Origin of the sequence: Azospira oryzae (assembly GCF_004217225.1) — a bacterium.
GTDB lineage: Bacteria > Pseudomonadota > Gammaproteobacteria > Burkholderiales > Rhodocyclaceae > Azospira > Azospira oryzae.
Map to the genome: position 1 here is coordinate 283459 of NZ_SHKM01000003.1, position 112302 is coordinate 395760.

A 112302-nucleotide genomic window follows, 5' to 3' on the forward strand; every position below is an offset into this window, starting at 1 on the left:
TGGTCGTAGATGGCGCCGTCGGCGAAGTGGGCCTTGGTGGCATTGGTCCAGCCACCGAACAGCTGGTCGATGGTGAAGAGATTCACCTTGCCGAACTGCTTGGCGTACTTGGCCGCCACCTTGGGATCGATGGGCCGGTAGTAGTTCTGGGCAGCGATTTCCTGGCCGGCCGGGGTGTAGAGGTATTCCAGGTAGGCCTGGGCCTGCTTGCGGGTGCCGTGCTTGTCCACATTCTTGTCCACCACGGCCACCGGGGGCTCGGCCAGGATGGAGAGGGAAGGCGTGACGATGTCGAACTTGTCCGGCCCCAGTTCCTTCACCGCCAGATAGGCCTCGTTTTCCCAGGCGATCAGCACATCGCCCTGACCCCGCTCGACGAAGGTGGTGGTGGAGCCCCGGGCGCCCGTATCCAGCACCAGCACATTCTTGTACAGCCGGGCGACGAAGTCCTTGGCGCTGGCGTCATTGCCGCCCGGCTGCTTGAGGGCGAAGCCCCAGGCCGCCAGGTAGTTCCAGCGGGCGCCGCCGGAGGTCTTGGGATTGGGAGTGATGACGCCGATGCCCGGCTTCACCAGGTCGTTCCAGTCCTTGATGCCCTTGGGATTGCCCTTGCGCACCAGGAAGACGATGGTGGAGGTATAGGGGGAGGCATTGTGGGGCAGCTTCTTCTGGTAGTCGGCGGCGAGCAGGCCGCGCTCGGCCAGGGGATCGATATCGCCGGCCAGGGCCAGGGTCACCACATCGGCCTCCAGGCCGTCGATGACGGAGCGGGCCTGCTTGCCGGAACCGCCGTGGGACTGCTTGATGGTCAGGGTCTCGCCGGTCTTTTCCTTCCAGTGCTTGATGAAGGCGGCGTTGAAGTCCTGGTACAGCTCCCGGGTGGGGTCGTAGGAAACGTTGAGCAGGGTGGCGTCGGCCAGGGCCTGGCCGGCGAAAGCCAGGGACAGGGATGCTGCCAGGGTGGCGATGAGCTTGCGGGGGTGAGCCATGATTTCTCCCAGGAGGTGATATGCGATGGGAGAAGTCTAGGGCGCCCTTTTTATAAGAAGAAATACTGTTTTGTAAATTGGTTATATCTATAAAGGAATATCAGACCCACTCTCCGGATCGACAGCTCCTTTGGCCAGCAGGCCTTCGGCCCGCTCCCGGACCGTTTCCAGGATGTCGATCATGGCCTCCAGCTGGGCCGGTTCCAGCCCCGCCAGCAGTTCGGCCCGCAACTCCTCCACCGTGGCTTCCATGCTCTCCGCCAGCTCCAGACTGGCGGCAGTGAGCACCACCCGCTTGCTGCGCCGGTCCCGGGGATCGGACTGGCGCTGCAGCCAGCCCTGCTTTTCCATGCGGTCCAGGAGGCGCACCAGGGTGGGCGCCTCGATCCCCAGGCGCTCCGCCAGGACGGCCTGATTGCAGCCTTCCGGCTGGCGCCGCAGGGCAATCAGGGCGCGCCAGCTGGCCTGGGAAAAGCCCAGGGGCCGCAGGCGCCGGTCCAGGGCTGTGCGCCACAGAGCCGCCGTCTGGTGCAGCAGGACGGAAAATCGCTGTTGGGGCGGGAACGTCGCTTCAGGCTGGTGGTCTGACATATAGTTAGCATGCTAATTATTTACTGATACAATCATTTTACTCAGCCCCCGCTCCGGAGTCACCGTGTCATTTTCAAGCTCTCCCCGCGGCCTGGAAGCCCTGCAGGCCCGCCATGGCGGACGTTACCCCTGGCTGGTCCTGGCGGCCATGGCCTGCGGCATGGTCACGGCCGTGCTTTCCGCCACCATTTTCAACGTGGCCATTCCCGCCCTCATGGCGGACTTTCACCTGGGCCAGGACCGGGTGCAGTGGGCCGTCACCGGTTACATGGCCGCCATGACCGTGGCCATGCTGCCCACCGCCTGGCTCATCGAGCGCTACAGCTTCCGCCGGGTCTTCCTCGGTGCCGTGCTGCTGATCGGCATCGGCAGCCTGGGCGGCACCATGGCCTGGAACTTCCCCTCGGTGGTGGCCATGCGCATCGTCCAGGGCCTGGCGGCCGGCCTGCTGCAGCCCATGAGCACCCTGCTGGTGCTGCGCCTCTTTCCCCTGGAACGCCAGGGCCGGGCCATGGGCATCCTGGGTTTCGGCATCATCCTGGCGCCGGCGGTGGCACCCATTGCCGGCGGCTTCCTGGTGGACCATTTCGGCTGGCGCGCCATTTTCCTCATCACCGTGCCCGGCAGCCTCGCCGCCCTGGCGGCGGGCCACCTGCTGCTGCCCCACAAGCCGCCAGCCCGGGCCGAGCACCCCTTCGACTGGACCGGTCTGTCCCTGCTCACCCTGGCCATCCTCAGCCTGCTGCAGACCGTCGGCAGCCTCCACGCCCACGGCCTGCTGTCGCCCCAGAGCGGCATCGGCGCCCTAGTGGCGACCGCCGGCATCGCCCTCTTCCTGCGCCACGCCCGCCGGGTGCCCGGGCCGATCCTGGCCCTGGGCCTGTTCAGCGAACGGGCCTTCGCCATGGGCACCCTGGTGTCCTTCATCTTCGGCGTCGGCCTCTATGGTTCCACCTATCTGGTGCCGGTGTTCCTGCAGAGCATCCTCGGCTACAACGCCGCCACGGCGGGCCTGGCCCTGCTCCCCGGCGGCATCGCCCTGGCCCTCATGACCCCGGGAGCCGGCTACCTGGCGGACCGCATCCGGCCCCATCGGCAAACGGCCCTGGGGCTGCTGCTGTTCGCCATCTCCTTCGTGCTGCTGGCGCTGCTGGCCGGCATTTCCCTCTGCCTGCCCCTGCTGCCCACCCTGATGGGCACGGTGGTGATCGGCCGCATCGGCCTGGCCCTGATCCTGCCGGCCCTCAACCTGGGCGCCCTGCGCCCCCTGGCCCAGCGCCTGGTGGGCCAGGGCTCGGCCCTGCTCAATTGCACCCGGCAGCTGGGAGGCACCCTGGGCATCAGCCTGGGTGCCGTCTATGTGGAATGGCGCAGCAACCACCTGGGCCAGCCGGCCGGCAGCGCCCAGGCCTTCGCCGAGGTCTTCGCCCTGGTGGCCCTGGCCTTCTTCCTGGCCCTGGGCGGGGCCCTGTCCATGGGCAAACCGGCCACGGCGGCCACGGCCGCAGGACGCTAAGCCGGCCCGGCGCTGGGGATGGTCAGGGGGCGGACAGGTTCTGTTAAACTTGCCCGTCAGAGTTCGGACCCCGGGGTGGAGGGAGCTGTTGCCGTCCCGGATTGACCGACCCCAATTTCCGTAAGAAGCGCATGACCATTCAACAACTGGGCCGCTACCGTATCGACGGAGTACTCGGCGAGGGAGCCATGGGCGTGGTGTACCGCGCCTTCGATCCCCTGCTGGAACGGGTCGTGGCCATCAAGACCATCAAGTTCGACGCCAGCCTGTCCGAGAAGGAGAGCTTCGAGCGCCGCTTCTTCCGCGAGGCCAAGTCGGTCGCCCGCCTCAGCCACCCGGCCATCGTCACCCTGTACGACGCAGGCAAGGCGGAGGACGTGGCCTACATGGCCATGGAATTCCTCGAAGGCCGGGAACTGCGCCGCTTCATCAGCGAAGCCGGCCCCCTGCCCTATACCCGCATCGCCGACATGATGGCCGCCGTTGCCGACGGCCTGGACTACGCCCACCGCCAGGGCGTGGTGCACCGGGACATCAAGCCGGCCAACCTCATGGTGCTGGCCGACGGCGCCGTGAAAATCACCGATTTCGGCATCGCCCAGCTGCAGACCGGCAGCAAGACCATGACCGGCCACATGCTGGGCACGCCCAAGTACATGGCGCCGGAGCAGATCATGGGCCATCCGGTGGACGGCCGGGCCGACATCTTCTCCCTCGGCGTGGTGCTCTACCAGTGGCTCACCGGCGTCGCCCCCTTCGACGGCGAAACGGTCACCACCATCATGTACCGGGTCATCAACGAAGGTCCGGTGCTGCCCACCCGGCTCATGCCGGAACTGCCGCCGGGCTTCGAGGCCATCCTGGCCAAGGCCCTGGCCAAGTCGCCGGAGGAGCGCTACCAGACCGCCGGCGAACTGGCCGCCGACCTGCGCCGCTACGCCGAGCTCGGCTCCCCCGGCCCGGTCCTCGGCCTGGCCGCCCAGGCCCAGCCCCAGCCGCGCATTCCGCCCAGCCCGTCGGAAGATCCGACCATGCTGCTGGCCCACCCGTTCACGGACACCAACCCCCTCAGCCTCTCCCCTGCGCCCCAGGAAGCACCAGCCTCGCCGCCGGCCCGCCGCGGCAAGGCGCTGTGGCTGGGCATCGCCGCGGTGGCCATCGCCGGCGGCGCATTCGCCCTGCTACCCACGGAACGCAGTGCCGGCAACGGCGCCACGCCTGCCCCTGCGGCCAGTACCGCAGCGCCCGAACCCCAGCCCGCCGCCCGGGTGGACCTGGCCATCGCCCCCTGGGGCGAAGTGGTGGTGGACGGCGAACCCAAGGGCATCTCGCCGCCCCTGGAAAGCATCGAGCTGCTGCCGGGCCACCACGAGGTGGAAATCCGCAACGGCCAGTCCGAACCCCATCGCCTGACCCTGGAACTGGGCGCCGGCGACACCTACAAGATCAAGCACAAATTCAAATGAGCACACCTACCGCCATGCGATCCCTCTCCTCCCTGCTGCTTGCCTCCTTGCTGGCCCTGGCCGGTTGCGCCAGCCAGAACACCCCGCCCCCGGCCGCCGAACCGGCGCCCCCGCCCGAAGCCGCCAAGCCGGCCGAACCGGTGAAGACGCCGACCGCGCGCAAGGCCGAGAGCGAACTGGCCCGGGGCATCAGCGCCTACGAAAACGGCGACTACAAGAGCGCCGGCCAGACCCTGCAACAGGCCCTGGACCTGGGCCTGCCCAACCGCATCGACCAGGCCCGGGCCTACAAGCACCTGGCCTTCATCGCCTGCGCCTCCCGCCAGGTGGACAGCTGTAAGGCCAACTTCCGCAAGGGCCTGGCCGCCTACCCCAAGCTCAGCCTGACCAAGGCCGAATCCGGCCACCCCATCTGGGGGCCGGCCTTCCTCGAGGTGAAGGCGGAAAGCACCAGGAAAAAGGCCAAGTAGGCCTTTCCTGCAGACGCAAAAAAGCCGGCAATCGCCGGCTTTTTTGTTAGCTTTGTCGGGATCAGCCCAACTTCACTTCAGGCTGAGAATCCATTTGGCCAGGGTGGTGGCGTCGGCCTCGGAAATGGCCGGGTTGGGCGGCATTTCGGCACCGCCCCAGACGCCCTTGCTGCCGCCGCGAATCTTCTTCGCCAGATCGGCTTCGGCGGTTTTCACGCCGGCATACTTCTGGGCCACGTCCTTGTAGGCAGGGCCCAGGACCTTGGCGGAGACCTGGTGGCAGCCGACGCACAGCTTGGCCTTGGCCAGTTCTTCGGAAGCCTGGGCCAGATTGGCGGACAGGCCGGCGGCCAGGATCAGGCCGGTAACGATGACAGCGGATTTGCTCACTTCTTACCTCCAAGCGGTTTTTTTTATGGGGAAACCGTAGCTTGCCCGGACACCGCAGCCCGGGCAAGTCCTGTATGCGGTGAGGCTCAGTTCACCTGGGTCTGGGCCTCTTCGCCCTGACGGGCGCGGATGTCGCCGATCTGCCACACCTTCTCGCCGGCGGCCTGCAGCAGCTGGATGGCCTGGCGGGCGTGTTCCTGGGCCACCACCACCACCATGCCGATGCCGCAGTTGAAAACCCGGTGCATTTCGTCGTCGCTGACATTGCCTTCGGCCTGCAGCCAGTCGAACAGCTTGGGACGCTGCCAGGAGGACTTGTCCAGGATGGCCACGGTATTTTCCGGCAGCACCCGGGGCACGTTCTCGGTCAGGCCGCCGCCGGTGATGTGGGCCATGCCCTTGACCGGCAGGGTCTGCAGCAGGGCCAGCAGGGGCTTGACGTAGATGCGGGTGGGGGCCATCACGGCATCGGCCAGGGTGGCCTCGCCGTCGAACTTGGCGTTGAAGTCGGCGCCGGAACGCTCGATGATCTTGCGCACCAGGGAGTAGCCGTTGGAGTGGGCGCCGTGGGAGCCCAGGCCCAGCACCACGTCGCCGGGGACGATGGACTTGCCGTCGATGAGCTTGCTCTTTTCGGCGGCGCCGACGGCGAAACCGGCCAGGTCGTATTCACCATCCGGGTACATGCCGGGCATCTCGGCCGTCTCGCCGCCGATGAGGGCGCAGCCGGCCTGTTCGCAGCCGGTGGCGATGCCCTTGATGACGTCGGCCGCCGCATCCACGGAGAGCTTGCCGCAGGCGAAGTAGTCGAGGAAGAAGAGGGGCTCGGCACCCTGCACCAGGATGTCATTGACGCTCATGGCCACCAGGTCGATGCCCACGGTGTCGTGGCGGTTGAGCTGGAAAGCCAGCTTCAGCTTGGTGCCGACGCCGTCGGTACCGGACACCAGCACCGGCTCCTTGTACTTCTTCGGCACTTCGAAAAGGGCGCCGAAGCCGCCGATGCCGGCCAGCACGCCTTCCCGCATGGTCTTCTTGGCGAAAGGCTTGATGCGCTCGACGAGGGCATCGCCGGCGTCGATATCCACGCCGGCGTCACGATAGGAAAGGGAGGTCTTGCTGGTATCTTGGGTCATGGTCGGGAAGGGCCTGGCATCCGGAGTGATAGAATGGGCGCCGGAAAGCTATTGAAAACCCGCATTTTAGCCCAAATGACCGAAGATCGGCCCGACAACCGCACCCAAAGACTGCAGGCCCTGCTCTGGCTCGGCTTTGCCGCGGCCTGCGTCTGGCTGCTGCTCGCCCTTTCCCCCATCCTCACCCCCTTCCTGCTGGCCGCCATCCTGGCCTACATCGGCAACCCGGCCACCGGCTGGCTGGCCCGCCACCGGGTACCCCGCCCCCTGGCCGCCCTGCTGGTAATCCTGGGCCTGATCGGCGCCCTCACCCTGCTGGCCCTGACCCTGGTGCCCCTGCTGCAGAAGGAAGTGAGCCTCATCGCCGAGCGCCTGCCGGCCACCCTGACCCTGCTGCAGACCAAGCTGGACCCCTGGCTGCAGAAGCGCCTGGGCATCGACCTGCCCCTGGACCCGGCCAGCTTCAACGCCCTGGTGCGCAAGAACCAGGATGCGGCCCAGCAGATCCTCGGCCACGTGCTGACCACCCTCGGCAGCAGCGGCCTGGCCCTGGTGGCCTTCGTCGCCAACCTGCTGCTCCTGCCGGTGGTCATGTTCTACCTGCTGAAGGACTGGGACAGCCTCCTGCACCGTATCGAGGACCTCATTCCGCGCCGTTTCCACAACCTGGCCCTGCGTCTGGCCCGGGAAGTGGATGCGGTGCTGGCCGAGTTCCTGCGCGGCCAGCTGGCGGTGATGCTGCTGCTGGCCCTCTACTACAGCCTGGGCCTGTGGCTGGCGGGGCTGGAGTTCGCCCTGCCGGTGGGCCTGCTCACCGGCCTGCTCATTTTCATTCCCTACGTCGGTTTCGCCACCGGCCTGCTCCTGGCCCTGGTGGCGGCCCTGCTGCAGTTCCAGGGCCTCGGCCTGGTGCTGGCGGTGGCCATCGTCTATGGCGGCGGCCAGATTCTCGAAAGCGTGGTGCTGACCCCCTGGCTGGTGGGCGAGCGCATCGGCCTGCATCCGGTGGCGGTGATCTTCGCCCTGATGGCCTTCGGCCAGCTGTTCGGCTTCTTCGGCATCCTCATCGCCCTGCCCGCCTCCGCCGCCCTGCTGGTGGGCCTGCGGGAACTGCAGCGGCATTACAAGGCCAGCCCCTTCTACCTCAACTCCTGACCCCATGCTGCCCCCCATGCGTCAATTGCTGCTGGACCTGATGCCCGAGTCTCCGCCCTCCCTGGCCAACTTCGTCGGCGACGGCAACGAGGAGGCCCTGGCGGCCCTGGCCGACTGGTTCTCCGGCCCCCAGCCCCTGTTCCTGCTGTGGGGCGAGGCGGGCAGCGGCAAGAGCCACCTGCTGCAGGCCTCCGGGCTGCATTATGTGGACGGCGCCCAAGACCCGCTCCTGGCCGGCGCCCCGGCCGAGGCCGAGGGCCTGGCGGTGGATAACGTGCAGGCCCTGGCCGAGGCCGGCCAGATCGCCCTCTTCAACCATTTCAACCGCCTGCGCCTGGCCGTGGAAAACGGCCGGCCGGGCAAGCTGCTGGTGGCCAGCGACCAGCCGCCGGCGGCCCTGCAACTACGGGAAGACCTGCGCACCCGCCTCGGCTCGGCCCTCATCTTCCGCCTGCGCCCCCTCTCCGACGAGGAGAAGCTGGCTGCCCTGGCGGCCCAGGCCGCCGACCGGGGCCTCAAGCTCTCCCGGGAAGCCCTCACCTACCTGATGAACCGCAGTTCCCGGGACATGCGCACCCTGGCCGCCCTGCTGGCGGCCCTGGACCGCTACTCCCTGGAACACAAGCGGCCCATCACCCTGCCCCTGCTGCGCGAAGTGCTGCAGCATGCCGGCGACTCCACCGTCTAACCCTTCCGAAACAGGCACGATGAATCTCGCACTCTTTGATCTCGACAACACCCTCCTGGCCGGCGACAGCGACTTCGAGTGGGCCCAGTTCCTCATCGGCCAGGGCGCCCTCGACGGCGAAATCCACGCTGCCCAGAACGAGAAGTTCTACGAGCAGTACAAGGCCGGCACCCTGGACATCTACGAGTTCCTTGATTTCCAGCTGAAGCCCCTGGCCCGCCACTCCCGCGCCCAGCTGGACGCCTGGCACCAGGAATTCATGGCCCGCAACATCCGCCCGATCATGACCGACCAGGCCCGGGCCAAGGTGCAGGAGCACCTGCAGCGGGGCGACCTGGTGCTGCTGGTGACCGCCACCAACGCCTTCGTCACCGGCCCCATCGCCCGGGAATTCGGCATCCACCATCTCATCGCCACCATCCCGGAACAGCGGGACGGCCAGTTCACCGGCGGCGTGCGCGGCACCCCGTCCTTCCAGGACGGCAAGATCACCCGGGTGGAAGACTGGCTCGAAGCCCAGGGCCTCAACTGGGGCAGCTTTGCCGACAGCTGGTTCTACAGCGACTCGCGCAACGACCTGCCCCTGCTGGAAAAGGTCAGCCGCCCGGTGGCGGTGGACCCGGACCCCATCCTCAAGGCGGAGGCGGAACGGCGCGGCTGGCCGGTAATCAGCCTGCGCTAACCGCCCCGTACGGATATAATGCCTTGTTTTTTCAGGCGGACGAACCGCCAGATTGCATAAAAAAACCTACATGATCCGCAAACTAATTTCCCGGGTGTTTGGCGGCAAGAACAACGCCGGCAAGAGCGAAACCCGGAACGCCCGTAGCGGCGGCCACGGCGACAGCGCCGCCGTCATCCCCGTCAAGAACCACGGCATCCGCCGCGAGCAGCTCAGCTCCGGCGCCCGCCGCACCGTCGAAGGGCTGCAGAAGGCCGGCTACAAGGCCTACGTGGTGGGCGGCGCCGTGCGCGACCTGCTGGCCGGCATCCCGCCAAAGGATTTCGACGTGGCCACCAACGCCACGCCGGAACAGGTGCGGGCCTGTTTCCGCCGCTCCCGCATCATCGGCCGCCGCTTCCAGATCGTGCACGTGATGATGGGGGCGGAAACCCTGGAGGTCACCACCTTCCGCGCCATCCACGCCAGCAACGCGCCCACCGACGAACACGGCCGGGTGCTGCGCGACAACGTCTTCGGCACCATGGCGGAAGATGCGGCCCGCCGCGACTTCACCGTCAATGCCCTGTACTACGACCCGGCCGACGAGACCATCCACGACTACCACCACGGCGTCGCCGACCTCAAGCAGAAGACCCTGCGCATGATCGGCGACCCCAAGGTGCGCTACCGGGAAGACCCGGTGCGCATGCTGCGGGCGGTGCGCCTGGGGGCCAAGCTGAACCTGGCCATCGACCCGGCCGCCCGGCGTCCCATCCGGGAGATGTCCGAGCTGATCGAAAACGTGCCGCCGGCCCGCCTCTTCGACGAAATGCTCAAGCTGCTCACCTCCGGCTACGCCGTGCGCTGCGTCAAGCAGCTGCGGGAAGAGGGCCTGCACCACGGCCTGCTGCCCCTGCTCGACGTCATCCTGGAGCAGCCCCTGGGCGAACGCTTCGTCATGCTGGCCCTGGCCAACACCGACGAGCGGGTCCAGGCCGGCAAACCCACCTCCCCCGGCTTCCTCTTCGCCACCCTGCTGTGGCACGAAGTGCTGGGCCAGTGGGAAAAGAACAAGGCCAACGGCGAGCGCCCCATTCCCGCCCTCTTCGCCGCCATGGACGAGGTGCTGGACGTGCAGGCGGAAAAGCTGGCCATCACCCGCCGCATCGCCGGCGACATCAAGGACATCTGGGCCCTGCAGCCCCGCTTCGAGGCCCGCTCCGGCAAGAAGCCCTACGCCGTGCTGGAACAGCCCCGCTTCAAGGCCGGCTACGATTTCCTGCTGCTGCGCGCCGAGTCGGGCGAGGTGGACAGGGAGCTGGGCGAATGGTGGCGCCGCTTCCTCAACGCCGAAGGCGAAGAGCGCCAGGCCATGCTGCTGCCCGAGGCCAAGGGCGACAAGAAGCGCCGGCGTCGGCGCAAGAAGCCGGCCGGCGGTGGTGCCGGCGCGGGCGAAGGCGGCAGCGGCGACTAGGCCGCGGCGAGTTCCATGCATCGCGCCTTCATCGCCCTGGGCGCCAATCTGGAAGATCCGGCAGCCCAGGTCCGCGCCGCCCTGGCGGACCTCACCGGCGACGGCGACATCGCCCTGGTCGCCGCCTCCTCCCTCTACCGCACGGCCCCCATCGGCGCCGACGGCCCCGACTACATCAACGCCGTGGCGGCGGTGGACACCCCCCTGCCGCCGGCCGGGCTGCTGTCCCGGCTGTTCGCCGTGGAAGCCCATTTCGGCCGCACCCGCAGCTACCGCAACGCCCCCCGCACTCTGGACTTGGACCTGCTGCTCTACGACGACCAGGTGCTGGACGGCCCCGAACTGACCCTGCCCCACCCGCGCCTGCATCTGCGCGCCTTCGTCCTGGTGCCCCTGGCGGAGATCGCTCCGGACCTGGCCCTGCCCGGCCGCGGCAGCGTCGCTGCCTGGCTGCCGGCGGTGGCCAACCAACGGATCGAGAAACTATGAGCCTGTGGACCGAACTGCCGGTGCTGTGGAAGACGGTATTGCTGCTCTCCGCTTCCAACGTCTTCATGACCTTCGCCTGGTATGCCCACCTGAAGAACCTGGCGGACAAGCCCTGGTGGATCGCCGCCCTGATCTCCTGGGGTATCGCCCTCTTCGAATACCTGCTGCAGGTGCCGGCCAACCGCATCGGCCATACCGATCTCACCCTGGCCCAGCTGAAGATCCTGCAGGAAGCCATCACCCTCACCGTCTTCGTGCCCTTCGTCGTCTTCTACATGGGCCAGCCCCTCAAGCTCGATTATCTGTGGGCCGGCCTGTGCCTGCTGGGGGCCGTTTACTTCATATTCCGCAGCTGATCCGGTCAGGAAATGCCAGCTTGCGGCTTATTTCATAACCACACTCTTATAAAGGCTATTAATATCTCCCTTTGCTAATAGTCAAAATAACTTAGGGAGATGTCTGTGGCATTGTTCGGCAACAACCAGCGGCAACGAGAACTAGAAGCGGCCCTTGCCGCCCTGCAGAACGAGAACGCCAGCCTGCGCTCCCAGGTGGCCAATCTGGAAAACGAGCAGCAGACCCTGGAGCAGAAGTGCCACGCCGCCGAAACCGTGGCCCGGGGCTGGGAAAAGCTGCTGCACAACCTGGACCGCTTCGGTTCCAGCCTGGCCAAGTCCCAGGGCACCATGGCCGCCATGGCCCACAGCCTGAAGACGGAAAAGGAAGAGGCCGTCACCGCCGGCCGCATCACCACCGACAGCCAGGCCCAGATGCATGGCATCAGCGCCAACCTGAGCCAGCTGGCCCTGCAGTCCCAGACCACCATGGGCCAGGTCGAAGGCCTCAATGCCAGCACCGAGAAGATCGGCAGCATCCTCAACCTGATCAAGGAAATCGCCGACCAGACCAACCTGCTGGCCTTGAATGCCGCCATCGAGGCGGCCCGGGCCGGCGAGGCGGGCCGCGGCTTTGCCGTGGTGGCCGATGAGGTGCGCAAGCTGGCCGAACGCACCGCCACCGCCACCAACGAGATTTCCGGCCTGGTCAGCGCCATCCGCCACGACACCGTCTCGGCCCACGCCAGCATCTCCTCCCTGGCCAAGGAGGCGGACCACTCCAGCCACGAGGGCAAGCAGGCGACGGAGAACCTGGACAACATCATCGGCCTCTCCCGCCACATCGAGACCGCCGTGGCCGTGGCCGCCCTGCGCAGCTTCACCGAACTGGCCAAGATGGACCACCTGGTGTTCAAGTTCGAGGTGTACAAGGTCTTCATGGGCGCCTCCCAGAAACGTCCGGAGGATTTCGCCGTGCATACCTCCTGCCGCCTGGGCAAGTGGTACTACGAGGGCGAGGGCCGGGAGTGCTTCTCCCTGCTGGACGGCTACCGGGCCCTGGAAGCGCCCCACATCAACGTGCACAAGAGCGGCAAGGAAGCCCTGGAACGCCTGCGCCTGGGCGATTTCGACGGCGGCGTGGCCCTCCTGGAGCACATGGAGGCGGCCTCCGAGGAGGTCCTGGACTGCCTGGAGCGCATGGCCCAGGCCGGGGAGCAATCCCCCGACGTGCTCTGCCTGGAACACTGAGGCCGGACGGTCCGGGCCGCCCCTCTGGCCTCCCGGACCTGCCTGCCGTACCATAGAGCCGCCGGGCTGGACCCGGCGCTTTTTTTCCCGTCCCGACCCACACCCCATCCCGCCGCCCATGCCCGGTACCCCAGCCCGCAACCTGCTCGAGCACGCCCGCAACATCGTGGTGGAAGGCCCCATCGGCGTCGGCAAGACCAGCCTGGCCCGGCGCCTGGCCGAGCATCTGGGCCAGAGCAAGGAATGCCAGCTGCTGCTGGAGCAGCCGGAACTCAACCCCTTCCTCACCCGCTTCTACCAGGAGCGCAGCCGCTACGCCCTGCAGACCCAGCTGTTCTTCCTCTTCCAGCGCCAGGACCAGCTGCGGGACCTGGCCCAGCCGGACATCTTCCGCCAGACCGTGGTCTCCGACTTCCTCTTCGAGAAGGACCCGATCTTCGCCCGCCTCACCCTGGCCGAGGACGAGTACAAGCTCTACCGCCAGATCTACGACACCCTGGCGCCCCAGGTGGTGTCGCCGGACCTGGTGATCTACCTGCAGGCCAGCCCGGAAAACCTCATCGCCCGGGTGAAAAAGCGGGGACTGGACATGGAGCGGCGCATCGGCGACGTGTACCTGACCCAGCTGGCGGAAAGCTACAGCCGCTTTTTTTACGGCTACAATGCCGCGCCGGTGATGATCGTCAATTCCGACCGACTCAACTTCGTCGATCAGGACCGCGACTTCCACCTCCTCCTGGAACGGCTCGCCGCCATGCGCGGCCACCGGGAATACTTCAACCGGGGAGAATGAACCCATGTCCAGCCAATCCACGACCCGCCGCCTGACCATCACCGACATGGCCAAGCTCAAGGCCGCCGGCGAAAAAATCGCCATGCTGACCTGCTACGACGCCAGCTTTGCCCGCCTCTGCGACAACGCCGGGGTCGATACCGTGCTGGTGGGCGATTCCCTCGGCATGGTGGTGCAGGGCCACGATTCCACCCTGCCGGTGACCCTGGCCGACATGGTCTACCACACCGCCATGGTGGCCCGGGGCTGCGACCGCCCCCTGATCATCACCGACATGCCCTTCGGCACCTACCAGGAAACCCCGGAACTGGCCTTCCGCAACGCCGTGCAGCTGATGGCCGCCGGCGCCCAGATGGTCAAGATCGAGGGCGGCGAGGACATGGCCGAGACGGTGCGCTTCCTCACCCACCGCGGCATCCCGGTATGCGGCCACATCGGCCTGACGCCCCAGTCGGTACACCAGCTGGGCGGCTACCGGGTCCAGGGCAAGGACGAGGCCGGCGCAGCCCAGCTCAAGGCCGACGCCCTGGCCATCCAGGCCGCCGGCGCCAGCATGGTGGTCCTGGAGGCCATTCCCCAGGCCCTGGCGGCCGAGGTCACCGCCCTCCTGCAGATCCCCACCATCGGCATCGGCGCCAGCGTGGAGTGCTCCGGCCAGGTGCTGGTGCTGCAGGACATGCTGGACATCGCCCCCGGCCGCAAGGCCCGCTTCGTGCGCAACTTCATGACCGGCCAGCCCTCCGTGGCTGCCGCCATCGCCGCCTACGTGGCGGCGGTGAAGGACTGTACCTTCCCCGCCGCCGAACACTGTTACTGAGTCACCCCACCGGCAACGGGCCGCCAAGTACGGCCCGGCCATCAGGAGAAACAGCCATGCAGATCTTTTCCCGGGTCGACGACCTGCGCGCCGCCCTTGCCGGCAAACCCGAGGTGGTGTTCGTGCCCACCATGGGCAACCTGCACGAGGGCCACATTTCCCTCATGACCCAGGCCCGCCAGCACGGCCGGACCGTGGTCGCCAGCATTTTCGTCAATCGCCTGCAGTTCGGCCCCGGCGAGGACTTCGACAAGTACCCGCGCACCTTCGAGGCCGACTGCGCCAAGCTGGCAGCGGCGGGCGTGGACGTGCTGTTCGCCCCCACCGAAGCCGACCTCTACCCGGAACCCCAGACCTATCAGGTGGAGCCGCCGGAAATCCAGAACTGGCTCGAGGGCGAATTCCGCCCCGGCCACTTCCGCGGCGTTGCCACCGTGGTGCTGAAGCTGTTCAACATCGTCCAGCCCCAGACCGCCCTCTTCGGCAAGAAGGACTACCAGCAGCTGATGGTCCTGCGCAACATGGGGCGCCAGCTGGCCCTGCCCATCCGCATCCTGGGCGGCGAGACGGTTCGGGCCGAGGACGGCCTGGCCCTGTCCTCCCGCAACGGCTACCTGACCCCCGCCGAACGGGCCGAGGCACCGCGCCTGGCGCGGGAGCTGAACAGGCTGCGGGACGCCATCCGCGCCGGCAACCGGGACTACCCGGCCCTGGAGCGGGCCGCCATGGCCGCCCTTGACGCTGCCGGCTGGAAGGCGGACTATGTTGCGGTGCGGCAGCAAGCCGACCTCCAACTTCCCGGCAGTCCCGATGCACCCCTGGTGGTGCTGGCCGCCGCGCGCCTCGGCGTTACGCGACTCATTGATAATCTTGAGATTTAATTCAAAAACTGGGCGTTGACAGACGGCGGTGAGCCGTTAAAATGCCGTTCCCCTTACCTTTTGCCTACGGGTGAAGCCATGCAGAGAACCATGCTCAAGTCCAAGCTCCACCGGGTGACCACCACCCACTCGGAGCTGCATTACGAAGGCTCCTGTGCCATCGACCAGGACCTGCTGGACGCGGCCAATATCAAGGAATACGAACAGATCGACATCTGGAACGTGAACAATGGCGAGCGCTTCACCACCTACGCCATCCTGGCTGAACGCGGCTCCGGCGTCATTTCCGTCAACGGCTCCGCCGCCCGCAAGGCTGCGCCCGGCGACATCCTGATCATCGCCACCTTCGCCACCTACACCGAAGTGGAACTGGCCAAGCACGAACCCCAGCTGATCTACGTCGATTCCCAGAATCGCATTGCCCGCATCGGCAACAAGATTCCGGCCCAGGCCGCCTGAGACACCGGATTTTTACCCGGCCTTTCGGGTAAAAGAAGGTAAAAAAAAGCCGCGAGCAATCGCGGCTTTTTCTTTTGGGGCTGGTCCTGACCTGCATCGGCCAAGACATGGCGGAAGCGGGCGGCGCAAACCCAGAAGGGACGGGCCTCTTCAGGCAGGCCTGCCCGACAGGCCCATGGCGCCTGCCTGTGCGGCCATCCCCTTGATAGTGCCCTACTCGGCGGCGGCCTTCTTCGCCGGCCGCTTGGCCGGGGCGCGCCGGGTCTTGGGCTTGGCGGCGGCTTCGGCGGCAGCAGCAGGCGCTGCCTCCGCCTGGGGCGCAGCCTTGGCGGCGGCCTTGGGTTCGGACTTGGCCTTGGCCGGCGTCTTCTTGGCGGCTTCGATCTCCTGGGCGGCGGCCGTCTTGCGGGCCCGGGTACGGGCGCCGCTGCGGGCCCCGGAAGACTCGCCGCGGCCGGAAGGCTTCCTGGCCGCGGCCGGGCTGGCGGCGACCGCTTCGACTGCCGCCGGGGCGGTCACAGCGGGCGCTGCCACGGCTTCCACCACTACCGGAGCGGGGGCCGCTGCCGGGGCGGGGGCCTCGGCTGCCGCTTCCTGGACCCGGGGACCATCCTTCACGCCGTTTTCCTTGGCGCCGTCGCGGCCGCGGCCGCGCCGACGGTTGCCGCCGCGTCCTTCCCGGGCCGGCGCTTCCGCCATCTCGGCGGCCGGCGCCTGCGCTTCGGCAGGGCTTTCTTCCGGTTGCGTCACTTCCCGCACCGACACATTGCCCGGACGGGCTACGTAGGCGCCGGACTTCTCGTCCCGGCCAAAGGCCAGCAGGCCCCGGTTCTGGGCCTCTTCCAGCAGGTTGCCGAAGGCGCGGAAGCCGTAGTAGGACTCGTTGAAGCCCGGATTGCGGCGCTTGATCGCCTCCTTCAGCACCGAGGCCCACAGCTTCTCGGTGTCGCTGCGCTCGGCCATGAGGTCCTCGAAGGTGGCCATGGCCAGTTCGATGCCCTTGGCGCGGCGGGCATCCTGGTCGTCCTTGCGCTTCTTCTCGTCTTCCGGCGAACGGCGGGGCGCCGCCTCCTTGGCCGGGTCCTTGCGGTTGGCGGCGGCCCGCTTGGCCTCCCGGTCCCGCACCAGATCGTCGTAGAAAATGAATTCGTCGCAGTTGGCGATGAGCAGGTCCGAGGTGGACTGCTTCACACCGACGCCGATGACGTGCTTGGCGTTTTCCCGCAGCTTGGAGACCAGGGGCGAGAAGTCGGAATCGCCGGAGATGATGACGAAGGTGTCCACATGGGACTTGGTGTAGCAGAGGTCCAGGGCGTCCACCACCAGGCGGATGTCGGCGGAGTTTTTGCCGGACTGGCGCACGTGGGGGATTTCGATCAGCTCGAAGTTGGCCTCGTGCATGGTGGCCTTGAAGGTCTTGTAGCGCTCCCAGTCGCAGTAGGCCTTCTTGACCACGATGGAGCCTTTGACCAGCAGGCGCTCCAGCACCGGCTTGATGTCGAATTTTTCGTATTGGGCGTCGCGCACGCCCAGGGCGATGTTCTCGAAGTCGCAGAACAGGGCCATGCTGACGGTATCGGCAGGAGCTGCCATGGGTGTTTCTCCGTAAGGAATTGGATCAAGTATAAGGCCGGGGACCGCTCAGGCGGCGCGCAGGGCCTCGACGATGTTCATGCGGGCGGCCCGGAAGGCCGGCAGAAAACCGCCCAGCAGGCCCATGAGCAGGGCAAAGAGCAGGCTCTTGACGACGATGCCCGCATCGAGGGAAAAGGTGAAGGCCAGTTCGGCGAAGGACTGCCAGTTCATGGTGGAAATGGTGAACAGCTGCATGGTGGAGGCCAACAGCAGCCCCACCAGCCCGCCCAGCAGTGCCAGACCCAGGGATTCGGCGAGGAAGGCCAGCAGGATGGCCCGGCGGTTGAAGCCCAGGGCCCGCAGGGTGCCGATCTCGCCGGTGCGGTTGGCTACCGCAGCATACATGGTGATCATGGCACCGATGATGGCGCCGATGGAAAAAATCACCGACAGGGTGATGCCCAGGATGCTGATGAACTTGGACAGGGCCTCCGACTGGTCGGCGTAGAACTGGGCTTCCCGCTTGGCTTCCAGGGTCAGGCGCGGGTCGTCCTCGATGGCCGCCTTGACCGCGGCGAAGGCGCCCGGGTCGTTGAGGCGGAAGATCAGGGAAGAGAACACCGGCCGGCGGAAGGCCTGCATCAGCTGCTCCGCATCGCCCCACACCTCCGAATCGAAGCCGCTGCCGCCCGCATCGAAGACCCCCACCACCACCCAGTCCCGGGCGCCGAAGCGCATGGTTTCGCCCAGGCCGGCGCCGTTGAAGCGGCTGGCGATGGCCTGGCCAGTGACGATCTCGTTGGAGCCGGGGCGGAACGGCCGCCCCGCCACCAGGCGCACCTGGGGCCGCAGTTGCAGCCCCACCGGCGACAGGCCGCGGATGATGACGTTGGAAGGCTTGGCCGCCGCCCCCTCGGCCACCCGCTTATTGAGGGAGATCAGCACCACCGTCTCCTTCGACAGCATGCGCAGGCCGCCGGCCCCCAGAGCCACCTGGGGCAGGCTCTCGACGATGGCCGCCGGCCCCCGCTCGATGCCGCTCTGCACCTCGGTGCCGGAGGCCCGGCGGGTCACCACCACGTTGTCCGGGCTGCCCGTATCCACCAGGGTCTTCTTCAGCCCCGCATCCAGCATCAGCACCGTGGCGAAGACGAACACCACCAGGGCCATGCCGCCGGCGGTGAGGGCCGTGGTCAGCTTGCGTGCCGCCAGGTTGCGCAGGGAATAGGAAAGGGGAATGGCCATGGTCAAGCGACGCTGCGCAGCCCTTCGACGATCGGGATGCGGGCCGCCCGCCGGCTGGGGAACCAGGCGGCGATGAGGCCCACCCCCAAGGCGCAGGCGGCCTGCAGCAGCACCGTGGTGCCGGAGACGAAGAAAATGGGGAACAGGGTGCCCATGGCCTGGGCGAAGGCCGCCGCCGCGGGAAAGGTCAGGGCGATGCCGAGGCCGCCGCCGATGGCGGCGATGGCCACCGACTCGCCGAAGATCAGCCCCCGCACGAAGCCGGGGCCGAAGCCCAGGGCTTTCAGGGTGGCATATTCACTGGTGCGCTCCCGCACCGTCATGGCCATGGTGTTGGCCATCACCGCCAGGATGATGGCGATGACCACGTAGGAAACGATGCGGATGGCGACGACGATGGCCTCGGTCATGGAGACGAAGGAAAGCTGGAAGGCCTTCTCCGTCTCCGTCAGGGTTTCCGCCGCGCTGTTGCGGAATTCGGCATCGATGAGGCGCGACAGCTCCGCCGCCCGCCCCGGGTCGTCGATGGTCACCACATAGACCCCCACCTGGTTCTGCCGCCGCGGATAGCGCACCTTGGCCACCTCGTTCAGGTAGTCCCAGTGGAACAGCATCTGGGCCACATCCGTCTTGGCGTCCCGCCCGGTGTAGATGCCGCGGATGACGAACTCCCAGGTGCCGGGAAAGATGGTGCCCTTCAACTGCACCACATCCCCCACCTTGAAGCCGTACTGGGCTGCCAGCTTGCGCCCGACGATAGCTCCCTTGCGGTCCCGGGCGAAGGCGGTGCGCTCGTCGTCGCTGAGCAGGTACTCCGGGTACAGCTCCAGATAGTTGGGGTCCACCGCGAACTGGGGAAAGAAATTCTTCGGCTCCTTGTAGATGCCGCCGAACCAGTTGGCCGTGGTGATGGCCTTGACCCCGTCGATCTGCCGGATCTTCTGCTTGTAGGTCAAAGGCAAGGGAAAGACCAGGGAAATGGAATTGCGCGTCACCAGCCGGGCATTGGACGCCCCCTCCGCCCCGGCGTACCAGGCATCCACCACCGTGGACAACAGCCCGAAAGACAACACCGCCACCATCAACCCCACCAGGGTCAGCAAGGTGCGCAGCTTGTGCCGAAAGGCGTTGCGGAGGACGAGGTTGAGGAGGATGAAAAGCACGGGGGACTCCGGGAGATATTGCATTATAGGCGGAGCGGAGTTCCAGGCAGGTTATGGGAAGGGCTCGATGCATGGAGGCATGCAACTGGATCGTCATTCACCAACAACCACCGCTTACATGCTCTTAGAATATGGGCAACTATTTGAGCAACCTGGTCATCCCACACAACATATGCGAAAGCTACAAATTCGATTCTGGCTGATTGTCCTAGCGTGGTTCTTATATGGGCAGATGATTGCCGGTGGGCTCTCTGCAGGCTATCTCAACAATATTGGGGTCTATGCTTGGGAGGCTTTTGGGCAATACATTCCCTCGATAGCACGACTACATGAGTCTTATGAAGTATTGCCAAGACTTCATTCTTCGCTAATGTTGATGTCCATGCCTTTCTTATTCATCGCGCTTCTTCTCACCGATTTTGAAGGCTCTGTTGAAGGCGTTCGAAAGAAGGGCACAGAGGTGCCCGCAACCATCTTCATAATTCTCATGGGCAGTATGGTCTTCGTTGCAGGTTTCGGTGCTCGACGCTTCAACGGCAGCTTTTTCACCTTCTCAATTGGTGCATCTTTCCTGACTGCAGTCTCAGCATATTGCTTCCGTGCTGCTTACTGCATCGTGTTTCAGTCACCGCACAGACCAAGCCATCAAGAATCACCAGGGCGACCAGGGCAATAGGGATCTCCTATGAGAAAAGCTCTTCTCGAATACCTCGGGGCACTAAGCGCCATCGGTGGCATAACGCTATTGCTGTTTTCCTTTGTCCGACGCAAGGATATTCGGGACTTTCTGTGGTCATTTCTACTGCATGGAAAAATCTCACAGGATTGGGATGCTGCTGTGTTCCTGGCGCTCGGGGGATGCTTAACCGCCTTTGCTGTCTATTCGGGAGTATTGGGACCCCACCGTGATGGCAGAAAAAGTTGAATCGCCATCACCAGAAGCCATCAACCCAAAACCAGAGATCACGTCCCGCAAAACGTCTGAAACGTCCGCATGAATTCCCGGGGTGCCGGTTCGGCCAGGTCGGCGTGGCGGGGCTGTTCCCGGCAGGGCTCGGCCAGGGCGCCGAGCAAATGGTGGAAGGGGGCGAGATCGCCCTGCTCGGCGGCATCGAGGGCCGCTTCCACCTGGTGATTGCGGGGAATGAGCCAGGGGTTGTGCCGGGCCATGGCGGCGGCCCGGGCGGCCCCGGCCACGCCGGCGTTGCTCCCCTCCCCGTCGGCGGCGGTGCACTGCCGGCGCCAGCGTTGCAGCCAGGCTGCGAGGGCGGCGCCATCGGCGAACAGCGTTCTTAGCCGCTCCTCCCGGCCTTCGGCTGCTTCCCCCAGATAACGCCAGGCCAGGGTGAAATCCACGGACTGGGCCTGCAGCAGGACCAGCCAGTCGGCGCCCAGAGCCTCGGCCTCCGCCCCGCTGTCAGGCAGGCCCAGCTTGGCTTTCAGGGCGGCCTGCCAATGCTCCTGGTAGCGGGCGGGGAAGGCTTCGATGATGGCCGTGGCCCGCGCCACGGCCCTTTCGGTGTCGGCATCGATGAGGGGCAGCAGGGTTTCGGCGAAGCGGGCCAGGTTCCAGGCGGCAATGTCCGCTTGCTGGTCGTAGGCGTAGCGGCCCTGGCGGTCGATGGAGCTGAACACTGCCCCCGGATCGTAGGCTTCCATGAAGGCGCAGGGGCCGTAGTCGATGGTTTCGCCGGCGAGGCTCATGTTGTCCGTGTTCATGACGCCGTGGATGAAGCCCACCGCCATCCACCGGGCCACCAGGGCGGCCTGGCGCTCGGCCACGGCCCGCAGCAACTCCAGATACCCATTCTCCGCCCCGGCCAGTTCCGGGTAGTGGCGGGCTATGGTGTAGTCGGCCAGTTGCCGCACCTGGGCCGGGCCGGCGTGGGCGGCAAAGAACTGGAAGGTACCGACCCGCAGATGGCTGTCCGCCACCCGGGTGAGGACGGCGCCGGGCAGGGGACGCTGCCGCCGCACCGGCTCGCCGGTGGCCACCACGGCCAAGGCCCGGGTGCTGGGAATGCCCAGGGCGTGCATGGCTTCGCCGGTCAGCACCTCCCGCAGCATGGGGCCCACGGCGGCCTTGCCGTCGCCGCTGCGGGAGAAGGGGGTTCGACCCGAGCCCTTGAAGGCGATGTCGCGGCGGCGGCCCTGGCCGTCGATCACCTCCCCCAGCAAAAGGGCCCGGCCATCGCCCAGCTGGGGCGAGAACTGGCCGAACTGGTGGCCGGCGTAGGCCTGGGCGATGGGGCTGGCGCCCTCCGGCAGGGCGTTGCCGGAGAACAGGGCGGCCAGCTGATCCGGCGTGGCCTCCGCCAGGGGCAGGCCCAGTTCCCGGGCCAGACCGGGGTTGAAGTGCAGCAGCCGGGGGGCCGGAACGGTGGCAGGCTGCCAGGGCACGGCGAAGCCGGGCAGGTCCCGGGCGTAGCTGTTGTCGAAGGGAAAACTAAAGTCGGGCATGGCGGAAACTCGGGCGCCCGGCGAAAGTAGGGAGAGGTACGCCCCGGGGCAGGCCGGGGCGTCGGCATCAGGCGAAGAATCCGGGGCGCCGCAGGTAGAGTGCGGCCCCCGGGAAAAGTTTCCACCCGCCATCCACGGCAAGGCTGCGCTGCTGTCGGCTCAGGGAATCAACCCCTTGAGGGCATCGGCCACGCTACGGGTATGCTGGGCGGCCGTATCGGACTCGGCACTAATGGCCGAAAGGCTGGTGAGAATGGGGGCGAGGCGGGCAACATCGCCGGAATTGAGTTCAATGGATTGCGCCACATCGCCGATATCCTTGGCCAGCCGGTCCACTTCCACCCCAATCTCGTCGGCGCTGAGGCGGGACTTCTCGGCCAGCTTGCGCACTTCGTCCGCCACCACGGCAAAACCGCGGCCCTGTTCGCCAGCCCGGGCAGCTTCGATGGCGGCATTGAGGGCCAGCAGGTTGGTCTGGTCGGCAATCTGCTGGATCAGTTCCACCACGCTGCGAATATGGCTGCCGGCCTCGGCCAGATCCCGGGCGCTGGATGCCACGCGCAGGGATTCGGCAGAGAGCCGCTCCACCATGTCTTCCGCTTCGCCCACCACACGCCGCTGCTCGCCAACACTACGGGACAACTGCTCTACCGAGCCGTAGAGATCATCGGCACTGGAGCTGAGATGGGCAGAAGTCTCTTCCTGCTGGGTTCGGGCCTGGCACAACTGGACTCCCAGGGCATTGAGGCCGGACACCACTTCGGCAAAACCGCCGGTGAATTGGCTGGGATCGTACTGGCTGTCGAAGAGGCCGCTCTCGTAGTCGGCCACCTGCCGCACCACGGCCCGGGACAAGCCGGAGTATTCGGCAATGCGCCGACGCAGGAAGAATGCCTTGAACTCCCCGTAACGCACGGGGAAATCATCCACATAGGGATCGCGAAAGCGTTCGCCAGCCGCCACCCGGAAGAAGAATACGGCCGTCAGGGTCTGGTTGAGGTTGAGGCCGAGGATTTCGCCGAAAGTGGAAAAACCGGCTACCGGCACGCCATCCATGACCCGGGCCATGGCGCCCAGCTCCCGGCTGTTGTTGAGGCGGCGCAGGATGCAGTCGTTGAGGATGCCGGCGACGGGCCGCCCTGGCTTGCCCTGGAGAAAAGTCTGGAAGTCCCGGCTGGTCTGCTCCACCAGACTGGTGCGGCGTACCAGTTGCAGTTCTTCACCAGGCGCCACGTCGCAGAAAAAGCGCACTTCGTTGGCAGCCGGATCGATGGCGGAAACAGAACGCACGAACAGGTCGTTGCCCACCCGGATAGCAAAGGAATAGTCCGCCAGCTTGGCTTCCAGATCCCCGGGAGAGCACCCCAGGGCACCGCACAGGGCCTCGATGAAGGGCACGATGCGCCCGTTCTGGTCCAGCACCGAGGCAATGGCCCGACGCTCCACCGATGCCTTGAACACATGGAAACTGCGCCCTGCCGTCTCGAAATTCTGGCTCTTGAAGACCCCGAAGCGCACCTCCGGCGCCAGCTTCATGAAGGCGATGAGGGCATGGTTCTCCAGGCGTTGCTTGCCGTCGTGGATCCAGGTGTGATCGAAAGTCAGCTTGCCGCCGGCGGAGCCGCCCACGAACAGACAGGGAAAGCGCCCCGACTCGTACAGGGCTTCCATGAAGAAGGATTCGGAATTGGACAGGCCGTCCAGCAGCACATAGGCCAGGGTGTCCCGGTAATCGATATCCAGATCCACCGATACCCGCCCGAGGGCTGCCGCCATGCGCGCCACCCGCTCACTCGCCGACAGGGCGATGCTACCGGAGCGCAGATCCTCCGACCCCAGAGGCACCGCCACCACCTGGGCCCGCGCCACCAGGGACTCGTCGAACAGCTGGACCACCACCCGATCCCAGCTGTTGCCGGTGTCGCAATAGAGGCCGCCGCTGCCGCTGCACAGTTCGCCGCTGGTGGAGCACAGGGATAGAGGCGTAGACGGGTAGCGGCAGCGCAGCACCTGGGCCACGGCATCGATATCCGCATGGGGAGAGACAAAGCCAAGCACCAGGGTCGGTGCGACATTTTCCCGCTCCAGCAGGCCGGCCAGTTCGCTGCTGCGACCGACCAACGTCACCACACCGGGAAGCTTGCGACGTAGCTTAAACATGAGAACCCCCAATCAACTTTTTATGTTCAGCGGGCAGTCGGCCTCTTTTGTCCCATGTCGGGCACGCTCACGCCCATCAGGGTTTCATTGTATGCCGTTCGCTTCGGCGTGGAACCTGCCCCCCCCCAGGCGGATGGCCTCCCCCATAAAAAAAGGGCGCAGCCCGCACCGGCCGCGCCCCTGCCAAGGGAGGAGACGTTTTAGAAGAAGCCCAACGCCTTGGGGCTGTAGCTCACCAGCAGGTTCTTGGTCTGCTGATAGTGGTCCAGCATCATCTTGTGGGTCTCGCGGCCGATGCCCGATTCCTTGTAACCGCCGAAGGTGGCGTGGGCCGGGTAGGCGTGGTAGCAGTTGGTCCACACCCGGCCGGCCTTGATGCCGCGGCCCATGCGGTAGGCGGTGTTGCCGTCCCGGCTCCACACCCCGGCGCCAAGGCCGTAGGGGGTGTCGTTGGCGATTTCCAGGGCTTCGGCTTCAGTCTTGAAGGTGGTCACGGCCAGCACCGGGCCGAAGATTTCCTCCTGGAAGATGCGCATCTTGTTGTGGCCCTTGAACAGCGTCGGCTGGATGTAATACCCCTCGGCCAGTTCGCCACCGAGGCGGGCCCGGTCGCCGCCCACCAGGCATTGGGCGCCCTCTTCCTTGCCGATGGCCAGGTAGGACATGATCTTGTCCATCTGCATCTGGGAGGCCTGGGCGCCCATCATGGAGTCGGTGTCGAGGGGGCTGCCCTGCTTGATGGCCTTGACCCGGGCCAGCACCCGTTCCATGAAGTGGTCGTAGATGGATTCGTGGATCAGGGCCCGGCTGGGGCAGGTGCACACTTCGCCCTGGTTGAAGGCGAACAGCACCAGGCCTTCGATGGCCTTGTCGAAGAAGTCGTCGTCGGCGGCGGCCACGTCGGCGAAGAAGATGTTGGGGGACTTGCCGCCCAGTTCCAGGGTGGCGGGAATGAGGCTGTTGGCGGCAGCCTGGGCGATGACCCGGCCGGTGGCGGTGGAGCCGGTGAAGGCGATCTTGGCGATGCGCTTGCTGGAAGCCAGGGCCATGCCGGCGTCGCGGCCGTAGCCGTTGACGATGTTGAGCACGCCCGGGGGCAGCAGGTCGGCGATCAGCTCGGCCAGCACCAGGATGCTGATGGGGGTGGATTCGGCGGGCTTCAAGACCACGCAGTTGCCGGCGCCCAGGGCCGGGGCCAGCTTCCAGGCGGCCATCAGGATGGGGAAGTTCCACGGGATGATCTGGCCCACCACGCCGAGGGGTTCGTGGAAGTGGTAGGCGATGGTGTTCTCGTCGATCTCGCTGATGGTGCCTTCCTGGGAACGCAGACAGCCGGCGAAGTAGCGGAAGTGGTCGGCGGCCAGGGGAATGTCGGCGTTGAGGGTTTCGCGGATGGCTTTGCCGTTATCCACCGTCTCCACATAGGCCAGCATTTCCAGGTTGGCCTCGATGCGGTCGGCGATCTTCAGCAGGATGTTGGAGCGTTCGGTGGCGGAGGTCTTGCCCCACTTGTCGGCGGCGGCGTGGGCGGCATCCAGGGCCAGCTCGATATCCTCGGCGCCGGATTGGGCGGCCTGGGTATAGGGCTTGCCGGTGATGGGGGTGATGACGTCGAAGTACTGGCCCTTGACCGGGGCCACCCACTTGCCGCCGATGAAGTTGTCGTAGCGGGCCTTGTACTGGTGTTTGGCGCCAGCGCTGCCGGGGGTCGCGTAAAGCATGGTGTCTCCTTCCGTTTTTATGGGGATCGAACAGGGCTCCAGAAAGGGAGCCCGGCTTCTCCTTATCAAGGGCCGTGCCAGCGCCGTCACCCAAGCCCAAGCCATTGATTCCTATGGCACCACACCCTGCCGCCGGCGGCGGCCGCCGCCCCGTGGCACGTCCCGTCCCGGCACAGCTGTACCAAAATGACACACCCGGCCGGACACTTCCGGGGAAAGCATTGCACCGGGGAAACAGAGGGCTATACTCGCCGGACCACACCATCCGACCCGTCAGAGGCCGGAGCGAAGGAGACATTGATGAACCATCCGCACCCGCGGGCTGGCGCTCCCTTGCTGCGCCAGGCCCGACGCCTGTTTCTCGAGCAGGGCGAGCTTCCCCCCGGCCTGGTGGACGAGCGCCTGCTGCGCTCCTGGCACCGCAGTCGCGGCGCCGGCCTGGAGCCGGTGGGCCGCAACCCGGAAACGCCGCGCCTCTCCGAACAGCACCTGCGCCAGGCCCTGGAGCGCCACCAGGAATTCGTCGCCCACGCCGAGCCGGTCATGGAATACCTCTACGCCCAGGTCCAGGCCTCCCACAGCATGGTGGTGCTGGCCGACAACCGGGGCCTGCTGGTGCATGCCCTGGGGGACCCGGACTTCCTCGGCAAAGCCGAGCGGGTGGCCCTGGCCCCCGGCGCCTCCTGGCACGAACAGCACCGGGGCACCAACGCCATCGGCACCGCCCTGGCCGAAGGTGCGGCGGTGGAAATCCACGGTGCCGAGCACTTCCTCGAACGCAACACCTTCCTCACCTGCGCCGCCGCCCCCATCCTCGATCCGTCCGGCAAGCTCCTCGGCGCCCTGGACATCTCCGGCGACCACCGCAGCCACCACCCCCACACCCAGGGCCTGGTGCGCACCGCCGCCCAGATGATCGAAAACCGGCTGCTGCTCTCCCGCCACCGCCGCCACATCCGCCTGCACCTGCATCCCCGGGCCGAAGGCATCGGCACCGTGGCCGAAGGGGTGCTGGCCCTCTCGGAAGACGGCTGGATCGTCGGCGCCAACCGGGCCGCCCTGGCCATGCTCGGTCTGCAGCCGGCGGACCTGGGGGCGACGCCCCTGGAGCGGGTGCTGGACAGCCGCAGCGAGGACCTGCTCGACTGGGGCCGGCGCCAGGGCCAGCAGGCCCTGCTGGTAAACACCCGGCGCGGCGGCAGGCTGTTCCTGCAGATCCACGCCGGCAAGGCGCCCATCCCCGTCGGCACTGCCGCACAGAGCACCCCTCCCCAAGACGCCCTGGCCGCGCTGGATACGGGCGATGCCCGGCTGAAAGTGGCTCTGGACAAGGCCCGCAAGGTGGCAGGCAAACCCATTCCCCTCCTGCTCCACGGCGAATCCGGGGTCGGCAAGGAACTGCTGGCCCAGGCCATCCACCGCAGCAGCCCCCACCGGGAGGGCCCCTTCGTCGCCGTGAACTGCGCCGCCCTGCCGGAAAACCTGATCGAGGCCGAACTCTTCGGCTACGCCCCCGGCGCCTTCAGCGGCGCCCGCAAGGAAGGCAGCCCCGGCCGCCTGCGCGAAGCCCACGGCGGCACCCTGTTCCTGGACGAGATCGGCGACATGCCCCTCAACCTGCAGAGCCGCCTGCTGCGGGTGCTGCAGGAACGCCAGGTGACGCCCCTGGGCAGCGGCAAGCCGGTAGCGGTGGATTTCGCCCTGGTCTGCGCCACCCACAGGCCCCTGCGCCAGGAGGTGGAAGCGGGCCGCTTCCGCGCCGACCTGTATTACCGCCTCAACGGCCTCACCCTGACCCTGCCGGCCCTGCGCGAACGCAGCGACTTCTCCGCCCTGGTGGCACGGCTGCTGGCGGAAATGGCCCCCGGGCGGAGCCTGGCCCTGGCCCCGGCGGTGGCCCGGGCCTTCGCCGACTACGCCTGGCCGGGCAACCTGCGCCAGCTGGCCAACGCCCTGCGCACCGCCACCGCCCTGCTCGAGGCGGACGAGGAATGCATCGACTGGTCCCACCTGCCGGACGACCTGGCGGAGGAACTGCAGCAGCGCCCCCTTGCCGCCGACGCCGCCGCGACGATGGAGCAGCCGGCGCCGGACCGGCTGCAGGAAGTTTCCCGCCTGGCCATCCAGCGGGCCGTGGCCGCGGCCCGGGGCAATCTGTCGGAAGCGGCACGGCGCCTGGGCATCAGCCGCAATACCCTGTACCGCAAGCTGAAGGCCGGCGCCACGGGGGACGCATCGTAGACGCCCAAGACGGCCGGCCTGACACCCAATAAGGACGGGCCTGTGCGGCATGGCATGCCGGACAGGCCCGTTTTCATTGGTTCCCGGGGCAGGCCCTGGTGCGGGGATCAGCGCGGACGGATTTCCTGGCGGGCGGAGAGTTCGCCCTTTTCCAGATGCATGATGGCGTGGGCCGATTCCGCCGCCCGCTGGTCGTGGGTGACCATGACGATGGTTTTGCCCAGCTCGTCATTGAGGCGCTGCAGGAGGTGCAGGATGTCGCCGGCCGACTCCCGGTCCAGGTCGCCGGTGGGTTCGTCGGCCACGATCAGGGTGGGGTCGGTGATGAGGGCCCGGGCGATGGCCACCCGCTGCTGCTGGCCGCCGGAAAGCTCGTTGGGCGTGTGGTCCATGCGGTCCGCCAGGCCCACCATGGAAAGGGCCAGTTCGGCCCGCTCCCGCCGCTCGGCCTTGCCGAGGTTTTTCAGCAGCAGGGGCAGTTCCACGTTTTCCAGGGCGGTCAGCACCGGCATCAGGTTGTAGAACTGGAAGATGAAGCCCACGTTTTCCGCCCGCCAGGCCGCCAGTTCGGCCTCCTCCAGGGCGGCGATGTCCTGGCCGGCGACGCTGAGGGTGCCGGAGTCGGGCCGGTCGATGCCGGCGATGAGATTGAGCAGGGTGCTCTTGCCGGAACCGGACGGCCCCATCAGGGCCAGGAACTCGCCGGCGGCGATGTTGAAGCTGATGCGCTCCAGCACCGGCACCACCTGCTGGCCCCGGCGGTAGCTCTTGGAAAGGTTGTCGAGGACGATCAGGGGCGCCGCGGGGGTGCCGCTGCCAGTGTCATCTGTCCCGGCACCCAGTCCGGCTTGATGGCCGACAGCGTTCAGCACGCTGCCCGCGGCGGCGCTTCCGTCCACCGCGCCGCTCACTTGCTCACCACCTTGACCCGGTCCCCGTCCCCCAGGCGCTCGCCGGGACGGGCCACCACCTTGGCTCCCGGCTGCAACGCCGGGTTAGCGCTCACTTCCAGCAGATCGTTGATCTGGCGGCCCACCGTCACCGCCACCCGCTTCGCTTTGCCGGCCTCGACCAGGAACAGGGACTTGCCGTCGGCCGCCAGGGCATCCTTGTGCACCGCCACCAGGGGCTGGCGCTCACCGTCGCCCATGGGCTTTTCCAGGAAGGCCACCTTGGCGCTCATTTCCGGCAGGATGCGCTCGTCCCGGTCCACGAAACGCACCTTGGTCATGACCGTGGCCTTGGAGCGATCCACCGTCGGCACCAGGCGGCTCACCTCGCCGCGGAAGCGCAACTCGGGAAAGGCGTCGAGCTGGATTTCGCAGGGCTGGCCCACCTTGATCCTGGCCAGGTTGGATTCGGCCACGTCGGCTTCCACCTCCAGGCTGTCCATGTCGGCCATGGTCACCACTGCGCCCTTGCTTTCCAGGGCCGAGGAGAAGGGGGTGATGACGTCGCCGATGTTGGCGGTCTTGGTCAGCACCACGCCGTCGAAGGGGGCGCGGATGAGGGTCTGCTCCACCCCCACCTGGGCCGCCCGCAGATTGGCCTGGGCCACCGCCACGGCGGCGGCGGCCTTGTCGAAGCGGGCCTGGGCCGTATCCAGGGAGGAGCCGGAGACGAACTTCTTCTGGGCCAGGTCCTTCGCCCGCTCCAGGGCGGCCCGGGCGTCCTTCAGTTCGGCCTGGGCCGACAGCACGCCGGCACCGGCCTGATCGGCCTGGGCCTGCACGTCCTTGTTCTCCAGCCGGGCCAGCACCTCGCCGGCCTTGACCCGGCTGCCTTCCAGCACTCCCAGCCATTCCAGGCGACCGGTGGCCTTGGAGGCGACGGAGGCCTTGCGGCTGGCCACCACGTAGCCGGCCGCATTGAGCAGGGTGACGCCCTGGTAGGGATAGGCGGTGGTGACGGAGACCGTCTCCACCTCGGTCTCGCGCCGGGAGAGGGAGGCCAGCAGCAGGCCGCCCAGCACGAGGACAGCGGCGCCGATGAGCCAGGTGCGGCGGCGGGAGCGGGGCGCGGCCGGGGCGGCAGGCCCCCGTTTGAGGCTGAGGCGGGAGAGATCGGGCTTGGACATGGCAGTGGGGGGAGTCGGGATTCCGGGCTGTCGGCAGAGGCGCAATGATGGGCCGATTATAGCCGTCCCCGGCCCGTCCCCTGCCGGGAATGGGGACCGCCGCCGTATCGGGCGCCGGCAGCGGCTAATCCCCATAAATGACGGGGACTTCCCGGGCTTGTCAGCGTGGGCCTCTAATGCGACCATGGAGCCCATTTTTCCATTCGAGGAGTGCCGTTCGTGACCACCAGCAATCTGAACATCGACGCCTTGCTGTCCTATGTGCCCATGTTCAATGGCCTGGCCCCGGACGAAATTGCCCGCATTGCCCGCGGTACCCGGGAAATCCACGCGGCCCGCGGCGACATCCTGTTCCACAAGGGCGATCCCTGCCAGGGCCTGCACCTGGTGGTCTACGGCCAGGTCAAGCTGGCCTTCACCTCCGCCCAGGGCGGCGAGAAGGTGGTGGAAATCCTCGGCCAGGGCCAGACCTTCGGCGAAGCCCTGATGTTCATGGACAAGCCCTACATCGTCTACGCCCAGGCCCTCACCGACTCCCAGCTGCTGCACATCTCCAAGGCCGTGCTGTTCGAGGAACTGGAACGGGACCCCAAGCTGGGCCGCAAGATGATCGCCGGCCTCTCCATGCGCCTGCACCAGATCATCACCGACGTGGAATCCTATTCCCTGCACTCCGGTCGCCAGCGCATCATCGGCTACCTGCTGCGGGACCTGCCGGACGAGGAACACCTGCCCAAGGAAACCACGGTGAACCTGCCCACCAACAAGGGCATCATCGCCTCCCGCCTCAACCTGACCCAGGAACACTTCTCCCGCATCCTGCATGAACTGTCCGAGCGGGGCCTGATCAAGGTGGAAGGCCGCAAGATCCACATCCCCGACGTGGAAAAGCTGCGCACCTTCGACCTCTAGGCATTCCGGGGCCGCCGGCGCGGCGCCCGCAGTCCGTAGAAAAGCCCCTCTGCCGGGGCTTTTTTGTTTTATGCGGCAAGCCCGGCGGCGAAGGGGCCGCTGTCATATTGGTATAAATCGCCGGGTGTAGAATCCCCGCCATGGCCCTCGAAACCGAACTCAAGCTGCGCCTGCCCCCCGGCGGCGCCGCCCGCCTCCTGCGGCATCCGCTCCTGGCCGGCAGCGCCCCCCAGCGCCAGCGGCTGCTCAACACCTATTACGACACCCCCGACCTGGAACTGCTCGGCCAGCGCATGGCCCTGCGCCACCGGCGCAAGGGCTGGGACTGGTTGCTGACGGTGAAGACCGCCAACCCGGCCAGCGGCGGCCTGGCCCGGCGCAATGAGTGGGAAGCCAAGGTGGCACCCGGCCAGTTCGATTTTTCCCACGTGGACGATGGGGACCTGCGGCGCTGGCTGGAAAAGCGCACACCCCGCCTGGAAGCCGCCTTCACCACCGATTTCACCCGCCTCGCCTGGATCGTCGAACCGGCCCCCGGCACCCGCATCGAGATCGCCCTGGACCGGGGCACCATCCAGAGCAAGGGTCAGCGGGAGCCCCTGGGGGAACTGGAACTGGAGCTCCTGGCCGGCCCCGAGACCGCCCTCTTCGCCCTGGCCCGGGAACTGTCCACCGCCCTTGGCGAACGCCAGGCCCTGCACCCGGTGGCGGCGAGCAAGGCGGAGCGGGGCTACGCCCTGTTCACCGGCCGCCGCAGCCCGCCCCAGAAAGCCCGTCCGGCGCCCCTGGAGACGAACCTGACGCCCCTGGCCGCCTGCCGCAGCGCCGCCCTGGACTGCCTGCAGCACCTGCAGGCCAACGAGGCCGGCGCCCAGCGCGGCGACAGCCCGGAATACGTGCACCAGGTGCGGGTCGCCATCCGCCGCCTGCGTTCCCTGCTCAAACTGTTCGCCCCGGTGCTGCCGGAAGCCTTCCGGCAACGCTGGACCGGCCCCTGGCGCGACCTGGGCCGGGGCCTGGGAGAAGCCCGCAACTGGGACGTGTTCCTCAGCGAAACCCTGCCTCCCCTGAACGCCGCATTCCCCGGCGTTGCCGAGCTGACCCGCCTGGAACGGCACGCCAATAGCCGCTCCCAGGCCGCCCACCTCGCAGTGCGCCGCCTGCTGGGCTCGCCGGCCTACTCCCGCCTGCTGCTGGAATTCAGTGCCGACCTCTTCGCCCTCGGGGAAGAGCCGGCCAGCCAGCGCCCCCTGGCCGACTTCGCCGCCCGGCGCCTCGACCGCCGCGCCCGCCAGGCCAGCCGTCTGGCCCGCAACCTGGCGGAGCTGGACCACGCCGGCCGCCACCGCCTGCGCATCGCCTTCAAGAAGCTGCGTTACGCCATCGAGTTCCTCGCTCCCGCCGGCGGCAACGGCGCCCCCTACGCCCAATCCCTGGCCCGCCTGCAGGAACACCTGGGGCGCCTCAACGACCTGGCCACCGCCCGGGAGCTGCTGGCCCCCACCCTGCCGGCCCGGCCCGGCCTGGTCATGGGCTGGCTCGGCGGCCGCAGCGACCTGCTGCTGGAAGAACTGCCCGCTTTCCTCGAGGATTTCCTGGCCCAGACGGCGCCCTGGGAAAAATCCCCCGGCAAGCGCAACAAGACTGCAAAGCGGAGCGGCTAGGATGGCGCCTTTGTCCCCGGAGACCGCCATGGACCTGATCCTCTGGCGCCACGCCGAAGCCGAGGTCGGCAGCGACGACCTAGCCCGCCGCCTCACCGTCCGCGGCGCCAAGCAGGCCCGGCAGATGGCCGCCTGGCTCAAGCCCCGCCTGCCCAAGCACACCCGCATCCTGGTCAGCCCGGCGGTTCGCACCCAGCAAACCGCCGACGCCCTGGAACTGCCCTACGAAACCAGCCGCAAGCTGGCGCCCGATGCCAGCGTCTACGACCTGCTCTCAGCCGCCGGCTGGCCCGACAGCCGGCAGACCATCCTCATCGTCGGCCACCAGCCCACCCTGGGCCAACTGGCCGCCCTGCTCCTCTCCGGCCAGGAAGCGCCGTGGACGGTGAAGAAGGGCGCGGTATGGTGGTTCTCCAACCGGGTCCGGGCCGGGGAAACCCAGACGTTGTTGCGCTGCTGCCTGGGCCCCGACATTTTGGCTGGCGGCAGTTGAAATTCGCTTAGTTAGGCAAGAAGCGACAGCGTGCTCTGATACACGCCGCCACCCATAAAAAAAGCCCGCCGAAGCGGGCTTTTTCATCACAAAACCTGGGATTAGCTGCAACCCTTCGGCTTCATGTCAGCGGGCAGGGCGCTGGCGTCGCAGGACCAGGCACCACCGGCAGCCCGGGCCAGCTTGATAGCCAGACCATTGACCTTGGTCGGGGCATTCTTCAGGGCGCAGGAGATGCCGGTGTTGTCCACGGTGTAGGTACAGTGGCCGCTCTTGGCAGTGTCAAGCCCGATGGTAGCTTCGGTCGGGGTGCCGCCATCGTTGGCGATCATTTCATAGGCGGTACGGACGGCAGAAATTTCTGCCAGACCGGCGGCGATCTTACCCTTGGCCTGGTAGTCGGAGTAAGCCGGCAGAGCAACTGCGGCCAGGATACCGATGATAGCAACCACCACCATCAGTTCGATCAGGGTGAAACCTTGCTGAACCTTGTTCATGACAATCTCCTATTGGAAGAAGGATATATGGGAGTCTCTGAATATCCGGAACTCCTCAATCAAGTATGAGCAAGTAGGATGCCAGCTTGCTTTTCCTTGATTTCACCGGGGCTACGCCGCAAAAACTGACGTTTTTTGTCACAACACATCCCTATCGCGGCACTTTCTGACTAGGCGACGTCAAGCTGGCTCTTGTCCATAAAACGCTCGGCATAGCGCAGAAACACCCGCTGCTTCAGGAAAACGTCGAGCAAATCCCCGTCCACATGTCCGTTGTCGCGGAATTTCCGCATGATGGCGAGGGCCTGGGACAGCTTCATGCCTTCCTTGTACGGCCGGTCCCGGGCAGTGAGGGCTTCGAAGATGTCGGCGATGCCCATGATCCGGGCCTGGACGCTCATCTGTTCCCGGGTCAGGCCCCGGGGATAGCCCTTGCCGTCCATGCGTTCGTGGTGGCCGCCGGCGTATTCCGGCACGTTTTTCAGGTGCTTGGGCCAGGGCAGGGATTCCAGCATGCGGATGGTGGCGACGATGTGGTGGTTGATGATCTCCCGCTCGGCCTCGGTCAGGGTGCCGGCCCGGATGGTCAGGTTCTCCACTTCGTCGGCGCTGAGGAAGTCGTTTTCCTTGCCCTGCGCATCCTGCCAGCGGTAGCGGCGGGCGATCTGCCGCACCCGCTCCTGGTCTTCCGGCTGCATGGCTTCGCCGCCCACATTGCAGCGCTGCAGGAAGCGCTGGTCTTCCTCCATCTGGGCCAGACTCGCCTCCAGTTCCTGGCGCGCCTGGCTTTCCCCTCGGCCGCCGGCAATGGCCTGCCACATGCGGATCTGGACATCGCGGCGAATCACCTCGAAGCGGGTATCCAGCAGATGGATGCGATCGAAGATGGTCTGCAGCTTGGTCGCCTTGTCCACCACGTGCACCGGCGTCGTCACCTTGCCGCAATCGTGCAGCAGGCCGGCCATCTTCAGCTCGTAGCGGTCCTTGTCGGACATGCTGAAGTCGGCCAGGGGGCCTTCCGTGGTGGCATTCACCGCCTCGGCCAGCATCATGGTCAGCTCCGGCACCCGCTGGCAGTGGCCGCCGGTGTAGGGGGATTTTTCGTCGATGGCGGTGTTGATGAGCTGGATGAAGGACTCGAACAGTTCTTCCAGCTGGGAAATGAGCTGCCGGTTGGTCAGGGCGATGGCCGCCTGGGAGGCCAGGGATTCGGCCAGGCGCTGGTCCGCATAGGAGAAGGCCCGCACTTCACCGCTGACGGGATCCTGGGCGTTGATCAGCTGCAAGACGCCGATCACCTCGTTCTCGTGGTTCTTCATGGGCACCGTGAGAAAGGACTGGGAGCGGTAGCCGGTGCGGGCGTCGAAGGCCCGGGTGCCGGAGAAATCGAAGCCCTCCGCCGTGTAGGCGTCGGCGATGTTGACCGTCTGCAGATTGAGGGCGCTGTAGGCGGCCACCATGGAATTGTTGGGCTCGCCGCTTTCGGTGTGCAGCGGCAGGTCGGGGAACTTGGAGGAGAGGGGCTGGCCGCTGCTACCGCCAAAGGCGATGGCCAGGGAGTCGGTGCGGACAATCTCGAAGCGCAGATGGCGCCCGTCCTCGGTCATGCGGTAGAGGGTGCCGCCGTCCGCGTGGGTGATCTGCTTGGCCGCCAGCAGGATGCGCTCCAGCAGGCGATCCAGGTTGCGCTCGTGGGAGAGGGCCGCCCCGATCTCGTTGAGTTGCTCCAGGCGCCGGAAAAGATCGTCCAGGGTATCCATGCCCTACCTCCTATTTGATGCAGACCGCGTGTACCTGCTTCATGTCGGTAATGCCCTGCAGCACCTTGTCGATGCCGTCCATCTTCAGGGTGCGCATGCCGTCGTTGAGGGCGCAGGCCACCAGCTCGGCCACCCGGGCATGTTCCTGGATCAGTTTCTTGACGCCGTCGGTCCCGGCCATCAGCTCGTGCAGGCCGACCCGGCCCTTGTAGCCGGTGTCGTTGCAGACGGGGCAGCCCTTGGGGCGATACAGGGTGAACTGGCCGTCCTTGGCGTAGCGGCTGTTCCAGTCCCGGTAGACGGCTTCGTAGGAGCCCTTGGGGTCCTTCTTCCAGCTGTCGGTGTTGGTCAGCTCCTCGCAGTACTCGGTCAGCAGCCGCTTCATGTCCTCCGGCGAGGGCTGGTAGGCCTCCTTGCACTCCTTGCACAGGCGCTTGGCCAGGCGCTGGGCCAGGATGCCGAGCAGGGCGTCGGCGAAATTGAAGGGGTCCATGCCCATGTCCAGCAGGCGGATCACCGATTCGGGGGCGCTGTTGGTATGCAGGGTGGCGAACACCAGGTGGCCGGTGAGGGAGGCCTCGATGCCGATGCCGGTGGTTTCCGCATCCCGCATTTCGCCCACCATGATCACATCCGGATCGGCCCGCAGGAAGGAGCGCATGACCGTGGCGAAATCCAGGCCGGCCTTCTTGTTGATCTGCACCTGGCGCAGGCCCTTCTGGGTGATTTCCACCGGGTCTTCCGCGGTCCAGATCTTGGTGTCCGGCGTGTTGATGTGGCCCAGGATGGAATGCAGGGTGGTGGTCTTGCCCGAGCCGGTGGGGCCGCAGACGAAGAAGAGGCCGTAGGGCTTGCTGATGATGCTCTTCAGGGTCTCGTGGTTGTGGGGCGTCAGGCCCAGGCTGTCCAGGGGAATGGGCTCGCCGGCGGCCAGGATGCGCATCACCACGTCTTCCATGCCGCCGGCGGTGGGGATGGTGGCCACCCGCAGCTCGATGTCCAGGGGGCCGTATTTCTTGAACTTGATCTTGCCGTCCTGGGGCTTGCGCTTCTCCGAGATATCCAGATCGCACATGATTTTCAGGCGGGCGATAAGGGCATTGCGGTAGGAGGCGGGGATCTCGATGTAGGGCACCAGGGAGCCGTCCTTGCGGAAGCGGATCAGGGTCTTTTCCTTGCCCGGCCGGGGTTCGATGTGGATGTCGGAAGCCCCCTGCTGGTAAGCCTCGATGATGATCTTGTTCACCAGCTTGACCAGCTCGTTCTCGGCGGCGGCAGAAACGTCGTCGCCGACAACGTCGCCTGCCTCGTCGTCACCATCCCCCAGGTCGGAGAGCAGGTCGCCCACCGAGGCCACGTCCGCCAGGGCACCGAAGAAATGGTCCAGCACCTGGAGGAATTCCCGGTTGGTGGTGACCCGGTAGACCACCTTGCTCTTGGGGAAGATGTTGTTCACCACCCGGGAGTTGCGCACCCGCTCCGGGTCCGTCGCCACCACCACCACGCCTTCCCGGGTTTCCTCCACCGGCACCCATTGCTGGGACTCGAGATAGTCGCGCTTGAGGTTGCGCAGCAGGTCGATGGGCTTGACCCGCTCGCTGCGGTAGGGCTCGTAGGGGTCGCCGAAGTACTTGGCCAGTGCCTGGCCGATGGCCGCCGGCTTGACCTGGAATTCCTTGACCAGGACCTCCTCCAGATCGAGCCCCTTGCGCCGGGCCGAGCGCTGGGCCAGGTCCAGTTCGGCGGCGGAGATGACGGCATCGCTGACCAGGCCGTCGTACTTGGAGCGCACCCCCGGCACCGCCTTCTGGCGCTGGGTGAAGGCGATGGCCAGGGTCTGGGCCAGGCCCTGGACGCCCTCCTCCGCCACGGCGGCAAAGGGCACATCGTCCCGGTTGTTGATGATTTGCACCACTCCCAGCAAAGCCCCCTCCCCGTCGCTGATGGGCGCCACCAGCATCTGCTTGGTGCGATAGCCGGTGCGCTTGTCCACCTCCTGCAGGAAGTTCATCTTGGGGGAATAGGCCTTCAGCTCCACGTCGTCGTAGACGTCCCGGATATTGGCCATTTTCTGGGTCATGGCCACATAGCCGGCCACGCTCTGCTCGGTGATGGGCAGCTTCAGGTCCTTGAAGGAATTGAGGCCGGTCTTCACCTTGGAGACGATGCTGCTGCGGTCTTCGCTGACGGTGTAGATGGTCAGCCGGTCCGCATTGAAGAGATTGCAGATGTCCTGGGACAGCTCCAGCATGATCTCGTCAATATTGCTGGTGGCGTGGATCTTGTTGGTGACCGCCTGCAGGTTCTTGAAAAAGAGCAGGCGGCTATTGACGTCGCCCTGGGCGCTGCTGTCGGGGGTGGGATGTGCTGCGTTCATTATTGTTCCTTCGTTTCGGCCAAGGGGCCCCAGAGCCCGCCTTCCAGCCACCAGGCCTGATAGCCCTGCTGCGTCAGGAGAAAGGCGACGGCCGAGCTGCGGCGTCCGCTTTGACAATAGACCACGTATTCCCGGTTCGGATCGAGGCTGCCGAAGGCGCCGCGCACCTCGTTCACCGGCAGGTTGATGGCCCCGGGCAGGCCGTCGAAACGGAACTCCGCCGGATAGCGCACATCCACCCAGACGGCGCCCCGGGCCACCCGATCCTGGGCCTCGTCGCGGGACAGCCCCTTGAGCAGGGGCGCCCGCAACAAAGCATCGAAATCCTCCTTGCCCAGCTTCAGCAGGACGCCCTTGCTCTTCATGGTGACGCTGGCGTTGCGCCGGGCATTGGCCACCAGGGCCTCCTCGCCGAAAGCCTGGCCGGCCCCCAATTGGGCGAGGACGACCTCCTTGTTGCCGAGGCGGCGGGTCACCTCGCAGCTGCCGGACTCGATCAGGTAGTAGGCATCACCCACGTCCCCTTCCCGGATCAGTACTTCTCCGGCCGGCACCCGCAGGCGGCGGAAGCGTTGCAGCAGGACATCGATGTGGGCCGGCGGCAGCTGGCCCAGGGCGCTGGCGGTGAGCACCTGGACATTGAAGGCGCCGGACATCTGCCGCCAGTCGGTGGTCTCCTCCGGGGCGGCAGGGGCAACGGCCGGGGCTTTCTGCACGCCGGCGTTGGCCGCCAGCTGTTCCCAGGTAAGCAGGATGTCCAGTAACTGCCCATCAACGCCCAGCAGTTCAACGTTCCCCACCGCCAGCAGCGCCTGGGGCCGGGGCTCCTGCAGGCCCAGGGGCCAGGCAGCCGCCTCGCTGCCGGCCTGCAGCACGGCGCCGCTGCCGTCGGCAAACGACAGCCGCAGTTCGCCCTGCAGCAGGTAGAGGGAAAGCCCGGCCTCCAGGCGCTGGCGCGGCAGCGCCTGGCCCGGGGCCAGGCTTTCCAGGCGGCAGTAGGCGGCCAGTTCAGCCAGCCGCTCTCCCGACAGATTGCCCAGGGGCGAAAGGCGCGCCAGGGCTTCCACGCTCACCTTGGCCATGACGCGCTCACAGTTCGAAGACCTGGTTGTTCTGCAGCATGCGGGGCTTAAAGCCGGCCACGCCTTCCTCGATCTCCTGCATGGTCTGCTCGATCTGGCCGGGCTTCAGGTGGGTGATGAAAACCTCGGCCGGTCGCGCCAGCTTGGCCAGTTCCTCCGCCAGCAGGCTTGGACAGAGGTGCTTGGAGGCGATGGCCAGGGCCCGCTCCTTGTTGGAGAAGGCCGTCTCGATGATGAGGTAGCGCAGGTTGGCAACTTCGTTCACCCGGGGCCAGAAGCTGTCGTTGCTGGTGGTGTCGCCGCTGAAGGCCAAGCTGTTGCTGCCCGAATCCAGCAGATAGCCCACGGCCGGCACCGTGTGTTCCGCCGGCAGGGCGGTGATGCTGCGGCCGCAGCCCAGATCTACCCGCTGCCCCAGCTCCATGGCCTGGAACTGCAGGCAGGGGGTTTCCCGGCTCGGGATTTCGCTGAAATCGGGCCAGACCAGCCAGTTGAAAACGTGCTGGCGCAGGATGGCAAGGGTGGCCTCGCTGGCGTGCACCGTCACCGGCCGGCCGATGCGCATGTCCATGACGGTGTCGATCAGCAGGGGCAAGGAGGCGATGTGGTCGAGATGGGAATGGGTGAGGAAGATGTGGTCGATCGCCCCCAGCTCCGCCAGGGAGAGGTCCGCCACGCCGGTTCCCGCATCCACCAGCACATCGTGATCCACCAGCATGGAGGTGGTCCGCAAATGCCGGCCGCCGATGCCGCCGCTACAACCGAGAATCCTGATTTTCATGATTTTCCGGCCGCTACTTGGTTTCGAAAGTGGTGACGCCGTCCCAGCCGTCGCCCGGAGCTTGCTGCCGCAGATGGGCAACGCGCTCGCCGTAAAGCTGATAGAGCCGGCAGTCACCGTTGAGGCGCACCAGGTTCATCAGCTGCAGCTCGGCCTGGTCCCATTCCTGGGCACGATAACAGCGCAGGGCCTGCTGCCACAGTTTCAGTTCATCCAGCACGGCCTGGGGCACGCTGCCCGCCAGGCCCAGGGGCTCGTAAATGGCCACCGGCTCATCCTTGCCCTTCACCCGGACCCGGTCAAGCTCGCGGAAGACGCCGTCCCGCACCGCCGCCCGGGTGGCCTCGCCGACGATGATGCCGACGCCGTACTGCTTGGTCAGGCCCTCCAGGCGGGAGCCCAGATTCACCGCATCGCCCATCACCGTATAGGCCTGGCGCAGGGGCGAGCCCATGTCGCCGACAGTCATGAGGCCGGTATTGATGCCGATGCCGATCTGCAGGGCCGGCCAGCCCCGGGCGGCGAAGGGAGCGTCGAGACGACGCAGCTCCACCTGCATCTCCAAGGCCGCCAACAGGGCGTGGCGGGCATGGTCGGGGTCGGCCACCGGCGCCCCCCAGAAGGCCATGATGGCATCGCCGATGTATTTGTCCAGGGTGCCCCGGTGGTGCCGGATCACCGTGGTCATGGCCCCCAGGTATTCGTTGATCAAATGGGCCAGGTCCTTGGGGTCCAGGCCTTCCGAAATGCTGGTGAAGCCGCGGATGTCGGAGAACAGCACGGTCAGCTCGGCGTTGCGGCCTTCCATGCTGTAGCGTTCCGGATCCCGGGCCATCTCGTCCACCAGCTCCGGCGGCACGTACTGCCCGAAGAGTTGGGTCAGCTGGCGCTTGCTGTGGGATTCGACGAAGTAGCCCCAGGACATGTTCATGGCGTAGAGGGCCAGGATCAGGAGCAGTACGCCGGCCACCGGCAGGGCCAGGCCGGACTGCCACAAAGCGAGGTTGAGCCCCACCACCCCGGCCAGCACCGCCCCGGTGAGCAGGGTGGCCCGGGATGGCGACAGGGACGGCAGCAGCAGGGACAGCAGCAGGCCCACCAGCAGCACCTGGACCACGTCGAAACCCAGGGCGTAGGGCGGCTTGTGCTTGAGGCTGCCGTCGAGCATGCCGGCAATCAGGTTGGCGTGGATTTCCACCCCCGGATAGGCCTCGCCCACCGGGGTCGCCCGCAAGTCCATGAGGCCGGGCGCGGTGGTGCCCACCAGCACCACCTTCCCCTGCAGGCTGGCCGGCGCCACCCGCCCCTGCAGCACGTCCGCCGCCGACAGGTAGACGAAGCTGCCCTGGCCGCCCCGGTAGGGCACCAGAGTGGCCACGTTCTCGTCCACGGGAATGCGCAGCGCCCCTCGGGGGGTCGGCAGGTCCAGCCATTCCAGGCCGGCATAGCCGGAACCGCTGCCCCCTTCGGCGTAGCCCGGCCGCACCGGTACATTGCCCAGCAGCAGGCGCACCATGGCCAGGGAAAGGGATTCGTAGTACTGGCCGCCGTGCTCCACCAGCATGGGCACCCGGCGGGAAATGCCGTCGAAATCCACCAGGGGATTGAAGTGGCCGCCGGCCGGGGCCGCCGCCTGGAAGGCCGGCAGGTTGCCGCCGTAGCCGCGCCAGGAGGTGAACAGGATGTTGCGCCCCTTGAAAGTGCCGGCCGGCAGCACCGCCGGCGGCAGCGCCCCCTGGGGAATGCCGTTGGACATGTAGAAGCCCAGCACCACCGGCCGCCCCTTGAGGGTGGCGGCGAACTGGCCGTCGTAATCTAGGCTGCCGCGCAGGGAAGCGAGAGAGGCGAGGAAAGCTGCGTCGCCCTTCAGGCTGGTGGCGCCCATGCGCTCCAGGACCCGCAGGCCGGAGCTTTCATCCGGTTCGGCAAAGACCACGTCGAAGCCGACCAGCTGCACGCCGTAGTGGTCCGTCAGCTGCCGCACCAGCCGGCTCACCTTGTCCCGGCTCCAGGGCCAGCGCCCCACTTCGGCCAGACTCTTCTCGTCGATATCGACCACCACCACCCGGCTGTCCTGGCCGCCGGGCTGGGTCAGGCGCAGGCGGGCGTCGTAGGTGATGGCATCCAGGTGGGACAGCAGGGGATGCTGGTAGAGGCGGATGGAATGCCCCAGGGTGAGCAGCACCAGCGCCAGGCCGAGGGCGATTCTGACAAGGTTCTTTTTCAATGTGCCCCCGGCTGGCCGTGCGGCGCCGCTGCGTCCGCGCCCCTCAGTTCTTCAGGAAGAATTCCATCTTCACCCCGGCGATCTCGACCACATCGTGGTCCGCCAGGGGATGGGCCTGGGCGTCCAGGGTCTTGCCGTTGACCACCGGGAACTGGCCGCCTTCCACATGGGTGATGAAATAACCATGGGGCCGCCGGGTGATGACGGCCACCTGCACGCCGGGCTTGCCCAGGGTGGTGAGGGTCTTCACCAGTTCCAGTTCCTTGCCCGCATTGGCGCCGTTGAGGATCTGCACCACCCCCAGCAGGGGCGCCGCGGCGGCGGCGGGGGCAGCCGGCGGCGGCGACGGGATGCGCACGTCGCCGAAGTTGGCATGGGTGGCCTCGCCCACGGCGGAGGCGGCGGGCGCCTCCTGGGGCTGGATGCTGCCGGGACGCAGCACCATGGTCTTCTCGAAGTCGGTCTCCCCCTCACGGGCGGCGGGCAGGTCGCTGATGAACTTGAGCTTGTACTTGCCCAGTTCCACCACGTCGCCGTTCTGCAGGAAGTGCTTCTTGATTGGCTGGCCGTTCACCAGGGTGCCGTTGGTGCTGTTCAGGTCCTCGAGAAAGGAATCGTTGAGGATGGTCACCAGGGCCGCGTGTTCCCCGCTGATGGCCAGATTGTCGATCTGGATATCGTTGTGGGGCTTGCGGCCGATGGTCATCCGCTCCTTGGTGAGCGGGATTTCCTTCAGGACCAGTCCGTCCATGGAGAGAATCAGCTTTGCCATAGTGCAATTCCTTAGCGAAAAATCATTTCAACCAGGCCAGGAAACGGGACCACCAGCCGCGGGGGGCGGCGAAGTCGCGCAGGACCTTGACCAGGATCACGGACACGTTGTCGCGGCCGCCGTTGTCGTTGGCCATCTGGATCAGCTGGGTGGCGGCCAGCTCCAGGTTGGCGGAAAGGGTCTGCAGGGTGAGGCCGATTTCCTCGTCCTCCACCATGTCGTTGAGACCGTCGGAACAGAGCAGGAAGATGTCGCCCGGCAGCACCGGGTAGGAGCGGATCTCCGGCTCCACCTCCGGGTCCACGCCGAGGGCCCGGGTCACCAGGTTCTTGTTCATGGACAGCCGGGCCTGTTCCGGCGTCAGCATGCCGCTGTCGAGCTGCTCCTGCAGCAGGGAATGGTCCCGGGTGACCCGCACGAATTCCTCGCCGCGCAGGCGGTAGAGGCGGGAGTCGCCGATGTGGGCGACGGTCACCACGTTGTCGGCGAACAGGGCCAGCACCAGGGTCGTGCCCATGCCCGCGTACTGGGGCTGGCTCTGGGCGGCGTGGTAGATGGCCGAATTGGCGGTGGCGATACGCTCCCGCAGCAGGGCGTTGGCGTAGGGCTCGCCGTCGGGCTCCACCTCCCAGGCGCCTTTCAGGATCAGGCCTTCCTCGATCTCGCCCGAGAGCAGGGTGGTGGCCATGCCGCTGGCCACCTCGCCGGCGTTGTAGCCGCCCATGCCGTCGGCCAGGATGGCCAGGCCCAGATGGGGATTGGCGAAGACCGCATCCTCGTTGTGGCCCCGAACCATGCCCGGATCGGTCTTGACGGCGATTTCCAGGGCCTCGCTCAGACTCTTATGCACGCAGTTTTCCTCCCCCTCAGAGCGTCACGTCCACGCCGCCGGCGCCGGGGGCGCAGGCCGCACGCAGGTCGCGCGCCATTTCCGCCCCGGTCTGGTAACGCTGCTCCGCGTCCTTGACCAGGGCCTTGTTGATGATTTCCGCCAGGGCCGCGGGCACGGCCGGATTGGCCAGGCGCACGTCGGGGCTGGCCTCGTTGGCGATCTTGAACATCAGCTGGGCCATGGATTCGCCATGGAACGGCAGCTGGCCGCAGCACAACTGGTACAGGGTCACGCCCAGGGAAAACAGGTCGGAGCGGCCGTCGATCTTCTTCCCCGCCAGCTGCTCCGGCGACATGTAGGACGGGGTGCCGAGAACCATGCCGGTACGGGTGCGGGACGAATCGGTGATGCGGGCAATGCCGAAGTCGGTCACCTTGACCTGATCCGACTCGGGCTCGTACATGATGTTGGCCGGCTTGATGTCCCGGTGCACCACGTTGTTGCGGTGGGCGTAGTCCAGGGCCTCGGCCACCCGGGCGACGATGTCGGCCACCCGCTCGGGCGGCAGCAGGTGGTCGGCCTTGGTGAAGGGCACCAGGTCCTTGCCCTTGAGGAACTCCATGGCGATATAGGCCAGGTCGTGCTCTTCGCCGGCATCGAAAATGGTGACGATATTGGGATGGTTGAGGCGGCCGGCGGTTTCCGCCTCGCGGAAGAAGCGCTCCTTGACGTCGGCCAGCTCGTCTTCCTCGAACTCCTGGGCCAGGGCCATGGTCTTGATGGCCACCACCCGGTTGATCTTGGGGTCGCGCCCCTGGTAGACCACGCCCATGGCGCCCTTGCCCAGCTCCTTTTCCACCTGGTAGCGGCCCAGCATGGGCTTTTCCACCTCGCCGCCGGTGAGTATCTGGGTGCCCCCGCTGCTGCGGGCGCCGGCGCCGCCGAGCATGATGGTTTCCGACATGGCCTTGGCCCGGGACAGGCGCATTTCCAGGTCCCGGAACTTGGGGTTGTAGCCGGACATGTAGCGGAACACGGCCTCGGCCTTGTTGAACTGGCGCTTGCGTTCGAAGTCCAGGGCCAGGTTGTAGAGGTTCTCCATCAACTGGTCGTCCAGGGGGCACTTGCGCAGCTTGTCGAAGGCCATGTCGAGCTGGCCCTGGCCCTGGAAGGCCAGGCCCAGCATGCGGTTGGACTCGGCCGATTCCTGGTCGGATTTCTCCTTGCCCCGCTCCGTCACCAGGAAGCGCTTGGTGGTGAGCAGGAGATGACCCAGCAGCAGCAGGGTGGCGGCGCCCATCAGCTGCAGCCACAGGCCGGCCCCCAGCATCAGGCCGAAATGCAGGCCGAGCAGGGCCGCCAGCAGCAGGGCGGTGAGGCCGGCGCCGACGCCGGCGGAAAGCCGGGGCAGCAACAGGATCAGGTACAGGGCCACCAGCAGGTAGGCGGCCAGCTCGGCCCCCAGGCCCCAGGCCGGGATGACGAAGAAGTGTTCCTGCAGGATGCTGGAGACGGAGTGGGCCAGGGTCAGCACCGGTGCCATGGCCGGGGATACGGGCGTCACCTGGCTGGCGCCGACCCCGGCGGCGGTGGCGCCGATGAGGACGATCTTGTCCTGGTATTTGGCGGCGGGAATCTTGCCGGACAGCACGTCGTAGAAGGAATCCACCGCAAAGGCGGGCTTGCCCTCCCGGTCCTTGTAGAAGAAGGTCAGCATGCGGCTGGCCGGGTCTGTCGGGATGCGCAGCTTGCCCAGGCGCACCGACTCCCCCAGGGTCGCCTGGATGTCGGCGGGCCCGAGATTGAGGCTGCGGGCGGCGATCAGCAGGGACAGGGAGGGATAGAACTGGTCGTAGTAGCTGAGCACCAGGGGTTCGCTGCGGATGCCGCCGTCCACGTCCACGGAGGCGTTGAGATGGCCGATGGCGGCGGCCTTCTCGCCGATGCCCGGCACCGGCAGCTGCACCGCGTTGGTGGGCAGGGCAAAGCCGCTGCCGGCATTGACCCGGGTCAGCTGGTTGCGGCTGACGAACTCCGGCAGGGGCTGGTCCGGCCGCCCCAGGGGATCGCCCAGCTGGAACAGCATGGGCAGCAGCACCGTGTCGGTGGCGCCGTAGCTCTGGGCCAGGCGGCGGTCCGTGTTGAGGGCGGCCTCGGCTTCCTGCAGGATGCCGGCGGCCTCCGCCGGCATGGCGCCCTGGCGGGAGAGTTCCAGCAGCCGGGTGATGTAGGCGTAGCCCGGATCGATCTGGGGCTCGGAGAACAGCACCGTGTTGCCGATGACCTTGGCCTTGGCCCCCACCAGGAGGTCGGTGAGGCGGGCATGGACGTCCCGGGACCAGGGCCAGCGGCCGATGTTGGCGATGCTCTGGTCGTCGATGGCGATCACCGCCACCCGCTCGGACGGGGTCCGGCTGGAGGCGGCCACGCCCATGTCGTAGGCCTTGCGCTCCAGGCTCTGGATCAACTCCCCATTGGCGGCGGCCAGCATGGCCAGGGACAGGGCCAGGCCGAGGAACCAGTCGGTCTTCCAGAATCCGGCTTTGCGCATGGCGCAGGGCCTCCAATGCCAAATTGATTAGTTGTCTTCTTCTATGGCCTGCCGGAACGGCCCAATGCTGGCTCCCTCCGACTCCCTCGTGCCGCAACCCTATTATTCAGCGGCGTATTCTGCATTCTTACAGTGCCGCCTTAACTCAGTCAAATGGGATTCTCGCCGAGAAAGCCGGCGCCGGGCGCGCCATAATTCACGCTCCCCGGCGGGCGAGAAACAAACGGGCGTTTTCAGCCGCCGAACGGCAGTTCCTGGCCCAGCCCCCGGGCCCGGGCCTGGGCCAGCACCAGGGAGGCCAGCACCAGATCCTGGACCGCCAATCCCTGGGATTCGAACAGGGTGATCTGCTCGGGCGAACTGCGCCCGGCACGGCGGCCGACGATGACATCACCCAGCTCCACCAGCTGGCGTGCGGAAAGGCGGCCCTTCTCCAGCAGGGGCACCAGATCCCCGGCCTCCTTCAGGGCCGTATCCACCGTATCCACCGCCACCAGGTCGCAACGGCGCACGGCGGCTTCGGACAGTTCCTGGCGGATCAGGGCATTGGAACCGGCGGCATTGATGTGCACACCCGGCACCAGCCAGTCGGCGTCGAACAGGGGGGCGGCGGCCGTGGTGATGGTGCCGATCACATCGGCGCCGCGCACCGTCGCTTCCGCATCGGCGGCGGGGACGATCTCGACCCCGGGCAGGCGCTGGCCCATCTCGGCGCAGAAGGCTTCCAGCTTGTCCCGCTTGCGGCCATAAACCTTGACCCGGCGCAGCGGCAGGGCGGTGCAGACGGCTTCAACATGGCCCCGGGCCTGCCAGCCGCTGCCGAAGACGCCGGCCACTTCGGAATCGGGCCGCGCCAGCCATTTGGCGGCGATGCCCGAGGCGGCGCCGGTGCGCATCATGCCCAGGTAATCGGCGGCCACCACGGCCTGCAGCACGCCGCTGGCGGCGTCGAAGAGAAAGACGTTGAAGCGGTTGCCGCTGCGGTTGCTGGTATAGGCCTTGTAGCCCAGGATGCCCAGCCCGGGCAGGCCGCCGTGCAGCAGGTGCAGGGCCGTCTGGGGCAGGCGGGTGCGGGCCCGGGGCGTGTCCTGGGCGGCCAGGGCGCCCTCCCGGGACAGTTCGCGGTGGGCGGTTTCCACGGCCTCCAGGGCCATGGGCATGGTCAGCACCGACTGGACGTCGGCTTCGCTCAGATACAGGGCCATTCTTACTCCACGGTAATATCGACGGGGGCCGGGCGCCGGGCCTGCAGCACCTTGCCGGCCAGCACCACCAGCACGGCGGCGAGGAGGCCGACGGCCTTGGGCAGCCAGGCCGGCGTGCCGGTCAGCCAGGGGGCCAGGCCGGGATCGGCGGCGATCATTTCGCCGGCGACGAAGCCCAGCAGGGCGGCGCCCAGGGTCACCACCACCGGCCAGCGCTCCATCAGCTTGAGGATCAGCTGGCTGGACCAGACGATCAGGGGAATGCTCACGGCCAGGCCGAAGAGCAGCAGGAACAGGCTGCCATGGGAGGCGCCGGCAACGCCGATGACGTTGTCCAGGCTCATGACGAAGTCGGCGACGATGATGGTCTTCACCGCGCCCCACAGGTGGTCGGCGGCATCGATGTCGTGGCCGTCGTCGTCCTCCGGCAGCAGCAGCTTGATGCCGATCCACAGCAGCAGCAGGCCGCCCACCAGCTTGAGCCAGGGCAGGTTCATCACCAGGGCGGCGAAGGTGGTCAGCACCACGCGCAGGCTGACGGCGCCGGCGACGCCCCAGAAGATGCCTTTCTTGCGCTGCTCGGGGGAAAGGTTGCGACAGGCCAGGGCGATGACCACGGCGTTGTCGCCGGAGAGCACCACGTCGATGGCGATGATCTGGGCCACCGCCAGCCAGAAAACGGGAGAAGTGAGGTCGAGTTCCATGGGGCCGGATTGTACCGTGGCCGGGCCCTGGCCCGGCATTTCCCGGACAGGCGGGGTCTGCGATGACAGAGCATGGCGCCGCTCAGGCAGGAAAGACGGGCATTTCCGGCATGGCATCGCCAGCAGCGGCGCCCCGCCTGCCTCCCAGGGCATGCCCCAAAAGAAAAAGGCGGGCCAGAAGGCCCGCCTTGGCATTGCGCCGGGGACGCTGCTTACTTCAGCAGGCCCTTGAGCAGACGGCCCATTTCGGAGGGGTTGCGGGTCACGGTGAAGCCGCACTCTTCCATGATGGCGAGCTTGGCGTCAGCGGTGTCGGCACCACCGGAAATCAGGGCGCCAGCATGGCCCATGCGCTTGCCCGCAGGGGCAGTCACACCGGCGATGAAGCCGACGATGGGCTTCTTCATGTTGGCCTTGCACCACATGGCGGCTTCGGCTTCATCGGGACCGCCGATTTCGCCGATCATGATGACGGCGTCGGTATCCGGATCGTCATTGAACATCTTCATGACGTCGATGTGCTTCAGACCGTTGATGGGGTCGCCACCGATACCCACGGCGGAAGACTGGCCCAGACCGATTTCGGTCAGCTGGGCAACGGCTTCGTAGGTCAGGGTGCCGGAGCGGGAAACCACGCCGATGCGACCCTTCTTGTGGATGTGACCGGGCATGATGCCGATCTTGATTTCATCGGGGGTGATCAGGCCGGGGCAGTTGGGACCCAGCAGCAGGGTCTTCTTGCCGCCCTTGGCTTCCTTTTCCTTCATCTTGTTGCGCACTTCCAGCATGTCCCGCACGGGGATGCCTTCGGTGATGCAGATGGCCAGGTCCAGGTCGGCTTCAACGGCTTCCCAGATGGCGGCAGCAGCGCCGGCGGGCGGCACGTAGATGACGGAAACGGTGGCGCCGGTGTCCTTGGCAGCTTCCTTGACGGTGGCGTAGATGGGGATGTCGAAGATCTTCTCGCCAGCCTTCTTGGGGTTCACGCCGGCAACGAAGCAGTTCTTGCCGTTGGCGTATTCCTGGCACTTTTCCGTATGGAACTGGCCGGTCTTGCCGGTGATGCCCTGGGTGATGACCTTGGTGTCTTTGTTGATCAGGATGGACATTCAATAACTCCTTACTTGACCGCGTCGACGATCTTCTGGGCCGCTTCGGCCATGGTATCGGCGGAAATGATCGGCAGACCGGAATCCTTCAGGATCTGCTTGCCCAGGTCCTCGTTGGTGCCCTTCATGCGGACCACCAGCGGCACGGACAGGTTCACTTCCTTGGCCGCGGTCACCACGCCGGTGGCGATGGTGTCGCACTTCATGATGCCGCCGAAGATGTTGACCAGGATGCCCTTGACCTTGGGGTTCTTGAGCATGATCTTGAAGGCTTCGGTGACCTTCTCGGTGGTGGCACCGCCGCCCACGTCCAGGAAGTTGGCCGGCTCGGCGCCGAACAGCTTGATGGTGTCCATGGTGGCCATGGCCAGACCGGCACCGTTCACCAGACAGCCGATGTTGCCGTCCAGGGAGATGTAGGCCAGGTCGAACTTGGAGGCTTCGATTTCGTCGGCGTCTTCTTCATCCAGATCGCGGTATTCAACGATTTCGGGATGACGGAAGAGGGCGTTGGAGTCGAAATTGAACTTGGCGTCCAGAGCCTTGATGTTGCCGTTGCCTTCCAGGATCAGCGGGTTGATTTCCGCCAGGGAAGCATCGGTTTCCATGTAGCACTGGTACAGCTTCTTGATCTCGGCCTGGGCCTTGGCCACGGAGTCGGCGGGAACGCCGATGCCCTGGGCCAGGTTCAGGGTCTGCTGGTCGGTGATGCCGACCAGGGGATCAACGAATTCCTTGAGGATCTTCTCGGGGGTGGCGTGGGCCACTTCCTCGATGTCCATGCCGCCTTCGGAGGAGGCCATGACGGCGACCTTCTGGGTAGCGCGGTCGGTCAGGACAGCCAGGTAGTATTCCTTCTTGATGTCGGCGCCTTCTTCAATCAGCAGGCGGCGGACCTTCTGGCCTTCCGGGCCGGTCTGGTGGGTCACCAGTTGCATGCCCAGAATCTGGGTGGCGTATTGGCGCACTTCATCCAGGGACTTGGCAACCTTCACGCCACCGCCCTTGCCGCGGCCACCAGCGTGAATCTGGGCCTTCACGACCCACACCTTGCCGCCCAGTTCCTCGGCGACCTTGACAGCTTCGTCGACGGAGAAGGCAGGCTTGCCGCGCGGCGTCGTCACGCCGAACTTTCTCAGGATCTCCTTACCCTGATATTCATGAATTTTCATGCGCTTTCCTTGCTTGGTTGAAGTTGCGAGCAAAAGGCAGGAGTGTCTCCCCTACCCCATTTTCTGGTCACGGTACCAGCGCGGGTAATAGCGCTGGACCGCTTCCGAAGTGGATTCGAGGGCATGGCAGCGGTCAAGCTGATAAGGCTTGTGACCATGGTCCTCGTTGTCTTTCATTTCACTGGCAAAGGTCTGGATCGCCGCCGTCGGCAGCACCATGACCAGCTCGGTCAGATGGGAGCAGCCTTTGACATCGCCAAAACGCTCCTTGACCGCCCTGCGGAAGCCGTGAAACAGATTCAAGCCTACCAGCCTGTTGTAATCCGCGTTGATACGGTCGCATTGTCCCACATAGGGCATGCCGTCCGTCCGGGTCTCCGCCGCGAGAATGTTGAATTCCCGATCGATGGTGACCCGTACCCACATATCGTGTACCGGTTCTCCTGCTGGCCGCAGCCCGGAGGAAAGGGGGTAATCATGATCCTTGACGTCGGTCAGACGCGCCTCCACGTCCCACAGACCATCCTCGCGCTTGAAGCCATACAACTGGATGCTGCGGACGTGCAGGCGCTGGCGGGCAACAGGGGCAGGGGAAAGTGGCATGGGGAGGCCGGATTCTTTATGCAACGGATTACAGCAGCGGAGCGCTATCTTATTGTTAGTCCGCCAATATTAACACAAGAAAAAAGGCGCCCCGCTGTTTTGCATTCATAATTATGGATACAAATCCCGGGCCCGCAGCGCCTCCATTTGATCCAGATTAAGCGCCCCCCGCCCCGCCGCCCCCAGAATCCCGGACAGCATTATTACAACGACAAAAAGTCGGGGAGAAAACCATGCACCGGGAGTCCGCCGCCGCCCTGGAAGGGGAACGCATCGCCCGCGCCAGCCGGGACGAAATCGCCGCCCTGCAGCTCAAGCGCCTGCAACAGACCCTGCGCCACGCCTACGAGAAGGTGCCCCATACCCGGGCCAAGTTCGACGCCCACGGCGTCCATCCGGACGACCTGAAGACCCTGGCGGACCTGGCCAGGTTCCCCTTCACTGGCAAACAGGACCTGCGGGACAACTATCCCTACGGCCTCTTCGCCGTGCCCATGCGCGACATCGTGCGGGTGCACGCCTCCAGCGGCACCACCGGCAAGCCCACCGTGGTCGGCTACACCGCCGGCGACATCGACCGTTGGGCCGACATCATGGCCCGGGCCCTGCGCGCCGCCGGCGCCGGACCGGAGGACATCGTCCATGTGGCCCACGGCTACGGCCTGTTCACCGGCGGCCTCGGCGTCCATTACGGCGTCGAGCGCCTGGGCGCCACGGCGGTGCCCGTTTCCGGCGGCCAGACCGAGCGCCAGGTGCAGCTCATCGCCGACTTCAAGCCCACGGTGCTGGTGGTGACGCCCTCCTACGCCCTCAACCTGGCTGACGAATGCGAGCACCAGGGCTTCGACCTGGCCGGCTCCAGCCTGCGCATCGGCCTCTTCGGCGCCGAGCCCTGGGGCGAAAGCATGCGGGCGGAGATCGAGCGCCGCTTCGGCATCGCCGCCATGGACCTCTACGGCCTGTCGGAAGTGATGGGCCCCGGCGTCGCCAGCGAATGCATCGAATCCCGGGACGGCCCCACCATCTGGGAAGACCACTTCTACCCGGAGATCATCGACCCCAATACCGGCGAAGTCCTGCCCGACGGCGCCCACGGCGAACTGGTGTTCACCTCCCTGACCAAGGAGGGTATGCCGGTGGTGCGCTACCGCACCCGGGACCTGACCACCCTGCTGCCGCCCACGGCCCGCAGCTTCCGCCGCATCGGCAAGATCACCGGCCGTTCCGACGACATGCTGATCATCCGCGGCGTCAACGTCTTCCCCAGCCAGATCGAGGAATTCGTGCTCAAGCAGGCCGAGCTGTCGCCCCACTACCAGCTGGAGGTGTGGCGTGAGGGCCACCTGGACAAGCTGGACATCCGGGTGGAACTGAAACCCGAGTTCGCCAATGCGGGCACCCACGTCTCCGAGCAGGCGGCGCGGGAGCTGCAGCATCACATCAAGTCCTATATCGGCATTTCCACCCGGGTGCGGGTGGAGGCGGTGGGCAGCATCGAACGGGCCGTCGGCGGCAAGGCCCGGCGGGTGGTGGACAAGCGGCCGCAATAGCGGCATCGCCTGGAAGGCAGGCAGGGCGCCGCTGCCAGCCGCGCCTTGCCTGACAACGAGACGGGACGCGCCTTTTCAGGCAGGACCGGCGAAGCGCCCTATTCCCGGGTTGCCGCCAGCACCCGCCACAGCAGGCCGCCCAGCAGCAGCGCCGCCAGCACCAGGCTGGCGGTGGATGCGGCCCAGTAGCCGGCCACGCCCATGGCCGGGCTGCCGTAGGCCAGCCACCAGCCGCCCCCCAGGCCGACGCCCCAGAAGCAGAGGGTATGGATCAGCATGGGCAGGAAGGTGATCTTGCAGCCCCGCAGGGAAAAGCCCGCCACCGTCTGGATCGCGTCGAACAGCTGGTAGGCCGCCAGATAACCCACCAGGCCGACAGCCACCGCGGCCACCCGGCCATCCCCCGTGGCGGCCCCCACCAGGGGCCCGGCGCCCCACCACAGCAAGCCCCCGAACAGCAGCGACAAGCCGGTGGCCAGGACCATGCCGGCACCGACCGCCTGCTCCATGCCGGCCTGATCCCGGGCCCCAGCCGCCCGCCCGACCCGGGCCAGGGTGGCGATGGCCACCGCCAGGGGCAGCATGTAGAGCAGAGCCGCCAGGTTGGCGACGATGCGGTGGCCCGCCACCACGGTCGCCCCTTCCCGGGCGATGAAGAGGGCGATCAGGGTGAAGGCGCTGATTTCCACCAGGTTGGAAAAGCCCATGGGCAGCCCCAGGCGCAGCAGCTCCCGCAAGCGCGCCCACTGGGGCCGGTGCCAGCGCCCCAGCAGGGCCAGGGGCGCCAGGGCGGCCGAGCGCCACAGGTAAGCGAAACCGCAGAGAAAACCGACCCCGACGATGATCAGGGTGGACCAGCCGGTGCCCTCCACCCCCAGGGGCGGGCCGCCCCAGCGCCCCTGGATCAGGCACCAGGAGAGGGGCAGGTGCAGGGCGGTGGTCGCCAGGCTGATCAGCATGAAGGGCCGGGAATGGCCGAGGGCATTGGCGAAGGCGAACAGGGTGCGGTACAGCAGCACCAGGGGCAGGCCCCAGGCCAGCAGGTTGAGGTAGGCCCGGGTCTTGGCTTCCACCGCCGGCTCCATGGTGGCCATGGCCAGCAGCGGGTCGGGGAAGCGCATCAGCAGGCAGGCCGGCACGGCCAGCACCAGGGCCACCCAGAAGGCCTGCTGCAGGGCGGCGGCGATTTCCCCGTAGCGCCCGGCGCCGTGCAGGTGGGCCACCACCGGCGCCACCGCCTGCAGCACGCCGGCGCAGGCCATGATGACGGCAATGTAGATGCCGCCGCCGATGGCCACCGCCGCCAGGTCGGCGGCGCCATAGTGGCCGAGCAGGGCCGTGTCGATCAGCATCAGGCCCATGGAGGCCAGCTGGGCCACCAGGATCGGCCAGGCGTGCCGGGCAATGTGGCGGATTTCCTCCCCCAGGCGGGGAGCGGTGGAAGCAGGAACGGAAGCGGTCATGGCGCCCGCAGTATATAAGGGAAGGCAGGCCGCCGACGGGGCGCCCCGCCTCCTTCGTGGCAAATGCATTGAGCGGGGGGGAAAAATCCCGGAAAATGCGTGACTTGCCCCAGCCGTTAGGGAGGAGGGGGCCATGACAAGGACTATATAAAAATGACGGCAGCAAAGATCGGCCTCGACGCCATCGAAAATGCCAGCCGCGACGAAATCACCGCACTGCAGGTGGAACGTCTGCGCTGGACCCTGAAGCACGCCTACGACAACGTGCCCCACTACCGGGCCAAGTTCGACGCCCAGGGCGTGCATCCGGACGACTTCCACAGCCTGGACGACCTGCGCAAGTTCCCCTTCACCACCAAGCAGGACCTGCGGGACAACTACCCCTTCAAGATGTTCGCCACGCCCCGGGAAGAGGTGGTGCGGGTGCACGCCTCCAGCGGCACCACCGGCAAGCCCACCGTGGTCGGCTACACCCAGAAGGACATCGACACCTGGGCCCACCTCATGGCCCGCTCCATCTACGCCGCCGGCGGCCGCCGCGGCGACATCATCCACGTCGCCTACGGCTACGGCCTGTTCACCGGCGGCCTGGGCGCCCACTACGGGGCCGAGGCCCTGGGCTGCACGGTCATCCCCATGTCCGGCGGGCAGACGGAAAAGCAGGTGCAGCTGATCGCCGACTTCGCGCCGCGCATCATCATGTGCACGCCCTCCTACATGCTCAACATCGCCGACGAGTTCAAGCGCCAGGGCATGGATCCCCGGGGCACCTCCCTGCGCATCGGCATCCACGGCGCCGAGCCGTGGACCGACGGCATGCGCCAGGAAATCGAGAACCTGCTGGGTATCGACGCGGTGGACATCTACGGTCTTTCCGAAGTCATGGGCCCCGGCGTCGCCAACGAGTGCATCGAGTCCAAGGACGGCCCGGTGATCTGGGAAGACCACTTCTACCCGGAAATCATCGACCCCAACACCGGCGAAGTCCTGCCCGAGGGCAGCCAGGGCGAGCTGGTATTCACCTCCCTCTCCAAGGAGGCCCTGCCGGTGGTGCGCTACCGCACCCGGGACCTGACCCGCCTGCTGACGCCCACCTCCCGCAGTTTCCGCCGCATCGGCAAGATCACCGGCCGCTCCGATGACATGCTGATTATTCGTGGCGTTAATGTGTTCCCCAGCCAGATCGAGGAATTGATCCTCAAACAGGCCAAGCTGTCCGGCCATTACCTGCTGGAAGTGGCGCGGGACGGCCATCTGGACAGCATCACCGTGAACGTGGAAATGAAGCCGGAGTTCGGCATCGCCACCGCCGCCGAGAAGGAATACGTGGCCCACGAGCTGCAGCACCACATCAAGTCCTACATCGGCATTTCCACCCAGGTGCGCATCGTCGAGGTCGGCGGCATCGAACGTTCCGTCGGCAAGGCCAAGCGGGTCATCGACAAACGCCCCCGCTGAGCCCCGCCCGGCGCCCCCCGGATCGCCCGCCAGGGCGCATCCGCAAGCCCTGGGCGGCAGATGGGCCTTGTCTCTGATATAAATCAGAAATAATTGACCGCTGCCGCCCCTATCCCCCATTATTCGAAGCTAAAAACGCCTTGAGGGAAGCTGCTCCATGAAAACCATTTTCCTTGTCGACGATTCGGCAACCATTCTGCTATCCATCTCCAACATCCTCGCCAAGGCAGGCTATGCTGTTGAAAAGGCTGGAAATGCGGAAGAGGGAATGAAGAAGTTCCAGGCCGGGGTGAAGGTGGACCTGCTCATCACCGACCTCAACATGCCCGGCATGAACGGCATCCAGTTCATCCGCGAAGTGCGCAAGCTGCCCAATTACAAGTTCATGCCCATCCTGTTCCTGACCACCGAGTCGCAGCAGGAAAAGCGGGCTGAAGCCAAGGCGGCAGGGGCCTCCGGCTGGATCGTCAAGCCGGCCACCGCCGACCAGCTCCTCAACACCATCAAACTGGTACTGCGCTAAGCCCATGGACTTCGGACTGTTGCTACGGCGGGCCTCCCTGGTATTCGCCATCGTCGCCATCGGAGCAGGCCTCATGGTCTACTTCCTGCACGACTGGTTCCATAGCGACTTCCTGAACTCCTTCGACGTTGCCCAGCCCCTGGGCGACGCCATCGGCACGGTGATCATCGTCGTCGTCGCCTACCTGGCCCAACGCCTGGTTTCCATCGCCTTCTACCGGGACATGATGTTCGGCCTGGCGCGCAACCAGGAGGTCTTCGCCAGCACCAACACCAACTACCAGGCCGTGGCCGAAGAGGTGGCGGAAGAACTGGCGGCCGTGCCGGCCTTCAACGAGGTGCTGCAGGGCCAGCTGCACAGCGTCATCCAGGCCACCGAAGAGGCGGCCTACCAGATCACGGAGCGACTGCAGGCGGTGGACGGGGTGGTGACCCACCTCAACGAGTTCGTCAGCACCAGTTCCACCGAGTCGAGCCAGATGGTCAACGAGTCGGAAAGCCGCATCGCCGACAACCAGAAGCTCATCGTCGAGATGGGCCTCTACATCGAAAACCGCATCCAGGAAGCCCAGGCCGACCAGGAACGGGTGGCCCAGGTGGTGGCCGAGGCCCGCTCCCTGGAATCCCTGACCAAGCTGATCAAGGGCATCGCCAGCCAGACCAACCTGCTGGCCCTCAACGCCGCCATCGAGGCGGCCCGGGCCGGAGAGGCGGGCCGCGGCTTTGCCGTGGTGGCCGACGAGGTGCGCAAGCTCTCCAGCGAAACCGAGGCGGCGGTGACCCAGATCAACCAGGGCATCGTCGGCGTCGCCAGCACCATCGAACAGCAATTCCAGGACAAGCTCTCCCACTCCAACCTGGACCGGGAGCGGGCCGCCCTGCAGCAGTTCGCCACCCAGCTCACCACCCTGGGCCATAGCTACGAGCAGGTCATGCAGCACCAGAGCACGGTGATCGCCACCGTCCAGAGCAGCAGCCAGGAACTGGCGGCCATGTTCATGGATGCGGTGGCCAGCGTGCAGTTCCAGGACGTCACCCGGCAGCAGATCGAAACCACCATCGAAGCCCTGTCCCGACTGCAGCAGCACGCCGCCACCCTGTCCGAACGCCTGCGCCAGGCAGAAAACCCCAATTTCCAGTACCAGCCTTTGTCCGAGCACCTGGACCAGCTGTACAGCCGCTATGTGATGAAACAGCAACGCACCACCCACAAGCAGGCCCTGCACCAGTCCGCCCCCGGCGGCGAGCCGGACCTGCCCCAGGTGGAGCTCTTCTAAGGGGGACTCGTGAGCACCGGCACCCATCGCGTCACCATCCTGGATGACCTGACCATCTACAACGCCCTGACCCAGAAGGCCGCCTTCATGGAAGCCCTGGGCCAGTGCCGCGACCTGGAAATCGACCTGTCCCACGTCGGCGAGGTCGATACCGCAGGCTTCCAGCTGCTCCTGCTGACCAAGCGGGAAGCCGCGCTGCAGAACAAGACCGCCCGCATCGTCGCCCACAGCCCCGCCGTGCGGGAATTGCTGGACTTCTTCAACATGGCCGCCTTCTTCGGCGACCCCCTGGTCATCCCGGCCCGGGAACAGGGCTGAGGAGGAATCATGGACGAACTGACCACCGTATTCGTCACCGAGAGCCGGGAACAGCTGGCCGCCATGGAGGAGGCCCTGCTGCAGCTGGAGGCCAATCCGGAAGACAGCGACCTGATCAACGCCGTGTTCCGCCCGGCCCACACCATCAAGGGCGGCGCCGGCGTCATCGAGTGCAACTTCATCGTCGCGTTCACCCACGTGGCGGAAAACGCCCTGGACAAGCTGCGCAACGGCGATATCAAGGTCAGCAGCGACCTGGTGGCCGTGCTCCTGGGCTGCTGCGACCACATCGGCAACCTGCTCTCCGTGCTGGAGGCCGGCGCCGCCGAACCCGACGAGGACCTGCGGGCCGAGGGCGACTCCCTGCTCTCCCGCCTGCAGCGCGACTGGCTCGACGCCAAGGAAGAGGCCCCGGCGGCCAGCGTGCAGCCCAACCGCCCCCCGGTGGAGAAGGTGGACGACGTCCAGGCTTCCGGCGGCGGCCTGGTGGAAACGGATTTCTGGCACATCTCCCTGCGCTTCGGCGCCGGCGTCCTGCGCAACGGCATGGACCCCATTTCCTTCCTGCGCTACCTCTCCACCCTGGGCCAGATCGTGCACATCGAGACCATTCCCGATGCCATGCCCAGCGCCGAGGAGATGGACCCGGAAGCCTGCTACCTGGGCTTCGAGATCAAGTTCAAGAGCGACGCCGACAAGGCCGCCATCGAGGCCGTCTTCGACTTCGTGCGCGACGAATGCACCCTGCACATCCTGCCGCCCAACAGCAAGCTGGCGGACTACATCGCCCTGCTGCAGGCCCTGCCGGAAAACACCATGCGCCTGGGCGAGATCCTGGTGAAGATCGGCGCCCTGACCCAGGCCGAGTTGGACGACGGCCTCAAGCAGCAGCATGCGGTGCCGCCGGAGGAAGGCGGCGAGGAGGCCTCGCCGCCCCCGCCCCTGGGTGAAATCCTCATCGAACAGAAGGTGGTGCAGCCCGAGCTGGTGGAAGCCGCCGTCATCAAGCAGAAACAGGTATCGGAGAAGAAGGCCGCCGAAGCGCGCCTGATCCGCATCCAGGCCGACAAGCTGGACCGCCTCATCGACCTGGTGGGCGAACTGGTGATTGCAGGGGCCAGCACCAACCTGCTGGCCAGCCGCGCCGGCCTGTCCGACCTCAACGAAGCCACCTCCCTGCTCAACCGGCTGGTGGAACAGATTCGCGATTCCGCCCTGCAGCTGCGCATGGTGCAGATCGGCGAAACCTTCAACCGCTTCCAGCGGGTGGTGCGGGACGTTTCCAAGGAACTGGGCAAGGACATCGAGCTGACCATTGCCGGCGGCGAGACCGAACTGGACAAGTCGGTGGTCGAGAAAATCGGCGACCCCCTGATGCACCTGGTGCGCAACGCCATGGACCACGGCATCGAGTCCGCCGAGGTACGCCAGGCCAAGGGCAAGTCGCCCCGGGGCCGGCTCTCCCTCAACGCCTACCACGACTCCGGCAGCATCGTCATCGACGTGGCCGACGACGGCGGCGGCCTCAACCGGGACAAGATTCTCAAGAAGGCCGTGGAAAAGGGCCTGGTCCAGGCCGGCGTCCATCTTTCCGACCAGGAAATCGCCAACCTCATTTTCGAACCCGGCTTCTCCACGGTGGACAAGGTCTCCAACCTCTCCGGCCGCGGCGTCGGCATGGACGTGGTCAAGCGCAACATCCAGGGCCTGCGGGGCCGGGTCGAGGTGCATTCCGAGGAAGGCCATGGCACCCGCTTCTCCATCCGCCTGCCCCTGACCCTGGCCATCATCGACGGCTTCCTGGTGGGGGCCGACCGGGCCTCCTACGTCATCCCCCTGGACATGGTGGTGGAATGCCTGGAACTCCAGGCCCACGCCACCAGCAGCGGCGAGCGCAACTATCTCAACCTGCGGGGCGAGGTGCTGCCCTTCATCCGCCTGCGGGATCTCTTCGAAATTCCCGGCGAGCCGCCCAAGCGCGAGAACGTGGTGGTGGTCAAGGCAGCCGGCCAGAAGGCGGGGATCGTGGTCGATACCCTGCTGGGCGAATTCCAGACCGTCATCAAGCCACTCGGCCAACTGTTCCGCCACCTGCGCGGCATCGGCGGCTCCACCATCCTGGGCAGCGGCGACGTGGCCCTGATCCTGGACGTCCAGGCCCTGGCCCAGATCGCCATCGGCAGGGAAGAGCGCAGCCTGGCCGCCCCGTCGTCCGTCAATACACCCCGCATCAGCCAAGTTTAATAATTTCAGGAGAATCAGATGATCGCCAACTTGCGTATCGGCACCCGTCTCGGTATTGCCTTTGCCATCCTCGTCCTGCTCCTCACCGGGGTGGCCGTGCTCTCCGTCACCAAGGCCAACGCCATCAACGACGAGCTCAACGTCATCGTCAAGGACCGCTTCCCCAAGGTGGTCAAGGCCAACGTGATCATCGACATCCTCAATGCCAACGCCCGCGTGGTGCGCAACATGCTGTTGCTGACCAAGGCCGATGACATCAAGCGCGAGGCCGACCGCCTGCCCGACATGAGCAAGCGCATGAGCGAAGAGCTCGACGCCATCTCCAAGATGCCCATGAATGACGAGGAAAAGGCCGTCCTGGCAGAAATCAACGCCGCCCGCGGCCCCTACCGGGACCACCTGGTCAAGGTCATCAAGCTGGCCAATGACGGCGCCCGGGAAGAAGGCACCGCCCTCCTGCTGGGCGACATGCGCAAGTCCTTCAACGACTACATCAAGACCCTGGAAAAGCTAATCGAGCTGGAAACTAAGTCCATGGAGGCTACCGGCAAGTCCGCCGACGAACTGGTGGTGGCCACTCGCAACCAGATCATCACCGTGGGCATCATTGCCGGCCTGCTGGCCATCGTCCTCGGCGTCTTCATCACCCGCAGCATCACCACCCCGCTAAACCAGGCCGTGGGCGTCGCCAACAAGCTCTCCGAAGGCGACCTGACCGTGCGCATCGACGCCTCCAGCAAGGATGAAACCGGCCAGCTGCTCGCCGCCATGCAGGCCATGGTGGCCAAGCTGGCCCAGATCATCGGCGAAGTGCGGGGCGCTGCCGACAACCTCTCCTCCGCTTCCGAGCAGGTGTCCGCCACGGCCCAGTCCCTCTCCCAGTCCTCCAGCGAGCAGGCCGCTTCCGTGGAAGAAATCACCTCCACCCTGGAAGAATCCACCGCCTCCATCAACCAGAACACCGAGAACGCCAAGGTCACCGACAACATGGCCGCCAAGGCCGCCAATGAAGCCAACGAAGGCGGCACGGCGGTGAAGGACACGGTGGTGGCCATGAAGCAGATCGCCGGCAAGATCGGCATCATCGACGACATCGCCTACCAGACCAACCTGCTGGCCCTCAACGCCGCCATCGAGGCCGCCCGGGCCGGCGAGCACGGCAAGGGCTTCGCCGTGGTGGCCGCGGAAGTGCGCAAGCTGGCCGAACGCTCCCAGGTGGCGGCCCAGGAGATCGGCGAACTGGCCGACTCCTCCGTCAAGCTGGCGGAAAAGGCCGGCGGCCTGCTGGACAACATGGTGCCCACCATCCGCAAGACCTCCGACCTGGTGCAGGAAATCGCCTCCGCCTCCGCCGAACAGTCCGGCGGCATCGCCCAGATCAACCAGGCCATGAACCAGCTGAACCAGGCCACCCAGCAGAACGCCTCCGCCTCCGAAGAGCTGGCGGCGACCGCCGAGGAAATGGGCGGCCAGGCCGAACAGCTGCAGGGCCTGATGCAGTTCTTCCGGGTCGAGGAAGGCCGCACCGCGGTGGCCTACAGCGCCCGTCCGGCCCAGACCGCCCGCAGCGCGGTGAAGAGCCAGCCGGTCCGCCCCGTGGCCACGGCCGCCCCTGACGAACACGATTTCGAGCGCTTCTGAGGAGGCATAGCCATGGGCAACCTCGTTCCCCAGGCCGGATCGACTCCGGCCAAGACCGGCGATGAGTCCCGCCAGTACCTGACCTTCACCCTGGGCGGGGAAATCTTCGCCCTGGGCATCCTCAACATCAAGGAAATCATCGAGTACGGCAGCCTCACCGAGATTCCCATGATGCCGGGCTTCATCCGCGGGGTGATCAACCTGCGCGGCGCCGTGGTGCCGGTGATCGACCTGGTGGCCCGCTTCGGCGGCACCCCGGCGGCCATCGGCCGCCGCACCTGCATCGTCATCGTGGAGATGGTGCAGATGTCCGAAGGCAGCGAAACCCGCCAGGACATCGGCGTGGTGGTGGACTGCGTGAACGAGGTGCTGGAAATCCCGGCCACCGATATCGAACCGCCGCCAGCCTTCGGCGCCAAGATCCGGGCCGACTTCATCCTCGGCATGGGCAAGGTGGCCGGCAAGTTCGTCATCATCCTCAATGTGGACCGGGTCCTCTCCCTGGAGGAAATGACCTTCCTGGCGGACCTGGGCGGCAGCACTCCCGCAGCCGAACCCAGCGCAGCCTGATGGACGGCCCTTCGGGCATCTCCGATCAGGAGTTCGGCCGCTTCCGGGACCTGATCTACCAGATCGCCGGCATTCAGCTTTCCGACGCGAAAAAGGTGCTCCTGGTGGGGCGCCTTTCCCGCCGGCTCAAGCATTACGGCCTCAGCACCTTTGCCCAGTATTACCAGCTGGTCACTTCGCCCCAGGAAAGCCGGGAGTTGCAGACCATGGTGGACCTGCTGACCACCAACGAGACCTACTTCTTCCGCGAACCCAAGCACTTCGACTACCTGGCCCAGGAAATCCTGCCGCACAAGGCCAAGCCCGGCGTGCCCTTCAACATCTGGAGCGCTGCCTGCTCCAGCGGTGAAGAGCCCTACACCCTGGCCATGGTCCTGGCCGAGCACCTGGGCAACCGGCCCTGGCAGGTGGTCGGCTCGGACATCTCCACCGTGGTCCTGGCCAAGGCCCAGGCCGGCCATTACCCTCTGGAACGGACCGAGGGCATCCCGCCCCAGTACCTGAAGAAATACTGCCTGAAGGGCGTCCGCTCCCAGGAGGGAACCCTGCTGGTGGCCAAGGAGCTGCGGGAGCGGGTGCGCTTCCTCCAGGTCAACCTGACCAAGCCGGCGCCGGACCTGGGGCCCTTCGACGTTATTTTCCTGCGTAACGTCATGATCTATTTCGACATGGAAACCAAGCGCAAGGTGGTGGAGAACCTCATCACCCGCCTCAAGCCGGGCGGCACCTTCATCGTCGGTCACTCGGAAAGCCTCAACGGCATCACCGACCGGCTGAAGTGTCTGCGGCCCACCATCTACGAAAAACACTGATGCCTGCCGACTCCGTCCAGGAGGTGTTCCTCAATCCGGGGGATTTCCACTTCGCCGGCGGCCACACCCGCATCCGGACCCTGCTCGGCTCCTGCGTTTCCATTGCCCTGTGGCATCCGGAAAGGAAGCTCGGCGGCATGTGCCACTTCATCCTGCCGGAACGGGGCCAGCCCGCGGCCGGCCAGGAGCTGGACGGCCGCTACGCCACGGAGGCCATGGGCCTGTTCGACCGGGCCATCGGCCGGGCCGGCACCCGCCCCCAGGACTACCGGGCCAAGATATTCGGGGGAGGCAATATGTTCCCCGGCCGGGAAAACCATGCCGGCATACAAATAGGTCAGCGTAATATAGAGGTTGCGCACCGGCTTCTGGCGGAACGAAAAATCGCCGTCGTTGCCGAACACCTCGGAGGCGCCGGCCATCGCAAGCTGGTCTTCGACATCTGGAGTGGAGACGCCTGGCTGGTATTTCGCGAAGCCGGGACCAATAAGAACTAGGGAAGCCTATGAGCCTCATCAAAGTCATGATCGTGGACGATTCCGCCGTGGTGCGGCAGGTCGTCAAGCAAACGCTGGAAACCGACCCGAGCATCAAGGTGCTGGGTGCCGCCTCCGACCCCCTCTTCGCCATGGAGCACATGAAGCGGGAATGGCCGGACGTGATCGTCCTGGACATCGAGATGCCGCGCATGGACGGCCTCACCTTCCTCAAGAAGATCATGGCCGAGCGGCCGACGCCGGTGGTGATCTGCTCCTCCCTGGCGGAGAAGGGGGCCGAAGCCTCCATGAACGCCCTGGCGGCGGGGGCGGTGGGCATCATCACCAAGCCCAAGATGGGCCTCAAGCAGTTCCTCGAAGACGCATCGTCCGACCTGCTCGGCGCCGTCAAGGCCGCCTCCCGCGCCAATGTGCGCAAGATCATCACCTCCACGGCCAGCGGCACCTCCTCCCACGCCGAGCGCATCGCCAATGTGGCCAAGGGCCTCAACATCGCCCCCAAGCTGTCCGCCGACGCGGTCATCTCCGCCGGCGGCCTGGGCAGCGGAGCCTCCATGGTCAAGACCACCGACAAGATCATCGCCATCGGCACTTCCACCGGCGGCACCCAGGCCCTGGAAGCCGTACTGACCAAGCTGCCGGCCGTCTGCCCGGGCATCGTCATCGTCCAGCACATGCCGGAGAAATTCACAGCCATGTTCGCCGAACGCCTCAACGGCCTGTGCCAGATCGAGGTGCGGGAAGCCAAGCACGGCGACCGGGTGATCCCGGGCCGGGCCCTCATCGCCCCCGGCGGCAAGCACATGATGCTGACCCGCAGCGGCGCCCAGTACACCGTGGAAGTGGTGGACGGCCCCCTGGTGAACCGCCACCGCCCCTCGGTGGACGTGCTGTTCCGCTCCTGCGCCAAGTTCGCCGGGCGCAACGCCCTGGGCATCATCATGACCGGCATGGGCGACGACGGCGCCCGGGGTCTCAAGGAAATGGTGGATGCGGGGGCCGACACGGTGGCGGAAGACGAATCCACCTGCGTCGTCTTCGGCATGCCCAAGGAAGCCATCAAGCTGGGGGCGGCGCGCACCGTGCTGCCCCTCAACCGCATCCCGGAAGCCATTGTCGCGGCTGGCCGCGGCTGACCATTTATAATGGTTCCTTCCCTGCCCTAGCGAAACCCGAGACATGGAACTGAACGAGCTGCAGCGCGACGCCCTGGTGGAAGCCTTCAACATCGGCGTCGGCCAGGCCGCAGCCAGCCTGGCCAGCATGGTCAATGAGGAGGTCAAGCTGTCGGTGCTGACCCTGCAGCTGATCCCGCGGCACGAGGCCATGCAGCAGTTCAGCTTCCGCCACAGCGACAAGATCTGCGCCGTGGCCCAGCGATTCTCCGGCGCCTTCGACGCCCAGGGCTTCCTCATCTTCCCCGAGGAAAAGGGCCTGGAAATCGTCCGCCGCATGGTGGGCGACAGCCTCTCCCTGAAGGAGCTGACCGAGCTGGAACAGGAGGCCATGAGCGAGATCGGCAACATCCTGCTCAACGCCTGCGTCGGCACCCTGGCCAACCTCTTCCGCCGCCCCCTCAACAGCACCCTGCCCACCTATCACCTGGGCAGCCCGGACGAGGTGCTGGGCGGCCAGATCCAGGGCAACGACGAAGCGGTGCTCCTGCTGCACATCGACCTGACCCTGGAACAGCACGAGATCCAGGGTTATGTGGCCTTCCTCCTCAGCGTCGATTCCATCGCCAACCTGGTGGCCGAGGTGGACAGCTACATCGCCCAGGCCATGGGGGGACGCTGATGGGACATCCGCATCTGGCGGCACCGCTCCTGCTGGAGCTGGCCCACACGGTCAATGAAGGCCTGATCCTGATCGACGCCGAGGGCAAGGTGCAATTGTGGAACCGCTGGCTGGCGGAGCGCTCCGGCGTCAGCGCCCAGGAAATCCAGGGGCGCCGCCTGGAAGAGGTGTTTCCCCACCTGGCCAACAGCCGCCTCGCCCACGCCGTGCAGACCGCCCTGCAGCAGCAGTTGCCGGCCATCCTGTCCCAGACCCTGAACCGGCGGCCCTTTCCCCTGCAGGATCATCTGCACAACGACGCCCACCCCATCGAGCAGGCCATCACCATCGCCCCCCTGGCCCGGGAATCCGGCCATATCCACTGCCTGATCCAGATCCAGGACGTCACCGCGGCGGTACGGCGGGAACAGCAGTTGCGGGAACAGGCCCAGCAGCTGCAGGCCCTCTCCAACATCGACGGTCTCACCGGCGTTGCCAACCGGCGCAGTTTCGATGCCCGCTTCCAGGAGGAATTCCAGCGGGCCCAGCGCCACGGCAGCGACATTTCGGTGCTCATGCTGGATATCGATTACTTCAAGGAATACAACGACTGCTACGGCCACCAGGCCGGCGACACCTGCCTCACCGTGGTCGCCAACACCCTGCGCCGCTGCCTGCAGCGGGGCGGTGACTTCGTCGCCCGCTACGGCGGCGAGGAGTTTGCGGTGGTGCTGCCGGGCGCCAGCCACGGCGCCGCCTGCAAGCTGGCCAGCAGCCTGCAGCAGGAAATCAGCCGGCTGGGCATTCCCCACGCCAACTCCCACGCGGCCAGCCATCTCAGTATCAGCGTCGGCGTCGCCACCCATACGCCCCAGCGCAACGACCGGGCCCAGGACCTGCTGCGCGGCGCGGACATCGCCCTCTACCAGGCCAAACGCCAGGGCCGCAACCGGGTGGTCAGTGCCGACGCCCTGGATCTCACGGTCCAGCCCGAAAAACTGATGTAGGACCGGCTAGCGCCGGCCGTCCCAGAAGGCCCGGATGTCCGCCGCCGGCATGGGCCGGGCAAAGTAGAAGCCCTGGGCCGAAGCGCAGTCGTGGGCCTGCAGGAACTCCAGTTGGGCTTCCGTCTCCACCCCTTCGGCGATCACCGACAGCCCCAGATTGTGGGCCATCTGGATGATGGTGGCCGTGATCGCCGCCCCCCCGGCGTCGCTGGCGATATCCCGCACGAAAGCCTGGTCGATCTTCAGCTTGTCCAGGGGCAGGCGCTTCAGATAGGCCAGGGAGGAATAGCCGGTACCGAAATCGTCGATGGAGAGGCGCACCCCCCGGGCCTTGAGCCGGTCCAGCAGGTCCGTGGCGCCCTGGCCCTGGTGCAGCATCATGCTCTCCGTCAGCTCCAGCTCCAGCCAGGCCGGCTCCAGGCCGCTTTCCGCCAGGGCCCGCTCCACCGAGGCCTCGAACTGGGGCTGGCGGAACTGCAGGGCGGAAATGTTCACCGCCACCGGCACCGCCGGCATGCCCTGCTCCTGCCAGGCCCGGTTCTGCCGGCAGGCCTCCCCCAGCACCCATTCGCCGATGGGCACGATGAGGCCCGAATCCTCGGCCACGGGAATGAAGCGGGCCGGGGAAACCAGGCCCATCTGGGGATGCTGCCAGCGGATCAGGGCCTCGAAGCCGATCACCCGGCCGCTCGGCATGTCCACCTGGGGCTGGTAGTAGAGCAGAAACTCCTGCCGCTCCAGGGCGCGGCGCAGGCTGTTCTCCAGGGACAGGCGCTCGAAGACCCGGGCATTCATGTCCGGGGTGAAGAAGTGGAAGCTGTCCCGGCCCGCCTCCTTGCTGTAGTACATGGCGGCATCGGCATTCTTCACCAGGGTCTGGAAATCCCGGCCGTCCTCGGGGAAGACGGCGATGCCGATGCTGGCGGTGATCACCAGTTCGTGCCCGCCCAGCTGGTAGGGGCGGTTGAGGGACTCCAGCAGCTTTTCCGCCACCCGGGCCGCATCCTGGGGCGTCTCGATGGACGGCAGGAGGATGATGAACTCGTCGCCGCCGGGCCGGCTGACCGTATCGGCGCTGCGCACGCAGGCCTGGATGCGCCGCCCCACCTCCTGCAGCAGCTGGTCGCCGACCTGGTGGCCGAGGGAATCGTTGATGTTCTTGAAGCGGTCCAGGTCGATGAACATCAGGGCCAGGGACTCACTGTTGCGCTCGGCCAGGGCAATGGCCTGCTGCAGGCGGTCGTGCAGCAGGGAGCGGTTGGGCAGGCCGGTGAGGTAGTCGTGCTCGGCGAGGAAGCGGATGTGTTCCTCGTTGCGCTTGCGTTCCGAAACATCGGCGAACACGGCCACGTAGTTGCTCACCTCCCCCGCCTCGTCGCGCACGGTGGTGATGGAAAGCCACTCCGGATACACCTCGCCGCCCTTGCGCCGGTTCCAGATCTCGCCCTGCCAGGTGCCCGCCGTCTTCAGGTGGTGCCACAGGTTGGCGAAGAAGGCGGCGTCGTGGCGGCCCGAATTGAGCACCCGCGGGTCCCGCCCCTGGACCTCGGCCTCGGCGTAGCCGGTGATTTCGACGAAGGCCCGGTTCACCGACATGATGCGGTTGTTGCGGTCACAGATGACAATGCCCTCGCTGGCCCCCTCGAAGACCTTGGCGGAGAGGCGCAGCTGCTCCTCGGCCCGGCGGCGGGCGGTGATGTCGTGGATGATGGAATAGAGCAGGCGGCGGCCCCGCAGCAGCACCGGGCCGCTGTGCACCTCCACCTCCCGCACCTCGCCGCTGGCCAGGCGATGGCGGAAGTTGAAATAGCGGCGCTGCTGCTGGTCCGCCAGGGCCATTTCCGCCCGCACCTCCTCCACCGAGAGCTGGTTGAGCTGGGCGATGTTCATGCGGCGCAGGGTGTCCAGGGGATAGCCGTAGAAGTCGGCCGCCGCCGGGTTGGCATCGACGATGGCGCCGTCGCCGGCATCGATCAGCAATTTGATCGAGGTGTTGTTCTCGAACATCTGGCGGTAGCGCTCTTCGCTTTCCCGCAGCACCTCTTCCTGGTGCCGGGCCTGGTCCACATCCTCGATGACGATGATGATGCCCCGCTGGGGCTGCAGGGCGTCGATCTGGCGGGCGTAGAAGTTGGCCCAGAAGAGAGTGCCATCGGCCCGCCGGAAGCGGCGCAGGAAGTGGGCGACGCGGCCGTCGGCCACGGCCGGATAGAGCTGCTGGCCGAATTCGGCAAATTCCTCCGGCGTCGGGTAGTAGCCCACCACGGTCTGTCCCAGGGCCGTCTCCAGGGAGACGCCGAAAAGCCGCTCGAAAGCCCGGTTGGCCTGGATCAGGCAGCGGTCCCGCACCACCCCGATGACCACCGGGCTGGCGTCGAAGATGGATTCCATCTCGGCGATGCGGCTGCCCAGGTCGTCCCGGGCCTGGCCCAGTTCGTCCAGCAGCAGGTAGAACTCCCGCGCCAGGCCGCCGATTTCGTCCTGGCCCAGGACCGGGTCGGCCAGCTTGCGCGCATGGTCCTGGCGCACCTCCACCACGTGCTGGCGCAGGCGGGAAAGGGGCGCCAGCACCCGGCGCATGGCCAGCCAGGCCAGGACCGCCACCGCCAGGGCCGTCAGCAGCAGGTAATAGACCGTGCCCCAGCGGCCCGTCTCGATGGGGGCGTAGGCCTCCTCCACCGGCAGCAGGGCGCCCAGCACCCAGTCCGTGGACGGCACGGACTTGAAGCTCATCAGCACCCGCTGGCCGTAGCTGGTGGCGCCCTCGTCGCTGCCCTCGAAACCGGCGATGGCCCGGTCGAAAACCGGGTTCTGCCCCGGCGCCGCGTTGGGCTGCAGCACCCGCTCGGGGAAGCGGCTGACCAGGGTGGTGCGGTCCCGGGTGACCAGGACGAAGTGGCCGCTGCGTCCCACCTTGCGCCCGGCCAGGCCGCCGAGGAACTGGGGCTTGAGAATCTGCAGGGTGCCGGAGAGGGAGGCGATGACCCGCCCTTCCCCGTCCAGCACCGGCGCCGTCATGGCCAGGGTGGGCAGGCGGGTGACGCGGCCCAAGAAGGGGCGGGAAACCACCGCCCGCCCCTCCTCCAGGGCCTCCCTGACGTGGGGAAAGGCGGAGACGTCGGTGCCCCGGCGCTCGGGCATGACCGGAGAATCGGCGATGACGCGGCCGTCCCGGCCGACCACGATGAGGTCGTCGAAGAGCAGCAGCAGGGAATACTTGTCGTTGAGGAAGGCCTGCAGCTTTTCCGGCTGACCCAGCATGGCCGGGGTGATGGCGGCGGCGGTGCGGGCCAGGGAGGCCTGGTTGAGCTGGATGCGCTGGTCGATTTCCTCGGCCACCCGGGACACCAGGGAAAACTGCTGGTCGGCGACGGTCTGCTTCAACTGGGCCTGGGCCAAATGCAATTGCACCGCACTGCCCAGCGCCACCAGGAGCACCACCAGTGCCGTGATGGCCAGGGCCATTTTGGTTTTCAGGCTCATCGTTTCTGTCGCCGGCTTCCGTAGAGGGTTACGGGTAGGGATACCCATTACGGAAGCCATATTACCATCGGCGTAGGGGGCGCCAAACCCCTTTAGGGACGCGGCTTCCAGCCCGGCGCCCAGGCTGGAGGGAAGCCCTTGCCGGAGGCCTGCCTCAGGCCAGGGTCACGGCCAGCCGGCCGACGCCCTCCACGCCGCCCACCAGGGTATCGCCCCGCACCACGGTGGAGACGCCCGCCGGGGTGCCGGTGAAGATCAGGTCGCCGGGGGCCAGGCGCAGGAAGGTGGAAAGATTGGCCACCACCTCCGCCACGTCCCAGCTCATCTGGGCCAGATCGCCCGATTGGCGCCGCTCGCCATTGACCTCCAGCCAGATGGCGCCACTGGCGGGGTGTCCGGCCTGGGCTGCCGGGACAATGGCGCCGATGGGGCCGGACTGGTCGAAGCCCTTGCCCATGTCCCACGGGTGGGCCTTTTCCTTGGCCTTCTGCTGCTGGTCGCGGCGGGTCAGGTCGAAGCCCACGGCATAGCCGAAGACGCCCTCCAGGGCCGCCTCCACCGGCACGTTGAGCCCCCGCTGACCCAGCTCGGCAATGCGGGGGCCGAGGGCCACCACCAGTTCCACCTCGTGCTGCAGGTTGTTGGTGGCGGGCGGATAGGCCACCGTGGCGGCGGTGCCGTCCGCCACCGGCACCAGGGCGTCGGCCGGCTTGCTGAAGAAGAACGGCGGCTCCCGGGTGTCGGCGCCCATTTCCCGGGCGTGGTCGGCGTAGTTGCGGCCGACGCAATAGACCCGGCGCACCGGGAAGCGGGCCTGGCTACCGGCAATGGCCAGGGCAACGACGGGTGGCGGAGTGAACAGGTAATCCATGGCGGCAGGCTTTCTCCGGTCAGACCGGGTTATCGATATCGATGAACTGGCAGTGCAGGCCGAAACGCTCGGCCAGGTGGGCCGCCAGGGCCCGGGCACCGCCCCGCTCGGTGGCATGGTGGCCGCAGGCCAGGTAGGGGACGCCGCATTCCCGGGCCAGATGGGTGTTCTGCTCGGAAATCTCGCCGGAAATATAGGCATCCAGCCCCAGGGCCACGGCCTGCTCGAAATAGCCCTGGGCGCCGCCGGAGCACCAGCCAAGACGACTCACCAGCTTGTCTTGCGGGCCCACCAGCTGCACCGGGCGCCCCAGCAGGGTGCCGGTTCGGGCCGCCAGTTCCCCGGCGCTGAGCGGCTCGGGCAGGCGGCCGTACCAGGCGATGTCCTGCTCGCCGAAGCGGCCTTCCGGCTGCCAGCCGCAGAGCCGGGCCAGCTGGGCGTTGTTGCCCAGTTCCGGATGGGCGTCCAGGGGCAGGTGGTAGGCGATGAGGTTGAGGTCGTGCTGCATGAGGGTGGCCATGCGCCGCTTGCGAAAGCCGGTGAGGCGCCCGTCCTCGTTCTTCCAGAACCAGCCGTGGTGCACCAGCACGGCATCGGCGCCCTGGGCCACGGCCGCATCGAGCAGGGCCTGGCTGGCGGTGACGCCGGCCAACAGACGGCCGATCTCGGCCTTGCCTTCCACTTGCAAACCGTTTGGGCAATAATCCCGAAACCGGCCCGCTTCCAGCAGTTCATCGAGATAGCGCGTCAATTCTTCACGTTTCATGGGTGCGACCTTTTTCCTTCATGCGTAAGACCTGGTTGATTTTTGCACAAACGGTAACGGTGAGTCTCGCCGTGCTGTTCGTCATCAGCACCCTCAAACCCGAATGGCTGGGCCATCGGGCCAGCGTGGTGGCCCTGCAGGAGGCCGCGCCGGCCGCTGGCGACGGCGGTGCCGGCCTCGGCGGTTTCCGCGAGGCGGTGCGCCGCTCCCTGCCCTCGGTGGTCTATATCTTCACCAGCAAGGAAGTGAAGAGCAGCCGCCATCCCCTCTTCGACGACCCGGTGTTCCGCCACTTCTTCGGCGACCGTTTCGACAACGAGCCCCAGCGCTCCTCCGGCCTGGGCTCCGGCGTCATCGTCAGCCCCGAAGGCTACATCCTCACCAACTACCACGTGGTGGAGGCCGCCGACGACATCGAGGTGGCGGTCAACGACGGGCGCAAGCTCAAGGCCAAGGTCATCGGCAGCGACCCCGAGACCGACCTGGCGGTGCTCAAGGTCAATGCGGACAAGTTGCCGGCCATCGTCTTCGGCCAGATGGACGGCATCCGGGTCGGCGACGTGGTGCTGGCCATCGGCAACCCCTTCGGCGTGGGTCAGACCGTGACCATGGGTATCGTCTCCGCCCTGGGCCGCTCCCACCTGGGCATCAACACCTTCGAGAATTTCATCCAGACCGACGCCGCCATCAACCCGGGCAACTCCGGCGGCGCCCTGGTGGACGCCCAGGGCAACCTGATCGGCATCAACACCGCCATCTACTCCCGCTCCGGCGGCTCCCTCGGCATCGGCTTTGCCATCCCCGTCTCCACCGCCAAGAGCATCATGGAGCAGATCATCCAGACCGGCACCGTGACCCGGGGCTGGATCGGCGTCGAGGCCCAGGAAATCACCGCCGAGCTGGCCGAGTCCTTCGGCCTGCCCGACGCCAGCGGCGCCCTCATCGCCGGCGTTCTGCGCGGCAGCCCGGCCGACGGCGCCGGTATCAAGCCCGGCGACATCCTGCTGGCGGTGGGCGGCAAGGAAGTGAAGGATCCCCAGGTGATGCTGGACCTCATCGCCGAACTCAAGCCCGGCGCCAGCGTGCCCTTCAAGCTGCGCCGCAACCAGAGCCTGCTGGAACCCCAGGTCAGGATCGGCAAGCGCCCGCCCATGCGGCGCGACCCCGACCAGTAAGCCCCGCCTCCCGGAGACGTCCCATGTGCCAGTTGCTCGGCATGAACTGCAATGTCCCCACGGACATCTGCTTTTCCTTCACCGGATTCCAGGCCCGGGGAGGCCTCACCGACGTCCATGCGGACGGCTGGGGCATCGCCTTCTTCGAGGGCAAGGGCACCCGGGTCTTCCTCGACCCGGAACCCTCGGCCCACTCCCCGGTGGCGGCCCTGGTGCGCCAGTATCCGATCCGCTCGCGCAACGTCATCGCCCACATCCGCAAGGCCACCCAGGGCGTGGTGGCCCTGGAGAACACCCATCCCTTCATGCGCGAACTGTGGGGCCGTTACTGGATCTTCGCCCACAACGGCAACCTGCTGGACTTCGCCCCGCCCCTGGACGGCAGCGTCATGCCCGTGGGCAACACGGACAGCGAGCGGGCCTTCTGCTGGCTGCTGACCGCCCTGCGCCGGCGCTTCGGCGACCAGGCGCCGCCCACCGCCGAACTCTTCGCCGCCCTCACCGAACTGAGCGTGGACCTGGGCAGCCGCGGCGAATGCAATTTCCTGCTCTCCAACGGCGACTGGCTGTTTGCCCACTGCTCCACCCAGCTCACCTACATCGTGCGCCGGGCCCCCTTCGCCAAGGCCCACCTGACGGACCAGGACGTGACCGTGGACTTCAGCGAGGTGACCACGCCCAACGACCGGGTGGCGGTGATCGCCACCCAGCCCCTGACCGACGACGAGGTATGGACGCCCCTGCCCCCGGGCAGCCTGTGGTGGTTCGAAGAGGGGGAAGTGCGGGCCTCGGCCCCCACCGTGCCCGGCCCGGGGGAGAAATGCCGTTACCACTGCGGCGGCGGCTGACCGGGCGGAGCGCAAAAGCAAAGGGCCCCGCGGGGCCCTTTTTCATTGCTGCCGGCACTAACTGCCGGCTCAGTCCTGCTTCCGTTCCGGCGCCTGGCTGTGGCCCAGGGCCTGGTCCATTTCGCCGGCGCTCATGGGCTGCCAGTCGGCAGCAGGAGCGGCCGCGGGGGCCGGATCGCTGGGCGCCGGCGCCGCCACCTCGGGCTGGGGCCGGCGGCCGATGAAGCTGGCCAGGATGATGCCCAGTTCGTAGAGCAGCCACAGGGGCACCGCCAGCATGATCTGGGAAAGCACGTCGGGCGGGGTGAACACGGCGCCGATGATGAAGGCACCGACAATGACGTAGGGCCGCCATTCCTTCAGCTTGGCGATATCCACCAGGCCGATGCGCACCAGGACGATGACGATCACCGGCACCTCGAAAGTGACGCCGAAGGCGACGAAGGTGGACAGGACGAAGGACAGGTACTTGTCGATGTCCGTCATCCAGGCCACCCCTTCCGGCGCCACCTTGGCCATGAAGCCGAATACCGTGGGGAACACCAGGAAATAGGCGAAGGCCATGCCGCTGAAGAAGAGCAGCACGGAGGCGAAGACCAGGGGCAGCACCAGCCGCTTCTCGTGGGAATAGAGGCCGGGGGCGACGAAGGCCCAGGCCTGGAACAGCACATAGGGCAGGGCGATGAGGAAGGCCACCATCAGGGTGATCTTCATCGGCACCAGGAACACGCCCACCACGTCGGTGGCGATCATCTGGCCGCCGGCCGGCAGGGAGGCCAGCAGGGGGTTGGCCAGCAGGGTGTAGAGTTCCCGGGACCAGGGGAAGAGGCAGACGAAGACCACCAGCACGGCCAGCAGGGCCCGGATCAGGCGGTCCCGCAGCTCCACCAGGTGGGAGAGGAAGGATTCTTCGGCGGCGCCGCTCTCTTGGCTGTCGAGACTCATGGGGGCAATCAGGCTTTCGGCGCCTCAGCCGGGGCGGCTGCGGCAGCTTCCGCGGCAGGCGCAGCGGCGGCGGGCGGTGGTACTTCCGCTGCCGCCACCGTTTCGGCCGGCGGCTGGATGGCGTTGTTGAGGGACTGCTCCGTGCTGGAGAGCCCCTGCTGGATGGAATTTTCGAAACTGCGGGCCGAATCCTGCACCTGGGTCTGCAGCTTCTTCAGTTCTTCCAGCTGCATTTCCCGGTTGATGTCGGACTTCACGTCATTCACGTAACGCTGCAGACGCCCAAGCAGATGGCCGGCCGTGCGCGCCACCTTGGGCAGGCGCTCGGGGCCGATGACGATCAGCGCCACCACGGCGATGACGATTAGCTCGGAAAAACCGATATCAAACATAGGTCAGGCAACCAGGAAAAAGGAAACCGGGGCCGGGGAGACAGACGATCTCCGCCAATCCCCGGCCGGAGGGACGGTTCAGGACTTGGTCTTTTCCTTGACCTCGCCCTCGATGGTCTGGCCGCCGGCGACCTGCTGGGGCGGCGTGGTGCCGCCTTCGGCGGTGCCTTCCTTGATGCCGTCCTTGAAGCCCTTCACCGCGCCGCCCAGGTCCTGGCCGATGTTGCGCAGTTTCTTGGTGCCGAAAACCAGCATGACGATCACCAGAACGATGAGCCAGTGCCAAATGCTAAAGCTACCCATATCAGTCTCCTTGAATTCGTTTCAGCATCGGCCCCACGGGAGCGTCGCCCCCGACGATGTGGGCGTGCAGGTGCGGTACTTCCTGCTGGCCGATGCGGCCGGTGTTGATGATGACGCGGAAGCCCTCGGGGCTGCCTTGATCGACCGCAATTTTGTTGGCCACCGCCAGCAGGCGCCCCAGCACCGGCGCATCGGCCTCGCTGGCATGGGCCAGGGATTCGATGTGGCGCTTGGGAATCACCAGCACATGGACCGGCCGCAAGGGATTGATGTCGTGGAAGGCGAACACGTGCTCGTCCTCGTACACCTTGCGCGAGGGAATCTCGCCGCGCACGATCTTGCAGAAAATGCAGTTGTCCATATCAGGTCCGGATGGCTTGAAAAATCGCGGGGAGCCGCATCATTTCGTGCGGGAAGCCTTTTCGTCAATCCCGGAAATACCCTCACGACGGCGCATTTCCTGGGACACGTCCTCGATGGACAGGCCGTAGAAGGCCAGCAGCACCAGGATGTGGTAGATGACGTCGGTGGATTCCCAGACGATGTTGAGGCGCTTGCCTTCCTTGCCGGCCATGATCAGCTCGGCGCATTCCTCGCCGATCTTCTTCAGGATGGAGTCCGGGCCCTTGGAAAAGAGCTGGGCGGTGTAGGAAGTCTCCGGGTCCGCGTTGCGGCGGGAAGCCAGGGTGTCGGAGAGGCGATGCAGGATGTCGTGAGTGCTCATTTTGCGTAAATTTCCTTCGGGTCTTTGAGAACCGGGTCGGCCGGAATCCAGCGATCGCCTTCCCGCCGGTAGAAGAAACAGCTTTCGCGGCCGGTGTGGCAGGCGATGCCGCCTTCCTGCTCGACGCTGAGCAGGACCACATCGCCGTCGCAGTCGGCGCGCATTTCCTTGACGTGCTGGAAGTGGCCCGATTCCTCGCCCTTGCGCCAGACCTTGTTGCGGGAGCGGCTCCAGTAGGTGGCGCGGCCGGTACGGGCGGTTTCTGCCAGGGTTTCCCGGTTGGCGTAGGCGAACATGATGACGCGGCCGCTGGCGGCGTCCTGGGCGATCACCGGAATGGTGCCGTCGGCGCCGAACTTGAGGGCGTCCAGCCAGGACAGGGAGGGATCGAGATCGTGGCTCATGGCTTGCCTAGAGGCGCACCTCGATGCCCCGGTCGCGCATGTATTCCTTGGCCTGGCGCACCGTGTATTCGCCGAAGTGAAAGATGGAGGCGGCCAGCACCGCATCGGCACCGCCCTGGGTGACGCCATCGGCCAGGTGCTGCAGGTTGCCGACGCCGCCGGAGGCGATCACGGGAATGGCCACCGCATCGGAGACCGCCCGGGTCAGGGCCAGGTCGAAGCCGTTCTTGGTGCCGTCCCGGTCCATGGAGGTGAGCAGGATCTCGCCGGCGCCCCGGGCCGCCACATCCTTGGCCCAGGTCACCACGTCGATGCCGGTGTTGTTGCGGCCGCCGTGGGTGAACACGCACCACTGGCCCGGCGCCGTCTGCTTGGCGTCGATGGCGACGACGATGCACTGGGAGCCCACCTTGGCCGAGGCGTCGGACACCAGGTCCGGATTCTGCACGGCGGCAGTGTTCATGGAGACCTTGTCGGCGCCGGCGTTGAGCAGGCGGCGCACGTCCTCCACCTTGCGCACGCCACCGCCCACCGTCAGGGGGATGAACACCTGGGAGGCGCAGGCCTCGATGATGTGCAGGATGATGTCGCGCTGATCGGAGCTGGCGGTGATGTCGAGGAAGGTGACTTCGTCGGCGCCCTGCTCGTCGTAGCGGCGGGCGATTTCCACCGGGTCACCGGCATCCCGCAGTTCGACGAAATTGGTGCCTTTGACGACGCGACCGGCGGTCACGTCCAGGCAGGGGATGATGCGTTTGGCCAGCGCCATTACTTGCCGGCCTTGTCTGCTGCTTCCTGGGCCGCCTTGAAGTCCAGGGAGCCGTCGTAGATGGCCCGGCCGGCGATGGTGCCGACCACGCCTTCGCCTTCCACTTCGCACAGCTTGCGGATGTCGTCCAGGTTGGAGAGGCCGCCGGAGGCGATGACGGGAATCTTCAGGGCCTGGGCCAGCTTCACCGTGGCTTCGATATTGATGCCGGAGAGCATGCCGTCGCGGCCGATGTCGGTGTAGATGATGGATTCGACACCGTAGTCCTCGTACTTCTTGGCCAGGTCGATGACGTCGTGGCCGGTCAGCTTGGACCAGCCGTCCACCGCCACCTTGCCGTCCTTGGCGTCCAGGCCGACGATGATGTGGCCGGGGAAGGCAACGCAGGCGTCATGCAGGAAACCAGGATTCTTCACCGCGGCGGTGCCGATGATGACGTAGGTGAGGCCGGCATCGAGGCAGCGCTCGATGGTGTCCAGGTCGCGAATGCCGCCGCCCAGTTGCACCGGGATCTCGTCGCCCACTTCCTTGAGGATGGCCTTGATGGCCCCCTGGTTCTTCGGCTGGCCGGCAAAGGCGCCGTTGAGGTCCACCAGGTGCAGGCGGCGGGCGCCCTGGTCCAGCCAGTGGCGGGCCTGCTCGGCGGGGGACTCGGAAAAGACGGTCGCCTCTTCCATCAGGCCTTGCTTGAGACGGACGCACTGGCCGTCCTTCAGGTCAATCGCGGGAATGATCAGCATGATCGCGAATACGTAGAGAGAGTAAGTCGGAGGGGATGCCGGCGGCCGTCAGGGCTGCCAGCGGATGAAATTGCGCAGCAGGGCGAGGCCGTCGCGGGCGCTCTTTTCCGGGTGGGACTGGATCGCAAAAATATTATCCCGGGCCACCGCACAGGTAAAGGGGATGCCGTAGTCGGCCGTGCCCGCCACCACGGCCGGGTCTTCCGGGGTCACGTAGTAGCTGTGTACAAAGTAGAACCGGGCACCGTCCTCGATGCCTTCCCACAGGGCATGGGGCCGGGTGTGGCGCACCTGGTTCCAGCCCATGTGGGGCACCTTGAGGCGGCTGCCGTCGGCGGTCACCATCTTGTCGGCGGGGAAACGGCGCACCTGGCCGGCGAAAACGCCCAGGCCGGGCACGCCGCCCTCTTCACTGTGCTCGAAGAGCATCTGCAGGCCGATGCAGATGCCGAGGAAGGGCTTGTCCTTGGCGGCCTGCAGCACGGCGGGGCGCAGGCCCCGGGCGTCCAGTTCGGCCATGCAGTCGGGCATGGCGCCCTGGCCGGGGAAGACCACCCGCTCGGCAGCGGCGACCACCGCCGGATCGGCGGTGACCACCACTTCCCTGCCTTCGGCCACGTGCTCCAGGGCCTGCCAGACGGAGCGCAGGTTGCCCATGCCGTAGTCGATGACGGCGATCTTGCCCATTACAGCGCCCCCTTGGTGGAGGGAATGACGCCGGCAGTGCGCGGGTCCGGGCTCACCGCCATGCGCAGGGCGCGGGCGAAGGCCTTGAACACGGTCTCGCACTGGTGGTGGGCGTTCTCACCGCGCAGGTTGTCCACGTGCAGGGTGATGAAGGCATGGTTCACCAGGCCCTGGAAGAATTCGTGCACCAGTTCCGTATCCAGGGTGCCGAGCATGGCCCGCTTGAAGTCCACATGGAACTCCAGGCCGGGGCGGCCGGAAAGGTCCACCACGACGCGGGACAGGGCTTCGTCCAGGGGCACATAGGCGTGGCCGTAGCGGGTCAGGCCCTTCTTGTCGCCCAGGGCCTGGGTGAGGGCCTGGCCGATGGCGATGCCGATGTCTTCCACCGTGTGGTGACCGTCGATGTGCAGGTCGCCCTTGGCCTCCACCTCCAGATCGATCAGGCCGTGGCGGGCGATCTGGTCCAGCATGTGGTCGAGGAAGGGAATGCCGGAATTGAGCTTGGCACAGCCGGTGCCGTCCAGATTGAGACGGACCGTGATCTGGGTTTCGAGGGTATTTCGGGAAACTTCGGCTTGCCGCATGGGAGCACCGTTGAATGGGTAAGTCGGAAACAGCGGCCATGATACCATTTCAGCCCTGCACCAGCCGTGGCGGTGTGCCCTTTCGCGCCGCCCGCCCCATCCACTTTTCCCTGATCCGTCCGGCCATGAGCAAATTCTGGAGCCCCCTGGTAAATCGCCTCACCCCCTACGTTCCCGGGGAGCAGCCCAAGCTGCCCAATCTGGTGAAGCTGAACACCAACGAAAACCCCTATCCGCCCTCCCCCAAGGCCGTGGCCGCCATGCAGGCGGAGATCGGCCATGACGGCGCCAGCCTGCGCCTCTACCCGGACCCCAGCGCCGACCGGCTGAAGGAGGCGGTGGCCGCCTTCTACGGCGAATTCGGCATCGGCGCCAGGCAGGTCTTCGTCGGCAACGGCTCCGACGAGGTGCTGGCCCACGTTTTCATGGCCCTGCTGCAACATGACGCCCCCCTGCTCTACCCGGACATCAGCTACAGCTTCTACCCGGTCTATGCCGGCCTCTACGGCATTAGCGCCGAAACCGTGGCCCTGGACGGGGATTACGGCATCGACCTTTCCGCCTACCGCCGCGCCAACGGCGGCATCATCTTCCCCAATCCCAACGCCCCCACCGGCCGCCTGCTGCCCCTTGGAGAGATCGAGGCCCTGCTGACGGCCAATACGGAATCGGTGGTGGTGGTGGATGAGGCCTACGTGGACTTCGGCGGCGACACGGCCATCGCCCTGGTGAACCGTTTCCCCAACCTGCTGGTGGTGCACACCCTGTCCAAGTCCCGCTCCCTGGCGGGCCTGCGGGTGGGCTACGCGGTGGGCCACCCGGACCTGATCGAGGCTCTGGAACGGGTCAAGAACAGCTTCAACTCCTACCCCCTGGACCGCATCGCCATCGCCGGCGCCGTGGCCGCCCTGGAGGACCGGGCCTGGTTCGACCGCACCCGCAATGCGGTGATCGCCAGCCGGGAACAGCTGGTGAGCGACCTCACCCTGCTCGGCTTCCAGGTCCTGCCCTCCGCCGCCAACTTCGTCTTCGCCCGCCACCCGGGCCGGGACGGCGCCGAGCTGGCCCAGGCCCTGCGCCAGCGCAGCATCATCGTGCGCCACTTCAAGGCCCCGCGCATCGACCAGTTCCTGCGCATCACCATCGGCACCGACGAGCAGTGCGGCGCCCTGGTGGCAGCCCTCAAGGAAATCCTCGGCTAAATTGCCGGCGCCCCCAAGACAAAGGCCCGTCCAGCTGGACGGGCCTTTTGTTTTCCCCCTGCCCTACGAGGCAGCAGGGACGCCACTCTCCGCCACGGCATGGCCGGAAGGCGCGCATATATTGCCTCTCCAGCCACCGCTCCCGGACCGCCTCACACCCAGCCCAGCAAGCCCGCCACACCGCCCAGGCCGATCAGCCACAGGGGGTGCCACTTGGTCTTGAGCAGGGCGGCGGCCGTCAAACCGGCCAGCAGCACCCCGCCCCAGCCGAAGCCGGCCGCCTGGCCGATGAGGAAGGCGGCGGCGAAGACCAGGCCCACCGCCAGGGGAGCCACCCCCAGCTGCACCGACTGCTGCCAGCGGGCACCGGCGAAGCGGTGCCAGTGCTGCATCAGCAGGTAGATCATGATGCCCGTGGGCAGCACCATGCCCAGGGAGGCGGCCAGGGCGCCGGGCACGCCCGCCACCTCCCAGCCGATCAGGCTCACCACCAGGCCATTGGGGCCGGGGGCGGCCTGGGCGATGGCGTAGAGATGGGTGAAGGTGGCATCGTCCAGCCAGTGCTTTTCCAGCACCACCACCCGGTGCATTTCCGGCAGCAGGGCCGAGGCGCCGCCGAAGGCGACGCAGAAGAGCAGGGCGAACTGGAAGAAGAGGTCGGCCAGCAGGCTCACGGCGCCCCCTTGCGTTTCAGGTGGGCGTAGGCGACGCCGGCGGCAAGCGCCAGCAAGGCCACCATGACGATGGGCATGGGCCAGCGCAGCAGGGCCACGGCGACGAACACCGCCAGGGTGAAAGGCAGGAACAGGCGCTTCACCTGCAAGGCCAGGCCCATGCGCAGGGCGGTGCCGAAGAGCAGGCCGCAGCCCACCGCCGCCACGCCCCGCAACAGGCCCTGGACCTGGGGCAGCTGGCCGTAGCGGTCATAGAGCAGGCCCAGCAGCAGGACGATGAGCAGGGGACCACCGAAGAGGCCGGTGACCGCGGCGATGGCGCCGCGGATGCCCTGGTAGCGGGAACCCACGGCGATGGAGAGGTTGGCCACATTGGGCCCGGGCAGGAACTGGCACAGGCCCAGGAGGGAATTGAATTCCTCCGCCGTCAGCCAGCGCCGCTCCTCCACCAGCATGCGCCGGGCAAAGGGCAGGACGCCGCCGAAACCGGAAATGCCGACGGAGGAAAAGCCGAGAAACAGCTGCCTGCACGTGACAGGGGCGGGAGAGTCGCCTCCCCCGCCCCCGGGCTGGTCCTGTGCGCCGGCCTCAGGCATCGAGGCGGTAGCGGGCCGACTGGGCGTGGGCCGGCAGGCCCTCCCCGTCCGCCAGGGTGGCGGCGATGCGGCCCAGGGTCTGGGCCCCGTCCTTCGACACCCGGATCAGGCTGGTGCGCTTCTGGAAGTCATAGACCCCCAGGGGCGAGGAAAAGCGGGCGCTGCCGGAGGTGGGCAGCACGTGGTTGGGGCCGGCGCAGTAGTCGCCCAGGGACTCGGAGGTGTAGGGGCCGATGAAGATGGCGCCGGCGTGGTGAATTTTTTCCACCCAGGCATCGGGCTCGGCCAGGGACAGTTCCAGGTGCTCCGGGGCCACCCGGTTGGCCATGGCCACGGCCTCTTCCAGATCCCGCACCAGGATCAGGGCGCCCCGGTTTTCCAGGGAGGTGCGGATCACGTCGCGGCGCGGCATGGTGGGCAGCAGCTTGTCGATGCTGGCCTGCACCTTCTCGATGTAGGCGGCGTCGGGGCAGATCAGGATGGACTGGGCCAGCTCGTCGTGTTCGGCCTGGGAGAAGAGGTCCATGGCCACCCAGTCCGGGTCCGTGGAGCCGTCGGCCAGCACCAGGATTTCCGAGGGGCCGGCCACCATGTCGATGCCGACGATGCCGAACACCCGGCGCTTGGCGCAGGCCACATAGGCGTTGCCCGGGCCGACGATCTTGTCCACCTGGGGCACGGTTTCGGTGCCGTAGGCCAGGGCGGCCACGGCCTGGGCGCCGCCGATGGTGAAGACGCGATCCACACCGGCCAGACAGGCAGCCGCCAGCACCAGGGCGTTGTGTTCGCCGCCGGGAGTGGGCACCACCATGATCAGTTCCTTGACGCCCGCCACCTTGGCCGGCAGGGCGTTCATCAGCACCGAGGAGGGATAGGCGGCCTTGCCGCCGGGCACGTAGAGGCCGACCCGGTCCAGGGGCGTCACCATCTGGCCGAGCATGGTGCCGTCGGCTTCGGTGTAGGTGAAGCCGGCACCCAGCTGGCGCTCGTGGTAGGTGCGGATGCGCTGGGCAGCCGCTTCCAGGGCGGCCCGGCGCTCGGCGGGAAGGCCGTCCAGGGCGGCCTGCAGCTCGGCCTTGGGCAGCTCCAGGGCGGCCATGCCGGCAACGGAGAGACGGTCGAAGCGGTTGGTGTATTCCACCACCGCGGCGTCGCCCCGGGCCTTGACGTCGGCCAGGATGCCGACCACGGTCTTTTCGATGTTCTCGTCCTGGGCGCCCTCGAAGGCCAGCAGTTCATCGAGGCGCTGCTGGAAATCGGCGTCGGCGCTGTTCAGGCGCTTGATGTTCACGCTGCTCATGCATTCTTCTCCACGGCCTGGGTAAAGGCGTCCAGGATGGGACCGAGGGTTTCCCGCTTAAGTTTCAGGGAAGCCTGGTTGACGATGAGACGGGAGGAGATGTCCATGATGTGTTCCACCTCCACCAGGTTGTTGGCCTTCAGGGTGCCGCCGGTGGACACCAGGTCCACGATGGCGTCCGACAGGCCGGCCAGGGGCGCCAGTTCCATGGAGCCGTAGAGCTTGATGAGGTCCACGTGCACGCCCTTGGCGGCAAAATGCTCCCGGGCAATCTTGGTGTACTTGGTGGCGATCTTCAAACGGGCGCCCTGGCGTACGGCATGCTCGTAGTCGAAGCCGGCGGGCACGGCCACGCTCATGCGGCACTTGGCGATCTTCAGGTCCAGGGGCTGGTACAGGCCGGCACCGCCGTGCTCGATCAGCACGTCCTTGCCGACCACGCCGAGGTCGGCAGCGCCATGCTGGACATAGGTCGGCGCATCGGTGGCGCGGACGATCACCACCCGCACGTCGGGGCGGTTGGTGCCGATGATCAGCTTGCGGGAGGTTTCGGGATTTTCGGCGGGCACGATGCCGGCCGCCGCCAGCAGGGGCAGGGTTTCTTCGAAGATGCGGCCCTTGGAGAGGGCGATGGTAATGCCGTTCACGGCGTTTTCCCGGGGCAAAAGAAGGCATTTTACCGTATCGCCGCCCCGCCTTGGACCATGCTTCTTGGGCCGCGGCCGGGCTTATGGTAAAAGCATGACCTTCCCCCGCCTCCGGACTGCCCATGAGCGCCATCATCTACGCCCTTTCCGCCAACGCCGGCATCGCCGCCTCCAAGGCCGTGGCAGCCGCCTACACCGGCTCCTCCGCCATGCTGGCCGAAGCCGTGCACTCCGCCGCCGACTGCGCCAACCAGCTGCTGTTGCTGCTGGGCATCAGGCAGGCCAGGCGGCAGCCGACGCCGGACCACCCTTTGGGCTTCGGCAAAGCCACCTACTTCTGGTCCTTCATGGTGGCCATCATGCTCTTCTCCCTGGGCGGCGCCTTTTCCATCTACGAGGGCGTGCACAAGCTGTCCCACCCGGAGCCCCTGGCAAATCCCTGGGTCGCCATCATCGTCCTGGGCGTCGGCGTGCTGCTGGAAGCTTGGTCCCTGCGCGGCTGCATCCACGAAATCCGCGAGAAGGCGGGCGACATGCCGCTATGGCGCTATTTCCGCGACAGCCGGGAGTCGGAGCTGATCGTGGTCATGGGCGAGGACATCGCCGCCCTGGCCGGTCTGACCCTGGCCCTGGGCGCCATCCTGCTTTCCCTGGCCACCGGCAATCCGGCTTTCGACGCCTGGGGCAGCATCGCCGTCGGCGCCCTGCTGGTGGTGGTGGCCATCGGCGTCGGCCTGGAGGTGAAGGCCCTGCTCATCGGCCAGAGCGCCGAGCCCGCCGCCCATGCGGCCATGGAGCAGTGGCTGCGGCAACGCCCGGAGGTGGAAACCCTCTACAACCTGATCTCCTTCCAGATGGGCAGCTACCTCTTCGTCGCGGTGAAGGCCCGCATGGCCGAACAGCAGAGTGCCAGCGGCCTCATCGACCAGATCAATGCGGTGCAGGACGCCCTCAAGGCATCCTTCCCGGATGTGCGCTGGGTCTTCTTCGAACCGGACGACAAGGGCTAGGGCCGCGCCCCACCCTCCGCAGGCTCAGGCCAGGGCCGCGGCTTCGGCCTCGTCCTGGGTCAGTTCCTCGGGCAGGCAGCCGACGGGCGGACCGAGCACCCCGTCCGTGCCTTCGAAGCGCACCAGGATGATTTCCTGGCGCATGTCGGCCGCGGCGGCGCCGATCTGCACCACCACGCCGCGGCTTCCCGGCCGGGCGAAGACCGCATCTTCCGGCTGCTCGGGCACGCCGCCGTCGTTCTGGATGGTTTCCCGGGCGAAAATCACGTCGCCGATATTGAGGTAGTTGGGCATGGGCTTTCTCCATTGAGGACAGCCCCATCCAGCAATCTTGATGCCTGACCGAAATCCCTTGTTTTTCATGCAGTTAAAAAAAAGCCCCGTTGTCGCATGCACGACAACGGGGCTTTTTTGTCGGGGAACGGCGGTTCAGCGCACCCGGCGCACGCTGGCTCCCAGCTTGGATAGCTTCTCCTCGATGCGCTCGTAGCCCCGGTCCAGGTGGTAGATGCGCTCGATCAGGGTCTCGCCCTTGGCCACCAGGGCGGCGATGACCAGGGAGGCGGAGGCCCGCAGGTCGGTGGCCATCACCGTGGCCCCTTCCAGCTGGGGCACGCCCTTGACCACCGCGGTGTTGCCGTTGATGTCGATGGCGGCCCCCAGGCGGGCCAATTCCACCGCATGCATGAAGCGGTTCTCGAAAATGGTCTCGCGGATGGTGGCGGCGCCGTCGGCCACGGTGTTGAGGGCCATGAACTGGGCCTGCATGTCCGTGGGGAAGGCGGGATAGGGGGCGGTGCGGATGCTGACGGCCTTGAGGCGGGCCGGGGCCTTGAGGCTGATGGCGTCGCGCTCGGTCTGGATGTCGCAGCCGGCGTCCATGAGCTTGTCGATGACCGCATCCAGATAGGCGGAGGAGGTGCGGGTCAGGCGCACCTCGCCGCCGGTGGCGGCGGCGGCACAGAGGTAGGTACCTGTCTCGATGCGGTCCGGCATGATGCGGTGGGTGGCACCGTGGAGCTTGTCCACGCCCTGGATGCGGATGACGTCGCTGCCGGCGCCGGAGATGCGGGCGCCCATGGAGATGAGGCAGTTGGCCAGATCCACCACTTCCGGTTCCCGGGCGGCGTTCTCGATGACGGTTTCGCCCTCGGCCAGCACGGCGGCCATCATCAGGTTCTCGGTGCCGGTGACGGTGACCATGTCGGTGCAGATGCGGGCGCCCTTGAGGCGGCTGGCCTTGGCATGGATGTAGCCGTGCTCCACCTTGACCTCGGCCCCCATGGCCTGCAGGCCCTTGATGTGCTGGTCCACCGGCCGGGCACCGATGGCACAGCCGCCGGGCAGGGACACCTTGGCCTCGCCGCAGCGGGCCACCAGGGGGCCCAGCACCAGCACGGAGGCGCGCATGGTCTTGACCAGGTCGTAGGGAGCCACCGGGTTGTTGAGGCCCTTGGCGTCCAGGACCACGCCGTCGGCGCCGTCCAGTGTCACTTCCAGGCCCATCTGGCCGAGCAGGCCGAGCATGGTGGAGACGTCGTTGAGGTGGGGCAGGCTGGACAGGCGCAGGGGCTCGGCCGACAGCAGGGAGGCGCAGAGGATGGGCAGGGCCGCATTCTTGGCACCGGAAATGGCCACTTCGCCGCGCAGGGGCGTGCCGCCCTGGATGAGGAGCTTATCCACGCTGGGCCTCCCATTCTTCCGGGGTGAAGGTCTTGAAGGAGAGGGCGTGGATTTCGCCGCTGTCCAGCCGGTCCTTGATGGTCTGGTAAACCCGTTGCTGGCGCTGCACCCGGCTCTTGCCGGCGAACTCGGCGCTGACGATCACCGCTTCAAAGTGATGGCCGTCCCCGTCGATCCGGATGTGGTCGCAGGGCAATCCCTCCTGGATGTAGGTTTGGATGTCTTCGGGTCTTACCATGGGTCAGGCTCTCAATTTGTAGCCCCGCTTGAGCAGGGCCAGGGTCAGCGCGGTGAGCGCGGCAAAGCAGACGGACACCACCAGCAGGCTTTGTTGCGGAGCGGCGTCGGAAACGCCGAAGAAGCCGTAGCGGAAACCGTCGATCATATAGAACACGGGATTGAAATGGGACACCTGCTGCCAGAAGGGCGGCAGGCTGTGAATGGAGTAGAAGACGCCGGAGAGCATGGTCAGCGGCATGATCAGGAAGTTCTGGAAGGCCGCCAGCTGGTCGAACTTGTCGGCCCAGATGCCGGCGATCATGCCCAGGGCCCCCAGCATGGCGCCGCCGAGCACGGCAAAGGCCAGGGCCCACAGGGGATGGGCCAGTTGCAGGGGGGCGAAGGCCAGCGTCATCAGCAGCACCCCCAGCCCCACCACCACGCCCCGGGCCAAGGCCGCCAGGACGTAGGCGAGGAAAAACTCGCCGTAGGCGATGGGCGGCAGCAGCACGAACACCACGCTGCCGGTGACCTTGGATTGGATCAGGGACGAGGAGGAATTGGCGAAGGCGTTCTGCAGCACCGACATCATCACCAGCCCGGGCACCAGGAAAGCGGTGTAGGTGACGCCGTGGATACGGGTGTTTTCATCCAGCACGTGGGCGAAGATGAGCAGGTACAACAGGGCCGTCAGCACCGGTGCCGCCACGGTCTGGAAACCGACCTTCCAGAAACGCAGCACTTCCTTGTAGAACAGGGTACGAAAGCCCAGCATCATGGCTGCACCGCCTCCCGGCTGACTTCGCCGCGCATCAGGCGAACGAAGACTTCTTCCAGGTCCGGCTCGTCCAGCTTCAGGTCGGCGACGCCGCAACCTGCCTGGCGCAGGTCGGCCAGCACCTGTTCCAGTTCGGCAAAGCCCGCCAGACGGAGGCGGCAGACGGCCCCCTCCCGGGACAGCAGGCGCGGCACCAGGGCTGCGGGCAGGCCCCCCTGGCCCAGGCGCAGGGTCAGGGTGTGGCCGGAAAACTGGCGCAACAGGCTGGCCGTCTCATCCAGAGCCACCAGCTGTCCCTGCTTGAGCATGCCGATGCGGCCGCACAGGGTTTCCGCCTCTTCCAGGTAATGGGTGGTGAGGATGATGGTGTGGCCCTCGCCGTTGAGGCGGCGGATGAATTCCCACAGCCCCTGGCGCAGTTCCACATCGACGCCGGCCGTGGGCTCGTCGAGGACGATCACCGGCGGCCTGTGCACCAGGGCCTGGGCCACCAGCACGCGCCGCTTCATGCCGCCGGAGAGACGGCGCATGTTGGTATCGGCCTTGGCGGTGAGGTCCAGGTTTTCCAGAATCTCGTCGATCCAGGCATCGTTGTTGCGGATGCCGAAATAGCCGGACTGGATGCGCAGGGTTTCGCGCACGGAAAAGAAGGGGTCGAAGACCAGCTCCTGGGGCACCACGCCCAGCAGGCGCCGGGCCTCCCGATAGTCGGCCACCACGTCGCGACCGAGCACCCGGACGCTGCCGGCATCGGGCCGGGCCAGGCCGGCAAGGCAGGAAATCAGCGTGGTCTTGCCGGCGCCGTTGGGCCCCAGAAGGCCGAAGAACTCGCCCTCGGCGATTTCCAGGGAGACTCCGGCCAGGGCCTGCAGGGAGCCGAAGCGCTTGGCGACACGATCGAAGTGGACAGCAGTGCCCATGGGATTCCGGGCGACAGGCTCAGGCCAGGGGCAGGAGGTCGGAAATACCGTACAGCTCCGCTAGGCTCAACAGGCCGGCGGGAGGCGCAACGATATCCAGCTGACGGCCCTGGGTCTGGGCACGGCGCAGCCAGGCGAAGAGCAGGGTCAGAGCCGAGGAATCGGCCTCGGTCACGGCGGACAGATCGACCCGGGTTAGCCCGGGCGTGGCGGCCAGGGCATCCTGGCCCTGGGCCAGGAGTTCCCGTGCATTGGCAATCACCATGGGGGCAGTCACCCTCAGGGTGGAACCTTCAATGGAGATCATCACTTCTTACCGGCGGCAGCGGCTTCCAGGCCCTTATTCTTGGCAGCCAGGGTGCTGATCAGGCCATCGACGCCATTGGCGCGGATTTCCTGGGTGAAGGATTCACGGTAGTTGGTCACCAGGGAAACGCCGGCCACCACCACGTCATAGACCTTCCAGCCGTCGGCCTGCTTGTCCAGGGCGTAGTCCAGGCCGATATGCTTGCCGTTGGTCTGGTGCACCAGGGTGCGCACGGTCACGTCGGTTTCGCCGGCCTGCATCTTGAAGGGCTTGTACTCGACGGTCTGATCCTTGTAGGCGGTCAGGGCGTTGGAATAGGTACGCACCAGCAGGATGCGGAATTCATTGGTCAGCCGGGTCTTCTGCTCGGCGCTGGTCTTGGACCACTCGCGGCCCAGGGCCAGGGCGGTCATGCGGGTGAAGTTGAAGTGAGGCAGCACCTTGGTTTCCACTAGGTCGATGGCCTTCTTGGTGTTGCCGTTCTGCAGGTCCTTATCGGCGCGGACCACGGCCAGCACCTCATCGGTCACTTTCTTGACCAGCACATCGGGGGCCATGTCGTCGGCGAAAACGGGAGCCGACAGGAGACCGAAGCTGAGAATGGTGAAAAGGACACGAATGGCTTTCATGGCGCAATCTCTCTAATTGGGAAGCGGATTTTAACTTAGGGGGGAGCACAAAGACATACCCCGCCTGGCGGCGGGGTATGGTCAGGAGGGGGAAGACTCAGTCCTCAAGCTTTTCCCGGGGCGGGTTGCCGTCGTAAACCAGGCTCTTGCGGCGCTGCAGGTAGGCATCGCGCATATAGGTGTACTTGTCCAGGGCGGCATCGTCGATGACCTTCTCCGCCGGCAGCAGGGAAGCGCGGGTATCCACCAGGCGCAGCACGGCTAGGCTGTTGCGGGTCGGCACGTGATCCACGTTCCACACCGGATCAACAGCCACATCCACCACGTAACCGGCGGTATCACGCACGGTGCGGGAGCCGATGAACGGCCACACCACGTAGGCGCCTTCGCCCACACCCCAGCGGCCGAAGGTCTGGCCGAAGTCCTCGTCGTGCTTTTCCAGGCCGGCGGGCGTGGCCACATCGAACACGCCCAGGACGCCGATGGTGGTATTCAGCAGGAAGCGGCCGGCATCGGAGGCGGCGTCGGCGGGCTTGCCCTGCAGCAGGTTGTTCACGGCGATGAAGACGTCGGCGATGTTGCCGAAGAAGTTGCCGACCCCGGTCTGCACCGGCTGGGGCAGGACGTAGTCGTAACCCTGGGCCACCGGCTTGATGATGGCCTTGTCCAGGCCGTCATTGAAGGAGAACATGGCCCGGTTGAAACCTTCCAGGGGATCCTTGGGGTTGTTGGCGGTGCTGGCACAGCCGGAGAGTCCGGCCAGCAAAGCCGTGGCTAGCGCGAACATACCGAAACGCTTGGCTACCTTTTTATCCACTTTTGTCCCTCGAAATATCGATAGTTAGTTATTTGTGCGTCGCGCCAAGCATGCCAGAGGAATGAAGCCATGGCAAAACCGGCTTACTTCTTGTCCTGTCCTTCGGATGCCTTGTTGAACAGGAACTGGCTGATCAGTTTCTCCAGCACCACCGCCGACTGGGTCTTGGAGATGGAGTCGCCGGGGGAGAGCATTTTCTCGTCCCCGCCCACATCCAGCCCGATGTACTGCTCACCAAGCAGGCCGGAAGTCAGGATCGAAGCAAAAGTATCCTTCGGAAACTTGAAACGGGTATCCACCGTCATGGTCACCACGGCTTCGTAGGTCTGGGGATCGAAATGGATTTCCGAAACCCGACCCACCACCACGCCGGCACTTTTCACCGGACCGCGGACCTTCAGGCCCCCGATATTATCAAACTTGGCCTGCAGGACGTAGGTCTCGGCAAAGTTGGAACCGGACAGATTCCCCACTTTTAGTGCCAAAAACAACAGTGACAGGAAACCAATAGCGACAAAAACACCGACCCACAGGTCGAGCACCTTACGATTCATCAAGCCCCCCGGAACATAAACGAGGTGAGAACAACATCCAGCGCCAGGATAACCAGGGCCGACGTCACCACAGTGCGCGTGATCGCGCGAGAAACCCCCTCGGCGGTCGGCGCCGAGTCATAGCCTTCAAATACGGAAATCCACGACACGGCGGCACCGAACACCACGCTCTTGATGACGCCGTTGAGGATGTCTTCGCGGAAATCGACGGAAGCCTGCATCTGGGACCAGAAGGCGCCGTCATCGACGCCGATCAGCACCACGCCGACCAGCCAGCCGCCGAACACCCCCATGGCCGAGAACAGGGCCGCCAGGAAGGGCATGGAAATGACACCACCCCAGAAACGGGGCGCCACCACCCGGGCCAGGGGATTGACAGCCATCATGTCCATGGCCTTCAACTGCTCGGTGGCCTTCATCAGGCCGATTTCCGCCGTGATGGAGGAACCGGCCCGGGAGGCGAACAGCAGGGCCGCCACCACGGGGCCCAGCTCCCGCACCAGGGACAGGGCCACCAGGATGCCCAGGGCCTCGGAGGAACCGAAGCGCTGCAGTGTTTCATAGCCCTGCAGCCCCAGCACCATGCCGACGAAGAGGCCGGAAACGGTGATGATGAGCAGGGACAGCACGCCGCTGAAATAGACTTCCCGGACCGTCAGGTTGGGCCGGGTCAGGCACTGGCCGGAATAACGCAGGACGGCCCAGAAGAAGCGGCTGGCAAAACCCAGCTGCCAGATACGATCCACCAGGCTGGCGCCCAGCCGACGCAACAAATCAGCCACGCACACCTCCCAGCAGGGAATCGGCCACGGACACCGCCGGGTAATGGAAAGGCACCGGGCCGTCGGCCTCGGCATGAACAAACTGATGCACGAAGGGGTCCCGGGAGGCCCGGATCTCGTCCGGCGTGCCCTGGGCCACGACCCGTCCGGCAGACATGAAGTAGATGTAGTCGACGATCTGCAGGGACTCCTGGATATCGTGGGTGACCATGATGGAGGTCGCTCCCAGGGCATCGTTGAGCTTGCGGATCAGCTGGCCGATGACACCCAGGGAAATGGGGTCGAGGCCGGTGAAGGGCTCGTCGTACATGATCAGCATGGGGTCCAGGGCCACCGCCCGGGCCAGGGCCACCCGGCGGGCCATGCCGCCGGAAAGCTCGTTCGGCATCAGCCCGGCGGCGCCGCGCAGGCCGACGGCCTGCAGTTTCAGCAGCACCATGTCGCGGATCAGCTCTTCCGGCAGGTCGGTATGTTCCCGCATCTGGAAAGCCACGTTGTCGAACACGGACATGTCGGTGAACAGGGCGCCGAACTGGAACAGCATGCCCATGCGGCGGCGCAGGGCATAGAGTTCCCGGGTATTCATGCGGTGCACCGCATGGCCGGCCACCTTGACCTCGCCCGCACTGGGACGCAGCTGGCCGCCGATCAGGCGCAACAGGGTGGTTTTGCCGCAGCCGCTGCCGCCCATGATGGCCACCACCTTGCCCTTGTGGAAGCTCATGTCGATGCCTTCCAGCACCTTGCGGGGGCCGGAATCGGTATCGTAGGCGAAGTTGAGGCCGCGTATTTCGACCAGACTCTCGGTCGGCACGGAAAATCCTTGCTGAAAAAACCAAAGGGGGCGATTTTAGCAGATAGGCCCTGGGGCTCCGTGAAAAATTCCAGCGAAACTCCCGGGGAAGTGGCGTATTTTGGCCACATAAAGCGCTGCAAGCCCCCTTGCTGCCACCAATTTCGAGCGAACGAAAATGCCCGATAAAAGCGCCTTCCCCGCGGCATCGTCACGCCCCCTGCTGCTGATCGTGGACGACGACCCCCTGATCAGCGACACGCTGGCCTATTCCCTGGCGTCCTCGTTCGAAGTCCTCACCAGCCCCTCCCGCAGCCACTGTGCCAGCCTGCTGCGCCAACTGCGCCAGCCACCCGATCTGGCCCTGGTGGACCTGGGACTGCCTCCCCTGCCCCACCAGCCGGACGAAGGCTTTGCCCTCATCGGCGAACTGCTGGCCCAGTCGCCGGCCATGCGCATCCTTGTGCTTTCCGGCCAGGACGGGGAAGCTCACGGCCGCCACGCCCGCACCCTGGGAGCGGTGGACTTCATCGCCAAGCCGGCCGACCCCGCCCTCCTGCGCCAGGCCCTGCTGAACAGCCTCACTTTCCGCGAGGCGGCCCCGGCCGACTCGCCCCTCCTGGGCCACAGCGAACCCATGGAGAAGCTGCGGGCCCAGATCCACCACTACGCCGACTCCCCGTTTCCGGTGCTGATCGAAGGCGAATCGGGCAGCGGCAAGGAAATCGTCGCCCATCAGCTGCACCTGGCCACCGGCCGCCGCGACAAGCCCTACCTGGCCCTCAACTGTGCCGCCATCTCGCCCACCCTGCTGGAGCCCACCCTGTTTGGCCACGCCAAGGGTGCCTTCACCGGGGCCGCCGGCGCCCGCAGCGGCTATTTCGAGGACGCGGCGGACGGCACCCTGTTTCTCGACGAAATCGGCGAATTGCCCCTGGAGCTGCAGCCCAAGCTGCTGCGGGTCCTGGAAAACGGCGAGTTCCAGCGGGTCGGCGAAACCCAGAGCCGCCGCAGCAACGCCCGCATAGTCGCCGCCACCAACCGGGACCTCAAAAGGGAGGTGCGCGAGGGACGCTTCCGGGCCGACCTCTATCACCGCCTCTCCGTATTCAGCATCCTGGTCCCGCCCCTGCGGGAAATGGGCCGGGACCGGCAGGAACTCCTGGAGCACTTCCGCCAGCGCTATGCCCAGCAGAGCCACCTCCCGCCTTTCCAGTTGGACGAGCCGGCCCGGGCCCTGTGGGATGGCTATGCCTTCCCCGGCAATGTGCGGGAGCTGCGCAACATCGTCATCCGCCTCACCGCCAAATACCCGGGCCAAACGGTGACGGCTGAACAGCTGGCCGGCGAACTGGACCTGCCCCAGCCCGATACTGGTCCCCGCCACGACCAGCCCGTGACACCCGACATCCGGGCCGCCCGGGAGCACCTGCAGCAGGCCCCGGCCGGTTTCGACCTGGACCAGCACCTGGCCCGCTGGGAAAAAGCCTATGTGGAGGCCGCCCTGCAGATCACCCAGGGCAACCTGAGCCAGGCAGCCCGCCTGCTCGGCATCAACCGCACCACCCTGCACGCCCGCCGGGACAGCCTGGAGCGCCTGCCCAGCCAGGACCAAGGAAACGAGGACCGCCATGTACCTTGAACACTACGGCCTGCGGGAGGCTCCGTTCCGCATCACCCCGCACACCGACTTCTTCTTTGCCGGCGGCAACCGGGGCGCCACCCTGGAAGCCCTGATCTACGCCATCAGCAACGACGAGGGCATCGTCAAGGTGACGGGCGAGGTGGGCAGCGGCAAGACCATGCTGTGCCGCATGCTGCTGGAAAAGCTGCCGGCCACGGTGGAGACGGTCTACCTGGCCAACCCCTCCTATTCCCGGGACGAGATTCTCCATGCCCTGGCCGCCGAGCTGCAGCTGGAGCTGCCCGAAGGACGCCCCTCCCTGCTGCTCAAGGCCTTGCAGGAACGCCTGCTGCAAAGCTATGCCGCCGGACGCCGGGTGGTGGTGCTGATCGACGAGGCCCATGCCATGCCGGGGGAAACCCTGGAGGAAATCCGCCTCCTCTCCAACCTGGAATCATCCCGCCACAAGCTCCTGCAGATAGTCCTCTTCGGCCAGCCGGAGCTGGACGAGCGCCTGGCCCAGCCGGACCTGCGCCAGCTGAAGGAACGCATCACCCACAACTTCGGCCTGGAGCCCCTGCGCCGCACCGACATCGGCCCCTACCTGATGTTCCGCCTGCGGGCAGCGGGCTACCACGGGCCCGACATCTTCAGCCCGCGGGCCCTGCAGGACATCGATGCGGCTTCGGAAGGCCTCACCCGGCGCATCAACATCCTGGCCGACAAGGCCATGCTGGCCGCCTTTGCCGCCAACACCCACCTGGTGGACCAGCCCCAGGTCCAGGCCGCGGTGAAGGACGCCCAGTTCGCCCCCCTGCCGGCCGCCAGCAAGGCAAGTCCCCTGCGCCCCATGCTGCTGGCCCTGCCCCTGGGCCTCGCCCTCACCCTCGGCGCCTACTGGGCCGGACGGCAAAGCGTCGCCGCCGACGCGGCGCCGCCCGCGGCTGCCGCCGCACCCACCGCCCAGACACCCGCCACCGCGCCATCAGCGGCCGCCCCGGAAGCTGTCACAGCCCCCGAGGCAACGCCGGCGCCCCAGGAGCCAGCGGCAACCCCGGGGGCCGAATCCGCACCGGCGGAAACGCCGGCGGCCACCTCCGCCGCCCCGCTCCCCGCCGACCTGCCGCCAAATACCGGCCGCCTCACCCGGCAAGCCCTGGCGGCGCACCAGGCCTGGCTGCCCCAGGCCGACGACCGCCACTATGTGCTTCAACTGCTGGCAGTGAGGGGTTCCGCCACCCGGGAAGTGGAAGCCTTCCTGGCCCAGGCCGCCCGCGACCTGCCCCCCGGGACGCTGCGCGCCTACTACCGGACGGCGGCGGAGGGACCGCGCTGGGGCGTGACCTACGGCGATTTTCCGGACCGCAATAGCGCCGTGACGGCCCTGGCCGCCCTTCCCGAAGCCATCCGCAACACCCGCCCTTACCCGCGGCAGGTGCAGCGGCTACGTTAAAAAAAGGGAAAACAGGCGAAAAAGTGTGAGGAAAGCCCAATTTCCACCAAAAAAAACATGCTAGAGTGAATCGAAGCTTCAAAAATAATCAACGTTAAAACATAGCGTTACATAAGAACGGCCCCATAACGAGACAACCGATAAGGCCCGCCCCATGAAGCCTGCCCATTACGGCCCCCGCCCCGACGGCCTCCCGTCGTTGCCCAAGCATTTCCCCGTGCGCGCCCTGCTGGCAGCACTATCCCTGGGACTGCTCGGCGCCTGCGCCTCCCCCGTTGCCAAGGACCCCAGCAAGGCCCACCTGCAGGCGGACTCGGCGCCCGTGGTCAGCGGCGCCATTCCGGCACCGGTGATGCAGACGGCGGCCTTGCCCAAACCCCGGATCGCGCCCCGCACCGAGACCTATTCGGTGGTGGTGAACAACGTCAAGGTGCAGGAGTTGCTGTTCGCCCTGGCCCGGGACGCCAAGCTCAACGTGGATATCCACCCGGGCATCAGCGGCACGGTGACCCTCAACGCCATCGACCAGACCCTGCCCCAGATCCTCAACCGCCTGGCCAAGCAGGTGGACATGCGCTTCGAACTGGACGGCCCCAATCTGGCGGTGATGCCGGACACGCCCTACCTGCGCAATTACAAGATCGACTACGTGAACATGACCCGGGACACCGCCGGCACCGTCTCGGTCACCACCCAGATCGCCACCGCCGGCGCCGGCGCCAGCACCACCGGCACCACCACGGTCCCGGGCACCGCCGGCAGCGGCAACAGTTCCGTCACCCGCATCGAGAACAAGGCCCAGCACCATTTCTGGGACAACCTGATCCAGAACATCAAGGACATCCTGCGGGAAACCGACAAGGTCATGCCCGAAGGCTCCTCGGAAACGGTCACCGAAGTGGCCGCCACCCAGACCACCACCGGCACCGGCACGCCGCCGGCGGCCGGCAGCCGCACCTCGGCCCCCGCCACCAGCCTGGCGGGCAGCGCCAATCCGGCCACCCTGCAGAACAGCGGTGCCATGGTGGTGCGGCGCACCACCTTCCGCGAGGCCGCCTCGGTCATGGCCCATCCGGAAACGGGCATCGTCACGGTGCGCGCCACCTCCCGGCAGCACGAGAAAATCCAGGAATACGTGGACCAGGTGATGGGCAGCGCCCGGCGCCAGGTGCTGATCGAGGCCACCATCGCCGAAGTGCGGCTGGACCAGAACTACCAGCAGGGCATCAACTGGAGCCGCATCACCGGCGGCGCCGCCGGCTTCACCTTGACCCAGACCCTGGGCGGTGCCGTGGCCGGCATCATCGCCAGCGGCAGCAATTTCGAGATCGGCTACAAGAACTCCACCTCCGGCGGAGGCTTCACCAGCGCCCTGCGCCTGCTGGAAACCTTCGGCACGGTGAAGGTGCTGTCCAGCCCCAAGATCAGCGTCCTCAACAACCAGACGGCGGTGATCAAGGTGGTGGACAACCACGTCTATTTCACCATCAAGGCCGACACCAGCCAGAACCAGGTGAACACCGTCACCACCTACACCACCACCCTCAACTCGGTGCCGGTGGGCTTCGTCATGAACGTCACCGCCCAGATCAGCGGCGACGACACGGTGCTCCTCAACATCCGCCCCAGCATCTCCCGGGTGGTGGATGAAATCCCCGACCCCAATCCGGCCTTGAAGAAGGGCATCAACGGCCTGGCCGACAGCATCGAGAGCAAGGTCCCGGTGATCCGCACCCGGGAGATGGAATCGGTGCTGCGGGTGGAAAACGGCAACATCGCCGTCATGGGCGGCCTCATGGAAGAGATGCTGCAGAACCGGGCCGACAGCGTTCCCGGACTCTCCCGCCTGCCCGTGGCCGGCGGCCTCTTCTCGGCCAAGGACGACTCCCTGCAGAAGACCGAACTGGTCATCTTCCTGCGCCCGGTCATCATCCGCGAAGCCAGCATCGGTGGCGACTACGCCAACCTGAGGGACGCCCTGCCGACCAAGGACTTTTTCGCCAACAACCCGGGGCCCCAGCAGCAGATGGCGCCCTCCGGCATGGAGCCGCGGCCGTGAGCCTGCTCATGGATGCCCTGAAGAAGGCGGAGGAGGCCAAGCGCAACGCGGCCCCCGCCACCGGGGCGCCCGGCGAACTGAGCCTGGAGCCGGTGAGCCCCCAGCCCGGCAGCCAGGGGCAGTCGCCCCTGCCCAATCTGGACGACCACCTGGCAACGGTGGATGCCGACCTGGCGGCGGTGGCCGCCAGCCCGGCGCCAAGCCCCGCCGCCCCGCCGCCCCAATCCTCCCACCAGCCCGCCCCGCCGCCGCCCACGCCAAGTGCCGCCCCTGCCGCCGCAGTCGATGTGGAAGCGGAGCGCCAGGCGGCCCGCAATCTCTTCAACGCCAAGCTGGCCGCCGGCAACGGCACACCGCCCAACCGCAACAAGCTGTGGCTTGCCCTGGGCGCCCTGGCGGTGGGCCTGCTCGGCATCGGCATCTATTTCTGGTTCCAGTTGCAGGGCCTCAGCCAGAACCCCATGGTCGCCCGCCCGGCGCCGACACCGGTGCAACCCCAGCCCCTGCTGCCGGCACCAATGGCAACGCCCATCGCCATGGCCCCCATGCCAGTAGCGGCTATAGAAGCGCCTCCCAGCCCCCCCGTACCGGAAATGCCCACCCCCCTTACCCGGGAGCGTCCCGTGCCCCAGGAACGCCAGCCGGCGCTGCCGCCGGAGGAGCCCAGCCCCATCCGCCTCAGCCGCGGCAAGCCGGCCACCAACCCGCTGCTGGAACGGGCCTACGGCGCCCTGCAGCGGGAGGATTTCGCCGCCGCGGTGCAGGACTACGACAAGGTGCTGCAGGCCGACCCACGCAACACCGACGCCCTGCTCGGCATGGCCAGCATTGCCGGCCGCGAGGGCCAGACGGCCAAGGCCGAAGCCCTCTACCTGAAGGCCCTGGAGGCGGACCCGAAAAACCCGGTGGCCCTGGCCGGCCTGGTATCCCTCCTCGGCAACGGCGATCCGGCGGCGGCGGAAAGCCGCCTGAAGAATCTGCTGGCGACCCAGCCCGAAGCCGGCCACGCCCACTTCGCCCTGGGCAATGTGTACGCCCGCCAGGGCCGCTGGAGCGAAGCCCAGCAGGCCTATTTCAAGTCCCTGGCCAGCGACGGCGACAACCCGGACTATCTCTTCAACCTGGCGGTGAGCCTGGACCACCTGCGCCAGATCAAGCCGGCCCAGCAGTACTACCAGGCGGCCCTCGGCGCCGCCGCCGGCCGCTCCGCCATGTTCGACAAGGAAGGCGCCCGGCGCCGGCTGCAGGAGTTGGCCGCGCCATGAACGCCCCCAGCCCCCAGCGCCGCCCCCTGGGCCAGATTCTCATCGCCCAGGGGATCATCTCCGAAGACCAGCTGCGCATCGCCCTGCTGGAGCAGATGAAGTCCAACCAGCCGGTGGGCAAGCTGCTGGTATCCCTCGGCTTCGTCTCGGAAACGACCCTGCGGGAAGCCCTTTCGGAAAGCCTGGGCAAGCGCTCCATCGACCTCTCCCGGGCCGTCATCGACCCCTCCGCCCTCAAACTGGTGCCGCGGGAGCTGGCCAAGCGCCACCACATCCTGCCCCTGGACTTCGATGCGGAAAGCCACCGCCTGACCCTGGCCCTGGCGGACATCAACGACATCGTCGCCCTGGACAAGGTGCGCAGCCAGCTCAACGCCGAGCTGGAGATCGAGACCCTGCTGGCCGGCGAATCGGAAATCGATCGGGCCATCGATCAGTACTACGGCTACGAGCTGTCCATCGACGGCATCCTGCACGAGATCGAAACCGGCGAGATCGACTGGAAGAGCCTGCAGTCCTCCTCCGACGAATACAGCCAGCCGGTGGTGCGGCTGATCGACGCCATCCTGGCCGACGCGGTGAAGCGGGACGCCTCCGACGTGCACTTCGAGCCGGAGGCCAACTTCCTGCGCATCCGCTACCGCATCGACGGCATGCTGCGGCAGATCCGGGCCCTGCATAAATCCTACTGGCCGGCCATGGCGGTGCGCATCAAGGTCATGAGCGGCATGAACATCGCCGAGACCCGGGCGCCCCAGGACGGCCGCATCAACCTGGTGCTGAGCGGCCGCCAGGTGGACTTCCGGGTCGCGGCCCAGCCCACCATTCACGGCGAAAACGTGGTGCTGCGCATCCTAGACCGGCAGAAGGGCATCGTGCCCCTGGAGGGTCTGGGCCTGGCGGAGGACCATCTGGACCTGCTCAAGCTGATGATCGCCCGGCCCGAGGGCATCATCCTGGTCACCGGCCCCACCGGCAGCGGCAAGACCACCACCCTCTATTCGGTGCTCAACCACATCAATTCCGAGGGCGTGAACATCATGACCCTGGAAGACCCGGTGGAGTACCCCATGGCCCTGGTGCGCCAGACCTCGGTGGCGGAATCGGCCAAGCTGGACTTCGCCAACGGCATCCGCTCCATGATGCGCCAGGACCCGGACGTGATCCTGGTGGGCGAAATCCGCGACACGGACACCGCCGAAATGGCCTTCCGCGCCGCCATGACCGGCCATCAGGTGTATTCCACCCTGCACACCAACTCGGCCATCGGCGCCATTCCCCGCCTGCTGGACATCGGCATCCTGCCGGACCTGATGGCCGGCAACATCATCGGCATCGTCGCCCAGCGCCTGGTGCGCCGCCTCTGCCCCGGCTGCAAGACGCCCTACCAGGCCGAGGCCCACGAATCCCGCCTGCTCGGCATCCCGGCGGAAGGGCCGCGGCCGGTGATCTACCACCCCTGCGGCTGCGAGCGCTGCGACTTCCAGGGCTACCGGGGCCGCATCGCCATCATGGAACTGCTGCGCATGACGCCGGCCATGGACGAGCTGGTGGCGCGCCGCGCCACGGCCCGGGACATCCGCAACGAGGCCACCCGCCAGGGCTTCCGCCCCCTGGCCGACGACGGCCTGCGCCGCGTGCTGGACGGTTCCACCTCCCTGGAGGAGCTATCCCGGGTGGTGGACCTCACCGACCGGATGTAGGGTCCGGCCATGGGACTCTTCAACTACAAGGCCGTCGATGCGGATGGTCGCATGGTCCAGGGGCGCCTCGACGCCATCAATCTGGTGGACCTGGAGATGCGCCTCAAGCGCATGGAAATGGACCTGGTGAACGGCACCCCAGTCAGCAGCTGGGACATGTTCGGCGGCTCGGTGCCGCGCCGGGAGCTGATCAACTTCTGCTTCCACCTGGAACAGCTGAACCGGGCCGGCGTGCCCATCCTCGAAGGACTCTCCGACCTGCGGGACTCCCTGGAACATCCGCGCTTCCGCGAAGTCATCGCCAGCCTGGTGGAATCCATCGAGGGCGGCCAGACCCTGTCCCAGGCCATGGCCCTGCATCCCCGGGTGTTCACCAAGGTCTTCGTCAGCCTGGTGCGGGCCGGGGAACTGACCGGCCAGCTCTCCGAAGTGCTGCAGAACCTCACCGAATCCCTCAAGTGGGAGGACGAGATCGCCTCCCAGACCAAGAAGCTGCTGATGTACCCGGCCTTCGTCGGCACCATCGTCCTGGGCGCCACCTTCTTCCTCATGGTGTACATGGTGCCCCAGCTGAAGCAGTTCGTGCGCAACATGGGCCAGGAACTGCCGGCCCAGACCCGGGCCCTCTTCTTCGTCTCCGACCTGCTGGTCAATTACTGGTACCTGGCCCTGCTCCTGCCCATCCTCGGCATCGCCCTGCTCAGCTACCTGCTGCACACCAATCCGGCGGTGCGGCACGGCTTCGACGCCTTCAAGCTGAAGCTGCCGGTGTTCGGGCCGATCCTGAAGAAGATCGTGCTCTCCCGCTTCGCCAACACCTTCGCCCTGCTCTACGCCTCGGGCATTCCCATCCTGGAATCGATCCGCACCACGGAAGAGGTGGTGGGCAACCGGGTCATCCGCCTGGGCCTGGAAAAGGTGGAACAGCTGATCGGCGAAGGCCAGAACGTCACCACCGCCTTCCACACCATCGGCCTCTTTCCGCCCCTGGTAATACGCATGCTGCGGGTGGGGGAAAGCACCGGCTCCCTCGACACCGCCCTGCGCAACGTCAGCTACTTCTTCAACCGGGACGTGAAGGAGTCGGTGGAAAAGATCCAGTCCCTGATCGAGCCGGCCCTGACCCTGATCCTCGGCTCGGTCCTGGGCTGGATCATGCTGGCCGTCCTGGGGCCGGTGTACGACGTCATCAGCAAGATCAAGACCTGAGCCATGCCCCAGCGCCATCTCCTCTACCTCTCCGCCCACCAACTCTCGGCCCATGCCTGGAAGGGCGGCCGCCTGGACGCCCAGGCCAGCTTCCCCCATTCGGAGGAGGGCCTGGTGGCCTTCCGCCAGTACCTGGAAAAGCGTCGCCACGACCTTTTCTACCTCCTCATCAACGTGGCCGACGAAGGCTTCCAGCTGGACACCATCCCCTTCCTCCAGGGCAAGGACCGGGAAGCCGTGATCCAGCGCAAGCTGGGCCAGTATTTCTACAGCACCAACCTGAACATGGCCCAGCGCCTGGGCTTCGAGAAAAACCGGCGCAAGGACGAACGCCTGCTGCTGGCCGGCTTCACCAACCCGGCCCAGATCATGCCGTGGACGGCCCTGATCCAGTCCCTGGGCGTGCCCCTGGTGGGCATCTACTCCCTGCCCCTGCTCGGCCCCCAACTGCTGAAAAAGCTGCAGCCAGGCCCGGCCCCCTGCCTGATGCTGACGGTGCAGGATCACAGCCTGCGCCAGAGCTTCTTCGACAAGGGCGAACTGCACTTCTCGCGCCTGGTGCCCCTGCACGATTCCAGCATCCACGGCATCGGCCACGCCATGGCGGCAGAGGCGGCCAAGATGCACCAGTACCTGACCAGCCAGCGCCTGCTGGCCCGGGGCCAGTCCCTGCAGGCCCTGGCCCTGGTCCACCCCCAGGCGGTGCGGGCGGTGCAGGAAGCCTGCAGCGACAGCCCGGCCGTCACCTTCCGCATCGTCGGCAACGACGAGGCCGCCCGCCTCATCGGCCTGGCCGATGCCCCGGAGGACAGCCGCAGCGAAGCCCTGTTCCTGCACCTGCTGGCCGTCCAGACGCCGGCCCAGCAGTTCGCGCCGCCGCCCCTGCGCCACGACTACCGGGTGTGGCAGCTCAAGGCCCTGCTCTCTTCCGGCGGGCTGCTGGTCTTCCTCGCCTGCCTGCTTTTCGCCGGCAAGCAGCTGTACGACGCCAGCCGCCTCGGCAGCGAACGGGCCGCCATCCAGGCCCAGGCCGACAGCGCGGCCCAGCGCTATGCCGAACTGGCCCGGACCTTCCCGCCCATGCCGGTGGACAACGACACCCTGCGCCAGGTCATCAACCGCTACCAGGCCATGGAACGGCAGCCCACCACCCCGCGAGACTTTTACCTGCTGCTCAGCCGGGCCCTGGAAGCAACGCCCCAGGTGGAGCTGGACACCATCGCCTGGCAGCGGGGCGGCACCAGCACCGGAGGCAATGGCAACGCCACTGCCGCGGCGGCAGCGCCGGGCGAGGGGGACGAGAGCGCCCTGGTGCGGGGCAGCATTCCCACCGGCCCCCAGGCCAATCCGCGCCAGGTGCTGGCCATTTTCGAGCGTTTCCTGGCGGCCCTGCGGCAGCAGCCCGGCCTGCAGGTGAATGTGCAGCAGCAACCGTTCGACGTGGAATCGGGCAAGTCCCTCAAGGGCGGCAGCAGCAGCGACGATGCCCCGGCCAGCGCCGAGCCCCGTCATTTCGTCGTGCAGATCGTGCATCGGGTGACGCCATGAAACTGACCGCAGCCGACTGGCGCAAGCTGCGCCTCAGCCTGGTGATCTTCGTCCTCTTCTGCCTCGGCGGCGCCGTCCTGGTGCTCTTTTCCCTGGAGCAGCAGCAACAGGCCCGCCGCCTGCTGGCAACGGCCCAGGCCCACAACGCCCAGGCCCAGGCCAAGCTGAAGCAGGTACGGGAAGAGGAAAGCGAAATCAAGCTCAAGGCCGCCCTCTTCAGCAACCTGGCCGCCCGCGGCGTCATCGGCGAGGAACAGCGCCTGGACTGGGTCGAGCTGCTGCGGGACATCCGCAACAACCGGCGCCTGCTGGACATCCAGTACGAGTTCTCGCCCCAGCAGCCCCTGGGCAACGGCCAGGGGCCGTGGAGCTTCCAGGTCAGTTCCATGCGCCTGCAACTGCAGCTGCTGCATGAGGAGGATCTGCTCAACGTCCTCGCCGACCTGCGCAACACGGCCAAGGCCCAGGTCCTGGTGCGCAGCTGCGAAGTCAGCCGCCAGCCCCGCCCCCCGGGCGACAGCACCGGTCCGCACGCCAACCTCAAGGCCCAGTGCCTGCTGGACTGGATCACCCTGCGAGGCCCCCAAACCCGCTGAGACGGGGAGGAACCTGCCATGAACGCCCATTCCCTGCGCCCTCCCCAAGCCGCCCGCCCCGGCCCCCGCCTGGCCAGGCTCGCCGGCCTGCTCCTGGCCCTGGGCGCTGCCGCCTCGCCGCTCCTGGCCGAAGAAGCCCTGGGCCGCCTCTTCTTCACGCCGGAACGGCGCCAGGCCCTGGAGCGCCAGCGGCTGTACAACATCCAGGACACCAGCCATGCCACGGAAGAACCGGTGGTGACCCTCAACGGCATCGTGCGCCGCTCCAGCGGCAAGGGCTCGGCCTGGATCAACGGCATGGTCCAGCACGACCGGGAGGACATCAGCGGCCTGCAGGTGCGGCCCGATGGCCGCCACCCGGGCCGCGCCACCCTGAAGGACCTGGGCAACGACAGCAGCACCAGCCTCGGCGTCGGCGACTCCCATCGCCGCGGCAGCAACGAATCCGCCGGCCTGCTGCCCGATGGCAGCGTGCTGCGGGTCCATCCCGCCCCCGCCGGCAGGCGCCCTGCGGCGCCCTGAGCCGTGGCCCGCCACCCCGCTCCCGCCTGCCGTCAGCGCGGCGCCGCCCTGCTGGCGTTCTTCCTCATCGTCTTCGTGCTCGGGGCCTACGGCCTTTACCGGCACCTGACCGCCGTCTCCAGTAATCCCCAGGTCCGGGCGGAAGCCTCCATGGCGGCCCTGGCCCAGGCCCGGGAAGCCCTGCTCGGCTTCGCCGCCACCTACGACCAGCGCAACAACGGCCAGGTCTTCGGCCAGCTGCCCTGCCCCGACACCAACAACGACGGCGAGGCCGAAGCCAGTTGCGGCACCGCCGGCACCACCGTGGTCGGCCTCCTGCCGTGGAAGACCCTGGGCCTGCCGATGCTGCAGGATGAAGGCGGGGAATGCCTGTGGTACGCCGTCGGCCGCTTCAAGAACAGCCCCAAGAGCACGCCCCTCAACTGGGACAGCCAGGGCCAGTTCGCCGTGCGCAGCAGCGACGGCAGCCAGATCCTGACCGAGCCGGAGAACCCCGAGGGCGGCGCCGTCGCCGTCCTCTTCGCCCCAGGCATCGCCCTGGGCGGCCAGAACCGCAGCGGTGGCAGCGGTGCCTGCCCCGGCGGCGACAGCCCCAATGCGGCCAACTATCTGGACGGCAACTACAGTTTCGGCGGCGGCGCCAGTCTCAGCCTGACCCAGGGCACCCCGGGCAGCACCTCCAACAATGACCTGCTGCTGTGGCTCAGCCCCCGGGACATTTTCCAGCGCATCAAGCAGCGCAGCGATTTCCCGAGCCGCATCGACACCCTGATGGCAGGCCTGAAGTCCGCGCTGGATGCGGCTCCCAGCCTGCCGACCGGGGACGCCTCGAGCGACGGACTGCAGCGCCTGCCGGCCGCCTTCGATTTCAGCGCCAGCCTCGGCAGTGGCGACGAGGAGTTCCGCCGTCACTGGGACAACCAATTGCGCTACCTCAACTGCGGCAGCGACGGCTGCCTCACGGTGCGGGGCAAGCCCTGCCGGGGCGCCCTCATCTTCACCGGGGAACGGGCCGCCACGGGGCCCCGCACCGCCGCGGAAAGCGCTTCTGCCACCAGCTTCCTGGCCGCCGCCAACATCGCCGCCGCCACGGCCACCGACGCGGCCGCCCGCCAGTTCCCCCTGCCCCAGGCCCTGGCCGCCTACGACAAGAGCCAGGCGGCCGGCGACGTGGTGCTGTGCCTGAAGGAAAGCGTCACCCTCAATTTCAGCAACGACCTGGGCGCCGCCACCGCCATCCGTAACGAGCTTGCCAGCGGCAACCCCACCCTTGCCGTGGACAGCGGCGCCGGCACCGCCACCCTGGGCACCAGCGACGTGCCCATCGGCAGCCCCCCCAACCTGCGTTACGGCTGCCTCTGGTTCAACCAGGTGGTGCGCTTCGGCAGCGGCCTGCGGGCCTTTTTCGAATACCGGGTGCAGGACCGGGGCGACGGTTTCACCTTCACCATCGCCGATGCCGAGCGCAACCCGGACGCATCCATGTGCGGCGCACCGGACCAGCACCTGGGCTACTCCGGCGAGCCGACGCCGCCCGCCGGCGTCACCCTGCGCCCCATCGCCCCGCCCAAGCTTGGCCTGGAGTTCGATTTCGTGCAGAACCTGGGATACAACGAGAGCAACAGCAACCACGCCTACGGCCGCCAGGACCCCCTGACCATCCGGCACCTGGCCTTCACCTACTGGGGCTACCGGGAGAACAACTGGTGGGCCGGCGTCGCCGCCCCCCTGTGGGACGACAACGTGCATGGTTTCGGTAGCGGCAGCGGCGATTCCCCCCGCAACCCAGCCTCCCTCACCAGCGGCCTGGCCACGCCCGGCGGCCTGGCCACCCTCGGGCAGCTGGTGCGCATCCGCCTGGAAATCAGCCGCAACTACGACAGCGGCGCCGGAGCCGGCACCTACGACCTGAAGGCCTGGGCCTTCCCCGCCAGCAATTCCCTCTGTTTCGTCGAGGACGTGGCCATGGCGGATCTCAGCACCACCTTCGCCCCCAATACCGCCGCCTGTTCGCCGCCCACCATCAGGGATACCATATCCATCAGCGATTTTTCAGGCAGCGAGTCCCTGCGCAACGTCCGGCTTGGCTTCACCACCGGCTTCGGCAGCGGCGGCCAGCTGATCCTGTTGCAAAACTTCAAGGCCCAGTTCATCCCATGAGCCCCCACCTGCGCCGCCCCCACGGCTTCACCCTGGTTGAACTGGCCATCGTGCTGGTCATCGTGGCCCTGCTCACCGGGGGCATGCTCTTTTCCCTGTCGGCCCAGACCGAAGTGCGGGACAACGGCGACACCAAGAAACAGTTGCAGGATATCGGCGACGCCCTCATCGGCTATGCGGCCAGCCACTATTCGAGCAGCGGCCAGCACCCCTTCCTGCCCTGCCCGGACACGGATTACGACGGGGTGGAAGAGGCCCGCGACGGCAGCGGCAACTGCCCCAGCGCCGAGGGCGTGCTGCCGTGGACCAGTCTGGGCCTGGGCCAGTACGACAGCTGGCGCAATCACTACCGCTACCGGGTGCACACCCGTTTCAGCAACAACAAGGACGGCTTTGGGCTTGCCACCAGCGCCGCCGACATCACGGTCTGCAGCGTCGCCTCGGCCAGCAGCGGCTGTTCCGTGGCCAATTCCACCCTGGCCTCCGGTCTGCCGGCCCTGGTGCTTTCCCACGGCAAGAACGGCCTGGGCGCCATCAACGCCCAGGGCGCCGCCAACGGCGCCAGCAGCGATGCCGACGAGGTGGAAAATCACGATGGCGACAATGTCTTCGTCAGCCGGGCCGTCACCCAGCAGGGCTTCGACGACCAGGTGCTGTGGCTGTCGCCCAATCTCCTGTTCAACCGCCTGATCGCCGCCGGCCGTTCCCTGTGAGGAAATGACAGCTTCAAGCATTGACCGGCCCCGGCCCCAACTGCCACACTCAGACCATCCGCCCACGCCTTCGCATCGACCCCGGCCCATGTCCTCCGACTCCTTCTTCCATTCCTTCCGCGACGTCGGCCTCTCGGCCAACGACAGCGAGGAGATGCGCCTCAACAAGTCCCTGCTGATTTTCGCCACGGGCCTCATCAGCGCCGCCTCCATGCTCTGGCTGCTGCTCTACTGGCAACTGGGGCCGCGCTTCTCCTCCACCATCCCCTTCATCTTCCAGCTGCTGCTCACCGGCAATCTGTTGCTCTACTTCAAGACCCGCAATTTCACCCTGTTCCGCACCACCCAGCTGGGGCTGTTCCTGTTCATGCCCTTCGTTGCCCAGTGGAGCATGGGCAACTTCATCACCGCCTCGGGCATCAGCCTGTGGGGCCTGCTGGCGCCCATCGGCGCCATCCTGTTTTTCGGCGTGCGGGAATCCCTGGCCTGGTTCATCGCCTACCTGTTCCTCACCGCCCTCTCCGGCTTCTTCGACTTCTACCTGGCCGACATGGCGGCCATGGAAGCCAGCCACGTGCCCCTGCGCACCAGCATCTTCTTCTTCGCCCTCAACTTTGCCGCCGTCTCCAGCATCGTCTATCTGCTGCTGCGTTTTGCCACCCTGGAGAAGCAGAAGCTGCAGGAACGCATGGTGGAGGCCCACGCCCTGCTCCAGGCGGAGCAGGAGCGCTCGGAACGGCTGCTGCTGAACATCCTGCCGGGGGCCGTGGCGGAACGGCTGAAACACAGCAACCAGACCATCGCCGACGGCTTTGCCGATGTCACGGTGATGTTCGCCGACATCGTCAATTTCACCAAGGTGGCGGAGGGCCTCTCGCCTCAGCAGGTCTTCTCCATGCTCAACCGCATCTTCTCCTCCTTCGACGAACTGGCCGAAGCCTACGGCCTGGAGAAGATCAAGACCATCGGCGACGCCTACATGGTGGCCGGCGGCCTCAGCCAGGAGCGGGAGGAGTATTCCGACGCCATCGCCGACCTGGCCCTGGCCGTGCGCGATCTGCTGCACCGGGATTTCGAGGTGAACCGCATGCACCTGGAAGTGCGCATCGGCATCGGCACCGGGCCGGTGGTGGCCGGCGTGGTGGGCAAGAAAAAGTTCATCTACGATCTGTGGGGCGACACGGTCAATATCGCCAGCCGCATCACCACGGAAGGCGTGCCCGGCATGATCCAGGTGGATGAAACCACCTACCGTCGCCTGCGGGACCGCTACGATTTCTACGAGCCCCAGACCCTCTATCTCAAGGGCAAGGGCAACATGACGGTGTACCGGCTGGCCGGCAAGCGCAGCGACGGCGGCACCGGCAGCAGCCTCGGCGCCGTGCCGACCGAGGTCACCGGCTGAGGGGACGCAGGCTGAAGCACACCCGGCCCGGCTCGTTGGCGGCCAGGCACAGTTCGTAACCGCTCTCGGCCGCCAGGCGCCCGGCCTGGTAGAGACCGATGCCCAGCCCGTGGGCCGAGCTCACCGGCGCCCGCCCCAGTTCCGCCGCCAGCTCAGGCGGCACCGGACTGCCCGAGTCCTCCACCTGCAGCTCCAGACCCGCCCCGTCCGCCCCGGGCAGCAGGCGTACCTCGATGCGCAGGTCCATTTCCCTGGCGGCCTTGCTCAGGGCGTTCTGCAGCAGGTTCTCCGCCACCATGTCGAACAGCCCGGCGGGCAGGGGCTGCTCACCCCCATGCCAGGCGGCGAAGGTCACCGCCTCGCCGCTGTAGCGCTGGCCCAGGGCCGTCCACCAGCTGCCGGCAGCGGGCTCCTCGCCATCGGCGGCGGGCCGCTGCTCCAGCTTGTCCAGGGCCTGGCGCAGGCGCTGGGTGATCAGGGGCAGCTGGCGCTGCATCAGGGCCTGGAAAGCCTCGGCATCGTCCGCTTCCGCCTGTTCGGCCGCATGGCAGAGATTGGTCAGGGACTGCAGCAGGTTTTTCACGTCGTGGGTGAGACGGGCACCCGTCTCGTGCACGGCCTGGATGTAGCTCATCTGCTGCAGGGCCCGGCCCCGCAGCTTGGCCAGGTAGAACTCGGCCAGCAGCCGCAGCAGCAGATGGAAATGCAGCATCAGGGCCGGCGACAGCTTGTGCCGGGTGAACAGGGTCACGTTCAGGGGCGGACATTCGAAGCGCTGGGAGAAGGCGCCGTCGGCCAGCCCGAAGGCGCCGTGCCGGTGTTCCGCCGCCCAGGTGCCGCCCAGGACCCAGGGCAGGGCCAGCATCTCCTCCAGGGTCTGGCCGAGGAAACGTTCCGGATCGACCTCGAACTCGGCATGGTAGGTGAGGCGCCGCATCCACTGCTCGAAGGGCAGGGCCACGCTCAGGACGTAACGGGAAAAAAGCACGCCGAAGCCGGAAAAGCCGCCCCGGGGGTCCCAGGCCCAGGCCAGCAGGAACAGCAGGCCGGCCATGATGAACACGGTGGAGGCCACTGCCACGCCATAGCCGCTGCGGTCGAGCAGCATGAAGGCCAGGGTGCCCAGCACCAGCACGGCCAGCAGGAGAAAGACGAACAGGCTGTAGACGAAGTCCACCATCTCGGCCCGGCGCGGGGGCGCTTCCTCCCGGGAGCGGGGCCACACCAGCATGGACAGCAGCAGCAGAGGCAGGGCGTAGATGAACACGGGGCTGAGGGCCGGATCCACGGCCATTTCCCGGGGCACCACCTGGGGCACCTGCCAGGCCAGCAGGGCACCCAGCAGATAGCCGAAGGCCAGGAGCAGGAAAATGCGCTGGCGCCGGCGGCGGACAAAGAGGACCCGGCCGCCCACCAGGGCCGAGAGGATGGCGGTCCAGAAGATCAGCAGCCAGTCGTTGAGGCCCAGGGTCAGCAGCAGGATGCCGGCTCCCATCAGGGCCAGTTCGGCCACGCTGAGACGACGGCCGGTTTCAACGAAAGGCTGCCAGAGGATCAGCAGGCCGATGTGGGCCAGCCACAGGCCCCGCCCCCAGGGCTGCTCCGGCCCCACCGCGAGGGCCACGTGGTAGAGGCCGAGGAGCGCCACCAGCAGGCTCTCTGGGCCCAGGGCAAGACGGGTTCTGGCTAGCACGGACACTCCCGCGACAGGAACGGGTGACGAATCTCCGACGGGAGCGTCAAGAATTTGACACTTTTCGGCGCTTTCCCGTCAGAATTGCACCCATAATGCCTTCCAGGCCCATGGCATATGATGTGCTTGGAAAAAGCAGACACATTTTCAAATTGGAAGGAGACCGCCATGTCCGCACGCCAAAAAGGCTTCACCCTGGTTGAGATTGCCATTGTACTCGTCATCATCGGCCTGCTTCTGGGCGGGGTGCTGAAGGGTCAGGAACTGATCAACAGCGCCAAGGTGAAAAATTTCATCAACGACTTCAAGACCGTCCCCCTCTTCATCTACGGCTACCAGGACAAGTACCGGGCCCTGCCGGGCGACGACCGGGACGTGGCCACCCACCTGGGTTCCGCCGCCACCAACGCCAGCGTGACCCTGCTCACCGTCACCTCCACCACCCAGGGCAACGGCCGCATCGAAGGCAACTACAACTCCACCACGGCCACCGACGAGAGCGTCGCCTTCTGGCAACAGGTGCGCCTGGCCAACTTGGCGGCCGGCAATGCCAACTTCACCGATCCGGCTGCCGCCATGCCCACCAACGCCGACGGCGGCCGCCTGGGCATCCAGAGCACCAGCCCCATCACCGGCATGACCGGCTCCTACTTTGTCTGTTCCGAAGGCATCCAGGGCAAATTCGCCAAGCAGATCGACATCACCCTGGACGACGGCAACACCGCCACCGGCTCCGTGCGCGTGGCTTCCGGCACCTATGCCGGCACCGCCCTGACCGCCGTGCCCACCACCGGCACCGGCGGCATCGAGGACAACAACACCTACATCGTCTGCACCGCCTTCTAAGGCAGCTTCACCAAGAAAAAAGGCGCCTGCGGGCGCCTTTTTTTGTCAGCCCTTGAGCAGGCGCAGTTCCGCCGCTTCCAGGCTGGCTACCGAGCCCAGCAGCACCACCACGTCCCCTTCCCGGAAACGGGTTTCCGGCAGGGGTTCCAGGGCCCGGATGTCGCGCCGGCGCACGGCGCTGATCTCGACGCCGAAATAGGCCAGATTCAGTTCCTCCAGGCTGCGCCCCACGGCATAGGCGCCGGCCCCCAGGGCCACCGAATGCAGGCGGAACTGCTGGGTTTCGCTGAGGTCGCTGTCCCGGTCGGAAAGACCGTGGAAGAAGCCCCGCAGCAGGCGATAACGCTGGCCCCGGATGTCCCGGATCATCTTCAGCACCCGGTTCATCGGCACCCCGAGCAGCACCAGGGCATGGGAAGCCAGCATGATGCTGGCCTCCAGGGATTCGGGCACCACTTCCGCCGCCCCCGCCCGGCTCAGGGTGTCCATGTCGGACTCATCGATGGTCCGCACCACCACCGGCAGGTCCGGCTTCAGCTCCTGCACATGGTGCAGCACTTTTTCTGCAGCAATGGTGTTGGCGAAGCTGACGATGACCACGCTGGCCCGGGACACCCCGGCCGCCACCAGGGTCTCGCGCCGGGCGGCATCGCCATAGACCACCGTCTCGCCGGCTGCCGCCGCTTCCCGCACCCGCTCCGGATCCAGGTCCAGGGCCACGTAGGAAATGTTCTCCCGGGACAGGAAGCGGGCCAGGTACTGGCCGCTGCGGCCGAAGCCGCAGATGATGGCGTGCTTCTCCGTACTCATGGTCTGGGCCGCAATCTTGGTCAGCTCCATGGAACGCATCAGCCACTCGCTGGCGGCGAAGCGCAGCACCAGCTTGTCGCTGTACAGCACGATCAGGGGCGCCAGCAGCAGGGACAGCACCAGGGCCGTCAGCACCACCTGCAGCACGGCCTCCGGCACCAGGCTGGAGGCGCTGATTTCGGTCAGCAGCACAAAGCCGAATTCACCGCCAGCGCACAGCCACAGGCCGACCCGCATGGCGTTGCCCGGCGTCGCCCCGAAGCTGCGGGAGAGGGCGGCGATCAGGCCGAACTTGCCCAGCAGCAGGATGGCCAGGGCCAGCAACACCCAGGGCAGGTAATCGAGCACGGCCCCCACGTCCAGGAGCATGCCCACGGTGACGAAGAAGAGCCCCATCAGCACGTCGCGGAAGGGCTTGATGTCCTCCTCCACCTGGTAGCGGTATTCGGTTTCCGAAATCAGCATGCCGGCGACGAAGGCCCCCAGGGCCAGGGAGAGGCCGGCCATTTCGGTGATGTGGGCCAGCCCCAGGGTGATGAGCAGCACATTGAGCATGAACAGCTCGGCGGACTTGCCCCGGGCAACGATGTAGAACCAGCGCCGCATCAGCTTCTGCCCGAGGAACAGCACCAGGCTCAGCACCACCGCCGCCTTGCCCATGGCCCAGGCGATCTCCAGGGCCATTTCCCCCGGCGGCCGGGAAAAGGCGGGAATCAGGATCAGCAGGGGCACCACCGCCAGATCCTGGAACAGCAGCACGCCGATGACGTCGCGACCGTGGGGCGACTCCAGCTCCAGGCGCTCGGCCAGCAGCTTGGACAGCACGGCGGTGGAGGACATGGCGAAGACGCCGCCCAGGGCCACCCCGGCCTGCCAGCCCAGGCCGGTACCGACGCTGAGGCCGACGGCGAGGACGATGGTCAGCAGCACCTGCATCAGCCCCAGGCCGAACACCACCCGTTTCATGGCGTAGAGCTTGGGCAGGGAGAATTCCAGGCCGATGGAGAAC

The 112302-nt window shown here is 66.6% G+C and carries 106 protein-coding genes (2 of these 106 cut by a window edge); 49 read left to right on the forward strand and 57 right to left on the reverse strand.

All coding sequences use genetic code 11. The features are described 5' to 3' along the window. Positions 1 to 989, reverse strand: partial view of a sulfate ABC transporter substrate-binding protein gene (locus EV678_RS15070; protein ID WP_130460096.1) — the 5' portion only. 19 nt of this gene lie to the left of the window's left edge; the window shows 989 of its 1008 coding nt (coding positions 1–989); it begins with the start codon at positions 987 to 989; its stop codon lies beyond the left edge, outside the window. An 87-nt stretch (positions 990 to 1076) separates the two neighbouring features. Further along, positions 1077 to 1580 (reverse strand): MarR family winged helix-turn-helix transcriptional regulator, encoded by a 504-nt coding sequence (locus EV678_RS15075; protein ID WP_130460097.1) that lies wholly within the window; start codon positions 1578 to 1580, stop codon positions 1077 to 1079. Positions 1581 to 1644: 64 nt separating this feature from the next. On the opposite strand from EV678_RS15075, the gene EV678_RS15080 reads away from it, so the two are divergent. The 3 genes from EV678_RS15080 (at position 1645) to EV678_RS15090 (ending at position 5032) form a co-directional block, all read left to right on the forward strand. Then, entirely contained in the window at positions 1645 to 3096 is a 1452-nt protein-coding gene (locus EV678_RS15080) for a DHA2 family efflux MFS transporter permease subunit (RefSeq protein WP_235832481.1), read from the forward strand. Between the two features lie 131 nt (positions 3097 to 3227). Continuing rightward, on the forward strand, positions 3228 to 4562 hold the full coding sequence (locus EV678_RS15085; RefSeq protein ID WP_014236610.1) for a serine/threonine-protein kinase: 1335 nt from the start codon (positions 3228 to 3230) through the stop codon (positions 4560 to 4562). Then, entirely contained in the window at positions 4559 to 5032 is a 474-nt protein-coding gene (locus tag EV678_RS15090) for a TssQ family T6SS-associated lipoprotein (protein ID WP_130460098.1), read from the forward strand. Before EV678_RS15085 ends, EV678_RS15090 begins: the two co-directional genes overlap by 4 nt. A gap of 72 nt (positions 5033 to 5104) precedes the next feature. Here the strand turns inward: EV678_RS15090 and EV678_RS15095 are convergent, their stop codons facing one another. Beyond that, positions 5105 to 5422, reverse strand: a complete 318-nt coding sequence (locus tag EV678_RS15095) for a c-type cytochrome (protein ID WP_014236608.1) — start codon at positions 5420 to 5422, stop codon at positions 5105 to 5107. Between the two features lie 86 nt (positions 5423 to 5508). Then, positions 5509 to 6558, reverse strand: a complete 1050-nt coding sequence (gene purM, locus EV678_RS15100; RefSeq protein WP_130460099.1) for a phosphoribosylformylglycinamidine cyclo-ligase — start codon at positions 6556 to 6558, stop codon at positions 5509 to 5511. Positions 6559 to 6633: 75 nt separating this feature from the next. On the opposite strand from purM, the gene EV678_RS15105 reads away from it, so the two are divergent. The 11 genes from EV678_RS15105 to panD all read left to right on the forward strand — a co-directional run bounded on the left by EV678_RS15105 (position 6634) and on the right by panD (position 15564). Further along, complete coding sequence (locus tag EV678_RS15105) at positions 6634 to 7713, forward strand: AI-2E family transporter (protein WP_130460100.1); 1080 nt, start codon at positions 6634 to 6636, stop codon at positions 7711 to 7713. 16 nt (positions 7714 to 7729) lie between these two features. After that, a complete protein-coding gene (hda, locus tag EV678_RS15110; protein ID WP_043798932.1) occupies positions 7730 to 8401 on the forward strand; it encodes a DnaA regulatory inactivator Hda in 672 nt (223 codons plus the stop codon). 19 nt (positions 8402 to 8420) lie between these two features. Continuing rightward, positions 8421 to 9083, forward strand: a complete 663-nt coding sequence (locus EV678_RS15115; protein WP_130460101.1) for a histidinol-phosphatase — start codon at positions 8421 to 8423, stop codon at positions 9081 to 9083. A gap of 70 nt (positions 9084 to 9153) precedes the next feature. Continuing rightward, on the forward strand, positions 9154 to 10539 hold the full coding sequence (pcnB, locus tag EV678_RS15120) for a polynucleotide adenylyltransferase PcnB (RefSeq protein ID WP_130460102.1): 1386 nt from the start codon (positions 9154 to 9156) through the stop codon (positions 10537 to 10539). A gap of 15 nt (positions 10540 to 10554) precedes the next feature. Then, complete coding sequence (gene folK, locus EV678_RS15125; RefSeq protein ID WP_130460103.1) at positions 10555 to 11028, forward strand: 2-amino-4-hydroxy-6-hydroxymethyldihydropteridine diphosphokinase; 474 nt, start codon at positions 10555 to 10557, stop codon at positions 11026 to 11028. Continuing rightward, positions 11025 to 11384 carry a DMT family protein gene (locus EV678_RS15130; RefSeq protein WP_130460104.1) on the forward strand — a complete coding sequence of 120 codons (360 nt, stop codon included), beginning with the start codon at positions 11025 to 11027 and terminating at the stop codon, positions 11382 to 11384. Before folK ends, EV678_RS15130 begins: the two co-directional genes overlap by 4 nt. A 99-nt stretch (positions 11385 to 11483) precedes the next feature. Beyond that, positions 11484 to 12614 carry a methyl-accepting chemotaxis protein gene (locus tag EV678_RS16565; protein WP_014236569.1) on the forward strand — a complete coding sequence of 377 codons (1131 nt, stop codon included), beginning with the start codon at positions 11484 to 11486 and terminating at the stop codon, positions 12612 to 12614. A 118-nt stretch (positions 12615 to 12732) separates the two neighbouring features. Continuing rightward, entirely contained in the window at positions 12733 to 13407 is a 675-nt protein-coding gene (locus tag EV678_RS15140) for a deoxynucleoside kinase (protein WP_014236568.1), read from the forward strand. Positions 13408 to 13411: 4 nt separating this feature from the next. Continuing rightward, positions 13412 to 14224 (forward strand): 3-methyl-2-oxobutanoate hydroxymethyltransferase, encoded by an 813-nt coding sequence (gene panB / locus EV678_RS15145; protein WP_130460105.1) that lies wholly within the window; start codon positions 13412 to 13414, stop codon positions 14222 to 14224. A gap of 56 nt (positions 14225 to 14280) precedes the next feature. Next, positions 14281 to 15105, forward strand: a complete 825-nt coding sequence (panC, locus tag EV678_RS15150) for a pantoate--beta-alanine ligase (protein WP_130460106.1) — start codon at positions 14281 to 14283, stop codon at positions 15103 to 15105. A 90-nt stretch (positions 15106 to 15195) separates the two neighbouring features. Then, positions 15196 to 15564 (forward strand): aspartate 1-decarboxylase, encoded by a 369-nt coding sequence (panD, locus tag EV678_RS15155; RefSeq protein ID WP_268907599.1) that lies wholly within the window; start codon positions 15196 to 15198, stop codon positions 15562 to 15564. Between the two features lie 213 nt (positions 15565 to 15777). Here panD and EV678_RS15160 read toward each other — a convergent pair whose 3' ends face one another. The 3 genes from EV678_RS15160 to EV678_RS15170 are packed head-to-tail and all read right to left on the reverse strand — an operon-like array spanning position 15778 to position 19547. Further along, positions 15778 to 17157: an NYN domain-containing protein gene (locus EV678_RS15160; RefSeq protein WP_130460107.1), complete on the reverse strand. Its 1380-nt coding sequence runs from the start codon at positions 17155 to 17157 to the stop codon at positions 15778 to 15780. A gap of 48 nt (positions 17158 to 17205) precedes the next feature. Then, a complete protein-coding gene (locus tag EV678_RS15165; RefSeq protein WP_014236563.1) occupies positions 17206 to 18384 on the reverse strand; it encodes an ABC transporter permease in 1179 nt (392 codons plus the stop codon). Between the two features lie 2 nt (positions 18385 to 18386). Further along, positions 18387 to 19547 (reverse strand): ABC transporter permease, encoded by a 1161-nt coding sequence (locus EV678_RS15170; RefSeq protein ID WP_207222280.1) that lies wholly within the window; start codon positions 19545 to 19547, stop codon positions 18387 to 18389. A 79-nt stretch (positions 19548 to 19626) separates the two neighbouring features. On the opposite strand from EV678_RS15170, the gene EV678_RS15175 reads away from it, so the two are divergent. Then, the gene (locus tag EV678_RS15175; protein ID WP_130460109.1) at positions 19627 to 20223 is read left to right on the forward strand and encodes a hypothetical protein; all 597 of its coding nucleotides are present in this window, start codon (positions 19627 to 19629) and stop codon (positions 20221 to 20223) included. A 287-nt stretch (positions 20224 to 20510) separates the two neighbouring features. Here the strand turns inward: EV678_RS15175 and EV678_RS15180 are convergent, their stop codons facing one another. The 3 genes from EV678_RS15180 to adh all read right to left on the reverse strand — a co-directional run bounded on the left by EV678_RS15180 (position 20511) and on the right by adh (position 25888). Further along, complete coding sequence (locus EV678_RS15180; RefSeq protein WP_130460110.1) at positions 20511 to 22007, reverse strand: protein adenylyltransferase SelO; 1497 nt, start codon at positions 22005 to 22007, stop codon at positions 20511 to 20513. 159 nt (positions 22008 to 22166) lie between these two features. Beyond that, positions 22167 to 24167 (reverse strand): FIST N-terminal domain-containing protein, encoded by a 2001-nt coding sequence (locus EV678_RS16570; protein WP_130460111.1) that lies wholly within the window; start codon positions 24165 to 24167, stop codon positions 22167 to 22169. 200 nt (positions 24168 to 24367) lie between these two features. Beyond that, the gene (gene adh, locus EV678_RS15190; RefSeq protein ID WP_130460112.1) at positions 24368 to 25888 is read right to left on the reverse strand and encodes an aldehyde dehydrogenase; all 1521 of its coding nucleotides are present in this window, start codon (positions 25886 to 25888) and stop codon (positions 24368 to 24370) included. Between the two features lie 300 nt (positions 25889 to 26188). Here adh and EV678_RS15195 point away from each other — a divergent pair, with 300 nt between their 5' ends. Further along, on the forward strand, positions 26189 to 28129 hold the full coding sequence (locus tag EV678_RS15195) for a sigma-54-dependent Fis family transcriptional regulator (RefSeq protein ID WP_130460113.1): 1941 nt from the start codon (positions 26189 to 26191) through the stop codon (positions 28127 to 28129). A 107-nt stretch (positions 28130 to 28236) separates the two neighbouring features. On the opposite strand, the gene EV678_RS15200 is transcribed toward EV678_RS15195, so the two are convergent. Together EV678_RS15200 and EV678_RS15205 are read right to left on the reverse strand one after the other, a co-directional pair. Next, positions 28237 to 29001: an ABC transporter ATP-binding protein gene (locus tag EV678_RS15200; protein ID WP_235832482.1), complete on the reverse strand. Its 765-nt coding sequence runs from the start codon at positions 28999 to 29001 to the stop codon at positions 28237 to 28239. A 35-nt stretch (positions 29002 to 29036) separates the two neighbouring features. Further along, entirely contained in the window at positions 29037 to 30206 is a 1170-nt protein-coding gene (locus EV678_RS15205) for an efflux RND transporter periplasmic adaptor subunit (RefSeq protein ID WP_130460114.1), read from the reverse strand. Between the two features lie 219 nt (positions 30207 to 30425). Between EV678_RS15205 and EV678_RS15210 the strand changes: the two genes are divergently transcribed. The 3 genes from EV678_RS15210 (at position 30426) to sixA (ending at position 33275) form a co-directional block, all read left to right on the forward strand. Next, entirely contained in the window at positions 30426 to 31118 is a 693-nt protein-coding gene (locus EV678_RS15210) for a Crp/Fnr family transcriptional regulator (RefSeq protein WP_014236556.1), read from the forward strand. A 140-nt stretch (positions 31119 to 31258) separates the two neighbouring features. Next, complete coding sequence (locus EV678_RS15215) at positions 31259 to 32782, forward strand: CYTH and CHAD domain-containing protein (RefSeq protein ID WP_130460115.1); 1524 nt, start codon at positions 31259 to 31261, stop codon at positions 32780 to 32782. 28 nt (positions 32783 to 32810) lie between these two features. Continuing rightward, positions 32811 to 33275 carry a phosphohistidine phosphatase SixA gene (gene sixA / locus EV678_RS15220; protein WP_165397541.1) on the forward strand — a complete coding sequence of 155 codons (465 nt, stop codon included), beginning with the start codon at positions 32811 to 32813 and terminating at the stop codon, positions 33273 to 33275. A 101-nt stretch (positions 33276 to 33376) separates the two neighbouring features. Here the strand turns inward: sixA and EV678_RS15225 are convergent, their stop codons facing one another. The 14 genes from EV678_RS15225 to EV678_RS15290 all read right to left on the reverse strand — a co-directional run bounded on the left by EV678_RS15225 (position 33377) and on the right by EV678_RS15290 (position 50947). After that, on the reverse strand, positions 33377 to 33772 hold the full coding sequence (locus tag EV678_RS15225; RefSeq protein WP_130460117.1) for a pilin: 396 nt from the start codon (positions 33770 to 33772) through the stop codon (positions 33377 to 33379). Between the two features lie 170 nt (positions 33773 to 33942). Continuing rightward, the gene (locus EV678_RS15230; RefSeq protein WP_130460118.1) at positions 33943 to 35532 is read right to left on the reverse strand and encodes an HD family phosphohydrolase; all 1590 of its coding nucleotides are present in this window, start codon (positions 35530 to 35532) and stop codon (positions 33943 to 33945) included. A gap of 10 nt (positions 35533 to 35542) precedes the next feature. Next, on the reverse strand, positions 35543 to 37909 hold the full coding sequence (locus EV678_RS15235) for a GspE/PulE family protein (RefSeq protein WP_207222281.1): 2367 nt from the start codon (positions 37907 to 37909) through the stop codon (positions 35543 to 35545). Next, positions 37909 to 38991, reverse strand: a complete 1083-nt coding sequence (locus EV678_RS15240; RefSeq protein WP_130460119.1) for a cyclic nucleotide-binding domain-containing protein — start codon at positions 38989 to 38991, stop codon at positions 37909 to 37911. The genes EV678_RS15235 and EV678_RS15240 overlap by 1 nt, the downstream gene beginning before the upstream one ends. Before the next feature lie 7 nt (positions 38992 to 38998). Then, the gene (locus EV678_RS15245; protein WP_130460120.1) at positions 38999 to 39772 is read right to left on the reverse strand and encodes an MBL fold metallo-hydrolase; all 774 of its coding nucleotides are present in this window, start codon (positions 39770 to 39772) and stop codon (positions 38999 to 39001) included. Positions 39773 to 39785: 13 nt separating this feature from the next. Continuing rightward, complete coding sequence (locus tag EV678_RS15250) at positions 39786 to 41999, reverse strand: CHASE2 domain-containing protein (RefSeq protein WP_130460121.1); 2214 nt, start codon at positions 41997 to 41999, stop codon at positions 39786 to 39788. A gap of 43 nt (positions 42000 to 42042) precedes the next feature. Next, positions 42043 to 42771, reverse strand: a complete 729-nt coding sequence (locus tag EV678_RS15255; RefSeq protein WP_130460122.1) for an FHA domain-containing protein — start codon at positions 42769 to 42771, stop codon at positions 42043 to 42045. Positions 42772 to 42793: 22 nt separating this feature from the next. Continuing rightward, on the reverse strand, positions 42794 to 43621 hold the full coding sequence (locus tag EV678_RS15260; protein WP_014236546.1) for a Stp1/IreP family PP2C-type Ser/Thr phosphatase: 828 nt from the start codon (positions 43619 to 43621) through the stop codon (positions 42794 to 42796). A gap of 16 nt (positions 43622 to 43637) precedes the next feature. Then, complete coding sequence (locus EV678_RS15265; RefSeq protein ID WP_130460123.1) at positions 43638 to 46154, reverse strand: CHASE2 domain-containing serine/threonine-protein kinase; 2517 nt, start codon at positions 46152 to 46154, stop codon at positions 43638 to 43640. A 233-nt stretch (positions 46155 to 46387) separates the two neighbouring features. After that, positions 46388 to 47359 (reverse strand): ornithine cyclodeaminase family protein, encoded by a 972-nt coding sequence (locus EV678_RS15270; RefSeq protein ID WP_130460124.1) that lies wholly within the window; start codon positions 47357 to 47359, stop codon positions 46388 to 46390. A gap of 2 nt (positions 47360 to 47361) precedes the next feature. After that, positions 47362 to 48063: a TerC family protein gene (locus EV678_RS15275; RefSeq protein ID WP_130460125.1), complete on the reverse strand. Its 702-nt coding sequence runs from the start codon at positions 48061 to 48063 to the stop codon at positions 47362 to 47364. Between the two features lie 212 nt (positions 48064 to 48275). Further along, a complete protein-coding gene (gene sucD / locus EV678_RS15280) occupies positions 48276 to 49172 on the reverse strand; it encodes a succinate--CoA ligase subunit alpha (RefSeq protein ID WP_014236542.1) in 897 nt (298 codons plus the stop codon). 11 nt (positions 49173 to 49183) lie between these two features. After that, on the reverse strand, positions 49184 to 50344 hold the full coding sequence (gene sucC / locus EV678_RS15285) for an ADP-forming succinate--CoA ligase subunit beta (protein WP_014236541.1): 1161 nt from the start codon (positions 50342 to 50344) through the stop codon (positions 49184 to 49186). 51 nt (positions 50345 to 50395) lie between these two features. Continuing rightward, complete coding sequence (locus tag EV678_RS15290) at positions 50396 to 50947, reverse strand: DUF2889 domain-containing protein (protein WP_014236540.1); 552 nt, start codon at positions 50945 to 50947, stop codon at positions 50396 to 50398. A 233-nt stretch (positions 50948 to 51180) separates the two neighbouring features. Here EV678_RS15290 and paaK (EV678_RS15295) point away from each other — a divergent pair, with 233 nt between their 5' ends. Further along, positions 51181 to 52497, forward strand: a complete 1317-nt coding sequence (paaK, locus tag EV678_RS15295; RefSeq protein ID WP_130460126.1) for a phenylacetate--CoA ligase PaaK — start codon at positions 51181 to 51183, stop codon at positions 52495 to 52497. A 98-nt stretch (positions 52498 to 52595) separates the two neighbouring features. On the opposite strand, the gene EV678_RS15300 is transcribed toward paaK (EV678_RS15295), so the two are convergent. Further along, complete coding sequence (locus EV678_RS15300; protein WP_130460127.1) at positions 52596 to 53960, reverse strand: MATE family efflux transporter; 1365 nt, start codon at positions 53958 to 53960, stop codon at positions 52596 to 52598. 153 nt (positions 53961 to 54113) lie between these two features. On the opposite strand from EV678_RS15300, the gene paaK (EV678_RS15305) reads away from it, so the two are divergent. The 12 genes from paaK (EV678_RS15305) to EV678_RS15360 all read left to right on the forward strand — a co-directional run bounded on the left by paaK (EV678_RS15305) (position 54114) and on the right by EV678_RS15360 (position 66082). After that, positions 54114 to 55418: a phenylacetate--CoA ligase PaaK gene (gene paaK / locus EV678_RS15305; RefSeq protein WP_014236537.1), complete on the forward strand. Its 1305-nt coding sequence runs from the start codon at positions 54114 to 54116 to the stop codon at positions 55416 to 55418. Between the two features lie 157 nt (positions 55419 to 55575). Then, positions 55576 to 55941, forward strand: a complete 366-nt coding sequence (locus EV678_RS15310) for a response regulator (RefSeq protein WP_014236536.1) — start codon at positions 55576 to 55578, stop codon at positions 55939 to 55941. A 4-nt stretch (positions 55942 to 55945) separates the two neighbouring features. Then, positions 55946 to 57217, forward strand: coding sequence for a methyl-accepting chemotaxis protein (locus EV678_RS15315; RefSeq protein ID WP_130460128.1), 1272 nt, complete (start codon positions 55946 to 55948; stop codon positions 57215 to 57217). 9 nt (positions 57218 to 57226) lie between these two features. After that, a complete protein-coding gene (locus tag EV678_RS15320; RefSeq protein ID WP_014236534.1) occupies positions 57227 to 57535 on the forward strand; it encodes an STAS domain-containing protein in 309 nt (102 codons plus the stop codon). 9 nt (positions 57536 to 57544) lie between these two features. Beyond that, positions 57545 to 59779, forward strand: coding sequence for a chemotaxis protein CheA (locus EV678_RS15325; RefSeq protein ID WP_130460129.1), 2235 nt, complete (start codon positions 57545 to 57547; stop codon positions 59777 to 59779). 18 nt (positions 59780 to 59797) lie between these two features. Next, entirely contained in the window at positions 59798 to 61420 is a 1623-nt protein-coding gene (locus EV678_RS15330; RefSeq protein WP_130460130.1) for a methyl-accepting chemotaxis protein, read from the forward strand. 12 nt (positions 61421 to 61432) lie between these two features. Continuing rightward, on the forward strand, positions 61433 to 61990 hold the full coding sequence (locus EV678_RS15335) for a chemotaxis protein CheW (protein ID WP_014236531.1): 558 nt from the start codon (positions 61433 to 61435) through the stop codon (positions 61988 to 61990). Further along, positions 61990 to 62802 carry a CheR family methyltransferase gene (locus EV678_RS15340; protein ID WP_130460131.1) on the forward strand — a complete coding sequence of 271 codons (813 nt, stop codon included), beginning with the start codon at positions 61990 to 61992 and terminating at the stop codon, positions 62800 to 62802. The genes EV678_RS15335 and EV678_RS15340 overlap by 1 nt, the downstream gene beginning before the upstream one ends. Then, on the forward strand, positions 62802 to 63299 hold the full coding sequence (locus tag EV678_RS15345; protein ID WP_014236529.1) for a chemotaxis protein CheD: 498 nt from the start codon (positions 62802 to 62804) through the stop codon (positions 63297 to 63299). Before EV678_RS15340 ends, EV678_RS15345 begins: the two co-directional genes overlap by 1 nt. 8 nt (positions 63300 to 63307) lie before the next feature. After that, positions 63308 to 64435 (forward strand): protein-glutamate methylesterase/protein-glutamine glutaminase, encoded by a 1128-nt coding sequence (locus EV678_RS15350; RefSeq protein ID WP_014236528.1) that lies wholly within the window; start codon positions 63308 to 63310, stop codon positions 64433 to 64435. A 43-nt stretch (positions 64436 to 64478) separates the two neighbouring features. Further along, on the forward strand, positions 64479 to 65096 hold the full coding sequence (locus EV678_RS15355; RefSeq protein ID WP_014236527.1) for a chemotaxis protein CheC: 618 nt from the start codon (positions 64479 to 64481) through the stop codon (positions 65094 to 65096). After that, positions 65096 to 66082, forward strand: coding sequence for a GGDEF domain-containing protein (locus tag EV678_RS15360; protein WP_130460132.1), 987 nt, complete (start codon positions 65096 to 65098; stop codon positions 66080 to 66082). The genes EV678_RS15355 and EV678_RS15360 overlap by 1 nt, the downstream gene beginning before the upstream one ends. A gap of 6 nt (positions 66083 to 66088) precedes the next feature. On the opposite strand, the gene EV678_RS15365 is transcribed toward EV678_RS15360, so the two are convergent. From EV678_RS15365 to EV678_RS15375, 3 genes are all read right to left on the reverse strand, one after another. Then, a complete protein-coding gene (locus EV678_RS15365; protein WP_165397542.1) occupies positions 66089 to 69565 on the reverse strand; it encodes a bifunctional diguanylate cyclase/phosphodiesterase in 3477 nt (1158 codons plus the stop codon). Between the two features lie 154 nt (positions 69566 to 69719). Further along, positions 69720 to 70436, reverse strand: coding sequence for a fumarylacetoacetate hydrolase family protein (locus tag EV678_RS15370; protein ID WP_130460134.1), 717 nt, complete (start codon positions 70434 to 70436; stop codon positions 69720 to 69722). Between the two features lie 19 nt (positions 70437 to 70455). Beyond that, positions 70456 to 71202, reverse strand: coding sequence for a Nif3-like dinuclear metal center hexameric protein (locus EV678_RS15375; RefSeq protein ID WP_130460135.1), 747 nt, complete (start codon positions 71200 to 71202; stop codon positions 70456 to 70458). Positions 71203 to 71222: 20 nt separating this feature from the next. Here EV678_RS15375 and EV678_RS15380 point away from each other — a divergent pair, with 20 nt between their 5' ends. Both EV678_RS15380 and EV678_RS15385 read left to right on the forward strand, forming a co-directional pair. Further along, on the forward strand, positions 71223 to 72377 hold the full coding sequence (locus EV678_RS15380; protein WP_130460136.1) for a Do family serine endopeptidase: 1155 nt from the start codon (positions 71223 to 71225) through the stop codon (positions 72375 to 72377). A 23-nt stretch (positions 72378 to 72400) separates the two neighbouring features. After that, positions 72401 to 73225, forward strand: coding sequence for a class II glutamine amidotransferase (locus tag EV678_RS15385; protein WP_130460137.1), 825 nt, complete (start codon positions 72401 to 72403; stop codon positions 73223 to 73225). A gap of 69 nt (positions 73226 to 73294) precedes the next feature. On the opposite strand, the gene tatC is transcribed toward EV678_RS15385, so the two are convergent. The 10 genes from tatC to hisB form a co-directional block, all read right to left on the reverse strand. Then, positions 73295 to 74170 carry a twin-arginine translocase subunit TatC gene (gene tatC, locus EV678_RS15390; RefSeq protein WP_130460138.1) on the reverse strand — a complete coding sequence of 292 codons (876 nt, stop codon included), beginning with the start codon at positions 74168 to 74170 and terminating at the stop codon, positions 73295 to 73297. Between the two features lie 8 nt (positions 74171 to 74178). Beyond that, positions 74179 to 74562 (reverse strand): Sec-independent protein translocase protein TatB, encoded by a 384-nt coding sequence (gene tatB / locus EV678_RS15395; protein WP_014236519.1) that lies wholly within the window; start codon positions 74560 to 74562, stop codon positions 74179 to 74181. A gap of 78 nt (positions 74563 to 74640) precedes the next feature. Beyond that, positions 74641 to 74865 (reverse strand): Sec-independent protein translocase subunit TatA, encoded by a 225-nt coding sequence (tatA, locus tag EV678_RS15400; protein WP_014236518.1) that lies wholly within the window; start codon positions 74863 to 74865, stop codon positions 74641 to 74643. A 1-nt stretch (position 74866) separates the two neighbouring features. Beyond that, a complete protein-coding gene (locus EV678_RS15405) occupies positions 74867 to 75226 on the reverse strand; it encodes a histidine triad nucleotide-binding protein (RefSeq protein WP_014236517.1) in 360 nt (119 codons plus the stop codon). 39 nt (positions 75227 to 75265) lie between these two features. Then, on the reverse strand, positions 75266 to 75589 hold the full coding sequence (locus EV678_RS15410; RefSeq protein ID WP_014236516.1) for a phosphoribosyl-ATP diphosphatase: 324 nt from the start codon (positions 75587 to 75589) through the stop codon (positions 75266 to 75268). Next, entirely contained in the window at positions 75586 to 75993 is a 408-nt protein-coding gene (hisI, locus tag EV678_RS15415; RefSeq protein WP_014236515.1) for a phosphoribosyl-AMP cyclohydrolase, read from the reverse strand. The genes EV678_RS15410 and hisI overlap by 4 nt, the downstream gene beginning before the upstream one ends. A 7-nt stretch (positions 75994 to 76000) precedes the next feature. After that, positions 76001 to 76762, reverse strand: a complete 762-nt coding sequence (hisF, locus tag EV678_RS15420) for an imidazole glycerol phosphate synthase subunit HisF (RefSeq protein WP_130460139.1) — start codon at positions 76760 to 76762, stop codon at positions 76001 to 76003. Continuing rightward, positions 76762 to 77502, reverse strand: coding sequence for a 1-(5-phosphoribosyl)-5-[(5-phosphoribosylamino)methylideneamino]imidazole-4-carboxamide isomerase (hisA, locus tag EV678_RS15425; protein ID WP_014236513.1), 741 nt, complete (start codon positions 77500 to 77502; stop codon positions 76762 to 76764). The genes hisF and hisA overlap by 1 nt, the downstream gene beginning before the upstream one ends. Positions 77503 to 77550: 48 nt before the next feature. After that, the gene (hisH, locus tag EV678_RS15430) at positions 77551 to 78189 is read right to left on the reverse strand and encodes an imidazole glycerol phosphate synthase subunit HisH (RefSeq protein WP_130460140.1); all 639 of its coding nucleotides are present in this window, start codon (positions 78187 to 78189) and stop codon (positions 77551 to 77553) included. Next, positions 78189 to 78776, reverse strand: a complete 588-nt coding sequence (gene hisB / locus EV678_RS15435) for an imidazoleglycerol-phosphate dehydratase HisB (protein ID WP_014236511.1) — start codon at positions 78774 to 78776, stop codon at positions 78189 to 78191. The genes hisH and hisB overlap by 1 nt, the downstream gene beginning before the upstream one ends. A 125-nt stretch (positions 78777 to 78901) precedes the next feature. Here hisB and hisC point away from each other — a divergent pair, with 125 nt between their 5' ends. Beyond that, positions 78902 to 79978, forward strand: a complete 1077-nt coding sequence (gene hisC, locus EV678_RS15440) for a histidinol-phosphate transaminase (RefSeq protein WP_130460196.1) — start codon at positions 78902 to 78904, stop codon at positions 79976 to 79978. Positions 79979 to 80130: 152 nt separating this feature from the next. On the opposite strand, the gene EV678_RS15445 is transcribed toward hisC, so the two are convergent. Genes EV678_RS15445 through hisG form a run of 4 tightly spaced genes read right to left on the reverse strand, consistent with a single transcriptional unit; the run spans position 80131 to position 83195 of the window. Then, the gene (locus EV678_RS15445; protein ID WP_130460141.1) at positions 80131 to 80652 is read right to left on the reverse strand and encodes a chromate transporter; all 522 of its coding nucleotides are present in this window, start codon (positions 80650 to 80652) and stop codon (positions 80131 to 80133) included. Then, complete coding sequence (locus EV678_RS15450) at positions 80649 to 81248, reverse strand: chromate transporter (RefSeq protein WP_130460142.1); 600 nt, start codon at positions 81246 to 81248, stop codon at positions 80649 to 80651. The genes EV678_RS15445 and EV678_RS15450 overlap by 4 nt, the downstream gene beginning before the upstream one ends. After that, positions 81241 to 82548 (reverse strand): histidinol dehydrogenase, encoded by a 1308-nt coding sequence (gene hisD / locus EV678_RS15455; protein ID WP_130460143.1) that lies wholly within the window; start codon positions 82546 to 82548, stop codon positions 81241 to 81243. The genes EV678_RS15450 and hisD overlap by 8 nt, the downstream gene beginning before the upstream one ends. Then, positions 82545 to 83195, reverse strand: coding sequence for an ATP phosphoribosyltransferase (gene hisG, locus EV678_RS15460; protein ID WP_130460144.1), 651 nt, complete (start codon positions 83193 to 83195; stop codon positions 82545 to 82547). Before hisG ends, hisD begins: the two co-directional genes overlap by 4 nt. A gap of 122 nt (positions 83196 to 83317) precedes the next feature. On the opposite strand from hisG, the gene EV678_RS15465 reads away from it, so the two are divergent. Continuing rightward, complete coding sequence (locus EV678_RS15465; protein ID WP_130460145.1) at positions 83318 to 84205, forward strand: cation diffusion facilitator family transporter; 888 nt, start codon at positions 83318 to 83320, stop codon at positions 84203 to 84205. Positions 84206 to 84229: 24 nt separating this feature from the next. Here the strand turns inward: EV678_RS15465 and EV678_RS15470 are convergent, their stop codons facing one another. The 11 genes from EV678_RS15470 to EV678_RS15520 all read right to left on the reverse strand — a co-directional run bounded on the left by EV678_RS15470 (position 84230) and on the right by EV678_RS15520 (position 91708). Next, entirely contained in the window at positions 84230 to 84499 is a 270-nt protein-coding gene (locus EV678_RS15470) for a nitrogen fixation protein NifZ (RefSeq protein ID WP_014236504.1), read from the reverse strand. 135 nt (positions 84500 to 84634) lie between these two features. Continuing rightward, on the reverse strand, positions 84635 to 85888 hold the full coding sequence (gene murA / locus EV678_RS15475) for a UDP-N-acetylglucosamine 1-carboxyvinyltransferase (protein ID WP_014236503.1): 1254 nt from the start codon (positions 85886 to 85888) through the stop codon (positions 84635 to 84637). Beyond that, the gene (locus EV678_RS15480) at positions 85881 to 86126 is read right to left on the reverse strand and encodes a BolA family protein (protein ID WP_014236502.1); all 246 of its coding nucleotides are present in this window, start codon (positions 86124 to 86126) and stop codon (positions 85881 to 85883) included. Before EV678_RS15480 ends, murA begins: the two co-directional genes overlap by 8 nt. 3 nt (positions 86127 to 86129) lie before the next feature. Beyond that, positions 86130 to 86885 (reverse strand): ABC transporter permease, encoded by a 756-nt coding sequence (locus EV678_RS15485; RefSeq protein ID WP_014236501.1) that lies wholly within the window; start codon positions 86883 to 86885, stop codon positions 86130 to 86132. After that, positions 86882 to 87805, reverse strand: coding sequence for an ABC transporter ATP-binding protein (locus tag EV678_RS15490; RefSeq protein ID WP_130460146.1), 924 nt, complete (start codon positions 87803 to 87805; stop codon positions 86882 to 86884). The genes EV678_RS15485 and EV678_RS15490 overlap by 4 nt, the downstream gene beginning before the upstream one ends. A 19-nt stretch (positions 87806 to 87824) precedes the next feature. Next, a complete protein-coding gene (locus tag EV678_RS15495; RefSeq protein WP_014236499.1) occupies positions 87825 to 88112 on the reverse strand; it encodes an STAS domain-containing protein in 288 nt (95 codons plus the stop codon). Continuing rightward, positions 88112 to 88741: an MlaC/ttg2D family ABC transporter substrate-binding protein gene (locus EV678_RS15500; protein ID WP_014236498.1), complete on the reverse strand. Its 630-nt coding sequence runs from the start codon at positions 88739 to 88741 to the stop codon at positions 88112 to 88114. The genes EV678_RS15495 and EV678_RS15500 overlap by 1 nt, the downstream gene beginning before the upstream one ends. Positions 88742 to 88838: 97 nt before the next feature. Further along, the gene (locus tag EV678_RS15505) at positions 88839 to 89528 is read right to left on the reverse strand and encodes an MlaA family lipoprotein (protein WP_083833936.1); all 690 of its coding nucleotides are present in this window, start codon (positions 89526 to 89528) and stop codon (positions 88839 to 88841) included. A gap of 113 nt (positions 89529 to 89641) precedes the next feature. Beyond that, positions 89642 to 90112 (reverse strand): outer membrane lipid asymmetry maintenance protein MlaD, encoded by a 471-nt coding sequence (mlaD, locus tag EV678_RS15510; protein WP_014236496.1) that lies wholly within the window; start codon positions 90110 to 90112, stop codon positions 89642 to 89644. Next, positions 90112 to 90894 (reverse strand): lipid asymmetry maintenance ABC transporter permease subunit MlaE, encoded by a 783-nt coding sequence (gene mlaE / locus EV678_RS15515; protein ID WP_014236495.1) that lies wholly within the window; start codon positions 90892 to 90894, stop codon positions 90112 to 90114. The genes mlaD and mlaE overlap by 1 nt, the downstream gene beginning before the upstream one ends. Further along, positions 90887 to 91708, reverse strand: coding sequence for an ABC transporter ATP-binding protein (locus EV678_RS15520; protein ID WP_014236494.1), 822 nt, complete (start codon positions 91706 to 91708; stop codon positions 90887 to 90889). The genes mlaE and EV678_RS15520 overlap by 8 nt, the downstream gene beginning before the upstream one ends. Positions 91709 to 91865: 157 nt before the next feature. Between EV678_RS15520 and EV678_RS15525 the strand changes: the two genes are divergently transcribed. From EV678_RS15525 to EV678_RS15580, 12 genes are all read left to right on the forward strand, one after another. Next, on the forward strand, positions 91866 to 93329 hold the full coding sequence (locus EV678_RS15525) for a sigma-54-dependent transcriptional regulator (protein ID WP_130460147.1): 1464 nt from the start codon (positions 91866 to 91868) through the stop codon (positions 93327 to 93329). Beyond that, positions 93319 to 94764: an AAA family ATPase gene (locus tag EV678_RS15530; protein ID WP_130460148.1), complete on the forward strand. Its 1446-nt coding sequence runs from the start codon at positions 93319 to 93321 to the stop codon at positions 94762 to 94764. The genes EV678_RS15525 and EV678_RS15530 overlap by 11 nt, the downstream gene beginning before the upstream one ends. Positions 94765 to 94918: 154 nt before the next feature. Beyond that, a complete protein-coding gene (mshL, locus tag EV678_RS15535; protein WP_014236491.1) occupies positions 94919 to 96823 on the forward strand; it encodes a pilus (MSHA type) biogenesis protein MshL in 1905 nt (634 codons plus the stop codon). Beyond that, complete coding sequence (locus tag EV678_RS15540; protein ID WP_130460149.1) at positions 96820 to 98088, forward strand: tetratricopeptide repeat protein; 1269 nt, start codon at positions 96820 to 96822, stop codon at positions 98086 to 98088. The genes mshL and EV678_RS15540 overlap by 4 nt, the downstream gene beginning before the upstream one ends. Continuing rightward, positions 98085 to 99791 carry a GspE/PulE family protein gene (locus EV678_RS15545; protein WP_014236489.1) on the forward strand — a complete coding sequence of 569 codons (1707 nt, stop codon included), beginning with the start codon at positions 98085 to 98087 and terminating at the stop codon, positions 99789 to 99791. Before EV678_RS15540 ends, EV678_RS15545 begins: the two co-directional genes overlap by 4 nt. Before the next feature lie 9 nt (positions 99792 to 99800). Further along, a complete protein-coding gene (locus EV678_RS15550; protein ID WP_130460150.1) occupies positions 99801 to 101000 on the forward strand; it encodes a type II secretion system F family protein in 1200 nt (399 codons plus the stop codon). A 3-nt stretch (positions 101001 to 101003) separates the two neighbouring features. Further along, positions 101004 to 102548: a hypothetical protein gene (locus EV678_RS16515; protein ID WP_130460151.1), complete on the forward strand. Its 1545-nt coding sequence runs from the start codon at positions 101004 to 101006 to the stop codon at positions 102546 to 102548. Further along, on the forward strand, positions 102545 to 103144 hold the full coding sequence (locus EV678_RS15560; RefSeq protein ID WP_130460152.1) for a hypothetical protein: 600 nt from the start codon (positions 102545 to 102547) through the stop codon (positions 103142 to 103144). Before EV678_RS16515 ends, EV678_RS15560 begins: the two co-directional genes overlap by 4 nt. Positions 103145 to 103162: 18 nt before the next feature. Beyond that, positions 103163 to 103666 carry a hypothetical protein gene (locus tag EV678_RS15565; protein WP_130460153.1) on the forward strand — a complete coding sequence of 168 codons (504 nt, stop codon included), beginning with the start codon at positions 103163 to 103165 and terminating at the stop codon, positions 103664 to 103666. A 3-nt stretch (positions 103667 to 103669) separates the two neighbouring features. Then, positions 103670 to 105826 carry an L-type lectin family protein gene (locus EV678_RS15570; protein WP_130460154.1) on the forward strand — a complete coding sequence of 719 codons (2157 nt, stop codon included), beginning with the start codon at positions 103670 to 103672 and terminating at the stop codon, positions 105824 to 105826. Continuing rightward, complete coding sequence (locus EV678_RS15575) at positions 105823 to 106539, forward strand: type II secretion system protein (protein WP_130460155.1); 717 nt, start codon at positions 105823 to 105825, stop codon at positions 106537 to 106539. Before EV678_RS15570 ends, EV678_RS15575 begins: the two co-directional genes overlap by 4 nt. A gap of 88 nt (positions 106540 to 106627) precedes the next feature. Continuing rightward, complete coding sequence (locus EV678_RS15580; RefSeq protein WP_014236482.1) at positions 106628 to 107944, forward strand: adenylate/guanylate cyclase domain-containing protein; 1317 nt, start codon at positions 106628 to 106630, stop codon at positions 107942 to 107944. On the opposite strand, the gene EV678_RS15585 is transcribed toward EV678_RS15580, so the two are convergent. Beyond that, positions 107934 to 109637, reverse strand: coding sequence for an ATP-binding protein (locus tag EV678_RS15585; protein WP_130460156.1), 1704 nt, complete (start codon positions 109635 to 109637; stop codon positions 107934 to 107936). The genes EV678_RS15580 and EV678_RS15585 overlap by 11 nt on opposite strands. 168 nt (positions 109638 to 109805) lie before the next feature. Between EV678_RS15585 and EV678_RS15590 the strand changes: the two genes are divergently transcribed. Further along, positions 109806 to 110483 (forward strand): prepilin-type N-terminal cleavage/methylation domain-containing protein, encoded by a 678-nt coding sequence (locus EV678_RS15590; protein WP_014236480.1) that lies wholly within the window; start codon positions 109806 to 109808, stop codon positions 110481 to 110483. 45 nt (positions 110484 to 110528) lie between these two features. Here EV678_RS15590 and EV678_RS15595 read toward each other — a convergent pair whose 3' ends face one another. Further along, a protein-coding gene (locus EV678_RS15595) for a monovalent cation:proton antiporter family protein (RefSeq protein WP_014236479.1) crosses the window boundary here: on the reverse strand, positions 110529 to 112302 show its 3' portion. It continues 194 nt past the right edge of the window; the window shows 1774 of its 1968 coding nt (coding positions 195–1968); its start codon lies off the right edge, out of view — the gene reads right to left on this strand; the stop codon is at positions 110529 to 110531.

What these genes read in the sequence shown, in the direction of transcription:
- EV678_RS15075 (WP_130460097.1), bottom strand. Translation starts at nt 1,580, where the DNA reads ATGTCAGACCACCAGCCTGAAGCGACGTTCCCGCCCCAACAGCGATTT.
- EV678_RS15085 (WP_014236610.1), top strand. Translation starts at nt 3,228, where the DNA reads ATGACCATTCAACAACTGGGCCGCTACCGTATCGACGGAGTACTCGGC.
- EV678_RS15090 (WP_130460098.1), top strand. Translation starts at nt 4,559, where the DNA reads ATGAGCACACCTACCGCCATGCGATCCCTCTCCTCCCTGCTGCTTGCC.
- purM (WP_130460099.1), bottom strand. Translation starts at nt 6,558, where the DNA reads ATGACCCAAGATACCAGCAAGACCTCCCTTTCCTATCGTGACGCCGGC.
- EV678_RS15105 (WP_130460100.1), top strand. Translation starts at nt 6,634, where the DNA reads ATGACCGAAGATCGGCCCGACAACCGCACCCAAAGACTGCAGGCCCTG.
- hda (WP_043798932.1), top strand. Translation starts at nt 7,730, where the DNA reads ATGCGTCAATTGCTGCTGGACCTGATGCCCGAGTCTCCGCCCTCCCTG.
- EV678_RS15115 (WP_130460101.1), top strand. Translation starts at nt 8,421, where the DNA reads ATGAATCTCGCACTCTTTGATCTCGACAACACCCTCCTGGCCGGCGAC.
- pcnB (WP_130460102.1), top strand. Translation starts at nt 9,154, where the DNA reads ATGATCCGCAAACTAATTTCCCGGGTGTTTGGCGGCAAGAACAACGCC.
- folK (WP_130460103.1), top strand. Translation starts at nt 10,555, where the DNA reads ATGCATCGCGCCTTCATCGCCCTGGGCGCCAATCTGGAAGATCCGGCA.
- EV678_RS15130 (WP_130460104.1), top strand. Translation starts at nt 11,025, where the DNA reads ATGAGCCTGTGGACCGAACTGCCGGTGCTGTGGAAGACGGTATTGCTG.
- EV678_RS16565 (WP_014236569.1), top strand. Translation starts at nt 11,484, where the DNA reads ATGTCTGTGGCATTGTTCGGCAACAACCAGCGGCAACGAGAACTAGAA.
- EV678_RS15140 (WP_014236568.1), top strand. Translation starts at nt 12,733, where the DNA reads ATGCCCGGTACCCCAGCCCGCAACCTGCTCGAGCACGCCCGCAACATC.
- panB (WP_130460105.1), top strand. Translation starts at nt 13,412, where the DNA reads ATGTCCAGCCAATCCACGACCCGCCGCCTGACCATCACCGACATGGCC.
- panC (WP_130460106.1), top strand. Translation starts at nt 14,281, where the DNA reads ATGCAGATCTTTTCCCGGGTCGACGACCTGCGCGCCGCCCTTGCCGGC.
- panD (WP_268907599.1), top strand. Translation starts at nt 15,196, where the DNA reads ATGCTCAAGTCCAAGCTCCACCGGGTGACCACCACCCACTCGGAGCTG.
- EV678_RS15160 (WP_130460107.1), bottom strand. Translation starts at nt 17,157, where the DNA reads ATGGCAGCTCCTGCCGATACCGTCAGCATGGCCCTGTTCTGCGACTTC.
- EV678_RS15165 (WP_014236563.1), bottom strand. Translation starts at nt 18,384, where the DNA reads ATGGCCATTCCCCTTTCCTATTCCCTGCGCAACCTGGCGGCACGCAAG.
- EV678_RS15175 (WP_130460109.1), top strand. Translation starts at nt 19,627, where the DNA reads ATGCAACTGGATCGTCATTCACCAACAACCACCGCTTACATGCTCTTA.
- EV678_RS15180 (WP_130460110.1), bottom strand. Translation starts at nt 22,007, where the DNA reads ATGCCCGACTTTAGTTTTCCCTTCGACAACAGCTACGCCCGGGACCTG.
- EV678_RS16570 (WP_130460111.1), bottom strand. Translation starts at nt 24,167, where the DNA reads ATGTTTAAGCTACGTCGCAAGCTTCCCGGTGTGGTGACGTTGGTCGGT.
- adh (WP_130460112.1), bottom strand. Translation starts at nt 25,888, where the DNA reads ATGCTTTACGCGACCCCCGGCAGCGCTGGCGCCAAACACCAGTACAAG.
- EV678_RS15195 (WP_130460113.1), top strand. Translation starts at nt 26,189, where the DNA reads ATGAACCATCCGCACCCGCGGGCTGGCGCTCCCTTGCTGCGCCAGGCC.
- EV678_RS15205 (WP_130460114.1), bottom strand. Translation starts at nt 30,206, where the DNA reads ATGTCCAAGCCCGATCTCTCCCGCCTCAGCCTCAAACGGGGGCCTGCC.
- EV678_RS15215 (WP_130460115.1), top strand. Translation starts at nt 31,259, where the DNA reads ATGGCCCTCGAAACCGAACTCAAGCTGCGCCTGCCCCCCGGCGGCGCC.
- sixA (WP_165397541.1), top strand. Translation starts at nt 32,811, where the DNA reads ATGGACCTGATCCTCTGGCGCCACGCCGAAGCCGAGGTCGGCAGCGAC.
- EV678_RS15225 (WP_130460117.1), bottom strand. Translation starts at nt 33,772, where the DNA reads ATGAACAAGGTTCAGCAAGGTTTCACCCTGATCGAACTGATGGTGGTG.
- EV678_RS15230 (WP_130460118.1), bottom strand. Translation starts at nt 35,532, where the DNA reads ATGGATACCCTGGACGATCTTTTCCGGCGCCTGGAGCAACTCAACGAG.
- EV678_RS15235 (WP_207222281.1), bottom strand. Translation starts at nt 37,909, where the DNA reads ATGAACGCAGCACATCCCACCCCCGACAGCAGCGCCCAGGGCGACGTC.
- EV678_RS15240 (WP_130460119.1), bottom strand. Translation starts at nt 38,991, where the DNA reads ATGGCCAAGGTGAGCGTGGAAGCCCTGGCGCGCCTTTCGCCCCTGGGC.
- EV678_RS15245 (WP_130460120.1), bottom strand. Translation starts at nt 39,772, where the DNA reads ATGAAAATCAGGATTCTCGGTTGTAGCGGCGGCATCGGCGGCCGGCAT.
- EV678_RS15255 (WP_130460122.1), bottom strand. Translation starts at nt 42,771, where the DNA reads ATGGCAAAGCTGATTCTCTCCATGGACGGACTGGTCCTGAAGGAAATC.
- EV678_RS15265 (WP_130460123.1), bottom strand. Translation starts at nt 46,154, where the DNA reads ATGCGCAAAGCCGGATTCTGGAAGACCGACTGGTTCCTCGGCCTGGCC.
- EV678_RS15270 (WP_130460124.1), bottom strand. Translation starts at nt 47,359, where the DNA reads ATGGCCCTGTATCTGAGCGAAGCCGACGTCCAGTCGGTGCTGACCATG.
- EV678_RS15275 (WP_130460125.1), bottom strand. Translation starts at nt 48,063, where the DNA reads ATGGAACTCGACCTCACTTCTCCCGTTTTCTGGCTGGCGGTGGCCCAG.
- sucD (WP_014236542.1), bottom strand. Translation starts at nt 49,172, where the DNA reads ATGTCCATCCTGATCAACAAAGACACCAAGGTCATCACCCAGGGCATC.
- sucC (WP_014236541.1), bottom strand. Translation starts at nt 50,344, where the DNA reads ATGAAAATTCATGAATATCAGGGTAAGGAGATCCTGAGAAAGTTCGGC.
- EV678_RS15290 (WP_014236540.1), bottom strand. Translation starts at nt 50,947, where the DNA reads ATGCCACTTTCCCCTGCCCCTGTTGCCCGCCAGCGCCTGCACGTCCGC.
- paaK (WP_130460126.1), top strand. Translation starts at nt 51,181, where the DNA reads ATGCACCGGGAGTCCGCCGCCGCCCTGGAAGGGGAACGCATCGCCCGC.
- EV678_RS15300 (WP_130460127.1), bottom strand. Translation starts at nt 53,960, where the DNA reads ATGACCGCTTCCGTTCCTGCTTCCACCGCTCCCCGCCTGGGGGAGGAA.
- paaK (WP_014236537.1), top strand. Translation starts at nt 54,114, where the DNA reads ATGACGGCAGCAAAGATCGGCCTCGACGCCATCGAAAATGCCAGCCGC.
- EV678_RS15310 (WP_014236536.1), top strand. Translation starts at nt 55,576, where the DNA reads ATGAAAACCATTTTCCTTGTCGACGATTCGGCAACCATTCTGCTATCC.
- EV678_RS15315 (WP_130460128.1), top strand. Translation starts at nt 55,946, where the DNA reads ATGGACTTCGGACTGTTGCTACGGCGGGCCTCCCTGGTATTCGCCATC.
- EV678_RS15325 (WP_130460129.1), top strand. Translation starts at nt 57,545, where the DNA reads ATGGACGAACTGACCACCGTATTCGTCACCGAGAGCCGGGAACAGCTG.
- EV678_RS15330 (WP_130460130.1), top strand. Translation starts at nt 59,798, where the DNA reads ATGATCGCCAACTTGCGTATCGGCACCCGTCTCGGTATTGCCTTTGCC.
- EV678_RS15335 (WP_014236531.1), top strand. Translation starts at nt 61,433, where the DNA reads ATGGGCAACCTCGTTCCCCAGGCCGGATCGACTCCGGCCAAGACCGGC.
- EV678_RS15340 (WP_130460131.1), top strand. Translation starts at nt 61,990, where the DNA reads ATGGACGGCCCTTCGGGCATCTCCGATCAGGAGTTCGGCCGCTTCCGG.
- EV678_RS15345 (WP_014236529.1), top strand. Translation starts at nt 62,802, where the DNA reads ATGCCTGCCGACTCCGTCCAGGAGGTGTTCCTCAATCCGGGGGATTTC.
- EV678_RS15350 (WP_014236528.1), top strand. Translation starts at nt 63,308, where the DNA reads ATGAGCCTCATCAAAGTCATGATCGTGGACGATTCCGCCGTGGTGCGG.
- EV678_RS15355 (WP_014236527.1), top strand. Translation starts at nt 64,479, where the DNA reads ATGGAACTGAACGAGCTGCAGCGCGACGCCCTGGTGGAAGCCTTCAAC.
- EV678_RS15360 (WP_130460132.1), top strand. Translation starts at nt 65,096, where the DNA reads ATGGGACATCCGCATCTGGCGGCACCGCTCCTGCTGGAGCTGGCCCAC.
- EV678_RS15365 (WP_165397542.1), bottom strand. Translation starts at nt 69,565, where the DNA reads ATGAGCCTGAAAACCAAAATGGCCCTGGCCATCACGGCACTGGTGGTG.
- EV678_RS15370 (WP_130460134.1), bottom strand. Translation starts at nt 70,436, where the DNA reads ATGGATTACCTGTTCACTCCGCCACCCGTCGTTGCCCTGGCCATTGCC.
- EV678_RS15375 (WP_130460135.1), bottom strand. Translation starts at nt 71,202, where the DNA reads ATGAAACGTGAAGAATTGACGCGCTATCTCGATGAACTGCTGGAAGCG.
- EV678_RS15380 (WP_130460136.1), top strand. Translation starts at nt 71,223, where the DNA reads ATGCGTAAGACCTGGTTGATTTTTGCACAAACGGTAACGGTGAGTCTC.
- EV678_RS15385 (WP_130460137.1), top strand. Translation starts at nt 72,401, where the DNA reads ATGTGCCAGTTGCTCGGCATGAACTGCAATGTCCCCACGGACATCTGC.
- tatC (WP_130460138.1), bottom strand. Translation starts at nt 74,170, where the DNA reads ATGAGTCTCGACAGCCAAGAGAGCGGCGCCGCCGAAGAATCCTTCCTC.
- tatB (WP_014236519.1), bottom strand. Translation starts at nt 74,562, where the DNA reads ATGTTTGATATCGGTTTTTCCGAGCTAATCGTCATCGCCGTGGTGGCG.
- tatA (WP_014236518.1), bottom strand. Translation starts at nt 74,865, where the DNA reads ATGGGTAGCTTTAGCATTTGGCACTGGCTCATCGTTCTGGTGATCGTC.
- EV678_RS15405 (WP_014236517.1), bottom strand. Translation starts at nt 75,226, where the DNA reads ATGGACAACTGCATTTTCTGCAAGATCGTGCGCGGCGAGATTCCCTCG.
- EV678_RS15410 (WP_014236516.1), bottom strand. Translation starts at nt 75,589, where the DNA reads ATGAGCACTCACGACATCCTGCATCGCCTCTCCGACACCCTGGCTTCC.
- hisI (WP_014236515.1), bottom strand. Translation starts at nt 75,993, where the DNA reads ATGAGCCACGATCTCGATCCCTCCCTGTCCTGGCTGGACGCCCTCAAG.
- hisF (WP_130460139.1), bottom strand. Translation starts at nt 76,762, where the DNA reads ATGGCGCTGGCCAAACGCATCATCCCCTGCCTGGACGTGACCGCCGGT.
- hisA (WP_014236513.1), bottom strand. Translation starts at nt 77,502, where the DNA reads ATGCTGATCATTCCCGCGATTGACCTGAAGGACGGCCAGTGCGTCCGT.
- hisH (WP_130460140.1), bottom strand. Translation starts at nt 78,189, where the DNA reads ATGGGCAAGATCGCCGTCATCGACTACGGCATGGGCAACCTGCGCTCC.
- hisB (WP_014236511.1), bottom strand. Translation starts at nt 78,776, where the DNA reads ATGCGGCAAGCCGAAGTTTCCCGAAATACCCTCGAAACCCAGATCACG.
- hisC (WP_130460196.1), top strand. Translation starts at nt 78,902, where the DNA reads ATGAGCAAATTCTGGAGCCCCCTGGTAAATCGCCTCACCCCCTACGTT.
- EV678_RS15450 (WP_130460142.1), bottom strand. Translation starts at nt 81,248, where the DNA reads ATGCCTGAGGCCGGCGCACAGGACCAGCCCGGGGGCGGGGGAGGCGAC.
- hisD (WP_130460143.1), bottom strand. Translation starts at nt 82,548, where the DNA reads ATGAGCAGCGTGAACATCAAGCGCCTGAACAGCGCCGACGCCGATTTC.
- EV678_RS15465 (WP_130460145.1), top strand. Translation starts at nt 83,318, where the DNA reads ATGAGCGCCATCATCTACGCCCTTTCCGCCAACGCCGGCATCGCCGCC.
- EV678_RS15470 (WP_014236504.1), bottom strand. Translation starts at nt 84,499, where the DNA reads ATGCCCAACTACCTCAATATCGGCGACGTGATTTTCGCCCGGGAAACC.
- EV678_RS15480 (WP_014236502.1), bottom strand. Translation starts at nt 86,126, where the DNA reads ATGGTAAGACCCGAAGACATCCAAACCTACATCCAGGAGGGATTGCCC.
- EV678_RS15485 (WP_014236501.1), bottom strand. Translation starts at nt 86,885, where the DNA reads ATGATGCTGGGCTTTCGTACCCTGTTCTACAAGGAAGTGCTGCGTTTC.
- EV678_RS15490 (WP_130460146.1), bottom strand. Translation starts at nt 87,805, where the DNA reads ATGGGCACTGCTGTCCACTTCGATCGTGTCGCCAAGCGCTTCGGCTCC.
- EV678_RS15495 (WP_014236499.1), bottom strand. Translation starts at nt 88,112, where the DNA reads ATGATCTCCATTGAAGGTTCCACCCTGAGGGTGACTGCCCCCATGGTG.
- EV678_RS15500 (WP_014236498.1), bottom strand. Translation starts at nt 88,741, where the DNA reads ATGAAAGCCATTCGTGTCCTTTTCACCATTCTCAGCTTCGGTCTCCTG.
- EV678_RS15505 (WP_083833936.1), bottom strand. Translation starts at nt 89,528, where the DNA reads ATGTTCGCGCTAGCCACGGCTTTGCTGGCCGGACTCTCCGGCTGTGCC.
- mlaD (WP_014236496.1), bottom strand. Translation starts at nt 90,112, where the DNA reads ATGAATCGTAAGGTGCTCGACCTGTGGGTCGGTGTTTTTGTCGCTATT.
- EV678_RS15525 (WP_130460147.1), top strand. Translation starts at nt 91,866, where the DNA reads ATGCCCGATAAAAGCGCCTTCCCCGCGGCATCGTCACGCCCCCTGCTG.
- EV678_RS15530 (WP_130460148.1), top strand. Translation starts at nt 93,319, where the DNA reads ATGTACCTTGAACACTACGGCCTGCGGGAGGCTCCGTTCCGCATCACC.
- mshL (WP_014236491.1), top strand. Translation starts at nt 94,919, where the DNA reads ATGAAGCCTGCCCATTACGGCCCCCGCCCCGACGGCCTCCCGTCGTTG.
- EV678_RS15545 (WP_014236489.1), top strand. Translation starts at nt 98,085, where the DNA reads ATGAACGCCCCCAGCCCCCAGCGCCGCCCCCTGGGCCAGATTCTCATC.
- EV678_RS15550 (WP_130460150.1), top strand. Translation starts at nt 99,801, where the DNA reads ATGGGACTCTTCAACTACAAGGCCGTCGATGCGGATGGTCGCATGGTC.
- EV678_RS16515 (WP_130460151.1), top strand. Translation starts at nt 101,004, where the DNA reads ATGCCCCAGCGCCATCTCCTCTACCTCTCCGCCCACCAACTCTCGGCC.
- EV678_RS15560 (WP_130460152.1), top strand. Translation starts at nt 102,545, where the DNA reads ATGAAACTGACCGCAGCCGACTGGCGCAAGCTGCGCCTCAGCCTGGTG.
- EV678_RS15565 (WP_130460153.1), top strand. Translation starts at nt 103,163, where the DNA reads ATGAACGCCCATTCCCTGCGCCCTCCCCAAGCCGCCCGCCCCGGCCCC.
- EV678_RS15575 (WP_130460155.1), top strand. Translation starts at nt 105,823, where the DNA reads ATGAGCCCCCACCTGCGCCGCCCCCACGGCTTCACCCTGGTTGAACTG.
- EV678_RS15580 (WP_014236482.1), top strand. Translation starts at nt 106,628, where the DNA reads ATGTCCTCCGACTCCTTCTTCCATTCCTTCCGCGACGTCGGCCTCTCG.
- EV678_RS15590 (WP_014236480.1), top strand. Translation starts at nt 109,806, where the DNA reads ATGTCCGCACGCCAAAAAGGCTTCACCCTGGTTGAGATTGCCATTGTA.